This window comes from Eubacterium ventriosum, from assembly GCF_025150745.1.
GTDB classification, from domain to species: Bacteria; Bacillota; Clostridia; order Lachnospirales; family Lachnospiraceae; genus Eubacterium_G; species Eubacterium_G ventriosum.
The window spans coordinates 1,776,271-1,891,613 of the sequence record NZ_CP102282.1; the positions used below are offsets into that span (position 1 = coordinate 1,776,271).

The window sequence follows — 115,343 nt, forward strand, 5'->3', positions numbered from 1 at the left end:
TTCATTGCAATACTAATACTTGATTTCTTATATCCTAACTCGTTTGCTATATCTACTGATCTTACAACAGGAAGCTTCTGACTTAACATCAAGATTGTCTCTAAATAATTTTCTGCTGATTCGTTACTATGTGTCATATTATTACCATCCTAACTTAATTCTTTTAAATTTAAAATAATTCCAACTAAGTAACCGGAAAGAACCGGTGCTGTGAAACCTAAGGCCGTTAACATATACGTAAACCATATTATACCATTTATTATATAAATATTCAAATTAAATAAAAAATTATAAAATAACCAAAATAAAGAAAAAAGTTATTGACATAGAACAGAGGTTAGGGTATACTAACTACTGCAAGGAAAACTTCTAAATGTTAATATATAGCCAAGCAGGATAGCAAGATTTTATGGGCAAGAAAATCTTGCTATCAACTTTGCGTTTGAAAAGAAAAATGGAGGCGAATGATATGGGAACAATCATTGTACTAATAGTATTAGCAATTATAGTAGCTTTAATAATTAGAAGCATGGTTAAAGATAAAAAAGCCGGCAAGTCGCTTCAGTGCGGTGGAGATTGCAGCAAGTGTGGCGGACACTGCCATTAAGACTAAAACGGTAGTGGTAAAGGTTCCTGACATAGACTGGCAATAAACTAAATACAATAATTTAGTCAGTTGTAAAATGACATCAATGATGGTATAATAATCACAAGAATACGCATTAGGAGGTCAATATGGAATCTCAGAGAACTACTTATATTGAACATGACAATTCTGACTTAGGAGAAGTTCAGATTAGTAATGATGTACTTGCTGTTATTTCAGCGATGGCAGCAATGGAGGTTGATGGTGTTGTGGCTATGGCTGGAAACATCACAGCAGAGCTTGTTTCAAAACTTGGAATGAAGAAATTATCTAAAGGCGTTAGAGTTGACGTTGTAGATAATACAGTAATGGTAGATTTATCAATTATTCTTAGAATTAATGAGAATATAGTTACAATATCAAAGAAGGTTCAGGACAAGGTTAAAACAACAGTAGAAAACATGACAGGTATGGAAGTTGCCAATGTTAATGTGAACATTGCAAGCGTAGCAACTAACTAAACAAGTTATTTTTTAGGGTGTCTGTAACAGACACCCTTTTTGACATCATAGGAATACTAGCAATTTTAGGAGGAAATATGAACAGAGTTAAATTAAGAGAGAATACATTTAAGTTATTATATTGTAATGATTTTCACAATAGATCAGAAATGCCGAAACAGTATGATTTGTTTTGGGAGGAAACACCTGAAGTATCAGAAGAAGACAGAAAATTTATTTCTAACAGAGTTGATGCAATAGCAGAAAAGATAGACGAAATAGATGAAGCAATCAATAAGGCTGCTGTAAAGTGGACAACAGATAGAATGTCAAAAGTAGATCTTACAATATTAAGACTTGCTTATTATGAAATGAAGATTGATGAAGACATTCCTGAAAAAGTTGCTGTTGATCAAGCCATTGAACTTGCTAAGAAATATGGAACAGATGATTCACCTTCATTTGTTAACGGTGTACTTGCAAAGTTATTTTAGGAGTTAATATGGCATCCATATATACTGTAGGACAGGTAAACAATTATATAAAAAGAATGTTTAATCAGGACTTTGCCTTAAATAATATCTATATAAAAGGCGAGGTAAGTAACTGCAAATATCACACATCGGGACATATTTATTTTACGTTAAAGGATAGAACCGGAGTTATATCCGCAATTATGTTTGCAGGTAACAGGTCAGGACTTAAATTTAAGATGGAAGAAGGTCAGAAGGTTGTTGTCCTTGGCAGCGTAAGTGTTTATGAAAGAGATGGAAAGTACCAGATATATGCTAAGGAGATTATATTAGAAGGGGCAGGGTTACTTTATCAAAGATTTGAGCAATTAAAAGTTGAACTTGAAGAAATGGGACTTTTTGATCCTATGTATAAGAAACCTATTCCAAGATATGCTACAAGAATTGGAATATGTACAGCACAGACAGGTGCGGCAATACAAGATATTATTAATATAACAACCAGACGTAATCCGTATGTGCAACTTTATTTGTATCCATGCCTTGTGCAGGGGGCTGATGCAGCAAAAGACATTGTTAACGGAATAAGATGTCTTGACTCAATGAATCTTGACACCATTATTGTAGGCCGTGGTGGTGGCTCTATAGAGGATTTGTGGGCTTTTAATGAAAAGATTGTGGCAGAAGCCATTTTTAATTGCAATACCCCTATTATATCTGCAGTAGGACATGAAACAGATACAACAATAGCAGATTATGTTTCGGACAGAAGAGCACCTACTCCGTCGGCAGCGGCAGAATTGGCAGTGTTTGATTATATGGAATTTGAAAATAAGTTGCAGAATTATAGAAAGATGCTTACAACTTACGAAAAACATTTTATTGAAAAATACAAATTACTTACTAAGAATCTGGAAAATAGTATTCAGATGTATAGTCCTAAGAATATGTTACTTACAAGAAAGCAATATATATCTGACTTGCAGATGCATCTTACAGATTGTTTTCATACTATTTTGGATAGTAGAAAACATATGCTTCAGATATACGCAGTAAGACTTAACGGATTATCTCCACTTAATAAGATTTCAAAAGGCTTTGCCTATGTTGCAAATGATTCAGGAGAATCAATTAAAACAGTGGAACAACTTAAAAAAGGAGATAATATTAATCTGACAATTTCAGACGGAAAAATAAAAGCAAGTGTATTGGAAGTTCAGGGAGAAAATAATGGAGAATAATACTGAAAATAATGTTACAGGTATTATAGAAGAAAATAATACGGAAAATAATATGAATAATACAGAAAATGTCGGCATAGAAGATAATTTTGAACAGCTTGAAGATATAATTTCAAAAATGCAGTCAGACAGAATAACATTAGAACAGTCATTTGAATTATATAATAAAGGGCTTAGTTTGGTACAGGATTGTAACAACCAGATTGAAAAAATAGAAAAGCAGATTAAAATTATTGAAGAGGGAAATATAAATGAATAATTTTGATACAGAATTAAAGGAAAGAACGGCATACGTTGAAAAGATTGTATACGATTATTGTCCTAAGGAAGAAGGACTGCAGAAGATTATAATTGAAGCAATGAATTACAGTCTTAAGGCAGGTGGAAAAAGATTAAGACCAATGCTTGTTTTGGAAACATTAAGATTGTTTGGCGGAGATGAAAAAGAGGCATATCCGTTTATGGCAGCAATGGAAATGATTCATACATATTCATTAGTACATGATGATTTGCCGGCAATGGATAATGATATGTATAGAAGAGGCAAGAAGACTACACACGCCGTATATGGCGAAGATATAGGGATTCTTGCAGGGGATGGACTTCTTAATATGGCATACGAAACTATGAGTATGGCAATACTAAAGAGTAAATATCCTCAAAGAGCAGCACTTGCCATGAATATTCTTGCTTACAAGGCAGGAATCTACGGAATGATTGGCGGTCAGACTGTTGATGTAATAAACGAAAATAAAGAAAAAGACATAGATACAATTAATTTTATTCACAAGCTTAAGACAGCAGCATTAATCGAGGGGGCAATGATGGTTGGAGCCATTCTGGCAGGAGTAGATGAGCAGGCTGTTGAAACAGTGGAGGAAATAGCAACTAATGTAGGTATAGCATTCCAAATTCAGGATGATATTCTTGATGTAACAGGAACATTGGAAGAACTTGGAAAGCCGGTTCTTAGTGATGAAAAGAACAATAAGACTACATATGTTACTTTAAAAGGAATAGATGAATCAAAAAGGCTAGTTGAAGATTACTCAGAAAAGGCGGTTAATTTACTTGAAAGTCTTGGGGAAGATAGTGAATTCCTTAAAAATTTAATTATAAAATTAATTAACAGAGTGAAATAAATGAGTGAACTTTTAGAAAAAATTAATAAACCAAATGATATTAAAAATATAGATAAAAAAGATTATCCAAAACTTGCAGAAGAAATAAGAGAGTTTCTTATTGATTCAGTAAGTAAGACAGGGGGACATCTTGCTTCTAACTTAGGTACTGTTGATTTAACAATAGCTTTGCATGCAGTGCTTGATTTCCCTAAGGATAAGATTGTATGGGATGTTGGACATCAGGCATATACACATAAGATTTTAACAGGTCGTAAGGACGAGTTTGAATCTTTGCGACAGTTAAACGGATTAAGTGGTTTTCCGAAAAGACATGAAAGTCTATGTGACAGCTTTGATACAGGTCATAGTTCAACATCCATTTCTGCTGCCCTTGGTATGGCAACTGCAGCTGAACTAAATGAAACAGATGAAAAGATAGTTGCAGTAATAGGCGACGGAGCTTTAAGCGGTGGTATGGCATTAGAAGCAATTAACAATGCGGCAGATTTAAAACGAAACATGCTTATTATTATAAATGACAATAAAATGTCAATATCAAAGAATGTTGGTGGTATGTCTAATTATCTTAATAAGTTAAGAGCAAGTGAACAATACAATGACTTTAAAAGTGATGTAGAAACATCACTTAGCAGAATCCCCAAATTTGGTTCAAGCCTTGTAAAAAGTGTAAAAAGAACAAAGGACCATATTAAGAATCTGTTTATTAGTCAGGGATTGTTTGAAGATTTGGGAATAACATCTATTGGGCCTGTTGACGGCCATAATATTCCTGAAATGATAGATATTTTTAAAGAGGCATTAAAGATTAACAGACCGATTATTATTTGTGTAAGAACAAAGAAGGGCAAGGGTTATGAACCTGCAGAGAATAATCCTTCTAAGTATCACGGAGTTAATCCTTTTGACATAAGTACAGGCCTTGAAACAGTAACTAACGGAATGATGTCATATACAGATGTTTTCTCAAAAACATTGGTTAAAATGGCAAAGACAAATGACAGAATTCTTGCAATAACAGCGGCAATGCCTGATGGAACAGGATTATCAAGATTCCAGAAAGAATTCCCTGACAGATTTTTCGATGTGGGAATAGCAGAAGAACACGCAGTAACTTTTGCAGCAGGACTTGCAGTATCCGGATACAAGCCTGTGGTGTCAATATATTCATCGTTCTATCAGAGAGCATATGATCAGATTTTACACGATGTATGTATACAGAAACTTCCGGTAACATTGATTTTTGACAGGGCAGGTCTGGTTGGTAGTGACGGCGAAACCCATCAGGGCATTTTTGATATGTCATTTCTGTCAGCAATGCCTAATATGACAATAATTGCACCGTCAGGAATTAAAGAATTAAAAGAGGCAATGAAGTTTGCTGAACATTTTGACGGGCCAATAGCAATCAGATTTGCAAGAGGTGTTGCTTTTCCTGAAATTAAGGAAGACATTAATTTGCAGTATGGAAAAGGTCAGATATTAAAAGAAGGCAGTAAAGATGGCAACAATGCAGGTGGTAATGTGGCAATTATAGCTGTAGGCTCAATGGTTGAGGAAACCTATAAGGCAATAGATATGCTTGAGAAAGAGAATGTACATCCTGCATTTGTCAATCCTGTTTTTATTAAACCTATGGATACTGAACTTATTAAAAGGGTTGCTGAAAATCACAAACATATAATTGTTGTGGAAGAAGGAATTAAAAAAGGCGGTTTTGGAGAAAGCGTTGAAACTTTCATATTGGAAAGTGGAATTGATGCAGATGTTCAGGTTATGGCAATTGATGACAGGTTTGTGGAACAGGGTAACGTGGCTTTGCTTAGGGAAGAAATAGGAATAAGCTATAAAAATATATACGAAAAGGTAATGGAACTGACAAGATGAAAGAAAGATTAGATGTTTTATTAGTAAAAAGAGGTTTGGCTCCTTCAAGAGAGAAAGCCAAGGCCATAATAATGAGTGGTATAGTTTTCGTTGATAATGAACGCGAGGATAAGGCGGGAACAACTTTCGACGAAAAAGTAAATATTGAAGTTAGAGGAAAGACACTGAAATACGTTAGCCGTGGTGGCTTAAAATTAGAGAAAGCCATGGATGTTTTCGGAGTGAAGATAGAAGGAAAAACATGCATGGATGTTGGAGCTTCAACAGGTGGTTTTACTGACTGTATGTTACAGAATGGTGCGGTAAAAGTTTATTCTGTTGATGTGGGTCATGGTCAGCTTGCTTGGAAACTTGTACAGGATGACAGAGTAATCTGTATGGATAGAACTAATATTAGATATGTAACACCTGACCAAATTGATGATGTACTTGATTTTGCTTCAATTGATGTTTCATTTATATCATTAACTAAGGTTTTATTACCTGTTAAGAATCTTTTAAAAGAAAATGGTCAGATAGTATGTCTTATTAAGCCACAGTTTGAAGCAGGAAGAGAGAATGTAGGTAAAAAAGGTGTTGTAAGAGATAAGAAGGTTCACGTTCAGGTTATTGAAAAAGTAATAGAATATGCAATGTCCATAGGATTTAAGATTTTAAATCTTGACTATTCACCTGTTAAGGGACCGGAGGGCAATATTGAATATTTATTATATTTGCAGAACAATGGTGAAGAACCGGTTGTAGATGAGATATGTGTTGACCCTGTTAAAGTTGTTGAAGATTCACATGTAACACTTGATAAAAAGAAGCAGGAAAACAGTTAGATTTAGACTGGCTTAGATTAAGTTTATAATTATAATTTTTGAATATTGGAGTTTTTGGATGAAAAATTTTTGCATAATTACAAACAGCTATAAAGATGAAAAAAACAGCATTGCAAATAAAATATCAGATTATATTATAAAAAAAGGTGGCAATTGCGTGGTTTTAAATAACGTGGACACAGCTACAGGACAGTATCGGGTTATTTTAGAGGAGCAGGTTCCGGGAAATCTTGAATGTGTTATAACAATAGGTGGCGATGGGACATTACTTCATGCGGCTAAAGACTTAGAGAAACTTGATGTGATTTTTATTGGCGTAAATAAGGGAACTTTAGGTTTCCTTGCAGAAATTTCACCGGAAGAAATGGAAGGCTCAATTGACAGACTTTTAAATGACAGATTTAATGTTGAGTCAAGAATGATGTTGTGCGGTCAGGTTATAAGAAACAACGAAGTTGTGTACAAGTCTAACGTGCTTAATGATATTGTAATACATAGAGGTGGCGATATGGCTATTTCCAATTTTGATGTGTACGTTAACGGTCAACTTCTTGGAAAGTTTCAGGCAGATGGAATAATATTGTCAACACCAACAGGTTCAACTGCTTATAATCTTTCAGCAGGAGGTCCTGTGGCAAGACCTGATTCACATATGATTATTCTTACACCTATATGTCCTCATTCAATTGGAACAAGAAGTATTCTTCTGTCAAGAAATGATGAAATAGAGGTTATAATCGGACCGTCAAGAACGCCTAATGAAGAAAACAGAAAGATAGCATTTGACGGTGATGGAATATTTAACATAGTTTCAGAAGATAGAATCAGAATATATGAAGCAGTTGAAACCACAGAGATAGCTAAGCTTGACGAAGGAAGCTTTCTTCAGGTAATAAAGGATAAGCTTGGTGATTAGGAGATATGCCATGAAAACAAAAAGACAGCGAAAAATAATAGAATTAATAACCAATTATGATATTGAAACTCAGGAAGAGTTGGCAGCAAAGCTTGTTGAAAATGGTTTTAATGTAACCCAGGCCACAATATCAAGAGACATAAGAGAGCTTAATCTTACAAAAATAGCCACAAAAGGCGGTAAGCAGAAATATGCAGTACAGAGCAGTTCAGATATAGTATCAAATAGCAAGTATATGCGTGTCTTAAATGATGGAATTATAACAATGGATACGGCAGGAAATATACTTGTAGTAAAAACAGTGTCAGGAATGGCAATGGCAGTGGCTGCAGCACTTGACGCAATGCAGATTAAAGAAATTTTAGGCTGTATTGCCGGAGATGACACAATAATGTGTGTGGTAAAACATGCTGAAGAGACAGATAGGGTTAAGGAACATATAGAAAGTTTCATACGCTAAAAACGATTACACGGCTTGTTACGTGTCACAAGGTCATTTCCCCAACATTGTGCAAGCGCAGGTGGGACAAGACTTTTTGACATTATAATATAGTAAAAAAGATAATTAATACAATCACCCAGAGAAAAATTCAGTAGCAAACAATAGGCAGATTTTTGAAATTTTGCGAGTATAGTGCAAAGCGATAAAATCAACGTGTTTGCAATGAAATTTTCTCTGGGTGATTGGAAATATACAATTATCTAAAATATAGAAAGGAGGAAAACATGCTTTTAAATTTACACGTAAAGAATTTGGCTTTAATAGAAGAGGTAGATGTGGACTTTGAAAAAGGTTTAATCGTTTTAACAGGTGAAACCGGTGCAGGAAAGTCACTTATACTTGGCTCTGTAAACATTGCTTTAGGCAATAAGGCTTCTAAAGATATGATTAGAAAAGGCACAGATTATTCTTTGGTTGAATTAACTTTTTCAGTTAGCGAAAATTGCGCAAAACAATTGAAAAAATATGATATTTATATGGAAGAGGACAATATTGTTACAGTCACAAGAAAGATTTCAGAAGGAAGAAGTATTTCTAAAATAAATGGGGAAACTGTAAATATCAAAACATTAAAAAATGTAATGTCTTTATTAATTGACATACATGGTCAGCACGATCATCAGTCATTATTATATACAAAAAATCATTTAGATATTTTGGATAAATTTGCAAAGGATTCCATATTAGAATTAAAAGAACAGATTAAGGAAGAGTATAGTAAATATACAAAATTAATAAAAAAATTAGAAGAATTTAATATTGATGAAGGTCAAAAAGCAAGAGAGATTGAGTTTGCTGAATATGAAGTTAATGAAATTGAATCAGCTAATCTTAAACCGGAAGAAGATGTTCAGGTAGAAGAAGAATTTAAGAAGTTATCTAATAGCAAGGAAATAGTTTCAGCGTTGTCAGAAATTTACAACGCCTTAAGTTATGAAACAGCAGGCGGTCTTGGGGATATAATTAATAAGGCTGTAATGGATATTAATAGTATTAAGGGAATGGATGAAAAAATAAGCCAGTTCCAGACAGAACTATATGATATTGATAATCTTTGCAGAGAGCTTACGTCTCAGATTTATGATTATAACAGTGGAATGGATTTTAATCCTGAATATGTTAGGGAAGTTGAAGAAAGACTTGATGTTATTAATCATTTAAAATTAAAATATGGTAATAGTATAGAAGAGATTCTTAGATATAAAGAAGAAAAAGAAGAATATCTGGAAAAACTTAACAATATGACAGATGAAATGGAAAGCGTTAAAAATCAGATTTCAGAATTGGAAGGAACATTAAATAATCTCTGCACAAAGTTATCTGAACAAAGAAAAAAAGCTGCAAAGGAGCTGGAAGTTCTTGTAAAACAGGCTTTGGTTGATCTTAATTTTATTGCTGTTGAATTTGAAATTCAGATTACAAGAAAAGAAAGCATTGGAGAAAACGGATTTGATAATGTTGAATTTATGATTTCAACTAATCCGGGAGAATCTGTTAAACCATTGGCAAAGGTTGCATCAGGTGGTGAGTTATCAAGAATTATGCTTGCTATTAAGTCAATTCTTGCAACAGAAGACGATATTGACACATTGATTTTTGATGAAATTGATACTGGAATAAGTGGTCAGACGGCTATGAAAGTGGCAGAAAAAATGGCTAAAATCAGCAGAAATCATCAGGTTATATGTATTTCACATTTGTCACAGATTGCTGCAATGGCGGATAGTCATTATTTAATTAAAAAGACAGCAGATGAAAATTCTACAACAACATCAATTAAGAAACTTACAAGACAACAGTCAATAGAAGAACTTGTAAGAATAAATGGAGGCAGTGGAATAACAGAGGCCGGACTTATTCATGCAACTGAAATGAAAGATATGGCAGATAGAACAAAAAGTAACTTGTTTTAATTAAAGAATATTACACATATTAAGAAGGAGGACAAAAGTCTTCCTTCTATTTTTTCACAAAAATAATCGAAAGGGGTATGGAAATGAACAAACAAAAATATAGGAACTTTTTAATTACATCCATTTTGACAGCAATTGTAATAATTGTAGTATCTACAGTTATGTATGTTAAGGATAGATTGCCTAATACAATATTTATAAATACAAATACCAGTACCAAATATAATTTTTCCATGCCTGTTTCACTAAATGTTGAAAATAAAACAAGTATAAGGCTGAATGGAAAAAATACTATATACTCAGGAGAAAAAGGTGAATATAGCGGGAAATACAAAATGTTTGGCATAGTTCCAATCAAAAATACAAAAGTAAAAGTAGTAGATAAAAGAAAAGTTTACCCTGTAGGTTTGCCGGTGGGCCTGTATCTGAAAACTCAAGGAGTAATGATTATAGACGAAGGTCAGGTTATATCAAAAAATGGCGAAAAATTATGTCCTGCAAAAGGTCTTGTGAAAAAAGGGGACTATATTACGGAATTTAATGGAAAAACAGTAAGTAATAAGTCTCAATTGTCATATCTTATAAATGAAAACAAAGAAAAAATAGTAACATTAACAGTAAAAAATAATAATATTACAAAAAAGATATCTATTAAGCCTGTGTCTGATAAAAATGGAAATTATATGTTAGGAATTTGGGTTAGAGATGATTCTCAGGGAATAGGAACTGTTACATTTATAACAAAGGATAATAAATATTGTGCTTTAGGACATGGGATAAGTGATATTGATACAGGAGAATTGCTGTCCTCTAATAATGGAACAATATTTAAGGCAAATATATGGGGAATTAGAAAAGGAGAGTCTGGAAAACCAGGAGGTTTATGTGGCTCAATAGAATACAATAATAAAAACATTATTGGCGATATTACAAAAAACTGTGTATGCGGTTTGTATGGAAATATGGATAAGAAAATTATATCAGGATATAACATATCTGAAAAAGAAATAGGGCTACAATCTGAAATAAAAAAAGGTGAGGCATCTATACAGTTTATAGCAGATGGAAAAGTAAATATTTATAAAATAGAAATAGAGAATATATATGCCAATGCAAAAGAAAAGAATATGGTAATAAAAATAACAGATAAGAGACTGCTAAATAAAACAGGAGGAATTGTTCAGGGAATGAGTGGCAGTCCAATAATTCAAAATGGAAAAGTAATAGGAGCGGTAACTCATGTTATGATAAATGATCCAACAAGAGGATATGGTATATTAGCTGAAAATATGTTGAAAAGTATATAAAAATATAAATTGATTATAGCTTTGCGTTTGGCAAAGCTATTTTTTGTAATAGATGATTTTTAAATCTGAAATTACAAAAAAAGGCAGATTAATTCTGCTTTAAAAATGTAACTGGCGGAAAAATAGGAGGAAAAAGGAATAATAAAAAATCAGATAAAAATAGAATGTCCATATAAGTAAATGAATAGAATAAAAGGAACTTGTAAATAGATTATAATAGTGCCTTATAATAGTGAAAAAAGAATTCGCAAAAAAATCAAGAAATAAGTAGAAAAATGTAGTATACTAATATTTAATGTAGAGAATATGAAAAAAACTTCTATGATATTTAAGTAAGAGAAGTTACAGGAGGAATTTATGGCAAGAAGTAATGCAGATTTAGCACATGAAATAGAAGAATTAATAAAGAAATACAATAAGAAACCTGAGAAAAAGATTAAAAAAAGAGATATTATAGAACTTTTCCAGCAATGTGAAGTAATTGTTGCTGCAAAAGTTGATTACAGTGACTGTCAGATTATGGGTGAATTTATTGAAAATGCATCTCTTAAACCTGATGTTGTAAAAGATGGCAAAAGAACAAGATTAATGCCTGTTTTTACAACATTTGAACAGATACCTGTAGAATATATGGATAATTTTTCACTTATAAGAATGTCTGCTTCAGCAGCATACACTTATATGAACGATTGTGAAGAACTTAACGGATTAGTAATTAATCCTTTTACAGAGGCTAATTTGGAACTTCGCAAGAAGAGAATGACAAATCCTAATTCTGATGCAACAAGAAATTTTGGCAACACAATTCAGTCTAAAAGAGCAGAAAAACCTGTTGTAAATCAGGGAGAAGCCTTAATCATATACAATAATCAGAAGTTTGTAATAAACAAAAGTCCTTTTGTAATCGGACGTGAAAATGCGGATATTACAATACCTGAGACTTATATTTCAAAGATTCACGTAATTATTTCATATAAGGATGGTAAATACAGAATCGCAGATTACGATTCAACCAATGGAACAAAAGTTAACGGAACAAAATTAAGACCAAAAGTTTATTATGAAATCCGTGACGGATATGAAATAGAATTGTCAGAAAAAGAAAAAATGATTGTTTACATAAATTAATTTTTTGCCGACGCAAAAAGTGTTTTATCGACCTGAATTTTTGAAAAAAACAGATAAAACTATCTATTATTGTTACATAAAAAAATATATGTAAACCACATTGTCGAATAATGGTATTTTATGCGATTTCTTTAAGTTGAATAACGGGAAAATTCAAACTATAATCTTCTCTGTCAACAAAATATAACAGTACTGTTGTTGAAAGTTATATAGTTATGCAGATTAAAATAATAAAAGAAATTGACAGGAGGATAGTATGAATAAAATTAGTGTGGCAGTGGTAGATGATAATGAGAAGATAGTAGAGACTATTTGTAATGAATTAGAGAGGGACGAGGAAATTAACATAGTCGGAAAAGCAAAAAATGGCGAGGAGGCTTTTGATATAATAAAGAAAACCAATCCTGATGTTGTGGTCTTGGATTTGATAATGCCAAAGATGGACGGATTATCATTAATGAACAAGATACATAAGGACGGTTCAATTATAAAGCTTCCTTTTTTTATAATTACATCAGCAATAAGCAATGAAACAGTAATTCAGGATGCTTTCGGTTATGGGGCAGGTTATTATATGCTTAAACCTTTTGAAACAGAAATGATAGTTGAAAGGGTAAAAACAGCAAAAAGTTATAACAAACGTTTGCCTGATAACAAGAAGTTTGTTGCAGCCTACGAGGACAAGAAGAAATTTATGGACAGAAACATTGAAAGTGATGTAACAAACATAATCCACGACGTAGGTGTGCCGGCTCATATTAAAGGTTACCAGTATTTAAGAGAAGCAATTATTATGTCGGTCAATGATCCTGAAATGCTTAATTCCATTACAAAGATTTTGTATCCTACAATTGCAAAAACATTCCAGACAACATCAAGCAGGGTAGAGCGTGCAATAAGACATGCAATTGAGGTGGCATGGAACAGAGGAAAAATGGACACAATAGACGAATTGTTCGGTTATACAATAAATGCAGAGAAAGGAAAGCCTACAAATTCAGAATTTATTGCATTAATTGCAGATAAAATCAGATTAGAATACAAATGCAGATAATTAGCACTTTAATTTAAGCTGATTTTCTAGTATTATATACGTAAGAAACAAAATCCAAAAAAGAGACGACTTGGAGGAAAAATATATGAAAAAAATATTATTTGCAGCGTCAGAATGCGTACCTTTTATTAAGACAGGGGGGTTGGCAGACGTAGTTGGTTCATTGCCTAAGAGTTTTGACAAAGAAGAATATGATGTACGTGTTATTATTCCTAAATATATGTGCATTGACCAGAAATGGAAAGACCAGATGACATACATTGACCATTTTTATATGGACTTATGTTGGAGAAAACAGTATGTTGGAATTATGGAACTTGAATACGAAGGAGTAAAGATTTATTTTATTGATAATGAATATTACTTCGGCGGAGAAAAGCCATACAGTGATGCAAGATATGACTTAGAGAAGTTTGCATTCTTTTCAAGAGCAGTCCTTTCAGCTTTGCCAGTTATAGATTTCAGACCGGACGTAATACATTGCCATGACTGGCATACAGGTTTAATTCCTGTATACTTAAAAGACAGTTTCGCAAGCGGAGAGTTCTATCAGGGAATTAAGACTATAATGACTATTCACAATCTTAAATTCCAGGGAGTATGGGACATTGACACTATCAAGGATATTGCAGGATTGTCAGATTACTATTTTACATCTGATAAGCTTAAAGATTATGACAATGGTAACTACTTAAAGGGTGGTATAGTTTACGCTGATATGGTAACTACAGTTAGTGATACATACGCAGAAGAGATTAAGACACCATTCTTTGGAGAAGGATTAGACGGATTACTTAGAGCAAGATCTAATTGCCTGAGAGGTATTGTTAACGGTATTGATTACGATGAATACAATCCGGCTACAGACAAGTACATTGACAAGAATTTCTCAAAGGCTAATTTCAGAAAAGAAAAGGTTAAAAACAAAACAGCACTTCAGAAAGAATTAGGATTGGAAGTTAATCCAAAGAAGATGATGATTGGTATTGTAAGCCGACTTACAGACCAGAAGGGATTTGACCTTATCTCATGTGTAATGGATGAAATGTGTCAGGATGCAGTTCAGTTTGTTATATTAGGAACAGGTGAAGAACGTTATGAAAATATGTTCAGACACTTTGACTGGAAATATGGCAAGAGCGTATCAGCTAACATTTACTATTCAGAAGAACGTTCACACAAAGTATACGCAGCCTGTGATGCATTCTTAATGCCATCATTATTTGAACCATGTGGCTTAAGCCAGCTTATGAGTTTAAGATATGGTACATTACCTATAGTAAGAGAGACAGGTGGATTAAAGGATACAGTAGAACCATATAACGAATATGAGAACACAGGAACAGGTTTCTCATTCTGCAATTACAATGCTCACGAAATGATGGGTACAGTAAGATACGCTGAACACGTATATTATGACAAGAAACGTGATTGGAATAAGATGGTTGAAAGAGCAATGTCAGTTGACTTCTCATGGAAAACATCAGCAAAGAAATATCAGCAGTTATATGATGATTTAATTGGATAAAACTAATCAGATAATTGAATTAAAGAATAAAAAGAGTTGTTACTTAAGGTAGCAGCTCTTTTTTTGACTAACTAAAAAATCCTATTAATTAAAAATCTTTACACATATTTGAAATTGGATTGAAATAATATTTTATATTGTATTTGGTAGATAAACGTTAGGATTGAATATGGTATGGAATTTTGCTAGAATGTACAAAGATAACAAAAGATATAAAAGACACATATGAAAAATGGAGGGAGATTATGCTTGCAATAATCGAAGACATAGAGAATGAAGATAAGAAAAGTATACTTTCAGATTGGTATAAGAAGTATAACCGAATAATGAGGAAAAAAGCCTACTATATAATAGGTGATTATCACACTGCAAATGATATGGTAAATGAGGCTTTTATAAAAATAATTCAGAATTTTGAAAAAATAAATAAATTAAATTGTCACGCAAGGTCTTATTATTTCGTTATAACTATTAGAAGCGTTTGTATAGACTATTTAAGGAAGAACAAAATTAAATCAAAGTATTTAGATGAATACGTCACAGAAGAACAGGTTAGCAATACTAATATGTCAGAAAAAGGACATATTAATGAATTTGAAAAAAGTGAAATGTATATTGATTTAAGCAATGCTCTTTTGAAAATGTCAGAAAGAGACAAGGAGCTTCTAACTTATCGCTACACAATGGAAATGTCCTCAAAAGAAATTTCCAAAATAACAGGGATTAAGGAAAGCAATGTTAATTCTTATATTAGAAGAGCGAGAGAAAAACTTCTAAAAATATTTAATGGGGAGGTATAAGGCATGAAGAAAAGACAAATAAATGATGAAATGATGGATAGCGTACTTAAAACAATGTTGTCAGAGTATCAGGAAGAAGAAGGACGAAAGATATTAAAAGAGACAGAAGAATTAAACAAATCAGATGAGTATGCTCCAACAAAACAGCAAATAAAAGAATTTGAAAAAATCAGCAAAAAGCAGCTGCACAAAAAGAAAATTAAATCATTGAGCTTTAAATTAAAAGTATATAGAACAGCAACAGCTCTTGGAGTACTTTTGTTAATTTTCAACGTCTCAGTTGTATCAGTGCCGGCAATGAAAGAGAAAACCTTGGAATTTTTTATGAAAACATATAATGACCATACTGACATTGGAAAATATCCGGGAGAAAAAGTAGAAGATGTTAAAAATGTATCAGATGACAGGTTTACAATAAAGTTAAGCAAGGAATATGAAATCACATATCTGCCGAAAGGGTTTAAGATGACAAATATGAATAAGGATGAAGCAGGATGGAGTGCTGATTATTATAAAGACGCAGATATGATATCTTTCAAACAAAAATCAATTGAAGGAGGAGATATAGGAATAGATACCGAAAATACACAAAAATCATATGTAGATATTAACGGACATAAAGCGTTAGTGAATGAAAAGAAAAATGATAAAGTAATATCTATAGTGTGGAGGCAGGATGAAAGTGTTATAAGTATTATTTGCATTAACGTTAATAAAGATGAAGTTATAAAAATTGCTAATAGTGTTAAAAGTGTAGATTAAAGCATAGAAATGACTCTTCGGATAAGTTAAAAAATCCGAGGAGTTTTTTATTAAAAAAATTTTTTGAAAAAATTTAAAATAAATTGTCACTTTTTTCATTCTGGTTCGTTGTATTTAATAAGAAAGCTAAATTGGTGACGAAAACAGTGAAAATAGGAGGTGCGAAATGAAAAAGAAATTATTTACCATAATATTAGCATTTGATTTTAAATTGTACGAATAATTTTTAAAATCATGCAATAAAATTGGAAAATTATTCGTACAATTATTAAAGAATGGAGGTGCAAAAAATGAAAGGAAATATTAAAAGAATAGGATTGGTGTTACTTACTTTACTTACATTATCATTAGGTACGCTTGTAGTTAATGCAGAAACAAAAGATAGTGATTTTGTAATTGAGAATGGTGTCTTAAAGCAGTACAAAGGTAATGATGATACTGTTTACATACCGGAGGGAGTAACAAAAATTACTTCAGATGCATTTAAAAGAGAATATAGTGACTATGAAAAATGGGGTATGTACAGTGGAGATATGACTGAAAGAGATAACAGTTTTATGCTTAAAGATAAATTCTATGCAAGAAAAATAGTTCTATCATCAACTGTAAAAGAAATAGAAAGTTTTGCTATTCCTCGGAATACAGAAGAGTTGGTTTTGAACGAAGGACTGGAAATTCTTGATGATGCAGCTTTATACAATGTATCAGCCACTACATTAGAGATACCGTCTACATTAAAAAAGATAGGTAATGATGCGTTTTCACTTACTGTAAAAAAGATAACAGGAAATTGTAAAGAAGTAGAATTAGCAGACAGAGCTTTTAGTTATACAAAGAATTTGAGAGTTTTAGAACTTGCGGGAGTTAAAAATATACCAAGGGGATTATTTAGTGAATGCAGGAAAATAACAATGATGTCATTAACAGGAAACTATGCAGAAATAAAAGCAACTGACTTAAGAAAACTTAAAAATTTAAGAGCTGTAAATACATCAAAAGCAATTCAGGGAAATTTGAAAGAGTATTGTAAGAAATTAAAAAATAATAAAATAACCGTGTCATCTGAAATGAAGAAATTTGGAAAGTTTCTTATCGAAAATAAAAAACTCATTGAGTACACAGGAAATAGTGAAGTTGTTAAAATTCCAAAAGGAGTTAAAGTTATAGATGATATAGTTTTTCGTGGTGAAAATAAAATTAGAAAAATCGTAATGCCTAATACTGTAAGAACAATTGGAAAAGAAGCTTTCGATTCATGTGAAAGACTTATTGAGATTAAATTTTCTAAGAAACTTACAAAGATTGGAGACTATGCATTTAGTAATTGTACAAGGATGAAAAAGTATAATCTTCCAAAAACAGTAAAGAGTATAGGTAAATGTGCATTTAGATGGAACTACAGCTTAAAAACTGTTAATGTACCTAAAAAGGTTAAAACTATACAGTTTGCAACATTTGAAAATTGCGTAAATTTAAAGAAAGTTAATATGAAATCTGTAACTAGTATCGAAAGAAGAGCTTTTTGCGGAGATAAAAAATTGAAAAAAGTAAAGCTTAATAAAAAGGTAAAGGTCGGAAAGAAAGCTTTTCTTTTCACAAAAGTAAAGGGACAGAAAACAATTTAAAATAAAAATAGGGTATGTTTAAAAGGGCTCTTTGCCAAGAGTGGGGGTAAAAAGATTTTTAAAAATCACCTTAAATGAATCTCGAAGTTCTGTTTTTTACAATCAACCCATAAGTTAGTCCTGCAATGATATAATAGGAATGTATCCTCCTGAGATTGGAGGAAAAATGCCTGAGAAAAGAAAAAAAGGACAACACTTAACCTGGGAAAACAGACAGGAGATTCAATTAGGATTAAAAAATCATTTAAGCTTTGCAGCAATTGCCGACGTTATTGGTTGTTCACCGGACACCATATCCAAAGAAATAAGAAAGCATAGGTATTTTAAAGAGAGAACAAAAACAGCAGGAAATTACAACAGAGTAAATGACTGTAAATATAAAGACACGTGTAAAAAAAGAAACCTGTGTAACAAGAAAAAAGGATATCATTGTAGAATCCAATGTAAGAAATGCTACAAATGTATGACCCTATGTGATGCATATAAACCATATGTTTGTCCAATAGAACACAAGGCACCATATGTTTGCAATGCATGTGATAAATCTGCCACATGCAGATATGACAAATATCTGTATAATGCTAATTGTGCACATCACGAGTATCTTGAAACATTAAAAAGTTCAAGAGAAGGAATAGACATGACAAAGGCAGAACTGATAGAACTGGATGAACTAATAAGTCCGTTAATAAAAAAAGGACAGCCAATAGCACATACATATGAGAATCATAAAGAAGAAATTCCATGTAGCATGAGAACGGTATATGAATATATTGATAAATGTTATTTATCGGCAAGAAACATAGACATGCACAGAACTGTAAGATATAAGAAAAGGACAAAACATGAGGAAACACCAAAGGTCAGTCCAAGGAAGAAAATAGGTCATAGACATAATGATTTTTTGAAATATATTGAAGATCATCCAGGAATAAGAATAGTCCAGATGGACACAGTGGAAGGTATAAAAGGCGGAAAACTACTACAGACATTTCTGTGGCCGGAGAACAATCTGATGTTGGCATTTCTAATAGACAGTAAGGAAATGTCAAACACAGTAAGAGTGATTGACTACATCGAAGAAACAATAGGAATAGAAGAATTTAAGGAATTGTTTCCGGTTATTCTAACGGATAATGGTAGTGAGTTTGCAGATCCTGAAAAGTTCGAAAAAGGAATAAACGGAGAAAAAAGAACAAGATTATACTATTGTGAGGCAAGACATTCAGAACAAAAAGGTGAACTGGAAAAGAATCATGAATACATAAGATATGTATTGCCAAAGAAAACATCATTTGATGAACTTACACAGGAAAAGGTTCAGTTAATGATAAATCATATCAATAACACATCAAGACCAAAATTTAATGGTGAGACACCAATAAATAAGGCCTTGAAGTCATTTGATAAAAATGCAATGGAAAAGCTTGGGCTGGAAATCATCCTGCCGGATGAGGTCCACCTGAAGCCTGATCTATTGAAGTAAAAAACAGGCAGGAGGATACGAAAAGGATAACCGAATCCACAGGCATCCAGAAGTTACTCTTGCACCATGATTTCCGGGAGCCTGATTAGTATGCTCAAAAATCCATTGATTTAACTTAATTATAGAGTTGAGAATGAGAAAAAACAACAGTTAAATAGGAAAAAAATGGCGAAGCCAGAAGTTAGTTCTGCAAAAAGAAAACAGAAAAAGCAAACCAGAAGTTAGTTTTGCATTCAAGTATTTTTAAAAATCATGCAATAAAATTGGAAAATTATTCGTACAATTATTAAAGAATGGAGGTGCAAAAAATGAAAGGAAATATTAAAAGAATAGGATTGGTGTTGCTTACTTTACTTACATTATCATTAGGTACGCTTGTAGTTAATGCAGAAACAAAAGATAGTGATTTCGTAATTGAGAATGGTGTCTTAAAGCAGTACAAAGGTAATGATGATACTGTTTACATACCTGAAGGAGTAACAAAGATTGCTACATATGCATTTAAAAATAATGAAATTTACAATGATAAAAGTACATATGCATTTGAAGATGATAATTATATTTTGCTTACTGATAAATTTTGTGCAAGAAAGATTGTTCTATCATCAACGGTGAAGGAGTTAGAAAGTTATGCAATCCCCACAAGAACAAAGGAATTAGTTTTAAATGAAGGACTTGAGATTCTTGATGATAGTGCATTACTAGATTCATCAATCACGGTTTTAAAACTACCATCCACTTTAAAAAAGATAGGTGATGATGCGTTTTCACTTTATGTAAAAAAGATAACGGGGAATTGCAAGGAAGTAGAAGTGACAGACAAAACATTTATATCTGCTGGTGATTTGAGAGTTTTAGAACTTGCGGGAGTTAAAAATATACCAAAGGGATTATTTAGTGAATGCAGGAAAATTACAAGGATGTCATTAACAGGAAGCTATGCAGAAATAAAAACAACTGACTTAAGAAAACTTAAAAAATTAAGAGCTATAAATACATCAAAAGCAATTCAGGGGAATTTGAAAGAATATTGTAAGAACTTAAAAAATAATAAAATAACTGTGTCGTCTGAAATGAAAAAATTTGGAGATTTTTTTATTGAAAATAAAAAATTAGTTGAATATACAGGAAACAGCGAAATTGTTAAAATTCCAAATGGTGTCAAAGTCATAGGTGAAGGGGCTTTTGCAGGAGAAACAAACATTAAGAAGATTGTTATGCCTAATACTGTACGAAAAATTGAAACAGGAGCTTTTGCAGCTTGTGACATGTTGAAGAGTGTTAAGTTTTCAAAGAAGTTAATAAGTATAGGAGATGAAGCGTTTTGCTGGAATACAATGATGGAAAAATATAATCTTCCAAAATCATTAAAGAATATTGGAAAGAAAGCCTTCAGAAAAAATTATAGTTTAAAAACTGTTAATGTACCTAAAAAGGTTAAAACTATACAGTTTGCAACATTTGAAAATTGCGTAAATTTAAAGAAAGTTAATATGAAATCTGTAACTAGTATCGAAAGAAGAGCTTTTTGCGGAGATAAAAAATTGAAAAAAGTAAAGCTTAATAAAAAGGTAAAGGTCGGAAAGAAAGCTTTTCTTTTCACAAAAGTAAAGGGACAGAAAACAACTTAAAATAAAAATAGGATACGAAGGAGGTATTGCTTATGAAAAACATTTTTAAAAGTTTGTGCTTTGGATTGCTGTTAGCATTTACTGTTATTTCAGTGAATCCGGTTAAAGATGTAAATGCTGCAACAAAAACAAAGGTTACTTACAAATTAGACAAAGGTACACTTACAGTTTCAGGAAAAGGTGAAATGCCAAAGAAAATGACTTTTAAAGAAAACAAAAAAATTAAAAAGGTTGTTATAAAAAATGGCATTACATCAATTCCAAAGTATGCTTTTTCAGATTGTAAAAAATTGAAGAAAGTTGTAATTGGAAAAGACGTAAAGAAAATTGGAAAATATGCGTTTAGTCATACGAAAGTAACTAGCGTAAATATACCGAATAAAGTGAAGAAAATTGAAACGGGAACTTTTGCTTACTGTAAGAAACTTAAAAAAGTGAACATAGGAAAAAAGGTTAATGAAATAAAAGGTTTTGCATTTTGGAATTGCAATAATATCAAGAAAATAGAAATTCCAAATAGTGTTAAAGTTATTGAAAAACAGGCATTTTATAAATGCAAAAAACTTGAAAAGGTAAAACTTGGTAATAATGTTCAAACTATAGGAAATTCTGCTTTTCAAACAACAAATATTAAGAATGTTAAAATTCCAAACAGTGTAAAAGCAATGGGAGTGGCAGCATTTGATAGCGATAAAACAAAAATCAATGTGGAAATTCCGGGAAATATTACTGTAGACAAAGCACATTGGATTTCAGTTTGCAATGCAGGAAAAATAACATTTACAACAGATTTGAATATTGAATTAATTCAACATTTGGAAGCTGAAGATTTTGAAGTCTCAAAGAATGATCCGAATTACACGTCAATAGATGGAAACATTTATACAAAAGACGGTAAAACACTTGTAAGGGTAGCTACATTAAAGAAGAACGTTAGAATTGTTGACGGATGTGAAAATATTTGTACATCAGCATTTCTTTACACACCTTTAGGTTTGAATTGGGAAGCAAAGTTAAGAAAGCATATTGATAATCTTTTTATTCCAAAGACAGTTAAAAATATAGATGAAAAAAGCTATATAACATACGAAAGTGAACCTGAAAAGATTACTTCTGAAGAAAGAGCGAAAGTACAAAAAGGAGCAGTGACAATTAATAACATTCAGATTGAAAACAAAAATTTTGATGTCAATATTTTATCTAAACTATTGGATAAAGTTACATGTAACAAAGATGAAGTTTTAAAACAGCTGACAGCTAAATAATAGAATAAACTTAAAATAAAAATAGGGTATGTTTAAAAGGGCTCTTTGTCAAGAGTGGGGTAAAAAGATTTTTGACACAGTTGTGAACCATTGTTCACAACTGTGTTTTCTCTTTTAAGCGTGAATAAAACATTGACTGAAAAAGGGAAAAGCCAATCTATGTTTTAAACACACCATTACGTGCAGTAACGGAAAGTTTTATCAGTTAATATTCTGGCAAAAATTAATCCTAATGGAAGAGCCATAATAATCATAATAGCTAATGAGAACCATGAGACAGCTTCCGTAAGTGACATAATGCCAAAATTGTAAATTGCTCTGTATAAATAAAGTCCCGGAACCATAATTACAATGGAAGGAACGGTAAGGGATATTCGTGGATATCCATTATTGCTTTTTATGAAAGAAGCAAGAAGCCCGGCTGTTAGGGCACCAATAAAAGCTGCCACAGAGTAAGGCATGTGTGTAAAATCTATAAGTTCTAAACGGAGTGTGTTTGCAACTGCACCAATACAGGCGGCTGTTGTAGCCATTGGTATAGAACTGTTAAACATAATTGAGAAACCAAATACACCACAAAAACTTGTTATTATTCTTAATACTAATAGTAAAATTTTACTCATGTGTATTGTTGTGAAATCCTGTGGTTGTAGCTTTAACAGAAGTGCCATAATCCAGGCAAACATTGTTGCTACTAATATAATTATTATTGAGTATGTTAATCGTTCAAGACCTGAACGTAAATCTAGCTTAGCAAGGTCAATACCGCTTGTTATAAATGGAAAGCCGGGAATTATAAATAACATGGAGCATATATATCCGGCTTCATGTACATGGGCAATACCAAGCACAGACTCAGCAACATTAAAACAAATGGCATAAACCAAACATGCGATTGAAATCGATGCTGCTATGTTTAAAAATAATGTAAAATGATGTTTTATAAGCTTTGTACGGACAATATTTCCAACACCGGCTGCAATAAACGCAAAAAGCATTTCAATTGGCCCGCCTCCAAGAAGAAATGTAAAACCACAACAGGCAAAAGCTGCAGCAAGACCTAATTTAACAGGAGAATACAATGTATGAATTTTCTCTATTTCATCAAGTCGTTTGTGAATTTCTTCACCGGTCAAATGGGCGTCTTCCTTTGGAAAGTTGTCAACAAATTGTTCCATTCTGTAAAGCTTTGAAGTATTAACCCCTGTGTTAGCTATACTAAGAGACTGTGAAACACAGTCTTTTCCATCAAAACAGTTAAATTCAATGGACATAAGTCCAACATCAACTGTACATGTAACATGAAGTTCCTTTGAAAGTTTGTTCATTGAAGTTCTTACACGCCATGCACCTGTGCCACAGGAAAGCATAATTAAACCAACTCTGCCAATAACAGATGCTTTTTCAATCAAACCTGACTCTTTAATTAATGTATTACTGTCATCACCGGTATAATCATGCCATGGAATTTCCATATGGTTTTTTTCCATAATATCAATGTAATTATTTGTTGGCATATATAATCGCCTCTGCTTTCGCTACATGTTTTTCTAAATGTTTTAAAAAGATGGAATTTGGAAGAAATATTCCAATTTCATCATATCTTTTATTATTTTCCACAAGTGAGTCCTGACCATAAAAAACAAATGCCATAGGGAGATTCTTTTCAAGTTCAATCATTAAGTCCCAAACTGCTGAATAGGCTTCGGCTTCAGTTTTGTTAGCCGTTACAGTGTCAGGCAATTCTCTAATAATTAATATACCTGTATTTTTTTCAAGAATCTGCTGCTTCATTTCCATATTGTCTGAAGTGTATTTATGATTATAGCTATATGCTTTTGCAAGATATATTTTTTTATTGTTATTTAATTCTTTATATATTTCATGAAAATGATTGTAGTCTTTTTCGTGAACTTTTGATTTATACTTTGGAAGTAATAATCCATTATCGTCGGTCATAATTACAGGATTTTCTATTCCGTCAGCATTAAATCTATATGGAATCAGATATGAATTTCTAAGTAAATCAAATATAGTATTTTCACAAATAGCCATCAAAAAGGCTGATAAATCTCTATTGTGATAAGCATTGAATAATGCCTGTGAGAATTCTAATGGAGATAAATAGCTATTGATTTCATCATCGCAAAAAAGATAATTGCAAAATGTTTCCTGAAGTTTTTCGCATGCCCAGGAATCATCAAGAATTTTCTGAAATAACACTTCTGTTTTTTCTTCTCTTGGAAAAATTGTTCCTTCTCTCATACAACTCACACCCTTTCTTGAAAATTTCATTCGGCTAGATTATACTATGATTATAGAAATAAGTAAAAATCATAATTGATATGATAGCAATAAGAAATTAATATACCAAGGAGAATGCCATGAATGTAAATTTAGATTATTATAAAATTTTTTATTATGTTGCTAAATATGAGAATTTTACAAGAGCAGCTCAGGTATTAGGTAACAGTCAGCCTAATGTTACAAGAGCAATGAATTGTTTGGAACAACAGATTAACAGTACTTTATTTGTTAGAACGAACAGAGGTGTGCAGCTTACACAGGAAGGAAAGCGTTTATATGAACATGTGTCAATTGCTATGGCACAACTTTTAGAGGCAGAGGAAGAACTGGCTGACGATGAAGGAATTTTTCAGGGAAGTATTTCTATTGGAGCAAGCGAAACTGCCTTAAATATATTTTTATTAGATATTCTAAAATCCTTTCACAAAATGTATCCAAAAGTAAGACTAAAAATATATAACCATTCAACGCCACAGGCAATTGAGGCTGTGAAAAGTGGCAAGATAGATTTTGCAGTTGTATCAACACCTGTAAAGGTTAAGTCGCCTTTAGAAAAAACAATCTTATGTTCATTTAAGGAAATATTAATAGGAGGAACTGATTTTGAGCATATAAAAGATGACAATATTTCTTTAAAAAATCTTAAAGACTATCCATTAATTAGTTTGGGGCAGGAAACTACTACATACGATTTTTATAATAAGATATTTTTAAAATATGGTATTGAACTTAATCCTGACACTGAGGTGGCAACTACAGACCAGATTATTCCTTTGGTAAAGTCAGATTTAGGAATGGCATTTGTTCCTGAACCTATGGCAAGAGAAAGTATTGAGAAAAACGAAATTGTTGAGATTTCTTTAAAAGAAAAAATTCCTAATAGAGAAGTATGTATTGTACATGATTGCCAGCATCCACTTAATTCTGCAGCACGAAAATTAAAAAATGAAATATGTTCCTGTTAGAGTTTCTCTTCTGCAGAACCGGCTTTGTCATTGCTTGCATAGGCTCAGCCGTAGGTATGGGAATTGTTTCAGGTTGGATGGATGCAGTGTCAATTTACATCTGTCCATTGGGAGCCATGCTTGCAGCAATAATGTTTTTCTGTGCTTTTTTTATTTTATTTGCTATAATAATTACGGATATATTTAATAAAAAATATAAGAAGAAATGTTATATGACAGCAAAGGAGAATATAAATGAACATTAGATTAGCAGAAGAAAAAGATATAGATTCAGTAATTAAATTACTAACACAGGTTTTAAATATACATGCAAAAATCAGACCGGACATTTTTATTGGTGGAACAACAAAATATACAAAAGAGGAATTAATGGAAATTTTTAATGATGCTAACAGACCTGTGTATGTGGCAGTAGATGAGAATGACAGTGTTATGGGATATGCTTTTTGTATAAAGAAGAAACAGCCATTTTCAACTAATATGGTGCCGTTTGATTCTTTATTTATTGATGATTTGTGTGTGGATCAAAATATTAGAGGAAAACATGTAGGGCAGAAGATTTTTGAGCATGTTAAGGAAGAAGCAAAGAAAATGGGCTGTTATGAAGTTACACTTAACGTTTGGGAAGGCAACGATACAGCCCGCAGATTTTATGAAAAAATGGGTATGGTTCCAAAAGAAACACAGATGGAATTTATTTTAAAATAGAGAATTAATTATGATTTGAAAGTAGTGGTTCATGTAGGTTCTATTGTCTATACTAAAAATAGGGTATGTTTAAAAGGAGCAGTTCAATGTGAATCTGCTCCTTTATTAAATGTAATTAAATTTCTTTTATTCCTGTTATGTCAGGAGATATGTTCATTGAGTAGTTGGTGTGATAGATTACAAATCCGGGCATTGCACCGGCAACTTTTTTGATGTGTTTCTTTTGAATGTAATCTATTTCAACCTTGTCCTGAGCCTGTCCCTTTGAAAAATGAGCGGCAAGTCTTGCAGCTTCCTCGAAAGTTTTGTCAGGTAATTCACTATTGTTAGCTTTTACAATAACGTGTGAACCGGGGAAAGTTTTGCTATGGAACCACCAATCGTTTCCTGTGGCAACTTTAAATGTAAGTTCTTCATTTTGAATATTGTTTTTGCCAACAAATATATCAAAGCCGTCTGAGGAGACGAAGTGAAGTGGCTTACTAAGGTTCTTTTCTTTTTTGTTATTTGTTTTCTTATGTTTAATGTAGCCTGTCTGAACAAGTTCCTGCTGAATTGCCTTTAAGTCATGCTCGCTTGTTGCCATATCAATTGATACGTTGATTGTTTCAAGATAATCAATTGATGCTTTAGTTGTCTTAATAATATCAATTAATGCATCCCCTGTACGCTTTAACTTGGCATACTTGTCATAGAACTTTTTGGCATTATCTATAGGAGATAATGTTTCATCTAATGGAATTGTAATAGGCTCTCCTGTGTAGAAATTCTCGGTTTCAAATTTCTTGGTACCAGGTTCAATTGAATATCCGTAGGCAGTGAGAATTTCGCCATATACTTTGTATTTATCTTTTTTCTCAGTGTCCTTCATCTGCTTAAGCTGAATATTGTATTTCTTTCTGTCTCTTTCAAGAGCAGTGGAAACAATACGTCTTAAGTCGGAAGATTTCTGGCGCATTCTTGTGTACAGATTCTTTTTGGAATAAAAGTCTTCCAATAATAAACTAATACTTTCGTAATTAGTTACAGTGCAATCACCATATATTGAAAGTGGAACAGCACCAAAGTCTTCAGGCTTGCCATTTTTCTCATATATTAAAGGAGTGAAGTTTCCATCTTTAATTCGGTTAATTAACTGATAAAAACTCATCCAAATAAGATTCTGGTCACCGTGTGCCAAAACATTGGCGGGCATTGAAGAATCAAGTTTGTTCTCAAAGCAAAGACTTTCAGCTATGGCAGGACTAATTCCTGTATAAGATGTAAAGATTGCTTTTGAAACAGGCATAGCATTTGAAAAAACAGTTTCCATAAAAGATTCTCTTGTAGCTTCCATTGGATTGTGTTTATCCATGGTGTCCGGAATAAAATAAGGTTTACCCGGCAATACCTGTCTTACGGAACTCATTACAGAAGTAATATGTTTAATACTGTCGATTATCATATTGTTGTCGTCCGTAAAAATAATATTGCTGTGTTTACCCATCAATTCAATTATAAGATGCTTGATTTTTATGTCGCCAAGTTCATCAAGATGTTGAATTTCAAAATCAACGATTCGCTCAAGTCCAGGCTGTGTTATACTGACAATTCTTCCATTATTAATATGTTTTCTAAGTAACATACAGAAATTAGGTGCTGTCATTGGACTTGGTTTGTTATTATTTGTAAAATATATTAAAGGAAGGCTTGCGTTAGCACTAAGAAGCATTCTATACTGAGACTTGTCAGCTTTAAATGTAAGCATAAGCTCATCTGATTCTGTCTGTGCGATTTTATATATCCTTCCATCTTTTAAAGTGGTGTTGAATTCTTTAACAAGAGCAGCCACTGTAACGCCGTCAAAAGCCATAATATTTCTCCTTATTTAAAATGCTAGTTGAATTTTATTATTATTTCTTTATTAAGTCAACCTTGACGGTACGGCTTTCATGAATTATAATAAAGTGAATTATGACTAGGACTAGGTCATAAATTATTAAAGACTTTAGGTATACAGCGTTTAATGGCTTGTATTTGTCATATGTATACCAAGGCTGGGAGATGAAAATGTTAAAAAGTATGACGGGATTTGGCAGATTTGAAGTTTCTGAAGGCGACAGAAAGGTTACTGTAGAGATTAAGTCTGTTAATCACAGATATTTAGAGTTAGGCATTAAATTACCTAAGAAGCTTAATTTTCTTGAAGGTGAAATAAGAAATGAGTTAAAGAAGTATGTTGAAAGAGGAAAAGTTGACGTATTCATTACTTATGAAAATCAGGGAGAGGGCAATGAATGTGTAAGATATAATCCTACACTTGCAAGGGAATACTTTGAATGTTATGCAAGAATAAGTGAGGATCTTGGCATTGAGAATGATGTAAGAACAAGTTACATTATGAGAAGCCCTGATGTTATAACCATTGAGAATGAAGCTGATGACGAAGAGATTATTAAGTCTTTAGTTATTAAGGCTATTGACGGAGCAACAGAGAGACTTGTTGAAACAAGAATTGCTGAAGGTGAAAGACTGAAAACAGATTTAATTAAGAAATTAGACGGTATGGTTTTAAATGTTCAGTTTATTACTGAAAAGTCACCGATTATTGTTGAAGAATACAAGGAGAAAATCACAACAAGGATTCATGAATTGTTAGAAGAAACTCAGATTGATGAAGCAAGAATTGCTCAGGAAGTTACAATGTTTGCTGACAAGGTTTGTGTTGATGAAGAACTTGTAAGACTTGACAGTCATATTAAGGCTATGAAGGAAGCGTTAATTAATGGCGGAACAATCGGAAGAAGATTGGACTTTATAGCACAGGAAATGAACAGGGAAGCTAATACTACATTATCTAAAACATCTGACCAGGAGATTTCTGATAAGGCTATTGAACTTAAGACGGATATCGAGAAGGTTAGGGAACAAATTCAAAATATAGAGTAGGTCATATTATGAAAAAAGGTAAGTTATTAATTATTTCAGGTTTTTCCGGAGTTGGAAAAGGAACAGTTGTAAAATATATTCTTGATAATTATTCAGATTACAAGATTTCAATTTCAGCCACAACAAGAAGTCCTAGAGAGGGCGAGGTTGACGGCACACATTATCATTTCCTTACAACTGAAAAGTTTGAAGATATGATTAAGAATAATCAGCTTTTGGAGTATGCTAATTATGTAGGTAATTATTACGGAACTCCAAGAGATTTTGTTGAAAAGAACATAAATGAAGGTAATAACGTTATTCTTGAGATTGAAACTCAGGGTGCTCTTCAGGTTAAGAAGATGATGCCTGAGGCAGTTATGATTTTCGTTTTACCGCCTAATGCAGATACACTTAAAGAAAGACTTGTTGGAAGGCAGACAGAGACTATGGAAGTTATTAACAAGCGTTTAAGCAAGGCTGCAGAAGAAACAGGTGTTATTGATAAATATGATTATTTTGTAATAAATGATGAGATTGCAGATTGTGCAGCACGTATTAATGACATTGTAACAGACAATAATCCGGAACTTATAGGTTCTGATTGTGTTAATAAGATTAAAAATGATATTTTAAAGTTTTCGAAAGGAGAATAAATATGTTACATCCATCATATTCAGATTTAATGGCAGTAGCTAACAGTGAGGTTGAAGATGGCGAACAGCCGGTAGTACAGAGCAGATATTCTATCGTTATGGCTACATCAAAGAGAGCCAGACAGATTATTGCAGGTGATGCACCTTTAGTTGAAAAAGCAGAGGGAAAGAAGCCTTTATCAATAGCTGTAGAAGAGCTTTATAATTCTAAAATTAAGATTTTAGGAGATGATGAGGAAGAATAAGTGTCAGTAGTGACACTTTTTTTCTATAATCTTATAGAGGAGTGTGTATTTGAAGATTTTATTTGTATCTCTTGGCTGTGACAAGAACTTAGTAGATTCTGAACATATGTCAGGACTTTTGTCTAAGGCAGGCTATGAATTTACTGATGATGAGACACAGGCAGATATTATCATTATAAATAGTTGTTGTTTCATAAAGGATGCTAAGGAAGAAAGCATTGAGACTATTTTTGAAATGGCAAGATATAAAGAAGAAGGACAGTGTAAAGCTTTAGTTTTGGCAGGATGTCTTGCACAGAGATATCATGAAGAAATTAAAACAGAAATTCCGGAAGTGGATATTTGCATTGGAACAACAGCAATTGACAGCATTGTAAGTGCCCTTGATGATTATTTTAAAGAACATAAGAAGAAAGAATATTTAAAGGACGTTGATTTCCTTGCGGCCGCTAATGCACCACGTAATCTTTCAACTATGGGCAGTTATGCATATCTTAAGATTGCAGAAGGTTGCGACAAGCATTGTACTTACTGTATTATTCCAAAGGTACGTGGAAATTACAGAAGCGTAAAGATGGAATACTTGATAGATGAAGCAAAGAAACTTGCCGAGCAGGGAGTTAAGGAGCTTATTCTTGTAGCACAGGAAACTACAATGTATGGAAAAGATATTTACGGAAAGAAGTCACTTCATATTCTTTTAAAAGAATTAGCTAAGATTTCAGGTATTTACTGGATTAGAATTTTGTATTGCTATCCGGAAGAAATATATGATGAATTAATTGATGTTATAGCATCAGAAAAGAAGATTTGTAATTATCTGGATTTACCAATTCAGCATGCAAGCGATACTATCTTAAAGAAGATGGGAAGAAGAACAACAAATAAAGACTTGCGTGACATAATTGGAAAGCTTAGAAAGAGAATCCCTGATATTGTTCTTAGAACAACATTAATAACAGGATTCCCGGGTGAAACAGAAGAAGATCACCAGATTAATCTTGATTTTGTAAATGAGATGGAATTTGAACGTCTGGGAGTGTTTACTTATTCAGCAGAGGAGAATACTCCGGCAGCTAACATGCCTAATCAGATTGATGAGGAAGTAAAAGAAGACAGACGTAATGACATTATGGAATTACAGCAGGATATTGTGTTTGACAATTCAGAAAAACACATTGGAAAAACATACATAGCTATGATTGAAGGAAGAATATCCGGTGAAAATGCTTATATGGGACGTACTTATATGGATGTTCCGGGCATTGACAGTAATATTTTCATAATTACAGACGAAGAACTTATGACAGGTGATTTTGTCAAAGTTAAAGTTACAGGTATTAATGACTATGATCTTATTGGTCAGTTAGATGAATAGAATGGAGGAATTTATGAATTTACCTAACAAATTAACAATATTTAGAATTCTATGTATTCCTGTTTTTGTTGTATTAATGTTAGTTAATACTATACCTTACAACAATTATATTGCAGTTGGAGTTTTTATTATTGCAAGTTTAACAGATATGCTTGATGGAAAGATTGCAAGAAAATATAATCTTGTAACTAATTTTGGAAAGTTTATGGATCCTTTAGCAGATAAACTTTTGGTTAGTGCAGCACTTATCTGTCTTTGCGGAAGCAAGATTCCGGTATGGATTGTTATTATAATTATAAGCAGAGAGTTGTTTATAAGTGGTTTTAGAACATTAGCTGCAGATCAGGGAATTGTTCTTGCCGCAGGATGGTGGGGAAAATTTAAAACAACATTCCAGATGATAATGATTATTGTCCTAATCCTTGATATCCCTCTTAAATCATTTGATATCATTGGTTGGATTTTAATATGGATATCTCTTGCACTTACAATTATTTCTATGATTGATTATGTGGCAAAGAATATTCAGGTTTTGAAAAATTAATTCTATGAAAAATAACGGAGGAAAGTTATGTTGGCGTACAGAGATTTGACTAAAGAACAGTTAGAGGAAGAGTTATTAAAGCAGAAGGAAGCTTACAAGGAGATATGTGCAAAAAATATTAGCCTTGACATGTCCAGAGGAAAACCGGGACCTGACCAGTTAGATTTATCAATGGATATGCTTGATGTATTTAACAGCAAGTCAGAATTAAAGAGTGAAAACGGTTTTGATTGTAGAAACTATGGTGTTATGGATGGTATTCCTGAAGCAAAGAAGTTAATGGCTGATATAATGGGTACTAAGCCTGAAAACGTTATTGTTTATGGAAATGCAAGTTTAAATATTATGTATGACACAGTTTCACGTTCATACACACATGGAGTTAACGGTTCTACACCTTGGTGTAAACTTGAAAAAGTCAAATGGTTATGCCCTGTTCCGGGATATGACAGACATTTTGCTGTTACAGAGCAGTTTGGCATTGAAATGATTAATGTTCCATTGTTAGAAGATGGCCCTGACATGGATATGGTAGAAGAATTAGTAAGTAAGGATGCTGCAATAAAAGGCATTTGGTGTGTTCCAAAATATGCTAACCCTACAGGAACATCTTATTCAGATGAAGTAGTAAAGAGAATGGCTGCATTAAAGCCGGCAGCAGAAGACTTTAGAATATATTGGGATAATGCTTATGGAATTCATCATTTATACGATGACGAGGCTAATCAGGATCAGATTCTAGATATTCTTTCAGAATGTGAAAAGGCAGGAAATCCTGATATGGTTTATGAATTTGCATCAACATCTAAGGTAACATTCCCTGGTTCCGGTGTGGCTGCACTTGCAACTTCAAAGAATAATATTGAATTTATTAAGAAGCAGATGACTATTCAGACAATTGGTCATGACAAAATCAATCAGTTAAGACACGTAAGATACTTCAAAGATATTAATGGAGTTAAAAAGCATATGATGAAACATGCTGAAAAACTCAGACCTAAATTTCAGGCTGTTATTACAATGCTTGACAAGGAATTAAAAGAGGCTGACATTGCAACATGGACAAACCCTAAGGGTGGATATTTCATTTCTTTTGATGTAATGGAAGGCTGTGCTAAGAAGGTTGTTCAGATGTGTAAGGAAGCAGGAATGGTACTTACAGGAGCAGGAGCAACATATCCTTATGGAAAAGATCCTGAAGATAAAAATATTAGAATCGCTCCATCATTCCCTTCACCTGAAGAATTGGTTGAAGCTAGCAAGATTTTAATTGTTTGCACTAAGATTGCAACAATTGAAAAAATGCTTGATAAATAATGTCAAAAATATTGAACAATATAGAAAATAGGTTACATTGATTTTGTGTAACCTATTTTTTATTTCATATGTAGTAAATCTAAATGAAACTTTGTTATACTTATATGAAAGATTAACTATTATTGTAGGTCTTTTATTATTTTGAGTATTTTTTCTTTTAAAACAGTATCACATTTTTTTAGCTCTAAAATTATCTGTTGGTCAAGTGATTCGTTGTCGGAAGAATATTCTTCGCTGACAACATAGTCAAGGGTTGTGTTCATGGCTTTACATATGTAAACTAACGTGTTAAGTGATACTTTGCTATGGCAGTTTTCGATATTGCTTATATGGCTTACATTTACATCTGCGGCAGTTGCAAGATATTCCTGGGTAAGTCCCATTGAAACTCGTTTCCTTCTGATTTTGTTGCTTATAGCTTTGTAATTAATCTCTTTCATTTTCGCTACCTCATCTTTCTGTTTCATTAAATTTTATTATGAATGAAAATGTTACTTAATAAGCCGTAACTATAAAATGTTTACCCACAGGAAAAATATGGAAAAAGATTAATCAATATTTTTAAAAAATCACATTAAATCCCCAAGAATTATAAAAATGTATGATAAAAATTCAATTATTATGTTGCTTATTGAATGAACAAGTAGTAAGATGTACTTATGGTTAAAGCAATGTACGATAAATGCTAATTTACACAGAAAGTTCTATAAAAAATTTTCCGTTGGTATTGACAGGACTAAAATATTATATTAATATTATTACGAACACAAGTTCGAAAAGAGAGGAAGACGACGAGATGAATAAAGAAGATAAATTAAAAGCATTGGATGCAGCCATTGCGCAGATTGAAAGACAGCATGGTAAAGGTTCAATTATGAAGTTAGGAGATTCAGGTAAGTCTATGAATGTGGAAACTATTCCTACAGGTTCTTTAAGCTTGGATCTTGCTTTGGGTATGGGAGGAATACCTAAGGGCAGAGTAGTTGAAATCTATGGACCTGAATCAAGTGGTAAGACTACTGTAGCTCTTCATATGATTGCGGAAGTTCAGAAGAGAGGCGGAGTTGCAGGTTTTATTGATGCAGAACATGCACTTGATCCTGTATATGCTAAGGCTATAGGTGTTGATATTGATAATTTATATATTTCACAGCCTGACTATGGAGAACAGGCGCTTGAAATTACTGAAACAATGGTAAGATCAGGTGCAGTTGACATTATAGTAGTTGACTCTGTTGCAGCATTAGTTCCTAAGGCCGAAATTGACGGCGAAATGGGTGAATCTCATATGGGACAGCATGCACGTCTCATGTCACAGGCATTACGTAAATTAACAGGTATTATGAACAAGACAGGATGTACTGTAATTTTTATTAACCAGTTAAGAGAGAAGATTGGTGTAATGTTTGGTAACCCTGAAACAACTACAGGTGGTAGAGCGTTAAAATTCTACGCTTCTGTTAGAATGGATGTTAGAAGAGTTGAAACACTTAAGACAGGTGGCGAGATGGTAGGTAACCGCGCAAGAGTTAAGGTTGTTAAGAATAAGATTGCACCACCATTTAAGGAAGCTGAATTTGATATTATGTTTGGTAAGGGTATATCAAGAGAAGGAGATATTCTTGACTTGGCAGCTAACTGTGGTGTTGTTATTAAGAGTGGTTCATGGTATGCATATAATAATGAGAAGATTGGTCAGGGACGTGAGAATGCCAAGAAGTACTTTATGGAGAATCCTGCAGTAATGGAAGAAGTTGAACAGAAAGTTAGAGATTTCTATAACATTGACGGAACACAGCAGGAAGAAGCAGAACAGCCTGTAGGTGAAGAATAATATAGAATTGCAATAAGGGATTATGATTAGGGTTGTGCGGATAGAGCCTTATAAGAACAGAAACAAAGTTGTATTGGATAATGAAGAGAAGTTTCTACTGTATAAGGGTGATATTAGAAAGTTTAAATTAGAAAGTAATCAGGAAATTTCTAAAGTAACATATAATGAGATTAAACAGCTATTATATGAGCGTGGAAAAGAAAGAGCTTTATATATTCTTGATAAGACTTTCAAGACTGAAAAGCAGATTAAGGATAAACTAATTCAGGGAATGTACCCTGAGGATGTTATCAAGAGGATTCTTGAATTCCTTAAGAAGTACGACATTATTAATGACAAGAGATATGCTTCAATGTACATTGAGTATAAGGGTAAAACCAGAAGCGGAAGACAGATATCTCAGGATTTAATGATTAAGGGAATATCTAAGGATATAATTAGCGAAAGCTTTGAATCAACTGATTATTCAGATGTTGACTCTTTAAAGAAGATTATTGATAAGAGAGCTAAAAGATATAATCTGGATGACAGGAAGGATTTGCAGAAGTTGTATCAATATCTAATGGGAAAAGGCTATAAATATTCAGATATAAAGAATGAATTATCAGAGTATTTTGAACATTTGGAAAGTCAATTTGATGATGAAATTTAAGTCGTTATAGTGATTGAGTAATCTTTGACTTAAATGGTTTCAGTGAGAAGAATTATTGCTACAATATGTATTAGTTTTCTCATTATTTTACACGACATATTGTTGGAATCTATTCAAAATCTATTAGTGGTTTACTTGACATAAGTATACTAATAAAGTAAAATAGATTTGTTGTATTGTACAATGAAAACTAAATAAGGAGGTGCTCCTGTGAATACTACTACTTGGATTATTGTATTGATTGTAGTGGCTATAGTAGTTGCACTGATTTCCGCTTTTATCGCAACACAGGTTAGAAAGAATGTTGTAGAGAAGAAGATAGGTTCAGCAGAGGGGAAGGCTAGAGAGATTATTGATGAAGCAATAAAGTCAGCTGAAGCTAAGAAGAAGGAAGCTCTTTTGGAAGCTAAGGAAGAGAACCTTAAAGCAAAGAACGAACTTGATAAGGAAATCAAAGAACGAAGAGCTGAAGTACAACGATATGAAAAGAGAGTTCTCAACAAGGAAGAGGCTATTGAAAGAAAGTCAGAGTCTCTTGAAAAGAAAGAGAACAGTCTGAAGAATAAGGAAGAAAAGTTAGCCGAAGCTCAGACTAAAGTAGACGAATTAAGCGAAAAACGCGTACAGGAACTTGAAAGAATCTCTGGATTAACCTCCGAACAGGCAAAAGAATATTTGTTGAAAACTGTTGAAGAAGAAGTTAAAATTGAAACTGCAAAATTAGTGAAAGAATTAGAATCTCAAGCTAAGGAAGAAGCTGATAAGAAAGCTAAGGAGATAGTAGTAAATGCTATCCAGAAATGTGCTACTGATCATGTTTCAGAAACAACTATTTCTGTAGTTTCACTACCTAATGATGAAATGAAAGGTAGAATTATTGGTAGAGAGGGAAGAAATATTAGAACTCTTGAATCACTTACAGGTGTTGATTTGATTATCGATGATACACCGGAAGCTGTTGTTTTATCAGGATTTGATCCAATCAGAAGAGAGATTGCAAGAATTGCACTTGAAAAGCTGATTGTAGACGGACGAATCCAGCCAACAAGAATAGAAGAAATGGTAAATAAGGCTCGAAAAGAAGTAGAGACTATGATTCGTGAAGAAGGTGAAGCAGCAACATTAGAGGTAGGTGTACATGGAATACATCCTGAACTTGTAAAACTTCTTGGTAAGATGAAGTTTAGAACAAGTTATGGACAAAATGCTTTGAAACACTCAATTGAAGTTGCACATCTTTCAGGATTGTTAGCGGCTGAGATGGGATTAGATGTAAGAATTGCTAAGAGAGCAGGTTTATTACATGATATAGGTAAAGCAGTTGACCATGAAATGGAAGGCACACATATTCAGCTTGGTGTAGACTTATGTAGAAAATACAAAGAGTCAGCAGTTGTTATTAATGCTGTTGAAGCACACCATGGTGACGTTGAACCTGAAAATCTTATTGCATGTATCGTTCAGGCTGCAGATGCTATTTCTGCTGCAAGACCAGGTGCAAGAAGAGAAACACTTGAGACATACACAAATAGACTTAAACAGTTAGAAGATATTACAAATTCATTCGAGGGAGTGGACAAATCTTTTGCCATTCAGGCAGGTAGAGAGATTCGAGTTATGGTTATTCCTGAAAAGGTTACAGATGCCGATATGGTGTTAATGGCTAGAGATATTTCTAAACAGATTGAAGCTGAGTTAGAATATCCGGGACAGATTAAGGTTAACGTTGTTAGGGAATCCAGAGCAATAGATTACGCAAAATAAATCTACAAATAATAGGTGTTATATATTACTTAGTGTTATATATAACACCTTTTCTTTTTTTCTATAATGGGATATACTTTAATATATTACAGTGTCAAAAGATTTTTTGATAACTTAATCTTTATGATAAATGTGTGAAAATATGGAGGTATACAAAATGGATATGATTGGTTTTATTGGTATGGGAAATATGGGAACGGCTATGCTAAAGGGAGCAAAAAGAACATTTGATGGTTCCCAGATTATATTTCATAGAAAATCAGTGGATAAAATGAAAAAATTGGCAGAAGAAGAAAAGGTGAATTATGCCATGTCTAATTCAGAAGTGGTTGAAAAGTCAAAGTACATAATTTTGGCAATAAAGCCTCAAATGTTTGAAAAAGTTATAGATGAAATAAATGACAGTTTAGACAATGATAAAGTTATTATTTCTCTTGCACCGGGATTTACAATTACTCAGTTAAAAGAAAAATTAAAAGCCGGCAGAATTGTAAGAAGCATGCCTAATACTCCAGCTATGATTGGAGAAGGAATGACGGGAGTATGTTTTGATGAAAATGAATTTGATGAAAATGAAATAGATGTTATTAATAAGATTTTTGAGGCAACAGGAAAAGCAAAGAAGGTTGACGAAAAACTTATGAATAGTGTTGTCTGTGCTAGCGGAAGTTCACCGGCGTATGTGTTTATGTTCATTGAAGCATTGGCAGACAGTGCCGTAAAATGCGGATTGCCTAGAAAGGATGCTTATGAATTTGTTGCACAGACAGTTTTAGGTTCTGCTAAGTTGATGCTTGAAACAGGAAAGCATCCGGGAGAATTAAAGGATATGGTATGTTCACCTGGCGGAACAACTATTGCAGGAGTTGCCGAATTAGAAAAGAATGGATTTAGAAAAGCAATTTTTGAGGCAACAGATGCATGCTTTAATAAATGTAATAACATTAAATAAGCATATTAAAAAATATAGAAAGTGAGGCTAATATAAATATGAGCAATATTGGCAATTTTAAAAGAGTAGGACGTGAAGTTGTTTATAAGGGAAAGATTCTTGAGTTTTGTCAGGATGAAATCCAAACATCTAAAGGTCATCATGTAACATGGGATTTTCTTAACCACAAGGGTGCGGCAGCTATTGTGCCTGTAATGGATGATGGAAAGATTCTTATGGTTAAGCAGTGGAGAAATGTTGTGAACAGAGTTTCTCTTGAAATTCCTGCGGGAGCAAAGGACACTGTGGAAGAACCAACTCTTGAATGTGCAACAAGAGAGTTGGAAGAAGAGACTGGTTACAAACCGGGAAGAATGGAATTTCTCCACACAATAGTTCCGGCTGTTGCTTATTCAGGAGAAATAATAGATATTTATGTGGCATTTGATTTACAAAAATCGCATCAGAATTTTGACGAGGACGAAGATATTGAATTGGTTGCATACACTATTGAAGAATTAATTGAAAAAGTTATGTCAAATGAAATTCAGGATGTAAAGACAATGGCTGCTATTTTGGCATATTATTATAAATACTGTAATAAATAATAAAATAAAACATAGAATTTATAAAAAATATGTGTGACTTACATTGAATATATTTATGAAGAATTTTAAAATCTACACTTTTCTGCTTGGAATAATTGTTGGAACAATTGTTTTTAATGTAATAAGTGTAGATTTTTCTTTTGAAGATATTTATAACATAAAAATAAATAATTTTATTGGAAATTTCATATTTGTAATCTTATATTTGATAAAGTATATAATTTTCTATTCAATACTTATGATTATAAAAGATAAGAATGTAGTGGCGGCATTTCTCCTATTTGCTCAGGGGTTATATTTTTCAGGTTTAATTACAATAATAGTTTATACCCAAAATTATATTTGTATATGTGGAATAATAATTCTAATAACAAAAATAGCCATAATTTTAACACTCTTTAATGAAATGCAGCTTAGAAAAAAGGTGCTGTATGTTTTTGTTACAGTGATAATGGGAGGCTTTTTAGAAAATATTTTGATTTTTTTATTATGAAAAATAACTACATATGGTATTGAAAAAGCAAAAAATAATACATATATTGTATTACTTAAAAATAACAAGTTTTTTAAGAGAAAAATGTGTTTGATTTTCCCTTTAAAGCCTTATATAATAGGTATATCACGCTAAAAGCAGAGGATAGTGAGAAAAGATGCAGAATATAATTGAAGAATTCATTTTACAATTGCATACTAAAAAGGATACTTCAAGCAATACTGAAATTTCATACAAAAGAGATCTTACAAAATTTTTTGAATATTTAAATATTGGCAGTATAGAAGAAATTAAAAATATTACTAAGCATGATTTAGAAGGATACATAAAACATTTAAGTGACATTGGAAGAGCCACAACAACTATATCACGTAATGTCGCATCAATTAAGGCATTTTTTGCTTATTTATATGATGAAGAAATTATGAAGAGCAATCCTTCAGTGGGGTTAAAGGCGCCTAAAATTATTAAGAAGGTACCTGAAATTTTAACTGTAAGTCAGGTAGATGCATTGTTAGAACAGCCATCTAAAAATTCGCCTAAGGAATTAAGAGATAAGGCTATGTTGGAACTTTTATATGCAACAGGAATGAGAGTTACTGAATTAATAACTCTGAAAATGGATGATGTAAATCTGGCACAGGAATATGTGGTTTGCCACGATAGAAAGAAGGAGAGAATTGTTCCTTTTGGTTCGGATGCAAAGAAGGCTTTAGTAAGATATATAACAGATGGAAGAGAGTATTTGTTGGGAGATAACGAAGACAGCGTTATAATGTTCCCTAATTGTCAGGGTGGAGCAATGAGTCGCCAGGGCTTTTGGAAATTAATCAAGATGTATGGCAAAAAAGCGGGCATAGAGACAGAATTGACACCACATACATTAAGACATTCGTTTGCTTCCCATTTAGTTGAAAATGGGGCAGATTTAAAGTCTGTACAAGAAATGCTTGGACATTCTGATATATCAACAACACAGATTTATATGACATCCGGAAATAAAAGAGTGCGAGAAGTATATGCCAAGGCACATCCGAAGGCATAAGATTTACTTTAAAAGAAAAGTTAAAGTAATGTGATATGATTGAAAACAATATTGAATATTATAAGTAGTGAGAAAGGAACAGCGTAGACTGTTCCTTTTTTAGTGTGGTATGTAGATTTATATAAGTGTAATTTGATTACACATTTCACACCATCTTTAAGCTTCTTCAGCAATGATGTGTAATAATTTTTCAGTGTCATCCCATCCTAAGCATGGATCAGTAATTGATTTACCATAAATATGTTCATCAACTTTTTGGTTGCCACCTTCGATATAGCTTTCAATCATTAAGCCTTTTACAAAGCCCTTTAAGTCATTTGAATGTTTACGGTTATGCATGATTTCCTTAGCAATACGAATCTGCTCCATATATTTTTTGTTTGAATTTGAATGGTTACAGTCAATAACTAAAGCAGGATTAGCAAATCCCTTATCTTTGTACATTTCGTATAAGTTAACCATATCTTCATAATGGTAGTTAGGAATGCACTGTCCGTACTGATTAACGGCACCACGTAAAATTGCATGTGCCAAATCGTTACCTGTTGTCTGAACATCCCATCCTCTGTAAAGGAATGAATGAGATGACTGCGCTGCTTCAATAGAGTTAAGCATGATTGACAAGTCTCCGCTTGTAGGATTCTTCATGCCTACAGGAATATCCATACCGCTGGCTGTAAGTCTGTGCTGCTGATCTTCAACTGATCTTGCACCAACTGCCACATATGAAAGACAATCTGAAAAATATCTTGCATTCTCAGGATAAAGCATTTCATCTGCAAGAGGGAATCCTGTATCTTCCATAATCTTTAAGAACATCTGTCTTATAGTAATTAAACCCTGAAGTAAGTCAGGTTTCTTTTCAGGATCAGGCTGATGAAGCATACCTTTGTAACCCTTACCTGTTGTACGAGGCTTGTTAGTGTAAACACGAGGAATAATAAAAAGCTTATCTTTAACTTCTTCCTGAACTCTTGCAAGTCTTCCAACATAATCTTCAACAGCTTCCTGATTATCTGCTGAACACGGTCCGATTATTACAGCAAATTTATCACTTTCACCTGTAAAAATCTTTCTGATTTCTTCGTCATTGAGTTGTTTCTGTTTTTCAACTGCCTCTGGAACAGGGTACATAGTTTTAATTTCCAAAGGTGTGGGTAATTTTCTAAAAAATGTGCTACTCATAGTTGGTCTCCTTTTTCCCTATTAGAAATATATATTTGTTCAATAAATTTCTATAGGACAGTATAACATAAATGCCTTATTTTTCAATAAAAAGGACATAAATGCAGAAGAAAAAGGTCAGAAAATGTGGTATAAATATGATAAAACATAGTAGAAAATGAAAAAATATAGTATAATGCATTTTAACAGAAATATTTTATGGGATTATAGTTCAGCAAGATTCTATTAATCTGTAATTATACAATAATGAAAAATAAAAGTAGAAAGGGGAAGTGGTATGTTTAAAAGAGTGATTTGGATTATACTTGACAGTGTTGGCATTGGGGAATTGCCTGATGCAGATTTGTTTGGAGATGTGGGAGCGGACACATTAGGACACATTTTCGAAACAATTAAAGATTATAATCTACCTAATATGGGAAAATTAGGACTTGGAAACATTGATGGAATAGCAGAATCTATTAAGAAATCAGATGCTACAGACCATGACATAATATCCGGTTCTGCCAAGAAATTGGAGCCTGTAGGTATATATGGAAAGGCTAAGGAAGTATCTGCCGGAAAGGATACAACAGTTGGTCATTTTGAAATGACAGGCATTTGGACTAAACAGAAGTTTCCAACTTATCCTAATGGTTTTCCTAAAGAGATAATAGACAGATTTATTGAAGAGTCAGGAATACCGGGAGTGTTGTACAATGGAGTGGCTTCAGGAACAGAAGTTATAAAACAGTATGGAGTTGAACATGAAAAGACTAAGAAACCTATTGTTTATACTTCAGCGGACAGCGTATTTCAAATTGCCTGCAACGAAGATGTGTACTCACCTGAAGAATTGTACAGAATATGTATGGTTGCACGAAAGATTCTTGTTGGGAAAAATCAGGTTGCGAGAGTAATTGCAAGACCTTTTGTGGACAAAAATGGAGTTTATACAAGAACATCTAATAGAAAGGATTTTTCAGTTGAACCGGAAGATGGTAACCTTTTAGATGTTTTAAACAAGAATAATATTAATGTATGGGCTGTTGGAAAAATAAATGATATTTTCTGCGGAAAAGGAATAAATAAGGCAGTTCACATTGACGACAATATGGACGGAGTTGATAAGACTTTAATGTTTATGAATGAAATGGACAAGGGACTTATTTTTACAAATCTTGTAGAATTTGACTCTAAATGGGGCCACAGAAGAGATGTGGACGGGTACAGCAGGGGACTCGTGGATTTTGATAACCGATTACCTGAAATTATCAGTAATCTTAGAGATGACGACTTGCTTATAATAAATGCAGACCATGGATGTGATCCGACTTTTAAGGGAACAGATCACACAAGAGAATACATTCCGGTTCTTATGTATGGAAAAAAAGCAAACAGTGGAGTGAATCTTCACGTGTTGAATACTTTTGCAGACATAGGTCAGACAATTGCAGACAATTTTGGGTGCAAGATTGCTATGGGAACAAGCAGATTGGAGGAAATATGGAAAAACAATATCATATAAAACTTTCAAGTGAAGATATAGGAAAATATGTTATTTTGCCGGGAGACCCGGGAAGATGTAAAGAGATTGCTAAATATTTTGATGAACCTAAATTTGTTACATCAAATAGAGAATATACAACATATACGGGTACTATTTTAGGAGAAAAAGTTTCAGTAACATCTACAGGAATAGGAGGCCCGTCAGCAGCAATTGCAATGGAAGAATTAGTGGCCTGTGGCGCACATACTTTTGTAAGAATAGGAACTTGCGGAGGGATTAATACTAAAGTTAAGTCAGGTGATATGGTTATAGCAACAGGCGCAATAAGAATGGAGGGTACAAGTAGGGAGTATGCTCCAATAGAATATCCTGCAGTACCTGATTTTCAGGTTGCTACAGCGTTGGTCCAGGCGTGCAAAGAGTTAAATAAACCATATCATTGTGGAGTTGTTCAGTGTAAGGATTCTTTTTATGGACAGCATAATCCTAACAGAATGCCAGTTTCTTATGAACTACTTAACAAATGGGAAGCCTGGAAAAGGTTAGGTGTACTTGCAAGTGAAATGGAATCAGCAGCTTTGTTTACTGTTGCAGATTCTTTGGGGGTAAGATGTGGTTCTGTTTTCAATGTTATTTGGAATCAGGAAAGAAAAGCATTAGGGTATGAGGAACCGGACTGTCTAGATACTGACATTGCTGTCAGAGCAGCGGTTTTGGCAATAAAACTATTAATAGAGGAAAGTAAAAATGACAGATAATGAAAAAATAAGGTCTACGCTAAGTAAAAAAGTAAAAAAAACAAAAGATTCTTTTCATACAGCATATAATAAACATACAATTTATATGTATATTGTAGTTGCCTTAGTGTTAACCTTTATAGTTGAAATGATTGCAGGTATTGCAGCTTTTGATCACTCAAAGATGTATGGAGTTTATTTTCTTATAGGTTCTCCATATGTGTTCATATGTAATGCATTTATAGTTATGATGACGTTATCTTTTACACTTTTGTTGAGAAAACGTATTTTTTGGATTAGTGTAATTTCAGTAATGTGGATAATACTTGGAGTTACCAACGGTGTGCTTGTGGCAACAAGGGTAACACCACTTACTGCATCAGATTTCAGATTAATTGACAGTGCTTTTTCAATTATGGACAAGTATTTTTCTATTTGGCAGATTATTCTTGTTATAATTGGAGTAATAGCAGCTTTGGCAGTTCTTGTGTTACTGTTTTTCAGGGCACCAAAAGTAGACCATAAGATTAAGTATGGACGAAACATAGTTGCAATTGTTTTAATATGGGTTATTGGAATGGGTGCAATTAATTTGGGAATTGCTTCAGGTCTTATTAATAAGAAATTTGGAAACTTAAGAGATAGTTATTTTAAATATGGCTTTGCATACTGTTTTACTAACAGCGTTTTAAATACGGGAATACAGAAGCCTAAAAATTATTCAGCAAGCTCAATTAAAAAGATTGTTGATGAAGAAGAAAGTCAGGCAACGGAGGCAACAGAGAAGACACCTAATATTATTTTTCTTCAGTTAGAGTCATTCTTTGACCTTAATAATATGACAAATATTAAGCTTTCAGATAATCCTGTACCTAATTTCGAAAAATTATACAATGAGTGTCCAAGTGGATATTTAACTGTTCCGGTAGTTGGAGCAGGAACTGTAAATACTGAATTTGAAATAATGACAGGAATGAACCTTGACGATTTTGGCTCAGGAGAACTTCCATTTAAGACTGTTTTAACAAATCATACAAGTGAAAGCATTTGCTATAACTTAAAAGAATACGGTTACAAATGTCACGCAATTCATAATAATACAGCAACATTTTATGGAAGAAACAAGGTATTTTCTAACCTTGGTTATGATACATTTTCATCTATAGAAACTATGAATGTTACAGAATTTACTCCAACAGGATGGGCGAAAGATAAGTTCTTAAAAGATGAAATTTTGGATACACTTGATCTTACAACTGAGCAGGATTTTATTTATGCAATTTCAGTTCAGGGACATGGGTCATATAGTGTTGACGACAGCTACGAATCAAAAATCAAAGTTACAGGTTTAGATGACGAAAGCTTAACAAAGGAATATGAATATTATGCCGACCAGACCAGGGAAATGGATAAGTTTATAGGAAGTCTTGTTAAGGCTTTAAAGAAACGTAAAGAGGAAACCATACTTGTTATGTACGGAGACCATTTACCTTCTCTCGGTATAACTGCCGAAAATCTAAAGAATAAGAACGTATATCAGACTCAGTATGTTATTTGGAGTAATTTTGACAATGATTATTACAAAAACAAAAAGGTTAAGGCTTATCAGTTAGAGTCAAGAATTTTAAAGCCGCTTAAGATGACAGCCGGAGTTATTAATAACTATACACAGTTCCATAGAAAGGACAGTGATTATAAGGAGAACCTTAAAAATTTGGCATATGATATGCTTTATGGTGATAATTATGCCAGTGGCGAGGAAAATCCTTATGTTGCAACAGATTTGCAACTAGGAATACATCCGGCAAGGTTAACAAACATACAGCAGGTATATGAAGATGATGTTATAGACGGATTTTTCTATGGTGAAAATTTTAATACTTACAGTAAGGTTTACATTAACGATGAAGAAATGGAAACAGACTTTATTGATAACAATACGTTAATGGTAAGAGACTGTAACATTAAATATGGCGACAAAGTAGTTGTATGCCAGCAGGACGCAGATGGAGTAATTTTAACTCAAACAGATGAGTTTACTTATAGTGAAGATGAAATTAAACCACCTAATTATACGCCACCTGAAACAAAAAAGGCGAAAGCAACTAAAAAGTCAAAGAAATCTAAAAAGTCAAAGAAGAATAAGGAAGCAGAAACAACTTCTAAATAAAAGAATTTTAAACTTAAAAAATATGAATATATATGTTTTTTCTCCATTACAATATAATAAATGTAGTGGAGTTTTTTTGTTATGAAAAAAATGATAGCAATAGTAATGGTAATTGTAATAATATCGCAGGTTCCTGTTTTTGGCGAAGAAAGTCATGAACTTAATATTGATTCAAAATCATGCGTATTAATGGAAAGCAGTACAGGAATGGTTTTGTATGAAAACAATCAGAATGAAAAACTTAGTCCTGCAAGCATAACCAAAATAATGACTTTGGTACTTATTTTTGATGCAATACATAGTGGAAAAATAAAGCTTACGGATGTGGCAACAACAAGTGCTTATGCCAAAAGTATGGGAGGCTCTCAGGTTTTTCTGGAAGAGGGAGAAACCCAGACTGTGGAAACACTTATAAAGTGTATTATTATTGCTTCCGGAAATGATGCTTCTGTTGTAATGGCAGAAATGATTGCAGGTTCGGAAGAAGCATTTGTTAAGAAAATGAACGAAAGAGCAAAAAGTCTTGGAATGAACAACACTCATTTTATTGACTGCTGCGGGCTTACGGATTCTGATGACCATTATACAACTGCAAAGGATGTGGCTTTAATGTCCAGAGAGTTAATTGAAAAATATCCTGAAATATTTAAGTATTCGACAATATGGATGGAGTCAATAACCCATAAGACAAAGGCGGGAGAGAAAGAATTTGTACTGTCTAATACCAATAAGCTTTTAAAAACCAATCAGTATGTAAAAGGTCTTAAAACAGGAAGCACCTCAAAAGCAAAATATTGTGTGTCAACGGTGGCAGAAAAGGATGGCGTTCAGTTAATTGCCGTGGTTATGGCTGCACCTGATTATAAAATAAGATTTAAGGAATCAGAAAAACTGATTAACTACGGATTTTCCAATTGTAAGGTTTACACTGACAATGACGGATATAAAACGAAAATAAAAGTAACCAATGGAAAGAAAGACAAAGTTGACATTTCAACTAACAGGTTTTCTTACGTAGATACAAAAGGAAGGGACCTTTCAAAAGTAACAAAAAAGGTATTTGTAAATAAAAAAGTGAAGGCTCCTGTTAAGAAAAATCAAAAAGTAGGCTATATTGAATATTATTTTAATGACAAATCAATTGGAAAAAGTGACATAGTAAGTGTTACAAATGTGGAAAAAGCGGACTATTTTCATACAATAAAATCTTTTGGCTTACGATTACTACAATTACAGTATTCTTAAAAACTATTGAAAAAAACAGGTTTTTTTTGTAAAATCATAAATTGTACTAAAAGAAGAGAGAAAATTATGGAATTAGAAGTTAAGTTACAGGTTTTTGAAGGACCTTTAGATTTATTATTACATTTAATTGAAAAGAATAAAGTAGATATATATGACATTCCAATTGTTGAAATTACGGAACAGTATCTTGATTATGTAAGCAAGATGCCTAAAGATGATTTGGATTTGGCAAGTGAGTTTCTTGTAATGGCAGCAACTCTTATTGATATTAAGAGTAAGATGCTTCTTCCTAAAGAAGTTGATGAGAATGGTGAAGAGATTGATCCAAGAGCAGAACTTGTTGAAAAGCTGATTGAGTATAAGGTATACAAGTATGCGGCTGTGGAACTGCGCGACATGCAGGTTTATGCAGGAAAGTCATTATATAAAGAACCTACAATTCCTGACGAGGTGGCAAAATATGCACCTCCGGTAGATTTAGATAATCTTCTTAAGGACGTGGACCTTGAAAAATTAAATGAGATTTTTAAGATGGTGTTAAAAAGACAGATGGATAAAATTGATCCGGTTAGAAGCACCTTTGGAAAAATCGAAATGGAAGAAGTAAGTCTTCCTGAAAAAATAGATTATGTGGCAAACAAGGTTAAGAAAAAGAAGAGATGCAGTTTTAAGCAGTTGCTTGAAGAACAAAGTTCAAAGATGGAAGTTATTGTTTCATTTTTGGCGGTGCTTGAATTAATTAAAATAGGTCAGATTGAGGTTCATCAGGAAAGAACATTTGACGATATTTATATTGATTCAATAGAATAATATACTAGGCAGGTTTAATATATGGAAATAAATTACGAAGCACAGATTGAGGCCATTCTTTTTACAATGGGTGAATCTGTTGAAATTACAAAAATAGCTAAGGCTTTAGAATTAAAGCCCGGCGAAGTTAAGAAGATTGTAAAATCAATGCAGGAGAAAATGAACGACAGTTCAAGAGGAATAAAAATCATAGAATTAGACGGTGCGTACCAAATGTGTACTAAGCCTGAAATGTATGAGGCGTTAATCAGAGTTGCAAAGCAGCCTAGAAAGCAGGTTTTAACAGATGTTTTAATGGAAACTTTGTCGATTATTGCATATAAGCAGCCTATAACAAAATCTGAAATTGAAAGAATCAGAGGTGTAAAATCTGATTTTGCTGTAAATAAGCTTGTTGAATACGAATTGGTTCAGGAAGTGGGAAGAATGGATACACCGGGAAGACCCTTATTGTTCGGTACAACAGAGGAATTCTTAAGAAGATTTGGTGTTGAATCAGCCGATAGCCTTCCAATGGTTAATCCTGATGTAATCGAAGAATTTAAGCAGGAAGCTGAGGAAGAAGTAACATTAAAATCTAACGATTAAGATTAGTGTATAATTTGATTTAATAACAAAGGAGTTATTTTAAGACCAATTTGAAAGAATATGGTTTTGAGATAGCTCTTTTTTGCATATATTTTATAGATTACATAAAATGGTAATAACATAAATTGAGAATTGGAAGTAAATTAAAAAATTATTTAAAGAATAGTTCTTTAAATTATTCAGGAAAAATATTTATATGCGTTTGTTTAATAATATGCATTACAATAAATTTTTTAAAGGTCAATAGTTTTGGAAAAGATTTAGACCTTAAATCAAAATCAGCAGTTTTGATAGATGGAAATACGGGAAGAATTCTTTATGGCAAAAATGAAAATGAAAAAATGCCAATGGCAAGCACAACTAAGATTATGACTTGTATAGTGGCACTTGAAAGTGGAAAGATGAATCAGATTATTAAAGCTTCTTCTAAGGCTGTATCAATGCCAAAGGTAAAAATGTATGCAAAGAAGGGGGAACAGTACTATCTAAAGGATTTGCTATATGCAATGATGCTTGAAAGTTTTAATGATGCGGCAATGATTGTGGCAGAAGGGATTGGTGGCAGTCAGGAAGAATTTGCAAAAATGATGAATAAAAAAGCAAAAGAAATAGGGGCAAAGAATACTAATTTCGTCACTCCTAACGGACTTGACGCTGATAATCATTATTCCACGGCATATGATATGGCATTAATTGGTGCATATGCCACAAAGAATAAACAATTCAATGAAATTACTAATACTAAATCTTATTCTTTTACTGATGTTTCCGCAAAGAGAAGTATTACAGTAAATAATAAAGATATGTTTTTGGCTATGGATAATGAGGCGATAGGAATAAAAACAGGTTTTACGGGAAAGGCAGGATATTGCTTTGTTGGAGCTGTAAAAAGTAATGGCAGACATTTTGTAAGCTGTGTTCTTGCCTGTGGCTGGCCCCCTAATAAAAGCTACAAGTGGAAAGATACAACAGCATTAATGAATCATGGGAAGAGGGAATATAACGAGAAAAAAATAATAGCTTCCGGAACAAAGTTTCAAATAGAAATTCCTAATGGAACAAAAAAGAAAATCAATGTAGGTGTAAGTGAAGGTTATACGACACTTATTTCAGAAGATGACAATGTTAAATCGGAAACAAATTTTAATTATAAACTGCCAATAAAAAAAAGGGATGTTGTTGGAAATATTATAATAACCATTAATGGGAAAAAGACGAAAAAGATTATGCTGTACGCTTTTGAAAATGTGGAAAAATATGATTATAGATTTGTACTTAAAAAAATAATGAAAAAATTTTTCCTGTTTTACTTATGAATTTATATGTGGTATATTTATACCAAAAATGTATTTAGGTTTTTGAACGTAAAAAACTCAAGCAAACTTGAAATGGAGGAACTATGAAATTTACAAAGATGGAAGGCTGTGGCAATGACTATGTATATGTTAATGGCTTTGACACAAAAATAGAAGATCCAAATAAATTATCAGAAATAGTAAGTAACAGACATTTTGGAATCGGTTCAGATGGACTTATCGTTATTAATCCGTCAGATGTTGCAGATTTTAAAATGAGTATGTATAATGCAGATGGTTCAGAAGGCAAGATGTGTGGTAATGGCATACGTTGTGTTGCAAAATATGTATATGACAATAAGATGACTGACAAAACTACAATTACAGTAGAAACTTTATCAGGAATTAAAACATTAGTTTTAAATGTTGAAGATGACAAGGTTAAAACTGTTAGGGTTAATATGGGAAGTCCAATTTTGGAATCTGCTAAAGTACCTGTAGTTTCAGAAAAGGATAAGGTTATAGATGAACCTGTTATGGTCAACAATAAAGAATACAGAATCACATGCGTTTCAATGGGAAATCCTCATGCAATTACTTTTGTCGATGATATAGATTCTTTAGATATTGAACATATTGGACCAATGTTTGAAAAGAAAGAAATTTTTCCTGAGCAGGTTAATACTGAATTTATTCAGGTTGTAAGCAGAGATGTTATAAAAATGCGTGTCTGGGAAAGAGGTTCAGGAGAAACATTAGCCTGTGGTACAGGTGCATGTGCCAGCGTTGTGGCATGTGTTTTAAATGGCTTAACAGAAGACAAGGTTACTGTTAAACTTTTAGGCGGTGACTTATTTATTGAGTATAACAGGGATGAAAATACTGTTTATATGACAGGTCCTGCAAGAATAACTTTTACAGGGGAGTTTAATTACTAATTTTGGAGTTACTTTAAAATTATGATACAAAGGTTTGGTGAAAAAAATGAAATTAAAAGATTTATTAACTAAATTAGAATATAAGGTTGTTAAGGGCAGCGATACTATTGAAGTATCACATTTACAGAATGACTCAAGAAAAGTAAGTGATGGAGATGCTTTTGTTTGTATTAAAGGTGCAGGTTTTGACGGTCACGAATTTATAAGAGATGTTGTTTCTAAGGGAGCAGTAGCAGTTGTTGTTATGGAGGATGTGGAAGTTGATGAAGATGTAACAGTTGTTAAAGTAGACGATACACGATTAGCTTTGGCATGTATGTCTGCAGACTATTTTGGAAATCCTGCTGAAAAACTTATTACTGTTGGTATTACAGGAACTAAGGGAAAAACAACAACTACATATATGGTTCGTTCAGTACTTGAAAGCGTTGGCATTAAGACAGGACTTATTGGAACAATTGAAACAATAATAGGCGATGAAGTCACTCCTGCGAAGAATACAACACCTGAATCATATGTTGTTCAGGAAACTTTTGCAAAAATGGTTGAACAAGGATGCAAGTGTGTAGTTATGGAAGTTTCATCTCAGGGACTTATGCTTCACAGAGTTTCAGGCTTTACATTTGATTATGGTATTTTTACAAATATTGAGCCTGATCATATCGGACCTAACGAGCATAAAGATTTTGACGATTACCTTCATTGCAAGAGCATGCTTTTAAAGCAATGTAAACATGGGATTGTAAATATGGATGCTGATTTTATAGACAGAGTTTTGGAAGGTCATACCTGTGACATTGAAACATATGGTGTAAACGGTGATTATGATTTTAAGGCACAGGATATTAAATTATTTACAAAGCCGGGATGCTTATGCGTATCTTATGACTTAAAGGGTAAGATGGACTTTCCTGTTGAAATTCATGTTCCGGGAATGTTTAGTGTATACAATTCATTGTGTGCCATTGCTATTTGCAGTCACTTTACAGAAGATGTTGAAAAGATACAGACAGCCCTTGAAAATGTAAAAGTTAAGGGCAGAGTGGAAATCATTCCTATATCAAAGCGATTCACTCTTATGATCGACTATGCTCATAATGCAATGAGCCTTGAGAGCCTTCTTACAAGTCTTAAACAGTACAATCCAAAGAGACTTGTAACAGTCTTTGGCTGTGGTGGAAACCGCTCAAAAGAAAGAAGATTTGAAATGGGGGAAGTTTCATCAAGATTATCAGACTTTACAATAGTTACTTCTGATAATCCAAGATTTGAGGAACCTATGGATATTATTAATGATATATTAGTAGGGGTTAAAAAAGCTGACGGTGAATATGTTACTGTTCCTGACAGAAAGGATGCCATCAGATATGCAATTCTTAATGCAAAAGATGGAGACGTAATTATTCTTGCCGGAAAGGGTCATGAAGATTATCAGGAAATCAAAGGCGTAAAACATCCGATGGATGAAAGAGTTTTAATTAAAGAAATTATGGAAGAAGATCAGGTTAAGGCTATTTTATAAGCTTTAATATTTAATATAGTATATTAACTAATGAAAGAGAGAAAAGAGTTATGTGTGGAATTTGTGGATTTATAGGTGAAGTTGATGACAGCAAAAAAGTCCTAAAACAGATGATGGATAAAATTGCTCACAGAGGACCAGATGATGAAGGTATGTATGTGGACAAGCATGCTGCAATCGGACATAGAAGACTTAGTATTATTGATTTAAGTCACGGTGCCCAGCCAATGTACAATGAAACAGGAGATGTGGCAATTGTATTTAACGGTGAGATTTATAATCATTTGGAAATAAGAAAGGAACTTATAGCAAAAGGTCACAAGTTTGCCAATGATTCAGATACAGAATGTCTTATTCACGGATATGAAGAATATGGAACAGATTTGTTATCTAAGTTAAGAGGTATGTTCGCGTTTGTAATATGGGATACAAGAACTAATACAATGTTTGGTGCAAGAGACCATTTTGGAATTAAGCCTTTTTATTACTCATTATTTAATAAGACTTTAATTTTTGCATCAGAAACAAAGTCTATTTTGGAATTTCCGGGATTTAAGAAAGAATTAAATGAAGAAGCTTTAGAACAGTATTTAAGCTTCCAGTATTCAGTATTACCTGAAACATTCTTTAAGGGGATATTCAGACTTCCTGCAGGACATTATATGATTTTTAAAGACGGGAAATTAGATGTTCAGAGATATTTTGATCCAATGATGGAACCTGCTATGGATGGCGACCTTGAGAAAACAGTAAGCGAGATTGAAGAAGTTGTACATGATACAGTTGATGCTCATATGATAGCTGATGTTGAAGTTGGTTCATTGCTTTCAAGTGGTGTTGACTCAAGTTATGTTGTTTCAGAATTTCCAGGTGATAAAACATTTACAGTAGGATTCTTAGATAAACAGAGTAAATATAATGAAATCAGATATGCTGAAGGTCTTGTAAGAGAATTAGGCAAGAAGAATTATAACAAGAACATTGACAGTGAAGAATATTTTAAGTCTATTCCAACTGTTATGTATTATATGGATGAGCCATTGGCTGATCCATCATGTATTGCACTTTATTTTGTTGACAAGCTGGCAGCGGAGCAGATTAAGGTTGTTTTGTCAGGTGAAGGTGCCGATGAATTTTTCGGTGGATATAATATTTACCATGAACCTATTTCTCTTAAAGGATATCAGAAGATTCCTAAGTGTGTAAGAAAGGGACTGGCAGCAGTTGCAAAGAAGATGCCTGATATTAAGGGAAGAGATTTTATAATCAGAGGAAGCAAAACAGTAGAAGAAAGATTTATTGGAAATGCTAATATGTTCTCGGTAGAAGATAGAGAAAAGCTATTAAAAACTAAACTTACGCATAAGACACCACAGGAAATTGTGGCTGATGCTTATAAGAAAGTTTCGCATTTAAATGATATTGCAAAAATGCAGTACATCGATACTAACTTCTGGCTTCAGGGAGATATTTTGTTAAAGGCTGATAAGATGAGTATGGCTCATTGCCTTGAATCAAGAGTTCCATTCCTTGATGTTAAGGTATTTGATTACGCAAAGAAGCTTCCAATTGACTTTAGATGCAATGATGAAGCAACAAAGAGAGCTTTCCGTATTGCGGCAAAGAGACATATTCCGGAAGCTACAGCTAACAAGAAGAAACTTGGTTTCCCTGTTCCTATCCGTGTTTGGTTAAAGGAAGATGATTATTACAACAAGGTTATGGAAACGTTAACAGGAGAAGCTGCACAGAAGTTCTTTAACACAGATATTTTAGTGAAATTAATGGAAGATCACAGAGCAGGAAAGGCTGATAACAGCAGAAGAATCTGGACTGTTTATGTATTCCTTGTATGGTATAAGGTTTATTTTGAAGATGAAGACTTTAGACCAATTAATCAGGATTGGATTGATAATAGAGTTAGAACTGCATAGTAGATTCTGTGGTGGCTTGAAACAATATTACAAAGTGAAAAGTTTGTATAAAAAAACTAAAAAATTAATTTTTTTATTGCCTCGAAATATTGTTTTTCGGGGCAATATGTAAATATCAGGTAAAAAATGAAAAAATAAGTAAAAAAGTATCTTCTTTTACTTGATATTTGACAAGAAAAAGGTTAAACTTTAATAGGCAAAAAATTGGTTGTTTGCTACGCATGATTTATTTCATGTAACAATATATATAATGGAGGACTGACTTATGAGTACATCAGCTAAAGTTACAGCAAGACAGAGAATTGAAAATCTTCTTGATGATAACAGTTTTGTTGAAATCGGTGCTTATGTAAAAGCAAGAAATACTGATTTTAACATTCAGGCCAAGGATACTCCATCTGACGGCGTTATTACCGGATATGGTGTTATCAATGGTGGTTTAGTGTATGTTTACAGCCAGGATGCGTCAGTACTTGGCGGTTCTGTAGGCGAAATGCACGCTAAAAAAATTGCAAGTCTTTACGATATGGCAATGAAAACAGGTTCACCTGTTATCGGTCTTATCGACAGCACAGGACTTAGACTTCAGGAATCTGTAGACGGCTTAAATGCTTTCGGACAGATTTATATGAAGCAGTCACTTGCATCAGGAGTAATCCCAACAGTTACAGCTATTTTCGGTAATTGTGGTGGCGGATTAAGTATTGTTGCAGGACTTTCAGATTTTACTTTCATGGAAGTTGAAAATGCACAGTTATTCGTTAACTCACCTAATGCAATTACAGAAAACAGAAAAGAAATCTGTGACAATGCATCAGCTAAGTTCCAGAGTGAAGAAGCAGGAAATGTTGATTTCGTAGGAACAGAAGCTGAAGTAATCGAAGGAATCAGAAACTTAGTTTCTGTATTACCATCAAATAATGAGGATGAAGCTTCAGATTTAGAATGCTATGATGATTTAAACAGAGCAGCAGAAGGAATTGAAAACTGTGGTGAAGATACATTATTGGCATTAGAAAATATTTCTGATGACGGCTTTATTATTGAAGCAAAGAGAAACTATGCACCTGAAATGGTTACAGCTTTCATTAAGCTTAATGGAGCTACAGTAGGTGCGGTTGCAAATAGAACAAAGGTTTATGATGATGACATGAACGTTGCAGCAGAATTCGATGCTAAGCTTACAGCTAAGGGATGCAACAAAGCTGCTGAATTTGTAAATTTCTGTGATGCATTTAATATTCCTGTTCTTACACTTACAAACGTAAACGGATTTGCAGCAACAATGTGTCAGGAAAAAAATGGCGCTAAGGCTTCATCAAAACTTGTTTATGCATTTGCTAATGCAACAGTACCAAAGGTTAACTTAATCATTGGTGATGCAATCGGAAGTGCTTACGTAACAATGAACAGCAAGGCTACAGGAGCTGACATCGTTTATGCATGGCCAACAGCTAAGGTTGGTATGATGGAAGCAAAGAGCGCTGTTGAAATTATGTATGCAGACGAAATTGCTAATGGAGATGCAAATCAGGTTATTAATGAAAAGGTTGCTGAATACCAGAACTTACAGGGTAGCGTAATGGCTGCTGCTGCAAGAGGATATGTTGACAGCATTGTTGAACCGGTTGACACAAGAAAGTATTTAATCGGTGCATTTGAAATGTTATACACAAAATTTGAAGAAAGACCTGGTAAAAAACACGGAACAGTGTAAGTGAGGTGCAAATATGAAATTAACAAAAAAATTACGTTTTTTATTTAGCCTGACTGCTTTACTTGTTTGCATGTGTATGAGTACAGTGGCAGTTAATGCCGACACTTTAGGTGATTATGCCGTTGAAACAACAACATCAGCAGACTCACTTAAAACATACGCAGATGGAAAGATTTCTTTGGCAGATGCAAAGACACTTGTTCAGAACTATGTATCATTAGTTCAGCAGTTATCAACAATGACTGAAAGTGAAAGAGAATATGTTGAAGAAAACTATTCAAGCCAGCCACAGACAGTTGCAATTATTCAAGCATATAACAAAAGTGTTGATACAGAAAAATATGGAGCTTTCGTTTCATCAAAGGACGATGTAAAAGTTGTTGAAAATAAAGATGAGGACGGTACAGATGCAGTAGATGTTACAGTAACATTGGCATTTGAAAAGAAAGATTATATTTTAACATTACATGTTGATTGCTTTGATACAATTGGAGCATCAGTAAATACAGTTACAATTAAAGCTAAAGGTGAAGGCGAAGAGTCATTGGGAGAAAAGATGGCTGACGCTGCCGGAAATACTTTAATGGGTATGGGAACAGTATTCTTGGTTCTTATATTTATCTCATTACTTATTTCATGCTTTAAGTTTATTCCGCAGATTATGGATAAATTATCTAAGAAATCTTCAGTTGTAGAAAAACCTGAAGTTGTGGAAGAAATTAGTGAAACAGTTACAGCTAATGAAGAAGATGATTCAGAATTAATAGCAGTAATCGCAGCAGCCATAGCTGCAAGCGAACAGACATCAACTGATAGCTTTGTAGTAAGATCTATCAGAAGACGTTAGTACACTTATGTATATTTAGGAGGAATTAATAATGAAAAGTTATACAATTACAGTAAACGGAAATGTATATGATGTTACTGTTGAAGAAACAGGAAGCACAGCAAGCGCACCTGTAAGACCTGCTGCAAAGGCAGCTCCTGCAGCTAAGGCTGCTCCAACTCCTGCACCTGCTGCATCAGGAGCAGAAGGAAGCATTAAGGTTACAGCTCCAATGCCAGGTAAAGTTTTATCAATTAGTGCTAACCCTGGACAGGCAGTAAAGAAGGGCGAAACAATTTTAGTATTTGAAGCAATGAAAATGGAAAATTCAGTAGTTGCTCCTGAAGATGGAACAGTTGCAAGCATCGTAGTTGCAGTTGGTGATTCTTTTGAAGCAGGCGCTACATTAGCCTCATTGAACTAATCAATATTTTTATTGAACTTAGGAGGTAACTTATGAACTTTTTAGATACACTGGAAAACTTGGTTAATCAGACAGCATTTATGAGCCTTACAGTAGGCAACTATATAATGATCGTCGTTGCTTGTGTTTTCCTATATTTAGCAATAAAAAAAGGATATGAACCTTTACTTTTGGTTCCTATCGCTTTTGGTATGCTTTTGGTAAATATGTATCCTGATATTATGAAAGTACCTGCTGATGGTGAAGCAGGCGGTTTACTTCATTACTTCTATTTGTTAGATGAATGGAGTATTTTACCATCACTTATTTTCATGGGTGTAGGAGCTATGACTGACTTTGGACCGCTTATTGCAAATCCAAAGAGTTTCCTTTTAGGAGCTGCAGCACAGTTTGGCATTTACTCAGCATACTTCTTGGCTATTTTAATGGGATTCAACGGTATGGCAGCTGCATCAATTTCAATTATTGGTGGAGCCGACGGACCTACATCAATCATCCTTGCAGGTAAGCTTGGACAGACTGAGTTACTAGGACCTATTGCTGTTGCGGCATATTCATATATGTCATTGGTTCCTATTATTCAGCCACCTATTATGAAGTTGTTTACAACTGAAAAAGAAAGAAAGATTAAGATGGAACAGCTTAGACCTGTTTCACAGCTTGAAAAAATCTTATTCCCTATTATAGTTACAATCGTTGTAGTTATGATTTTACCAACAACAGCACCATTGGTTGGTATGCTTATGTTAGGTAACTTATTCAGAGAATCAGGTGTTGTAAAACAGTTACAGGAAACAGCATCAAACGCACTTATGTACATCGTAGTAATCCTGCTTGGTACAAGTGTTGGTGCAACAACTAGTGCAGAAGCATTCTTAAATGTTGATACATTGAAGATTGTAGTATTAGGTTTAGTTGCATTCGCAGTTGGTACAGCGGCAGGTGTATTATTTGGAAAACTTATGTGTGTAGTTACACACGGAAAAGTAAATCCATTAATTGGTTCAGCAGGTGTTTCTGCCGTACCAATGGCAGCCAGAGTTTCACAGAAAGTCGGAGCAGAGGCTGATCCTACAAACTTCCTTTTAATGCATGCTATGGGACCTAACGTTGCCGGAGTTATTGGTACAGCGGTAGCTGCAGGTACATTTATGGCTATATTTGGCGTTTAATATTGATAACGGAGGAAAATAAAATGGCAGAAAAAAGACCAGTAAAAATTACTGAAACAATATTACGTGATGCTCATCAGTCATTGATTGCCACAAGAATGCCTACTGAAGAAATGCTTCCAATTATCGACAAGATGGATAAAGTTGGATATCATGCAGTAGAATGCTGGGGCGGTGCAACATTTGATGCTTCACTTAGATTTTTAAAAGAAGATCCATGGGAAAGACTTAGAAAGTTAAGAGATGGATTTAAGAACACAAAATTACAGATGCTTTTCAGAGGACAGAACATTTTAGGATATAGCCACTATTCAGATGATGTTGTTGAATACTTTGTTCAGAAGTCATTAGCAAACGGAATTGATATTATCAGAATTTTCGACTGCTTAAATGATTTAAGAAACCTTGAAACAGCAGTTAAAGCAGCTAATAAAGAAGGCGGACATGCACAGATAGCTCTTTCATACACATTAGGTGATGCTTACACACTTGATTATTGGAAAGAAACAGCTAAGAGAATCGAAGATATGGGTGCTAACTCACTTTGTATCAAAGATATGGCAGGTCTTCTTACACCTTACAAGGCTACAGAATTAGTACAGGCTTTAAGAGAAGGTACAGACATTCCAATCGACCTTCATACACATTACACATCAGGTGTAGCAGCTATGACATACTTAAAGGCTGTTGAAGCAGGATGTGATATTATTGATACAGCTATTTCACCATTCTCAATGGGAACATCTCAGCCTGCAACAGAAGTTATGGTTGAAACATTTAAGGGAACACCATATGACACAGGCTTAGATCAGAAATTATTAAAGGAAATCGCTGATTACTTCAAACCATATAGAGAAGAATGCTTAGCTAACGGATTATTAAATCCAAAGGTTATGGGTGTTAATATTAATACACTTCTTTATCAGGTACCGGGTGGTATGCTTTCAAACCTTGTTTCTCAGTTAGATGAAATGGGTGCATCAGATAAGTTTGAACAGGTATTAGAAGAAGTTCCTAGAGTACGTAAAGACTTTGGTGAACCACCTCTTGTAACACCTTCAAGCCAGATTGTAGGTACACAGGCAGTTCTTAACGTAGTTATGGGCGAAAGATATAAGATGATTAACCAGCAGGCTAAGGATTTACTTGCAGGTAAATATGGTCAGACTGTTAAGCCTTTCAATCCTGAAGTACAGAAGAAGGCTATCGGTGATGCAGAACCTATTACATGCAGACCTGCAGATTTGTTAGAGCCATCACTTGAAAAATATGAAAAAGAATGTGCACAGTGGAAACAGCAGGATGAAGATGTATTATCATATGCGTTATTCCCACAGGTTGCAAAAGAATTCTTTGAATATAGAGAAGCTCAGCAGACTAAGGTTGATCAGTCTATAGCAGACAAAGAAAACGGAGCTTATCCGGTTTAATATTTAGAATAAATTTTGTAATATTGAATTAGATTATTCATTAAGAAAAGGGGCAGTTAATGCCCCTTTTACTTTAATGAAAAAGATTGTGGAGAATAATGAGTAAAGTAATAGTAATTGGTGGCGGAGCTGCAGGCATGATGGCTGCAATTGGTGCTGCCTATAATGGAAATACAGTAGAATTATTAGAAAAAAATGACAGATTAGGCAAAAAAATATTTATTACAGGAAAGGGCAGATGTAATATTACAAATGCTTCAGATATTCAGAACCATTTTGCTAACATTATGAGAAATTCTAAGTTTTTATACAGTGCATACAATAATTTTTCTTACGAAGATATTTGCAATATGATTGAAAGTGCTGGTGTAAAAACAAAAATTGAAAGAGGAAATAGAGTTTTTCCTGAAAGTGATAAGTCATCAGATGTAATTTGGGCATTAAGCAAAATGATGAAAGACGTTGGTGTAAATGTTCATTTGAATAAAAATGTAACAGATGTGTTGTCTGATGCATCAGGAGTGATAGTTAAGTGCTTTGATGGAAAAGACTTTATGGGAGACAAATGTATAATTGCCACAGGTGGTTTGTCTTATCCGTCTACAGGTTCAACCGGTGACGGTTACAAGTTTGCAAAAAATATGGGGCACACAATAGAGGAAACATATCCTTCATTAGTTCCATTTAACATAAAAGAAGAATATTGTAAAAGATTGCAGGGATTATCTCTTAAAAATGTGACTTTAACAATTAAGGATGAAAATGGAAAGGTACCTTATAGCGAAATGGGCGAAATGTTATTTACACATTTTGGCATAAGTGGTCCTTTAGTTTTATCAGCCAGTGCATATTTAAGTGATACATTAAAAAAGCATCAATATGTAGGATATATTGACTTAAAACCAGCATTGGATGAAGAAATGCTTGACAAGCGAATTTTGAAAGATTTTCAGGATGGAATTAATAAGAACTTTAATAATGCCATTGAAAAACTTTTGCCTAAGAAAATGATACCTGTAATTATAGAGCTTGCAAAAATTAATCCTTATAAGAAAGTTCACGAGATAACAAAGGAAGAACGAGAAAATCTTGTGAAAATCATCAAGAATCTTCCGGTTCACATTTCAGGAACAAGAGGATATAATGAGGCAATAATTACAAAGGGAGGAATTTCAATCAAAGAAATTAATCCTAAAACAATGGAATCAAAAATTATGCCTAATATATACTTTGTAGGCGAGGTTCTTGACCTTGATGCAATGACAGGAGGATATAATCTTCAGATTGCATGGAGTACAGGATATCTTGCAGGAAACAGTATTTATTAATTAGCAAAAAAATGGTATAGTAATAAAGTAATTGTCAGACTGCAAAAGCAGCCGGTGAAAAAGGAGTAGTTATGTATAATATAGCAATTGATGGACCTGCAGGAGCAGGAAAAAGCACAATAGCAAAAATAGTTGCAAAAGAATTAGGTTATATTTATGTTGATACAGGTGCAATGTACAGAACAATGGCACTTGCATGTTACAGAGCAGGAATTAAAGCTGACCAGAAGGAAGAAGTTATTGAAAAATGCAAGAGTGTGGATGTATCTTTAGGATATGAAAACGGCACACAGAAGGTTTATCTTAATGGAGAAGATGTAAGCATTGAAATCAGACAGGAAGTTATAGGAAATATGACTAGTGCAATAGCTGTTTATGGACCTGTAAGAGAGATTTTAGTTAAAATGCAACAGGAACTTGCAGCAAAGAATAACGTTGTAATGGATGGACGTGATATTGGAACGGCAGTACTTCCAAATGCTGATTTAAAGATATATTTAACAGCAAGTTCAAGAACAAGAGCTGAAAGAAGATATAAGGAACTTGTTGAAAAGGGACAGGAATGTAATATTGATGATATTGAAAAGGATATCATCGACAGAGATTACAGAGATATGCACAGAGAGGTTTCTCCTTTGGTACAGGCAGAAGATGCTGTTCTTGTGGAATCATCAGATATGACTATTGAACAGGTAGTTGAAGCAATTACAAAATTAGTAAAATAATTTTGTACATTCAAATGAATGTAGAGTAATGGAGAGAAATATGGAAATTACGGTGGCAAAAAGTGCCGGATTCTGCTTTGGAGTTCAAAGAGCAGTTGACAGTGTTTATAAAGAATTGGAGGAGAATTCAGGAAAAATATACACATTTGGTCCAATAATTCATAATGAACAGGTAGTTGAAGACCTTAATAAAAGAGGCATCGAAGTTATAGATACTGTGGAACAGCTTAAGAAAATTAAAGAAGGAACAGTTGTTATACGTTCCCACGGCGTTGCAAAAGAAATATATGATATTTTGGAACAACAGAAATTAAAAATGGTTGATGCAACATGTCCTTTTGTAAAGAAAATTCACAATATTGTTTTGGATGAAAGTAATAACGGCAAGACCATAATTATTATTGGAAATGACAATCATCCTGAAGTTGAAGGTATAAAAGGATGGGTAAATGGAGAAGTTATTGTTATAAATAAAGAAGAACAGATTGAAAAACTGAGTTTACCGGAACAAACTAAAGCGTGTATTGTGTCCCAGACGACATTTAACCACAATAAATTTAAATATTTAGTTGAAATTATAAGAAAAAAGGGGTATGATATTACTGTTGTAAATACGATTTGCAATGCTACACATGTAAGACAGGTTGAGGCCCAGAAAATTTCATCCAAAGTTGATGGGATGATTGTAATTGGTGGAAAGAACAGTTCCAATACTCAGAAGCTTTATGACATATGTCGAAATGAGTGTGAGAATACTTTCTATGTACAGACGGTGAAAGACTTAAATTTACATGAATTGAAATCATTGAAGTCTATAGGTATTACAGCAGGGGCATCCACCCCAAAGAATATTATTGAGGAGGTTCGTACTGAATGTCAGAAATGAGTTTTGAACAAATGCTTGATGAAACATTTAAGACTATCCATAATGGAGAAGTTCTTGAAGGAAAGGTGATTAGTGTAAGACCTGATGAGGCAGTCCTTAACATTGGTTATAAGGCTGATGGTATTCTTACTAGCAATGAATACTCTAACACACCGGTAGATCTGACAACTGTAATTTCAGTAGGCGATGAACTGACAGTTAAGGTTCTTAAAGTTAACGATGGTGAAGGACAGGTTGCATTATCATACAAGAAGCTTGCTGCAGAGAAGGCAAATAAAAGAATTGAAGAAGCTTTTGAAAATAAAGAAGTTCTCAAAGCACCAGTTGTACAGATTTTAAAAGGTGGTTTGAGTGTTGATGTTGAAGGTGGCAGAGTATTTATTCCAGCCAGCTTAGTATCAGATGCATTTGAAAGAGATTTAGATAAGTATCTTAATCAGGAAATTGAATTTGTAGTTACAGAATTTAATCCTAAGAAGAGAAGAATTATCGGTGACAGAAAGCAGTTAATCGTAGCTGAAAAAGAAGCAGCTAAGAAAGCTTTATTCGAAAAAATCGAAGTTGGTCAGACAGTAACAGGTGTTGTTAAGAGTGTAGTTGATTTTGGTGCATTTATCGATATCGGTGGTGCAGATGGTCTGTTACATATTTCAGAAATGTCATGGGGAAGAGTTGGAAATCCTAGAAAACTCTTTAAACCAGGCGATGAAGTAACAGCATTCATTAAAGAAATCAATGGCGATAAGATTGCTTTAAGTCTTAAGTTTGAAGATACAAACCCATGGGCTAATGCAAGTGAAAAATTTGCAGTTGGCGTTGTTGTAACTGGTAAAGTTGCAAGAATGACAGATTTTGGTGCTTTTGTTGAAATTGAACCAGGCGTTGATGCATTATTACATGTATCACAGATTGCAAATCATCACGTTGATAAGCCATCTGATGAATTAACAATCGGTCAGGAAATCGAAGCTAAGATTGTTGATTTTAACGAAGAAGAAAAGAAGATTAGCTTAAGCATGAAAGCTTTACTTCCGCAGGAAGATGAAACTGATGCAGAAGAAGTTGAAGAAACAACTGAGGAATAATATTATTGAGTTAGATTGACTCGTCATAATAACAAAAAGCAGGCACTTAGTTGCTTGCTTTTTGTCTTAAAAGATTATTTTGTTAATTAGGGAGTTTAAATGAGAGTTATAGCAGGCAAGGCGAGAAGATTACAACTGAAAACAATTGACGGTATGGGAACACGCCCAACAACAGACAGAATTAAGGAAACATTATTTAACATGATAAATAACGATATGCCGCAGGCAGTTTTTCTTGATTTGTTTAGTGGAAGCGGAGCCATTGGCATTGAAGCGTTAAGTCGTGGAGCTTCCAAAGCTTATTTTGTTGAGAGTAATAAGAAGGCTGTACAATGCATTAAGGATAATTTGAATTTTACAAAATTACAGGATGATGCAGTTGTTATGGCAATGCCTGTGGAAAGCGCATTGAAAGACTTAGAACATAAAGTTAAGTTTGATTTTATATTTATGGATCCACCTTATGATAAACTTTATGAAAAAGATGTATTGATTTTTCTTAGCAAATCTGATTTAATAAATAAAAGTTCAAGGATAATCGTTGAAGCATCTTTGGATACAGATTTTTCATATGCCAGTGAATTAGGATATGAAATAATAAAAGAAAAGAAATATAAGACTAACAAACATGTATTTCTTAAACTTATAGGAGAGTGATATGAGAAGAGCAATTTATCCGGGAAGTTTTGACCCGGTAACCTTTGGTCATCTTGATATTATTAGGAGAGCTTCTAAGATTGTAGATGAGCTGGTAGTTGGTGTTTTGAATAATAATTCTAAAACGCCGTTGTTTTCAGTAGAAAATCGTGTTAAAATGTTGGAGGAAGTGGTCAGGGATATCCCTAATGTGAAGGTTATGTCATTTGAGGGGCTGTTGGTTGACTTTGCTAAGAAGATTGATGCACAGATTATCGTCAGAGGTCTTAGAGCTGTAACGGATTTTGAATATGAGTTACAGATGTCTCAGACTAATTCTATATTGGATGATAATATAGATACTATATTTTTTACAACAAGTCTGGAGTATGCTTACCTTAGTTCAAGTACTGTAAGGGAGGCTGCGTTTTATGGAGCTGATATTAGCAGATTTGTTCCGGAAAGTGTTGTTAATCAGGTATATGAAAGATTAAAGGATAAAGGAGAAAAAAATGAGTAAGATTGAACAGATTATTACAGAGATAGAGGAATATATTGATAATTGTAAATTTCAGCCATTATCAACATCAAAGATTATTGTAAATAAAGATGAAATTGATGAATTGTTGGCAGAACTTAGGCTTAGAACACCGGATGAAATTAAGAAGTATCAGAAGATTATTGCTAATAAGGACGCTATCTTAAATGATGCCAAAGAACGAGCAGAAGCTATGGTTTCAGAAGCTACAGCTCATATTAATCAACTTGTAAGCGAACATGAAATTATGCAGAAAGCTTACGAAGAGGCAAACCAGATTATTGAACAGGCTCAGGCAGAAGCTCAGGGAATTTTAGATTCAGCTACAACAGAAGCTAACGATTTAAGAACAAGAGCTATGCAGTATACAGACGATATTCTTGCAAATGTTCAGAGCATTTTATCAACAGGTATGGATAGCTTTGAAAGTGCTCAGAACACAATGATGACATCACTTAACAGCTCATTAAACGTTGTTGTTGAAAGCAGAAAAGAACTTGGCGGAGCTGAGGACGAAGAATCTGTAGAAAACGGTGAAGATGACAATTTATCAGTAGATTTATTATAGCTTTAAACTATAAGAAGGCAAAAGTACCAGTGTACTTTTGCCTTCTTGTAGTTTATGGAACAATTAATAGAAATTCTATTAATTACAAGACATCCATATGAAAAATATTATATTGAAAATAAGAAAGTGCTCTATTTTTCCAAGAACATAATATCTCTTTAAAGTAGAGTTATTAAGAAAACTAAAGGATTGGAACATAATACTTAAACCACCTAATATAATGGAAGAACATGTTAAATATATTTTAAGGTACAAATTACTTTCAGTCGATATGTATAATGAAGCGGTGGTTATTTCTGTTAGTCCAACAATTATATATTTTTGCAGTACCGGTATCTTATTAATGCTAATTATAAAATTAACTAGGATGTTAAAGCAGATAATATATATGCTAAGCCTAGCAAGGGAATAAAAAGTTGCATGTATTGAATTGAAAGTAGATTCTGTGTGTACAGTGTTGTTATTATTTGTAAATTTTATAAAGCGACTATTAAATAAGCCTGTTAGTAATGGAGGCAAATAAACAAAAAGAATTATTAACCACGGTGGAATGCAGTTATTAAGGCATTTGTTTAATACATAATTTATCAGAAAAGAAATGCTTGAAATATTACAAAAGGTTATTAAAAGTTTTGCTTCTTTAAAAGAAATGTTGTTGGCAGAATACAAATCACCGATTATTTTTGCACCCATAGGATAACCACTTGTAAAACCGATTATTAAGGCAAAGGTTCCATATTCCGACAAGCTCATCAATTTGTTGAAAATGGGGTAAAATATGGCAGAAACTGTAGTACAAAGATTGTGAGCCTGCATATAGTTAGTAATAAGCATAAAAGGAAGTAGTGAAGGAATAACTGAATACAAGCATATTTTTATTCCTAAAATTACATAATTTGTAATATTGACAGAATAAATAATACAGCATGCCATGATAAAAAGACATACAAAAGAATACACATATTTTTTTGAGCGTACTGATTTAGAGAGGATTAACATTAAATTTATCACTGTTTTTTATATATAATATTATTAAAAATTTTTTTTATTACTGCTATAGGTTGAAAATAATCACAAAATACAATAAAATGTATGGGAAAGTTTAGAGGTGCACAAATGAAATTATCGTCAATATCAAGTAGCAGTAAAGGTAACTGTATTCTTGTGGAAAATAATAATTCATCAATATTAGTTGATGTGGGAATAAGCAGAAAAAAGGCAGAAGAAGGCTTGGAGTTTTTCGGGAAAAAGCCTGAAAACATAGATGGTATAGTAATTACTCATGAGCATAGTGACCATATTAAGGGACTTGGAGTTTTTCTTAGAAAATATCAAGTGCCTGTTTATGCTACTGAAGGCACCATTAACTGTATTCTTAACAATAAAACAGTTGGAAAGGTTGACAGTGATCTTTTTAATGTAATTAAGCCTGATAGAGATTTTTCCATTAAGGACATTGAATTGTTACCGTTACATATTAGCCACGATGCGGCGGATCCTGTGTGCTACAGATTTTTTGAAAAAGAAAAATCTTGTGCAGTTGTTACAGATTTAGGCGAGTACGATGACAAGCTGGTATCAAGTCTTCAAAATCTTGACGCGGCATTAATTGAGTCAAACCACGATGTTAACATGCTTCAGACAGGACCTTATCCATATAGCTTAAAACAGCGAATTTGGGGAAACAAGGGACATTTGTCCAACGAGGCTTGTGGAAGATTGTTGAACCGACTTCTAAGTGACAGATTAAAGCATATACTTTTAGGTCATTTAAGCGAAGAAAACAACTATCCTGAACTTGCCTATCAGGCAGTCAGAAATGAAATAAATTTTAGCCCTGATAAATATCAGGCAGATAATCTTGATATTAGAGTCGCAAGCAGAGTAAAACCATCCTGTCTTGTTGAATTTTAATAAAAACCAACATTCTTTGTGTAAAAAAGTCACACAGAGAAGTTTTTAAAAGGAGGACTTTATGAAGAAAACAATTATTACAGTAGTAGGCAAAGACACAGTAGGAATTATTGCAGGGGTATGTTCATATCTTGCAGAAAACAATGTAAATATCCTTGATATTTCACAGACTATTGTGCAGGAATATTTTAACATGATGATGATCGTAGATTGTAATAAGGCTTCTAAGCCGATTAATGAACTTTCAGATGACCTTGATAAATTAGGTGAGAAGATTGGTGTTAGTATTAAAATGCAACATGAAGATATTTTTAACAGCATGCACAGAATTTAATCGGAGGGCTTTATGATTAACAGATTTGAAGTAACAGAAACAAATAAGATGATTGAAAATTACAATTTAGACGTAAGAACTATTACTTTAGGTATTAGTTTGCTGGATTGTATAAGTGACGACCTTGAAACATTAAATAATAATATTTATAACAAAATCAAAAGATTGGCAAGCAATCTTGTGCAGACAGGTGAAGATATTTCAAAGGAATATGGTATTCCGATTGTAAATAAGCGTATTTCAGTAACACCTATTGCTTTGGTAGGTGGCAGTGCGTGTAAGAAACCTGAAGATTTTGTTACAATTGCAAAAACATTGGACAAAGTAGCTAAGGAAGTTGGCGTAAATTTCTTAGGCGGTTATTCAGCTCTTGTTAATAAGGGAATGACACCTGCAGAAGAAAATCTTATTCGTTCAATTCCTGAAGCATTAGCTGTAACAGAAAGAGTTTGTAGCTCAGTTAATGTTGGCTCATCAAAAACAGGAATTAACATGGACGCAGTTCGTCTAATGGGTGAAATAGTACATAAAACAGCAGAAAAAACTGCTAATCAGGATTCATTAGGCTGTGCTAAACTTGTTGTATTCTGTAACGCACCGGATGATAACCCATTTATGGCAGGTGCTTTCCATGGTGTAACAGAAGCTGATGCAATTATTAACGTAGGTGTATCAGGACCTGGCGTTGTAAGACACGCATTAAAGAAAGTAAGAGGAGAAAACTTCGAAGTTCTCTGTGACACGATTAAAAAGACCGCATTTAAGGTTACAAGAGTTGGTCAGCTTGTTGCTGAAGAAGCAAGCAGAAGATTAAATGTTCCTTTTGGTATAGTTGACTTATCATTGGCACCAACACCTGCAATTGGTGACAGCGTAGCTGATATTTTGCAGGAAATCGGTCTTGAAAGAACAGGTGCACCGGGAACAACAGCAGCACTTGCACTATTAAATGATCAGGTTAAGAAAGGTGGAGTAATGGCTTCATCATATGTTGGTGGTTTAAGTGGTGCATTTATTCCTGTAAGTGAAGATCAGGGAATGATTGATGCAGTAAAAGAAGGTGCTTTATGCATTGAAAAGTTAGAAGCAATGACTTGTGTATGTTCAGTAGGACTTGATATGATAGCAATTCCCGGGGACACAAAACCAACAACTATTGCAGGTATTATTGCTGACGAATCAGCCATTGGTATGATTAATCAGAAAACAACAGCAGTAAGAGTAATCCCTGTAATTGGAAAGGGAGTTGGAGAAATGGTAGAATTTGGTGGCTTATTAGGTTATGCACCAATTATGCCGGTTAACAATTTCTCATGTGATGCTTTTGTTAACAGAACAGGTAGAATACCTGCACCAATTCATAGTTTTAAAAATTAATATTTGTTTATATATTGTCAAAAAAGAGGATGTTTTGCAAACAATAGGCAACTTTTCAAAATTTTGTGTGTATAGTGTAAAGCGTAAAACTTACTGTTTGAGCAGTAGGCGAGTTTAAGTTTTAGCTTTACAATAGACGACGGAGCAAAATGATATACGTAGCGTGTTTGCATGCATCCTCTTTTTGACAATATTCAAATAAATGGAGACGGGAGATTTGAATTTCCAGATTTTTGGGGGAGATTAAATGACTAAGTTAGAGGACATTGATATTGCAGATTATGTACCCAGAAATTTAAGAAAAATTATTATATCTGGGTACAGGATGCAAAAAAGAATATAAAAGATAAAGTGATAGTTATTTTATTATTATTTGTCGCTGAAATTCGGTTGGCAATGTTTCACTGGTTTTGTTCATATATATCATTCTGTATAGGTTGTCGGCTTTTAAGTTTATGTCTAACATTTTTCTCTGATTGTTATCAGCCTCTTTATAAAAGGTTGCAAATTTGCTTACCAGTGGTATTTTTGTGCTTTTGCTTATTTCTGATAAGACGCCGGTGTTTTTGTTAAAGCCCAGTATCATTGCATAGTTGACATAGTTGTTGCTTATGAATTCTTTTAGGCCGTCTGTTTTTATATCAAGAATTATATGTAGTAATGCTCTTGATATAGCTGAGTATGTGTAGTTCTTTGACTGCAGCATTGGCATAAAAGTTTCTATGTCTGTAAAATTGTATTTGTTGTTTGCTATTCTGTTTGATAAGTCCTGATTTATTCCTTCTATATGGTCTAATGTATCCATTGATAAAAGTTTGCTTCCCAGAACAGTTGAAAAGTCATTATATTCTATGGTTGTGTGGTTTTTTATAATGTTTAGGCAATTATCAGGCAGAAGACCTGAAATGTTGTCTTTGTTAGCCATGGCTGTTCGTATTCCTGTTGCAGAAGCAAGTTTTGTTCTTGTATCAAGAGAATGATAGCCAGCACCAAGTCTTTTAAGAGGCACAGGATTTATTTTGGAGTTAAATCGCATAAGTGCTTTTATATATTCTATTCCAAGAATATTGTTTGGTTGATTTATAAAAGTATTAATATCTAAATTGCTATTTGAAGTAATATCGGAAGGGTATTTTGCATATTTTTTAGAATTAATATCTAGACTATAATCTAAGTTGTATTTCTTAAAGTATTCATCTAACGCCTTTGCACGGGCTTTCGGAAATGAAATGCCTGTTTTTAAATTTATGGTAAGTAAATCTTTATATTCTTTTGGCTCATTTATTAATATTTCTGCAACTGTGTTTAAAAGGTCTATTGAATCTGTTTCACAACCAAAACATAGATAATCAACACAGTTAAGAGAATCTAATAATGCAATTGAAGCTGTTGCAAATAATTCAGCAGATGCAGTGGAGTAAACGACAGGTAGTTCGATTACCAAATCAGCTCCGTTTAGCATTGCCATTTCGCATCTTGAAGTTTTATTAATAATGGCAGGCATACCGCGTTGAACATAGTTTCCACTACAGACAATAACGGCGGCATCTGCATTACATACTTCCTTAGCCTTTGATATTAAATACTTATGTCCATTATGAAATGGATTAAATTCTGCTATAATTCCAACAATTTTCATATAATTTACCTCGTAGGAATTGATTCTATCATTATTGCACTAAACTTTCAATTGATTAGGGAACAAATAGGTGTTGTTTATTGAAAAATCTTATATTATAATAGTTATGATTGGTGAATATAAGGATTTAAGGAGAATAGAAATGGGTTTTATTGAGCAACTAAAGATCAAGGCAAAATCTAACAAGAAAACTATTGTGCTTCCTGAAGGAATGGATAGACGTACATATGAGGCAGCACAACAGATTGTTGAAGAAGATTTCGCAAACATTATTATTTTGGCCAGTCCCGAAGAGGCGGAGAAATATGGGAAAGGTTATGACATAGAAAATGTAACAATCATAGATCCTAAGGATTGTGTTAAGACTAAAGAATATGCTGAAGAGTTTTATATGCTTAGAAAGGCTAAGGGAATGACAGAAACTCAGGCTTATGCAATGCTCGTAAGCGATTATATGTATTTTGCATGTATGATGGTTAGAGCGGGAGATGCAGACGGCGTTGTTTCAGGTGCCTGTCACTCATCTGCCAATACACTTAGACCATCATTGCAGATTATTAAGACTAAGCCGGGAAGCAAGCTTGTTTCGGCTTTCTTTGTAATGTGTGTACAGAACAAAGAATTAGGCGCTGATGGGGTATTTGTTATGGGAGATTGTGGACTTAACCAGAATCCTAATCCGGTGCAGTTGGCAGATATAGCTGCAAGTAGTGCAGAGTCATTTGAATATTTGGTAGGGGAGAAGGCAAGAGTAGCAATGCTTTCACATTCAACACATGGAAGTGCAGCACATCCGGATGTAGACAAGGTTGTTGAAGCAACAAAGATTGCACAGAAGGAATATCCTCAGTTTTTGATTGACGGAGAACTTCAGACTGATGCTGCAGTTGTTCCAGAGGTGGCAGCACTTAAAGCACCGGACAGCCCGGTAGCAGGAAAGGCTAATGTACTTATTTTCCCTGATTTGGATGCAGGCAATATTGGTTACAAGTTAATTCAGAGACTTGGAAATGCAGAGGCATACGGTCCACTTTGCCAGGGAATTGCAAAGCCGGTTAATGACTTATCAAGAGGATGTAGTGCAAAAGATATTGTAGGTGTTGTGGCAATAACAGCAGTTCAGGCGCAGATTAATTAAAAAACATAAAATTATTAGCAGAAATTAGGAGTTTAGAAATGGAAGTTTTAGTAATAAATTGTGGAAGTTCATCATTAAAGTTTCAGTTGATTGATTCTGACAGCGAAAAAGTACTTGCAAAAGGTATTTGCGAAAGAATCGGAATTAAAGGCAGTGTAATAACATATCAGCCAACAGGTGGTGAAAAAGAACTAAGCAACATTGATATGCCAACGCATCATGAAGCTATTGATGCAGTTATCAAAGCACTTACAAATAAAGAAACAGGTGTTATTAATGATATGAGTGAAGTTAAAGCTGTTGGACACAGAGTTGTTCATGGTGGAGAATATTTCTCAAAGGCAACTTTAGTAGATGATGATGTTATTAAGAAGATTGAAGAATGCAATTATTTGGCACCACTTCATAATCCGGCTAACATTATTGGAATTAAGGCATGCATGAAGTTAATGTCTGACACACCTAATGTAGTTGTTTTTGATACAGCTTTCCATCAGACAATGCCTGAAAGTGCTTATTTATATGCAATTCCAAGAAAGTATTATGATGAAAATAAGATTAGAAGATATGGCTTCCACGGAACTTCTCACAGTTTTGTTTCAAAGAGAGTAGCCGAGATTATGAACAAGCCATACGATGAACTAAAGACTATTGTTTGTCATTTAGGAAATGGCGCAAGTATTTGCGCAGTTGATGGTGGCAAGTCTGTAGATACAAGTATGGGACTTACTCCACTTGCAGGTGTTATTATGGGAACACGTTCAGGTGATATTGATCCAAGTATTATTGAAGTTATTGCAAAACAGGATGGTCTTAGTATTGACCAGGTTATCAATATGTTGAATAAGGAATCAGGTGTTGCAGGACTTTCAGAAGTTTCAAGTGACTTTAGAGATATAACTCAGGCAATTGAAGATGGAAATGCAAAGGCTAAGTCAGCATTTGATGCTTATATCAGACAGGTTGTAAGATTTGTTGGAGCTTACATTGCAGTTATGAACGGTGTTGATGCCATTGCTTTTACAGCAGGTGTAGGAGAAAATAACAAGTTTGTAAGAGCTGCAGTAATGGAACATTTAGGATATATGGGAGTTAAAATCAATCATGAAGCTAATGATAGCAGAGGTGAAGAGGTAATGATTTCGACAGAAGATTCTAAGGTTAAAGTATTTGTTGTTCCTACAAATGAAGAACTTGCAATAGCAAGAGAGACAGTAGAAATAGTAAATAAATAAAAAGTATTTGACAAATAAGGCACTGATATGTATAATTGTTAAGGTGTCTTTGAAAAGAGGATATTATGATAATTGATTTACATGAGCTTTTACAGGAAGATAATGGCAATAGAAGCTATCATCTACAGTTGGAAGCAGACGTGTTTGAAACATCAACAGCTTCATATAAAATTAAGGATTATGACTTGCAACTTTCTTTTCATAATGAAGGAAAGAAACATATATCCTCCAGATGTGAAGGGTTTGTTGTTTTAGAGATACCTTGCGACAGATGTTTAGAGCCGGTAGATTACAAGATTGATATTGATTATTTCAAAGACTTGGATATGAATAAAACAGCAGAAGAGAAGATTGCTGAACTGGACGAAGATTATTATTTGGAAGGTACAAGCTTCGATACTGAAGTTTTAATTCATAACGAGGTTCTGGTTAATTTACCTATGAAAGTTCTTTGCCGTGAAAACTGCAAAGGAATTTGCAATAGATGCGGCGCTAATCTCAATTTGGGATCTTGTAAGTGCGATGACGCAGAACTCGATCCGAGAATGTCGAAAATATTAGATATTTTTAATCAGTTTAAGGAGGTGTAAACCATGTCTATCTGTCCAAAGAACAAATCTTCTAAAGGAAGAAGAGATAAGAGAAGAGCTAACTGGAAGATGTCAGCTCCAAACCTTGTTAAATGTAGCAAATGTGGAGAGTTAATGATGCCACATAGAGTATGCAAGGCATGCGGTAGCTACAACAAGAAAGAAATCGTTTCAGTTGACTAATTATTAAACGAAAGATTTCGTCAATAAGGAATTAATTATAAAAATAAGACTTTGTGAATTTTCACAGAGTCTTATTTTTGTTATACACAATGATCCACATAATTCCTTTTATACTTGTATAAGAAAGGAATTATGTGGCGAATGTATAATCACTGAGAAGTAGCGGAGCAAATTCGAAGTGTTATGCATGACGAAGTCATGTGTATAACAAATAAAGTTATACACAAAACCTCAAACCTTGATTTTGCACCGTTTTTTTAGTATAGTAATTCTATATGCGAAAAAAGGAGGCATTATATGTCAAAGACAATAGTTGCATTAGATTGTATGGGCGGAGATAACGCACCTTTTGAGATTGTAAAGGGCGCTGTTGAAGCTACAAATGAAAATAAAGATATATTAGTTAAACTTGTAGGTGTTGAAGAACAGATTAAGGAAGAATTGAGCAAGTATAAGTATAACAGTGATCAGTTAGAGATTGTTAATGCTACTGAAATTATTGAAACAGGAGAACCGCCTGTTGCAGCAATAAGAGAGAAAACAGATTCTTCGCTTGTAAAGTGCTTGTATATGGTTAAGAAAGGTGAAGCTGATGGAATGGTTTCAGCAGGAAGTACAGGAGCTAACCTTGTTGGTGGTCACGTTATCATAGGAAGACTTAAGGGTGTTCAAAGACCACCTCTTGCGCCGCTTATTCCAACTAAGAATGGAGCTGCACTTTTAATTGATTGTGGAGCTAATGTGGATTCAAGACCATCACATCTTGTACAGTTTGCGAAGATTGGTGCTACTTATATGGAGAATATTGTAGGAGTAAAGAATCCAAGAGTTGGACTTGTTAATATAGGTGCGGAAGAAGAAAAAGGAAATGCTCTTACAAAAGAAGCTTATCAGTTATTAAAAGAAACAAAAGGAATTAACTTTATCGGAAATGTTGAGGCAAGAGAGATTCCTGAAGGTGCTGCAGATGTTGTAGTTTGTGACGCTTTTGTAGGTAATGTTATTCTTAAACTTTACGAAGGTGTCGGCGGAGTACTTTTATCGAAGATTAAGGGAACTATTACTAATGGTATCAAGAATAAACTTGGAGCTTTACTTATAAAGAAGGATTTAAAGAAGACTTTAAAGACTTTCCAAATAGAAGAATACGGCGGAGCACCATTACTTGGACTTAAGGGATTGCTTGTTAAGACACACGGTAATTCAAAAGCTGTAGAAATAAAAAATTCTATTTTCCAGTGTGCAACTTTTAAGAAAATGGATTTAAATAACAAAATTAAAGAAAAATTAACAATGGAGGATTAATTATGGAATTTGAAAGATTAGCAAATGCAATTGCAGAGGTTTTGGATATTGATGCATCAAAGATTACACCGGATAGCAAGTTCGTTGAAGATTTGGGAGCAGACTCCCTTGACGTACTTGAAATCGTAATGGGAATCGAGAGTGAATTTGGAATTAAGATTCCAACAGAAGCTACAGAAAATATTGTAACAGCAGGAGATGCTTTTGAAGCTATAAAGAAAGAATTATAAAGACTAAAATTATTAAAGAATATAATTTTAGAAGAGATTATGAAAGCTAAAAGCCCTATTACCGGGGCTTTTGCTCTCTTATTGGAAATTGTTTAAAATTTTCCGTAAGAGAACAAAAGCAAAAGGGCATTATTAATAAAGTTTGATTCTTTTTTTTATAAAAGAATCAAGAGAAAGGAAAAAACGTGAATACTGATTACGAGAAATTAGAGAGTAATATAGGATATTGCTTTAAAGACAAAGATTTATTAATTAATGCACTAACGCATACATCTTATGCCAACGAGCATAAGCATAAGGGAATGAAGGATAATGAAAGACTGGAATTTCTTGGAGATGCGGTGTTAGAACTTTTATCAAGTGAATATTTGTACAAGAATATGAAAGATATGCCGGAAGGAAAAATGACAAAGCTTAGAGCAAGCCTTGTTTGTGAGCCTACTTTGGCAATGGATGCAAGAGAGATTGATTTGGAAGATTTTATTTATCTTGGAAAAGGTGAAGATGAAACTGGTGGTAGAAAGAGAGATTCCATAGTTTCGGATGCTTTTGAGGCACTTATCGGAGCCATATTCCTTGATGGTGGAATAGAGGAAGCAAAATATTTTATATTAAAGTTTGCTTTAAATGACATAGAGAAGAAGAAACTGTTTTATGATAGCAAAACTGTGTTACAGGAAAGAGTTAATTCTGTAAAGAACGGAAACCTTGTTTATGAAATAATTAAGGAATGGGGACCGGATCATAATAAGACATATGAAGCTGCTGCAAAGCTTAACGGCAAGATTATCGGTAAAGGTCAGGGACATACAAAGAAAGCGGCAGAACAGCAGGCAGCATTTGATGCCTTAAAAACTTTAGATAAGAGGAATTAGAATGTATTTAAAAAATATAGAGATACACGGATTTAAATCATTTGCAAATAAAATAAACTTCCAGTTTCACAACGGAATAACGGGCATTGTAGGTCCTAACGGTTCAGGAAAAAGTAATGTTGCAGATGCTGTAAGATGGGTTTTGGGAGAGCAGAAAACTAAACAACTTCGTAGTTCAAAGATGGAAGATGTTATTTTTGCAGGAACAGAAAACAGAAAACCTATGGGATATGCGTATGTGGCAATTACTTTTGATAATGCAGACCACAAGCTTAACATTGACTATGATGAAGTTACTGTTTCAAGACGTTTATTCCGTTCGGGCGAAAGCGAATACATGATTAACGGAACTCAGGTAAGGCTTAAGGATGTAAATGAGCTTTTCTACGATACAGGTATTGGGAAGGAAGGTTATTCAATTATCGGTCAGGGACAGATTGACAGAATCCTTAGTGGCAAGCCGGAAGAGAGAAGAGAACTGTTTGACGAAGCGGCAGGAATTGTAAAATTTAAGAGACGTAAAAATGATGCCATGAAAAAGTTAGACGACCAGAATCAGAATCTGGTTCGTGTTTCAGATATTTTGGGCGAATTGGAACGTCAGGTGGTTCCACTTGAAAAACAGTGCGAAAAAGCAAAGAAATATTTAGTTCTTAAAGAGGACTTAAGAGTAAATGACGTTAATATGTTTCTTATTGAAATTAATGAAATCAGAAACAGACTTTCCCAAATAGATGAAAAAATAAAAATTGCTTCATCAGATATGGAAAGCGCTAATGCAGAATTTGAAAAAATAAAAGCTGACTACACAAAGTTGGAGCAGATAATTGAAGAAATTAATGCTTCTATTGAAAATAAAAAAGCAACATTAAATGAAACAATAATTAATGTTGAAAAATTAGAAGGTCAGATTAATGTTATTAAGGAACAGATTAATTCTGCAAAAAATAACGAATCATATATTAATCAGAGAATACAGTCAATTACAGGGGAGATAGATACTCAGAGTAAAGAGTTGGCTAAGTCTGAAGAAGAAAAAAGAGAAAATGAAAAGTCTTTAAATGAAATTGTTGTAAATCAGACTGAAATAGGTGAAGAAATGGCTTCAGTAAACGAGGAGCATGTTGAACTTGAAAAAGAAATTGAAAGAAATAAGGCTGAAATCATTGAATTACTTAATGCAAAGTCTTTGATTAAGACTAAAATCCAGAGATGTGATACTTTACTTGAACAGATTAATATTAGAAAGTCTCAGCTTAATCAGAAACTGATTGAATTTCAGAGTCAGAAAGATTCTCAGGATACTATGATTGCTGAATTGGAAGAACAGTTAAAAGGTATTGAAGAAGAAATCAAGCAGGTAACTGAACAGTTAAGCGATTACAGACAACATTTGGCAGAACTTAGAACAAAAAATTCTGAAATAACTGCTGCTTTGGCAAAAAATCAGGAAAAATATCACAAGACTAAGTCTAATCTTGAAGCTTTAAAGAACATTACTGAAAGATATGAAGGATATGGAAACAGTATTAAGAAGGTAATGGAACTTAAAGATACAAAGAAAGGTATTATCGGTGTAGTTGCTGATATTATTAAAGTAGACAAGAAGTATGAAGTTGCCATTGAAACTGCTTTAGGTGGAAATATTCAGAATATTGTAACTGATACTGAAACAACAGCTAAGGACACAATTGAATATCTTAAAAAACATAGATTTGGTCGTGCAACATTTTTGCCTTTAAGCAGTATGAGCAACAAGACGAACTTTAATGCTCCGGATGCTTTGGAAGAAAAAGGTGTAATTGGTCTTGCCAGTGATTTGGTTGATATTAAGAAAGAATACGAAGGCGTGGCAAAATATTTACTTGGAAGAGTAATGGTTGTTGACACAGTTGATAATGCCATTTCCATTGAGCGTAAATACAGATATACAGTAAGAATTGTAACACTTGAAGGCGAATACCTTAATGTTGGTGGTTCGATTTCCGGTGGTGCATTTAAGAATAACAGCAATCTTTTGGGAAGACGTAGAGAGATTGATGAACTTGAAAAGTATATTTCTAAATTAAGAGAAGAAAAGAGTGCCTTAGACAAGGAATTACTTGATAACAGAAGTAATACAAGTGCTGTTAATGAAGAAATAAACAAGATTAATGCAGGACTTCAGGAACAGCAGATTATTAAAAATACTGTTGAAATTAATTTAAAACAGGCAAAAACCCAGAAAGACAATATTATTACACAGTGTCAGGGATTTACTCTTGAAAGTAACAATATTGCTTCTGAAATTCAGGATATTAACAAAAATAATAACAAGTTAAGTGATGAACTTAGTGATACGGAGGACAGAAATTCAGAACTTGAAAAACAGGTTGTTGAAAAAACTAAAAAACTTACTGAATTAAAAGAAGTTCTTAACAGCAAAAACGGAATACTTGAAGAGGTTAACATTGAAATAGCCAACTTAAAGCAGAAACACGAATTTATTGTTGAAAGAATAAATAAGTCAACAGAAATAATTGAAAATCTTAACAGAGAACTTCAGCAGATTAAAGTTAATTCTAACGAGAATAATGAAGAAATCAGTGCACGAGTGGACGCAATTGACCGCTTTGTAAAAGAAGTTGAGAAGAGCAGACAGGACATTGAAAGATTAAACAAAGAAATCGAAGAAGAAAAAGAAAAGAAAGAAAAGCAAAGTGCTGATCATAAAGACTTCTTTGAAAAACGTGAAAATCTTTCTAAGCATATTTCTGAACTTGATAAGGAAGTTTACAGATTAAATTCACAGAAAAAAGCTTTGGAAGAAAAGGCAGAAAATAAAGAAAGCTATATGTGGAATGAATATGAAATTACGTATAGAAAAGCTTTTGAATTGAAGAGTGATGATTTTAATGATAAGTCATCCATAAGAGAAAACATAGCAAGAATACGTCGAGAAATGAAGTCTCTTGGTGATGTTAACATTAATGCCATTGAAGAATTTAAGGAGATTAATGAAAGATATCAGTTTATGAAAGGGCAGCATGATGATCTTATGGAAGCAAGAGAAAATCTTCTTAAAATAATTGATGAACTTGAAGTGGGCATGAGAAAACAGTTTAAGGAGAAATTCGAAGAAATTAAGGTTGAATTTGATACTGTATTTAAAGAACTTTTCGGAGGTGGAAAAGGTACTATTGAACTTACGGAAGCCGATGATATTCTTGATGCAGGAATTAACATTATTTCCCAGCCACCAGGAAAGAAGCTTCAGAATATGATGCAGTTATCCGGTGGAGAAAAAGCCTTGACAGCCATAAGCTTGTTATTTGCAATTCAGAACCTTAAACCGTCACCGTTCTGTCTTTTAGACGAAATTGAAGCGGCACTTGATGGTTCAAACGTTGTAAGATTTGCAGAATACCTTCATAAGCTTACTAAGAACACACAGTTCATTGTTATTACACATAGACGTGGTACTATGAATTGTGCAGACAGACTTTATGGTATAACGATGCAGGAAAAAGGTATTTCAGCATTAGTTTCAGTTGATTTATTAGAAAATAGTTTAACCAAATAATTAAGCTGAAAACAAATTATGATTTTAAATTAATTAAAAAAGGAGACATAAATGGCTAATTTTTTTAAAAAGCTTGTCAGCGGATTAACCAAGACAAGAAATAATATTGTTTCTAATTTGAACTCAATATTTAACGGCTTTTCAAGTATTGATGATGATTTTTATGAAGAACTTGAAGAGATTCTTATAATGAGTGACATAGGCGTTAATACAACAGAAGAAATTCTTGATAACTTAAAAGAACAGGTTAAAGAGAACAAGATTAAAGAGCCTATTGAATGTAAGGAATTACTTATTAAGAACATTGAAGAACAGATGGACTTAGGAGAAAATGCTTACGACTTTGAAAATGAAAAATCAGTTATTCTTATGATTGGTGTAAATGGTGTTGGAAAAACAACATCAATTGGAAAACTTGCCAGTCAGTTTAAAAATAATGGAAAGAAAGTTGTACTTGCAGCAGCAGATACGTTTAGAGCAGCAGCGACTGACCAACTTAAAGAGTGGGCTAACAGAGCGAATGTTGATATTGTAATGGGAGCGGAAGGTTCTGATCCCGGTTCAGTATTGTATGATGCCATTAGTTCTGCAAAGAATAAAAACGCTGACATATTATTATGTGACACTGCAGGAAGACTTCACAATAAGAAAAATCTTATGGAAGAATTAAAAAAGTTAGACAGAATCATTGAAAAGGAATATAATGGCTGTCGAAGAGAGAATTTTATTGTCTTAGATGCAACAACAGGTCAGAATGCATTGGCTCAGGCAAGACAGTTTAAGGAATGTACAGATATTACAGGCGTAATCCTTACAAAAATGGACGGTTCAGCCAAAGGTGGTATTGCCATAGCAATCCAGTCAGAGCTTGGAATACCTGTTAAGTATATTGGTGTAGGTGAACAGATTGATGATTTACAGAAGTTTGATTCACATCAGTTTGTTGAAGCGTTATTTGAAGAAAATGGCGAAGACATAACAAGCAACATTGAATTGGGAGAGTAGATTCAGAAATAAAAAGCAAAAGGAAGTGGCATAATGGAAGAGAAACTTACTTTAAAGAAATTTGAGGAAGCTAGTGAAATAGTAAAAAAAGTAACATTAAATACAAATCTTATTTATAGTGATTATTTTAGTGAACAGACAGGAAATCAGGTTTATATAAAGCCTGAAAATATGCAGTTTACAGGAGCATACAAAGTTCGTGGCTCATATTACAAAATAAGCACTCTTTCGGATGAAGAAAGAGAAAGAGGTCTTATTACAGCATCAGCAGGAAACCATGCTCAGGGTGTTGCATATGCAGCAAAGATTTTTGGGGTAAAGGCTACAGTAGTAATGCCTACAGTTACTCCACTTATGAAAGTTAACAGAACAAAGAGCTATGGTGCAGATGTTATTTTATATGGTGATGTTTATGATGATGCATGTAATTATGCATTAAATCTTGCACAGAAAGAAGGATATACATTTATTCATCCTTTTGATGACCTTGATGTTGCGACAGGTCAGGGAACAATTGCAATGGAAATTTTTAAGGAACTTCCAACAGTTGATTATATTCTTGTACCAATCGGAGGTGGCGGACTTGCTACAGGTGTAAGTACACTTGCAAAGATGTTAAATCCAAGAATTAAGGTAATCGGTGTTGAACCTGAAAATGCAGCCTGCATGAAAGCTTCATTAAAAGCAGGAGAAGTTATAACACTTCCAAGTGCAAATACTATTGCTGATGGTACAGCAGTTAAGACTCCGGGAACAAAGATTTTCCCATACATAAAAGAAAACATTGATGATATTATTACAATCAAGGATGAAGAACTTATTGATGCATTTCTTGATATGGTTGAAAATCATAAACTTGTGGCAGAAAACTCAGGTTTACTTACAATTGCTGCATTAAAACATTTGAAATGCACAGATAAGAAGATTGTATCAATTATCAGTGGTGGTAATATGGATATTATTACAATGTCTTCTACATTACAGCATGGACTTATCCAGAGGGGCCGTGTATTTACAGTATCTGTTTTACTTCCTGATAAGCCAGGTGAACTCGTAAAGGTCGCAAACAAGATTGCAGAGCAGCAGGGTAACGTTATAAAGCTTGAACATAACCAGTTTGTATCAGTTAACAGAAATGCTGCAGTGGAATTGAAAGTGACTTTAGAGTGTTTTGGCCACAATCACAAAGAGCAGATTCTTAAGGCTTTAAATAAAGCAGGATATAATCCAAAGGAAATTGCTCCAAGTCTTTAAAAATAAAAAAGTTGAGGGTGTCAAGAAAAAATACTTGACACTCTATTTTTTTTAGTGTATTATACCAAAGGTAAGAGAAAAGGTGTGGCTATGAAAGATATTTTTAAAAGCTCTCTTTTATATGATTTTTACGGAGAGTTATTAACAGAACATCAAAAAGAAATATATGAAGATTTTATTCTTAACGATTTAAGTCTTGGTGAGATAGCACAGGACAGAGGAATTTCCAGGCAGGGAGTTCACGATTTAGTTAAGCGTTGCGACAAGATACTTAACGGATATGAAGAGAAGCTTCACTTAGTGGAAAGATTTACTAAGACTAAGGAAGATGTTGCTGAGATATGTAAGTTAGCTGACGAACCTGATAATCAGTGCAATGTCAACAGAATTAAACAGATTGCACAGCATATTTTAGAGAATTACTAGGAGGTATGGGCTTGGCATTTGAAAGCTTATCCGATAAATTACAGAATATATTTAAGAATCTTAGAGGAAAAGGACGCTTAACAGAAGAAGATGTTAAGGCAGCACTGAAAGAAGTAAAGATTGCACTTCTTGAAGCTGATGTTAACTTTAAGGTAGTAAAGGATTTCGTTAAGAAAGTTAACGAGAGAGCCGTTGGTCAGGATGTAATGAACAGTCTTACACCGGGACAGATGGTAATTAAGATAGTTAATGAAGAGTTAACTAATCTTATGGGGTCAGAAACTACTGAATTAAAGATTTTGCCTGATAACCAGATCACTGTCATTATGATGATGGGACTTCAGGGCGCAGGTAAGACAACCACAACAGCAAAGATTGCCGGAAAGCTTAAGGCTAAGGGCAAGAGACCTCTTCTTGTGGCATGTGATGTTTACAGACCGGCGGCTATTGAACAGTTAAAGATTAACGGTGAGAAACAGCAGGTTCCTGTATTCTCAATGGGAGACAAGCAGAAACCATTAAATATCGCAAAGGCTGCAATTGAACATGCAAAAAAGAATAACAACAATGTGGTTATTTTGGATACAGCAGGTCGTTTACATGTTGATGAAGATATGATGAACGAACTTGTGGAAATCAGAGATAACATTGAACTTACACAGACAGTTTTGGTTGTAGATGCCATGACAGGTCAGGATGCAGTAAATGTTGCAAAAGAATTTAATGAAAAAATAGGAATTGATGGTATTATCGTTACTAAGTTAGATGGTGATACAAGAGGTGGGGCGGCTTTATCAATTAAGGCTATCACAGGCAAACCTATTTTATATATAGGTATGGGTGAGAAACTTTCAGATTTGGAACAGTTTCATCCAGACAGAATGGCTTCAAGAATCCTTGGTATGGGTGATGTCCTTTCACTTATTGAAAAAGCAGAACAGTCAATTGACCAGGATAAAGCTAAGGAAATGGAACAGCGTTTAAAGAAGGCTCAGTTTACGTTTGATGATTATTTGGAATATATGGGTCAGATTAAGAACATGGGTGGCTTGTCTTCATTACTTAGTATGATGCCGGGAGTTGGTGGAAAGATTAACGACGATATGTTACCTGATGAAAAACAGTTAGGTAAGATTGAGGCAATTATTTATTCAATGACTAAGGAAGAAAGAAGCAATCCTGATGTTATTAATCCTTCACGTAAGCAGAGAATTGCCAAGGGTGCAGGAGTTGACATTAGTCAGGTAAACAAGCTTGTTAAACAGTTTGAACAGGCAAGAAAGATGATGAAAAGCATGCCCGGACTTATGGGTGGCAAAGGAAAGAAAAAAAGAGGCGGATTTAAGATGCCTTTTGGATTTTAGTGGGTTCATGAAAACAATGTTTTCTTGATTATATATTTATTATTTACAATTTACGGAGGTAAGAAAAAATGGCAGTAAAGATGAGATTAAAGAGAATGGGTAAAAAGAGAAATCCTATCTACAGAATCGTTGTTGCTGATTCAAGAGCACCAAGAGATGGTAGATTTATCGAAGAAGTAGGAACATATGATCCTAACCAGGACCCAAGTATATTCGATCTTAAAGAAGAATCTGTTAAGAAGTGGTTAGCTAATGGAGCTCAGCCAACAGAGACTGTTGGAAAACTTTTGAAAATCGCTGGCATTGAAAAATAGTGTTAGGAGGGCGAATTCATGAAAGAATTGGTTGAAACAATTGCAAAAGCACTTGTTGATTCTCCTGACGAAGTTGTTGTAACAGAAAGTGAAACAGAAAGAGAAATCGTTTTACAGTTACATGTTGCCCAGGAAGATATGGGAAAAGTAATTGGAAAGCAGGGAAGAATTGCAAAAGCAATCCGTTCTGTTGTTAAGGCAGCAGCTTCAAAATGCGATAAGAAAGTAAAAGTAGAAATTCAGTAACGGATATAAATCTGTTCAGTGGCGTAAGCTATTCGAATACAAGTGCAACAAGGCTGGTTAATCCAGCCTTGTTTATTATATGGAAGGAATATTGAATGGAAGAATTGTTCAGAGTGGGGGTAATCAGCAATACTCACGGAATTAGAGGCGAGGTTAAGGTTTATCCAACAACAGATAACGTAAGACGTTTTGACGATTTAAAAGAAGTAATACTTGATACAGGAAAGGAACAACTTAACCTTCATGTGACAAGCGTAAAATATTTCAAAAACATGGTTATTTTAAAATTTAAAGAATTTGATAATATTAATGACATTATCCCGTACAAGGGAATGGATTTACTTGTTACAAGAGAGAATGCAATTCCTTTGGAAGAGGGAGAATATTACATAGCTGACATTATAGGAAGCAAAGTAATAACAGATGAGGACAAAATATTAGGAACGCTTACAGATGTTTTGCAGACAGGCGCAAATGATGTATATGTTGTAAAAACAAAAGATGGAAAAGAAGTATTATTACCATCCATTGAAGAATGTATACTTGATAGAGATATAGAAAATAAAATTGTTAAAGTACATATAATGAAAGGACTTTTGGATTAATGAATTTTCACGTACTTACACTATTTCCGAAAATGATTGAGCAGGGCATAAATACAAGTATTACAGGTCGTGCCATTGAAAAAGGACTTATAAGTTTAAATGCAATAAATATAAGAGATTATGCAGGAAACAAGCATGGTCAGGTAGATGATTATCCTTATGGTGGTGGGGCAGGCATGGTTATGCAACCGGGACCTGTTTACAGAAGTTATGAATCAGTGACTGAAAAGATTGGATACAAGCCAAGGGTTATATATCTTACACCACAAGGTAAGGTTTTTAATCAGAGTATGGCAGAAGAATTTTCCGAGGAAGAAGATTTGGTATTTCTCTGTGGACATTATGAGGGAATAGATGAGAGAGTTCTTGAAATGATAGTTACAGACAATGTTTCTATCGGTGATTATGTTTTAACAGGTGGAGAATTACCTTCAATGGTTATGATAGATGCCATATCAAGACTGGTACCTGGTGTACTTAATAATGATGTGTCAGCAGAATTTGAATCTTTTAATGATAATCTGTTGGAATATCCACAGTATACCAGACCGGCAAGTTTTATGGAAAGGGAAGTTCCGCCTATATTGTTATCAGGAAATCATCCGAAAGTTGAGGAATGGCGCAGACAGCAGTCTATCCTTAGAACTATGGAAAGACGACCTGATTTAATGAAAAAGGCAGAATTAACAAAGCAGGACATTAAATTTATAAAAAGTCTTGATAAATAATAAAAGTTATGTTACTATAACAAATGCTGTAATAAGATTGGCTTTAGAATTATGCCAATTTTTAAGAAAATAAAAGATGGTCCTCTGTTACGGAATATTGTATTAAGAACATCGGAATAAATAAGGAGGCTATTATGCAGGAATTAATTAAGGAAATTGAAGCAGCTCAGATTAAAGAAGTTACAGATTTTAACGTAGGTGATACAATTAAGGTTCACGCTAAGATTGTAGAAGGAAACCGTGAAAGAATCCAGGTTTTTGAAGGTCTTGTAATTAAGAAACAGGGTGGAAGCAACAGAGCTACTTTTACAGTAAGAAAGCAGTCAAGTGGAATCGGCGTTGAAAGAACATGGCCATTATACTCACCATCAATCGCTAACATCGAAGTTGTTAGAAGAGGTAAAGTAAGAAGAGCTAAACTTAACTACATCAGAAACAGAGTAGGTAAAGCTGCTAAGGTTAAAGAATTAGTTAAATAATACTATGCAGAAAGCATTGGTATGCTTGATGTATACCTGAGTATAAAAGAAGCGGGTTTTCACTCGCTTCTTTTTTTGAACTGATTAAAAATGGTCAGTTCTTTTTTTATGCCAGAAATGGAATACATAGCTATCTTATTAAATTAAGGTGGCTAAATTAAAAGAAAGGAGGTGAGAATAAAAAAATTATTAAAAGCACCAACACATACTATGCCAATGCAATATAATAATGGAGTTACAATGGAACTTGTTAGTTATGGAGTGATTTCACAAGCCGGATGGAAAAATTGACAAAAACCTAAAAAAATAATATAATCACGTGGACTATTTACATTTTTAAACAAAAAATCTGAAGATAGGAGATTGATAAAATGCTAAAAAATGCTATAGCATATATTTTAAGAAAAAGAAATAGAACAATTATAGTATTTATTATTTTAACAGTAGTTCTCTCTTGTTTATATTCATGTATGAATATAACAAAATCAACAAATAATTTGGAAAAAAACTTATACAAGATTTCAAATACATCATTATCAATAACTAAAAATGATGGTGATACTTTTGAAACTAATCAGTTTAAAGAATTAGATAATATAAAAGAAATACAAGAAATTATCACTAATTATGATGGACTAGCTAGAACTACAAACATCAAAGTTGTAGATGGAACTCAATTAGTAGAACGAGATGATTTATCAGATGAGTTCAAAAATATGCTTTCAGTAGAAGCTACTAATAATAGTGAAAAGAATAATTTATTCAATAGTGGTATTTTTACTATTATAAAAGGCAGACATATTAATAATAATGATAGAGGAAAAATTCTTATTCATAAGGAACTTGCTGAAAAAAATAACCTAAAACTTAATGATAAAATCAAACTTCAATTAATTGATTTTAATAATAGTGAAAAGAAATCAGAATATGAGTTTGAGATAATTGGAATCTTTTCAGGTAAAAAACAAGAAAAATATACTGGCTTATCATCAGACTTTAGTGAAAATATGGTATTTATTGATTATGAATCAAGTCAAAAAGCATTAAATAAACCTGAAAATAACAAAATTGTTAATAAACTTGCAATATTTTCAGACAGTTCAGAAAATACAAAGGTAGCATTAAATAATATTAAAAAAATTAAAATTGATTGGTCAAAATTTAATGTTTCAAGTGATAACCATGTATTTGAAGAAACACTAGAGTCTATAGATGGAATAAAACATATTATTAAGATCATGACATATTCAATTATGATAGGTGGAATAACAGTTTTGTCATTAATATTAATACTATGGTTAAGAGAAAGAATATATGAAATAGGAATATTATTATCAATTGGTATAAGTAAAATAAAAATTGTAACTCAATTTATACTTGAATTATTATTTATATCACTACCCTCTTTTGTATTTTCATTGTTTATAGGAAATGTAATATTAAATATTATAGTCGGTGGATTTATGAATTCTGATGATTCAACAATAATGGTTGATAGCTTACTTAAAAACAATAATTTAATTTCAAATCTTATATCATTTCTACAAAGTTACGGAATATTAATTGGAATTATTGTTCTATCAGTTATTATTGCAAGTTTAATGATATTAATTAAAAAACCAAAAGAAATATTGTCAAAAATAAGTTAGGAGATTAAAAATGAATATATTAGAAATAAAAAATGTAACATATAATTATTCAAATTCAAATGAGAAAGTATTATCTTCAGTAAATCAAAAATTTGAAATTGGAAAATTTTATGCAATAATTGGAAAATCAGGGGCAGGAAAGTCAACATTACTTTCTCTATTAGCAGGTTTAGATAAACCAAAAAAAGGTCAAATCTTATTTAAAGGAAATGATATAGAGAAAGATGGCTATAGTAATCATAGAAAAAATAACATATCGTTAGTTTTTCAAAACTATAATTTAATTGATTATTTAACACCAATAGAAAATGTTAGATTAGTAAATAAAAAAGCATCTGAAACAATCTTATTTGAATTAGGGCTTGATAAAAGTCAAATAAATAGAAATGTAATGAAGTTATCAGGAGGACAACAACAAAGAGTGGCGATTGCAAGAGCATTAGTTTCAGAAGCCCCAATAATTTTAGCAGATGAACCTACTGGAAATCTTGATGTTGATACTGCTGGTGAAATAATTGAAATACTTAAAAAGTTAGCCAAAGAAAGAAATAAGTGTGTAATCGTAGTAACACATAGTAAAGAAGTAGCAAATTCTGCTGACATTATTTTAGAATTAAGAGATAGAAAACTTAAGAAAATAAATAATTAGGAGGTACAATAATGATAAAAAATGCATTTGCGTATGTAACTAGAAAAAGCCTAAAATCAATAATTATATTGTTAGTTATAACAGCTATGTCAACGCTTTGTCTTATTAGTTTATCGATTAAAGATGCTACCAACAGAGCTTCAAAAGAAACTTTTGGAAATATAACAAATAGTTTCTCTATGGAAATAAACCGAAGAGTTAATTTTGGAACACCAAGAGGTGGTGGCAATATAAAAGGACAAGATATTAAAAAAATTGCTGAATCCAAGGACATTGATTCATATGTAAAAAGAATTAATAGTGTTGCCGATTTAGTAGATAATGATATAATAGAAACTCAAAAAACACTTTCAGGACAATCACCGGAAAGAGCAAAAAACTTTAAAAGAACTGTTATGTTAACGGGAGTTAATGATTCATCAAAAGAAAATAAGTTTATCTCAGGAGCTTACAAATTATCTAGTGGGGAACACTTAAATGAAAATGATAAAAACAAGATTTTAATGCATAAAGATTTAGCAGAAAAAAACAATTTAAAAATTGGAGATAAAATAAAAATAAAATCTAATTTATTTGATGCCGATAATGAAAAAGGAGCAAATGAAATAGTAGAAGTTGAAATAAAAGGCCTTTTTGATGGTCATAATGAAGGTGGCGTTACTGCAGCCCAAGAACTTTACGAAAATACTTTGATAACTGATTTAGATACGGCTGCAAAAGTATATGGAAATACAGAGGATACTGCAGTATATCAAGATGCAACATTTTTTGTAAAAGGTGATAAAAATTTAGATAAGGTTATTAAAAATATTGAAAAACTCGATATAGATTGGAAACAATATAATTTGATTAAAAGTTCAAATAATTACCCAGCACTACAACAGTCTATATCAGGTATATATAAAATAGCTGATAAATTATTTGCAGGATCATTATTATTTGCATGTGTTACAGTTTCATTACTATTATTTTTATGGATGAATGCTAGAAAAAAAGAAATTGCAATTTTACTTTCATTAGGAATTTCAAAAGCCAAAATATTCGGACAATTTGTTATTGAACTAGTATTTGTATCAATTCCGGCATTTATAGGATCATACTTTCTAGCTGTTTATACAGCAAGTATGATTGGAAATAACATATTAAGTAAAGTCACTGGTACTATAGCAAAACAAATTGCTAAACAGTCAGCATCTAGCCAACTTGGAGGTGGAGCTGAAGTAGATGGATTTAATAAAACACTAACAAGTTTAGAAATTAATATATCTCCAAAATTAATGATATATGTGGTTTTATTTATGTCAATAGCTCTTATAATTTCTTTACTAGTATCTTCGTTAAGAAATTTAAAGAAAAGTCCAAAAGAATTGTTGATTGACACAAAATAGCAATAAATATTTATAATTTATAAAAGTAAATTAGAAATGGTTTACTTTTTAAATAATTAAAATTTAATTTCTGTAAAAAGTAATAATTTTTCTACAGATTCCAGTAAATGTATGATAGAATTTAAATAATAGGAGGAAAAAGAAATGAAAAAACAAAATATTTTTATAATAGGGTTGATATTATTAGCAGTTATCTCATTTATAATATTCATACTAGTATCAGGTAGTGGTAACAAAGGTAATGGTAACAAAGGTAGTGGTAACAAAGGTAATGGTAACAAAGGTAATGTTGAGACACCAATAGACGTTAATGACATTATTAATACTATAAATAAAAATAACAAAAATGTTTTACCCGAACTTGAAACTTTGAAAGTAGATATAAAGAATATTGATGAAGTTACTAGTTATACCGGATTAAAAACAAATGATGGAATCGAATCAATTGTTGTATCAGAACCATTGATAACATCACAAGCTTATTCAGTTGCTATTGTTAAGGTTAAAGACAATGCTGATGTAGAAAAAATTAAACAAGAGATGTTAGATAATATTGATATGAGACGTTGGATTTGTGTTTCTGCAGAACAATTATATATCACAAATAGTGGTAATGTAATATTTTCTGTAATGGCTGATAAAGATATTGCTAAAGCAGTATATAATGATTTTAAGAAATATGTAAATAATAATATTGGAAAAGAATTAGAAAAATCAAATGACGAAGAAAAATAATGAAGAACCTTTTAAGGTGCCTTTTTAAAGGAGGATAAGATGTTATTTAATAGTATTAGTTTTTTATATTATTTTTTACCAGTATTAATAATTATATATTTTATAACACCTAAAAAATATAAAAATATTATTTTATTAATTGCATCTTTATTATTTTATCTTTACGGAGAACCTAAATATGTTTTTTTAATGATTGCAGAAATTATTATTGCTTATATAGGTGCTATTTTAATTGATAAATATAAAAATCAAAGTAAAAATATATTAATAACAACTTTAACTATACATATATTTTTATTAATAATATTTAAATATACTGATTTTATTATACAATCAATTAATGATATATCTAATGCTAATATTAAATTATTAAATATTGCATTACCAATAGGAATATCATTTTATACATTTCAAATTATAAGTTATCTTATTGATGTATATAATGGTAAAGTTAAAGTTCAAAAAAACATTATAAATTTAGCAACTTATGTGTCTTTATTTCCACAGTTAATCGCAGGACCTATTGTTAGATATCAGACAGTAGAAAAAGAATTGGATGATAGAGTACATAGTTTTAAAAATTTTGCATATGGTATTAGAAGATTTTCTATTGGACTTGCTAAAAAAGTATTAATAGCTAATGCTTTGGGAGAACTTTGCACTAAAGCTTTTGCTCTAAATGAAACAACCGTAATATTTTATTGGATATTTGGTATAAGTTATATGCTACAGTTGTATTTTGATTTTTCAGCTTATAGTGATATGGCTATTGGTCTTGGAAGAATATTTGGATTTAATTTCCCTGAAAACTTTAATTACCCATATATATCAAAAAGTATAACTGAGTTTTGGAGAAGATGGCACATCTCTCTTAGTACATGGTTCAAAGATTATGTTTATATTCCACTTGGAGGCAATAGAGATGGTAAATATAAACAAATAAGAAATATTTTAATAGTATGGTTATTAACCGGAATATGGCATGGTGCTAATTGGACTTTTTTAATATGGGGATTATTGTTTGGAATTCTTCTTATAATAGAAAAAATATTTCTTAATAAATTTATGGAAAAATTACCTTCTTTTATAAGAAGAATATATGTATTATTTATTGTTATGATACTATTTGTTATATTTAATTCTGACAATATGTCAGTGGCTTTGATTAATATTAAAGGGTTATTTGGCATGAATGGAGAAGTTTTTATTAATGATTATACACTTCATTATTTAAAGAGTTATTTACCAATATTAATTATTGCTTTATTTGGGGCTACTCCTTTTATTAAAACATTAATAGTTAAATTAAGAAAAAATAAATATCTAAATAACATAATTAATATTTTAGAACCAATTTTAATAGTTATAATATTATTTGTTGTTACTTCTTATCTGATAGACAATTCATATAATCCATTTTTATATTTTAGATTTTAAGGAGGTTATATATGAACGATAAAATTAAAGATATAGTTGTAACTTTAGTATTTCTTTTTATTATAATTTCATTATTTTTGATTAATGTTATAAAAAAAGATACTGATATTTCTATAGCAGAGAGAAGAGAACTTGCTGCCATGCCAGAATTAACTACTAAAAGCTTGTTTGATGGTACATATTTTAAGAAATTTGATTCCTATGTTACGGATCAATTTATCAAAAGAGATACTTTTAGAAAAATTAAAATAGATATGGAATTATCTACTAAAGGTGAATATAACAATTTATATATGTATGATGATTATATTGTTGAAGAAATATTTCCTTTAAATACTAATTCTATTAATAATTTAACAAATAAGATTAATTATATAAAAAATACATATTTGAATAATAATAGGAATATATATTATACTATTATTCCTGATAAAAATTACTTTGTTAATAAAGGTAATTTAAAACTTGATTATAATAAATTACAAGATATGATGAAAAATAATTTAACAAATCTTAATTATATAAATATATTTGATAAATTAACACTCAATAATTATTATAAGACTGACACCCATTGGAAACAAGAAGATTTATTTAATGTCGCAAACACTATTGCTAATCAAATGAATTTTGAGATAACTGATAATAATGTTGAAAATACAGTTACAACTTTTAAGGGTAGTTATGCTGGTAGACTATCAGTAACTAAAGATATTGATACTATAAAAACTATATCTAATCCATCTATTGATAATAGTAGTGTGTATAATTATGAAACTAAAAAATATACAAAAATATATGATTATGATAAACTAAAATCATTAGATAAATATGATATATATTTATCAGGAGCATCTTCTATTATAGATATTGTTAATCCTACTTCAAATAGTAATAAAGAATTAATTGTTTTTCGTGATTCTTATGGCAGTAGTTTAGTTCCTCTATTAATAGATGGTTATAGGAAGATTACTGTTATTGATATTAGATATGTTTCTTCAAGGATTCTGAATAATTATATAAAATTTGATAATCAAGATGTTATTTTTATGTATAGTATATTAACTATAAATAATAGTTTTTCTATGAGATAAGGAATCTGTTAATTAGATTCCTTTTTTCTCTTGTTAACTAATAAATAAACAATCTATAACTCTTTTTTATAAATTTTTCCGAAAACGGAAATTTTGACTGAATTAAATTAAAAGTTCCTGTTTTAAAAGAAAATGCAATTTCATAAGAAAGTTCCCGCAAATACATTTATCAATACTTGTTTAGATGTATATGAATCTAATGACTTTAGTGGTCTATTTAAAAGTGTTTGATTAACATTTTTTAAATTTTGTTTTTTATAAGTCTCTATTGTTTAACTTTAGGAAAAAAATAATCTTAATTGTTATAGCAAAAAAAAGTTTTTTATTATTGCAGTACTTATATCAAAACCAAGCAATGTAATAAACATTATATACAAGAAAAAGAATTGGCAGAAAGGTATCTGAAAAAACAAAATGATGTGGTATAATATAGAGGAAAAACGCTTGATTTTATTAAAAAAAATTTAGTGTGAAAGGAGTAGATTTATATGAACAATTTAGAAAACCAAGGGGGGGTTAATAAAAGTGTTATCAACTGGTATCCTGGTCATATGACGAAAGCTGTTCGTCAGATGAAAGAAGATATAAAATTAATAGATTTGGTAATAGAATTACTTGATGCAAGAATACCTTTAAGCAGTAGAAATCCCGATATAGATGATTTGGGAAAAAATAAGGCAAGACTTGTTCTTTTGAATAAATCGGATTTGGCTGATGAAACAGACAACAATAAGTGGATTCAGTATTTTAAAGATAAAGGAATTATTGCTTTAAAGATTAATTCAAAAAATAAACAGGGAATTAAAGAAATTAATAATGCAGTTCAGATTGCCTGCAAGGAAAAAATCGAAAGAGACAAAAAAAGAGGTATCATTAACCGCCCTGTAAGAGCAATGGTAGTTGGAATCCCTAATGTTGGTAAATCCACATTTATTAATGCTTACGCAGGACGTGCTGCTGCAAAGACAGGAAACAAGCCGGGAGTTACAAAAGGAAAGCAGTGGATTAAATTAAATAAAAATTTGGAATTACTGGATACACCGGGAATCCTTTGGCCTAAGTTTGATAATCAGACAATTGGAATGCATTTGGCTTTTATAGGTTCAATTAATGACAACATTTTGGACGTTACGGAATTGGCATATCAGCTTGTAAAATTACTTGCAACAACATATCCTAAGGTAGTAGTTGAACGTTACAAAATCGAAGGACATGAAGATCCGTTACAGGTTATGTATCAGGTAGCTGAGGTAAGAGGTTGTAAGCTTAAAGGCAATCAGCCTGACCTTGAAAAAACAAGCAAAATAATAATGGATGATTTCCGAGCAGGAAAACTTGGAAGAATCACATTGGACAAGCTATAAAATACAAAGTCTGATAATTAAATGATTATTATATAAAGATGACATTATTGTTTAATTCAGATAGATAATTTTGATTTAAATCGAAAGCGAAAATTAAAATGGAAAGTATAAACAACATAAAAGACATATTCAATAATACACCTGAGAACAAACTGCAGATGTTTATTGAACAATACAAAGATGATAGCCATCAGGGAGTTGCAAATCTTGTGAAAAGAGCTGCAAAAAAGATTGATGATTATAATAAAGAAATTGAAAGAACATATAAATTAAGCGAATTTGAAAGAAAATACTCAGATTACGAATTTATATGTGGAATAGACGAAGTAGGCCGTGGACCATTGGCAGGACCTGTTGTCGCAGGGGCTGTAATATTACCAAAAAATTGTGACATATTATACATTAATGACTCAAAGAAGCTTTCAGCCAAGAAAAGAGAAGAGTTATATGAAGTGATAATGGAGAAAGCAGTCTGCGCAAAAACAGCAGTTGTAAGTCCTAAAGTAATAGACGAAATAAACATACTTCAGGCAACTTATGAAGCAATGCGTCAGGCAATATCAATGTTAGAGCCACAGCCAACATTGCTTCTAAATGATGCAGTAAACATCCCCGGAGTACCAATGAAACAGGTATCCATAATAAAAGGCGATGCAAAAAGTATCTCAATAGGTGCAGCAAGCATCATTGCGAAAGTAACAAGAGATGCAATGATGGTGGAATACGACAAAATATATCCTGAATATGATTTTGCATCAAACAAAGGATATGGTTCAGCTAAACATATAGAAGCTTTGAAGAAATACGGACCATGTCCAATTCATAGAAAATCGTTTATTCATAACTTTATTTAGTTGTGTATCGGTTGGTTCCTTGTGAGCAGTTATATAATCCTCGAAAGCACGCTCCCGCTGCCTTCAGCTCGTAGCGGTACTAAGAAGCTATGGCAGCTTCGCTCCCCTACCTTCTAAGGACCGACGGCTTCAGAGCACTTTCTTAGGATGATATAACTGCTCACAAGGATAAGCGACAGGGGAAAAAAGATTATGAATGACTGACAATGAATTGGCGGTGGAATTTTTTAGAAAAATTAAGATTTGATTATGAGGGGGAGCTTTTGAACAAAAGAGGAAGAGGAAGTTTTTATGAAGATGTTTGTGTTGAATATCTTATTAAAAACGGATTTGATATTTTACATAGGAATTATAGATGTAAGTTAGGTGAGATTGATATTATAGCTAAGAAGGATGACATTATCCGTTTTATTGAGGTTAAGTTTAGAGGCAGTGACAGTTATGGCTCTGCTTTGGAGGCTGTTGATTTTAGAAAACAGCGCAGGATTATGAGAGCAGCATCATGGTTTTTGAATGAGTATGGATTAAATGATGTTCAGTGCAGTTTTGATGTGATGACTGTTGAAAATAATGAGGCAAGGTATTATTTTAATTGTTATGGAGGAATATAATGGAATATATTCAGTTAAATAAGGAAAGTGGAAGTACCACAAGGATTAATTTTAATAATGGTGTTCCGTATATTAGTTATAGAATTTTAGATGATATTCCATGGCTTAAGAATGCTGTTTCTACCAGATTAGGTGGTGTTAGCAAGGATTACCTTGCCAGTATGAATTTGGGCTTTAACCGAGGGGATTTAGATGAAAATGTCATTAGAAACCATGAAATTTTTGCTAATGCCATTGGTGTCAATCCTAAGAATATTGTTACAGGCAATCAGACTCACACAACTAATGTTAAGGTTGTTACTAAAGACGATTGTGGAAAGGGCATATATAGAGATAGAAATTATACGGATATAGATGGTCTTATTACTAATGAAAAAGGTATTGTCCTTGCAACTTATTATGCAGATTGTGTGCCTCTTCTTATTGTGGATACTAAGAATAAAGCCATTGGGCTTTCTCATTCCGGTTGGCGTGGAACTGTTGGAAAGATTGGAAAAGTTACAATAGAGAAGATGGGAGAACTTTACGGTACAAAACCGGAAGATATCGTGGCATGTATTGGCCCGTCAATTTGTCAGAAATGTTATGAAATAAGTGAAGAAGTTGCAGTTCAGTTTAAGGAAGCATTCCCTGATAATATTAAGGAGATTCTTATTGATAAAGGCAATGGAAAATATCAGCTTGATTTGTGGGAATGCAATAGAATTAATTTTAAAGAAGCAGGTGTTTTACCTGAAAATATAAAGGTGACAGATATATGTACCTGTCATAACACAGATGTGTTGTTTTCACATAGAGGACATAACGGTAAGCGTGGAAACTTAGGTGCATTTTTATCAATTGTATAAATGGGACAATAAAGTTAAAGATATTTGGAAGATGTTTACAAATATGTACTAATATTGTAAAATCTAGTGATAAAGGAGAAAAATATGAGTAAACCAATAGTAGCAATAGTAGGTAGACCAAATGTTGGAAAATCTACTTTATTTAATGCTTTAGCAGGAAAAAAGATTTCCATAGTAAAAGATACTCCGGGTGTTACAAGAGATAGAATACACGCGGATATTGACTGGCTTGACCATAAATTTACAATGATTGACACAGGTGGCATTGAGCCGGACAGTAATGATATTATTCTCTCACAGATGAGAGAACAGGCGCAGATTGCCATTGACACAGCAGATGTTATTATTTTTATGACAGATGTTAAGCAGGGACTTGTAGATTCAGATGCAAAAGTTGCAGATATGTTAAGACGAAGCCATAAGCCTGTTATTCTTGTAGTAAACAAGGTAGACAATTTTAACAAAATGATGGCAGATGTGTATGAGTTCTATAATTTGGGAATAGGTGATCCTGTTCCTATTTCAGCGTCACAGCGTAGTGGTCTTGGTGATATGCTCGATAAGGTTGTAAGTTATTTTGCTGACTTAAATTTAGAGCAAGAAGAAGATGACAGACCAAGAATAGCAATCGTAGGAAAACCTAACGTAGGTAAGTCTTCCATTATCAATAAGATTACAGGAGAAAGCCGTGTTATTGTTTCAAATATTGCAGGAACAACAAGAGATGCCATCGATACTGACGTCAAATGGAACGGCAAGGATTATGTATTTATTGATACAGCCGGACTTAGAAGAAAGTCTAAGGTTAAGGAAGAGATAGAAAAATACAGTATTATCAGAACGGTAACTGCAGTTGAAAGAGCAGATGTTGTTATTATTGTAATAGATGCTGTTGAAGGCGTTACAGAGCAGGATGCCAAGATTGCAGGAATTGCTCACGAAAATGGCAAGGGTATAATTATTGCAGTAAATAAGTGGGATGCAATTGAGAAAAATGATAAGACAGTCTATGAATACACTAATAAGGTTAGAGATATTTTATCATTTATGCCATATGCAGAGATTATGTTTATTTCTGCCAAGACAGGTCAGAGATTGCCTAAACTTTTTGATATGATTGATTTTGTAATTGCTAATCATGCAATGAGAATTGAAACAGGTGTTGTTAACGAAATTATGGCGGAAGCTGTTGCATTACAGCAACCACCTTCAGATAAGGGGAAGAGACTTAAACTTTATTATATTACACAGGTTTCTGTTAAACCGCCTACATTTGTTATTTTTGTAAATGATAAGCAGTTAATGCATTTTTCATATACAAGATACATTGAAAACAAAATAAGAGAAGCTTTCGGATTTAAAGGAACACCTCTCAGATTTATTATACGTGAAAGAAAGGAAGACAAGTAATGATCTGGCAAAAGATAGTATGTGTTTTAATCGGATATGTTTTTGGACTGTTTCAAACAGGGTTTATTATAGGAAAGATGAAACACATTGACATAAGAGATTATGGAAGTGGAAATTCAGGAACAACTAATGCAATGCGTACATTAGGAAAGAAAGATGGATTTATAACATTTTTTGGTGATGCACTAAAGGCTGTTTTTGCCATGATGCTTACATATTTTCTGTTTAGAAATGGTGTATGTAAGGACCATATGTTTATAATAGCTTTATATACGGGAATTGGTGCAATCCTTGGACATAATTTTCCTTTTTATATGAACTTTAAAGGTGGAAAGGGTATTGCAGCATCAGCAGGATTAATTTTTGCACTTGCATTTTTTGACTGGAAGTTTTTAGCATTAGGTTTTTGTACATTTTTTATAGCATTAATAATTACAAAATATGTTTCTTTTAGTTCATTGTGCCTTATGACAGGTTTTTTTATTGAATTTATTGTTTGGGGGCAGCTTGGTATGGTGCATAACCTTGAAAGCCAGGATAAAGTGGAAGCATATATTCTTGTTGGATTTTTGACAGCATTGTCATATATCAGACATAAAGAAAACATAAAGAGACTGATTAACGGAACGGAAAGAAAAATCGGTCAAAAGAAGGAGGCGTAATATGTCTAAAGTAACTGTTTTAGGTGGTGGCGGTTGGGCCATTGCCTTGGCGAAGGTATTAAATGAAAATGGTCACAATGTAACATTATGGTCTGCACTTGAAAGGGAAGTTGAAGCTCTTACAAAAGAAAGAGAAAATAAGGTTGGACTTCCGGGAGTTAAAATTCCTGAGGAAATCAAGATTACGAATGATATTAAAGAAGCTGTAAAGGATTCAAAAATGATAGTTATGGCAGTTGCATCATCTTTTGTAAGAAGTACTTCAGAACTTCTTAAAGATATTGTTCCAGACGGTCAGATTATTGTTGACGTGGCAAAGGGAATTGAAGATGGAACATTCTATACAATGACAGAAGTTATTGAAGATGTAATTCCTACAGTTAATGCTGTAGTTTTATCTGGTCCAAGTCATGCGGAAGAAGTAGGTTTACAGGTTCCTACAGCAGTTGTTGTTGGAGCTAAGACATTTGAAACAGCAAGCTTTGTTCAGAGACTTTTCTCAAATGATTATTTTAGAGCATATACAAGTCCTGACAGAAAGAGCATTGAACTTGGTGGCTCTTTAAAGAATGTTATTGCCCTTGCAGCAGGTATTGCTGACGGTTTAGGATATGGCGATAATACTGAGGCTGCTCTTATGACAAGAGGTATTAAGGAAATAACACAGCTTGGTGTAGCCATGGGTGGTCATTCAAGAACGTTCCATGGTCTTTCTGGAATCGGTGATCTTATTGTTACATGCGGAAGTAAACATTCACGTAACAGAAGAGCAGGTATTCTCATTGGAAAAGGCTATACTTTAGATGAAGCGGTTAAGGAAGTTAATATGGTTGTTGAAGGTGCAGTTTCAGCCAAGGCAGCTCTTGAACTTGCACACAAATATAACGTGGATATGCCTTTGGTAGAAAGTGTTAATCAGGTATTATTTGAAAACAAGCCTGCAAAGGAAGCTATGAGAGATATTATGAAGAGAGATTTAACACATGAATTTCCTGATTTGGTTTGGGAGTAGGATATGAATGATTTAAATGCAAAAAAAGAAGAACTTGTAAAACAGTTTGAAGGTTTGGATTCCACTTTTTCTGAAATAAAAATGCTTATGACTTATTACGAGTGTGCCATTTTGGAAGTAAAAACCAAACTTGATGTTTTAAATAAAGAATTTCAGGCTAACGAGCTTAGAAATCCAATAGAAACAATAAAAACACGTATAAAGTCTCCTGCAAGCATAATGGAGAAATTAGAAAGAAAAGGTTTTGAACTTTCTGTTCAGTCAATAAAGGATAATCTTGATGATGTGGCAGGAATAAGAGTTATCTGTTCTTTTGTAGATGATATATACAAGGTTGCAGATATGCTGACTAATCAGGATGATATTAAGATTTTATCTAAAAAGGATTATATTAGAAATCCAAAGAAGAATGGATATAGAAGTCTTCACCTTGTTGTTGAAATACCTATTTTTCTTTCAAATGAGAAGAAACCAATGCGTGTGGAAGTTCAGATTAGAACAATTGCAATGGACTTTTGGGCAAGTCTTGAGCATGAAATACATTATAAAAAGTTTTCAAATTCAAATGTGGAAGCCGTAAAACAGCTTACGGAATGTGCAGATGTAATTTATGAAACAGATATGAAGATGTTAAAGATTAGAAAAAATCTTTTAGATGAAGAGGATTAGAAAATAAGGAGTTTATTAATGTCAGCCAAGAGAGTTCTTTCACAAAAACATAAAGGCAAAAAAGGATTGGCAGCCTTTTTATTCAGTCGTTTCTTTTTATTCGGCTTAATGGTTGTCCTTCAGGTACTAATGTTTGTATTTTTTGCCTATAATGCGTCTGTAGAAAAAAATCTTAATTATGTAATAATGGTATTACAGTTTGTACTTATTATTTACATTGCAAACGATAAATCGGATCCTACAATGAAACTGGTTTGGATAATGTTTATTATGTTTGTACCGGCTATTGGCTGTATGATGTATCTTTATTTTATGCTTCAACCGGGTTCTCTTATGCTAAAAAAGAGACTTGAACATATTAATCTTAATTCAGGTAAATACTTAGATCCTGACCAGAACATATATAATGAATTACAAATACTGGATAAGCAGGTTTCATCTCTTACAAAATATGTATATGAAAAAACAGGTTGCCCGGTGTACAAAAATACGGATGTTACATATTTAGAAAGTGGAGAGAAAAAATACGGAATCCTTCTTGATGAATTAAAGAAAGCAAAGAATTTTATTTTTCTTGAATACTTTATAATAGAGCAGGGAGAAGTATGGGACTCTGTTCTTGAAGTATTATGTGAAAAGATAAGAGAGGGTGTTGAAGTAAGGGTAATGTATGACGGACTATGTTCCTTGTCTAAACTACCAATAGGATATTTTAAAAAGTTAAGGGAATTAGGTATTAAGTCTAAACCATTTGCGCCTGCAAGACCCTTTTTTACAACACAGCAGAATAACAGAGATCATAGAAAGATTTTGGTTATTGACGGTAAAGTTGCTTTTACAGGTGGAATAAATCTGGCTGATGAGTATATGAACATTGTGGAAAGATTCGGTTACTGGAAAGATACAGGTGTAATGCTTAAGGGAGATGCAGTAAGAAGCTTCACACTTTTGTTCTTACAGATGTGGAATGTTACCGAAAAGAATATTGAAGGTTATAGCAGATATTTAAATATTGCCATACCTACACCTGAAACGTCAGATGGTTATGTAATGGGCTATGGAGATGATCCGTATGGCAAAGAGCGTGTTGGCGAGTCTGTATACTTACATATGATTAATACGGCTACTAAATATCTTCATATAGTATCGCCATATCTGGTTATAGATAATGTTATGATGTCATCATTAAAGTTTGCGGCTAAGCGTGGCGTTGATGTAAAAATTATTATGCCGGGGATCCCCGACAAGGAATATGCTTATTGTCTTGCAAGAACATATTATGCAGAGCTTATAGAGGCAGGAGTTGAAATTTATGAATTTACTCCGGGATTTACTCATGCAAAGATGTTTATTAGTGATGATGAAAAGGCAACAGTAGGAACAATAAATCTAGACTATAGAAGTTTGTTTCTTCATTTTGAGGATGGTTGCTTTATTTACAAAAATAAGGTTATAAATCGAATAGAGGAAGACTATCAGAAGATGCTTAGTGCATCAAAGAGAGTCTCTCTTATGGATTGTAGGAACAGACCTACATATTACAAAATATGTGGAATGCTTTTAAGACTTTTGGCACCGTTAATGTAGGTAATCAAACTTTTAATGTTTAGAAATTTTAATCAATATAAGAAAAACAAAGACAAATATATGGTTTTAGTTAAAAATAAAACTGGTATATTTGTCTTTTTTTCGCATATATATTAATAGTCACATGGGAATAATAAAATATGGGGGTAGGCTATGGACTTTAACGTATACAAAGATATTGAAAAGAGAACTAACGGTGAGATTTACATAGGTGTTGTAGGCCCTGTAAGAACAGGAAAATCTACTTTTATTAAGAATTTTATGGATATTGCAGTTGTGCCTAATATAAAAGATGAGAATGAAGTGAGAAGAACCATGGATGAACTTCCACAATCTTCAGCAGGAAAAACAATTATGACTACTGAGCCTAAATTTATACCTAACAAGGCAGTTAATATTAAATTAGGTGAAAAGGCTGACCTGAAAGTAAGATTAATTGACTGTGTAGGCTTTATGGTTGAGGGCGCAACAGGTCATATGGAAGAGGATAAAGAGAGAATGGTAAAAACCCCTTGGTTTGATTATGATATTCCTTTCTCAAAAGCGGCGGAAATTGGTACTGAAAAAGTAATTTCCGAACATTCAACAATAGGAATTGTTATAACTTCTGATGGTAGTTTTACGGATTTAGATGTGGAAGAATATAACAAGGCACTTGATAAAACAGTAAATGAGCTAAAAAACATAAATAAGCCTTTTATAATTTTGGTAAATTCAATTAATCCTGATTCAATGGAATGCAAAATGCTTCGTGACCAAATAGCAGAAAAATATAATGTGTCAACATTATCTATTAACTGTCTGCGTTTAACGGAGAAAGATGTAACAGATATTTTAGAAAATATTTTGTTTGAATTTCCAATAAGTGAAATAATATTTAATGTGCCTAAATGGTTGGAAATAATAGGCACAGAGCACAAATTAATGAAGTATATTATTGAATATTCCCAGAGAATATTAGAATCTTTCATAAAAATAAAAGATATAAAAACATTAAACTTAAACCCTGACAAAGAATATGTAAAAAGCGTTCAAATGACAGCCATAGAATTGTCAACAGGCAGACTTATATTAAATTATGACATTGATGAAAGTTATTATTATGAAACTTTATCTGAAATGGCAGGCACAAAAATCGAAAATCAGCTTCAATTGATTAAAATGGTAAAAGAATTATCAATGGAGAAAAACACATATATAAAAGTTAATGAGGCAATTAACAAGGTAAAAACCACCGGTTACGGAATAGTAATACCTGATAAGGAAGACATTGTTTTGGAAAATCCTGAGCTGATTAAAAGTGGAAATAAGTTTGGAGTGAAAATTAAGGCAACTGCACCGTCAATTCATTTTGTTAAGGCTAACATTCTTACAGAAATTTCGCCAATAATAGGAAGCGAGGAACAGGCAAGAGATTTAATAGGATTTATTAATGAAAAAGAACAGGACTCTAATGTTTGGGAAACTAATATTTTCGGAAAAACCATTGGGGAAATCGTTGATGAGGGAATAATTAATAAAATAAATAATCTGACTGCCGAAACACAGTCAAGAATGCAGGGAACCATTGAAAAAATCACAAATGACCAAAGCAGAGGTGTAATATGCATCGTTTTATAAAAAACGTTACATTATCTTAGAACATTACATTTATATTTATGCCTTTAATATGGGGCTATAGCCTTGAAAAATAAAAATTACTATGCTAAAATATTTTATTGAGTTTTATTGAAGGAGATATGTTATGAATACTTACGAAGAATTAAAAGCTCGAGGTCTTATAGCCCAGGTTACTGACGAAGAGCGAATTAGTGATTTAATTAATAAAGGAGAAGCAGTATTTTATATTGGGTTCGACCCAACAGCGGATAGTCTTCATGTAGGTCATTTTATGGCGTTATGTTTAATGAAGAGACTTCAGATGGCAGGTAATAAGCCGATTGCCTTAATTGGTGGAGGAACAGCTATGATTGGTGATCCATCAGGTAAGACAGACATGAGAAAGATGATGACTAAGGAAACAATTAACCACAACGTTGAATGTTTCAAGAAGCAGATGAGTAAGTTTATTGATTTCTCAGACGGAAAGGCATTACTTGTAAACAATGCTGACTGGCTTTTAGATTTAAACTATATAGATGTTTTAAGAGAGGTAGGTCCTCATTTTAGTGTTAACAGAATGCTTACGGCAGAATGTTACAAACAGAGAATGGAAAGAGGCTTAAGCTTCCTTGAATTTAATTATATGATTATGCAGAGTTATGACTTCTACAGATTATATAAAGATTACGGATGTAATTTACAGTTTGGTGGTGATGACCAGTGGAGTAACATGCTTGGCGGTACAGAACTTATCAGACGTAAGCTTGGCGAAGATGCTTCAGCTATGACTATTACTTTACTTCTTAACTCAGAAGGCAAGAAGATGGGTAAAACAGTTAGTGGTGCTGTTTGGCTTGATGCTGAAAAGACATCACCATTTGAATTTTACCAGTACTGGAGAAATGTTGATGATGCAGATGTTGTTAAGTGCTTAAAGATGCTTACATTCCTTCCTTTAGAAGAAATCGAGAAGATGGAACAGTGGCAGGGAAGTGAACTTAATAAGGCTAAGGAAATTCTTGCTTATGAACATACTAAACTTGTTCATGGTGAAGAAGAAGCTGAAAAAGCACAGATTGCATCAAGAAACCTTTTTGCAGGAGGTGGAGTTACAGGCGACATTCCTACAACAACATATGCTAAGGCAGATTTAGATGAAGGAAAAGATATCTTGACACTTTTAGTTGATACAAAACTTGCAGCTTCAAGAGGCGAGGCAAGACGTCTTGTTCAGCAGGGTGGTGTTTCTGTTAATGGTGAAAAGGTTGCAGCAATTGATAAAACATTCACAACTGCAGAATTTAACGAAGAAGCAGCATTACTTATCAAAAAAGGTAAAAAATCATACCATCAGATTAAAGCTGACTAAGTTTAATATTGGTTAGATGTATAAATTGGAGGACAAAATGAAACAATACGGATTAAATGAATTAAGAAAAATGTTCTTAGATTTCTTTGAATCAAAGGGACATCTTGTGATGAAGAGTTTTTCTTTAGTTCCACATAATGATAACAGTTTATTACTCATAAACGCAGGTATGGCTCCTTTAAAACCATACTTTACAGGACAGGAAATACCACCAAGAACAAGAGTGGCAACATGTCAGAAGTGCATTAGAACAGGTGATATCGAAAATATCGGAAAAACTGCAAGACACGGTACATTTTTTGAAATGCTTGGTAACTTCTCTTTTGGTGATTATTTTAAAAGAGAAGCAATTCATTGGTCATGGGAGTTTTTGACAGAAGTTGTAGGACTTGAAGCTGACAGATTATATCCATCAGTTTACTTAGAAGATGATGAAGCTTTTGATATTTGGAATAAGGAAATGGGAATCCCTGCTGAAAGAATTTTTAAGTTCGGTAAGGAAGATAATTTCTGGGAGCATGGTGCAGGACCTTGTGGTCCTTGTTCTGAAATTTACTATGACCGTGGTGCAAAATATGGTTGTGGTAAGCCGGGTTGTACTGTAGGATGCGAATGTGACAGATATATTGAAATCTGGAATAACGTATTTACACAGTTTGAAAATGACGGAAACGGCAATTATACAACATTAAAACAGAAGAACATTGATACAGGTATGGGACTTGAAAGACTTGCAACTGTAGTTCAGGATGTGGATTCTATTTTTGATGTTGACACAATTAAAGCTTTAAGAGATAAAGTTTGTGAACTTGCAAACAAGGAATATAAGAAAGAATATAAATGGGATGTTTCAATCAGAATTGTAACAGACCATATCAGATCAGCTACATTTATGATTTCTGACGGTATTATGCCATCAAATGAAGGCAGAGGATATGTATTAAGAAGATTAATCAGACGTGCTGCAAGACATGGCAAACTGCTTGGAATCGATGGAAGGTTCCTTTCAACACTTTCAGAAACAGTTATTGAAAGTTCAAAGGACGGATATCCTGAATTAGAAGAAAAGAAAAGCATGATTTTCAAGGTATTATCTGAAGAAGAAAATAAGTTTAACAAGACTATTGATACAGGTCTTAACATTCTTGCAGATATGGAAGAAGAAATGAAGAAAAATAACCAGACTCAGTTGTCAGGCGAAAATGCATTTAAGCTTTATGACACATATGGTTTCCCTCTTGATTTAACAGAAGAAATTCTTGAAGAAAAAGGATTTGGTGTAGATGAAGACGGTTTTAAGGAAGCTATGGAAGTTCAGAGAAAAAAAGCAAGAAGTGCACGTAAGAAGACTAACTATATGGGTGCAGATGCTACTGTATATGAACAGCTGGACAAAGCTCTTACAACTAAGTTTGTAGGTTATGATAAATTAATTTCAGATACCGTTGTAACAGCGCTTACAACAGAAAAAGAAGTTGTACAGGCTTTAGTTGATGGTGACAAGGGAACAATTGTTACTGAAGAAACACCATTCTACGGCACAATGGGTGGCCAGGTAGGCGATAAAGGTATCATTGTAACAAACGGTGGAGAATTTAAGGTAGAAGAAACAATTCATCTTTTAGGTGGAAAGATTGGACATGTTGGTACAGTTGTAAAGGGTATGATTCAGGTAGGCGACAAGGCTACTATGAAGGTTGACTCAGCATTTCGTGCTGATACATCAAAGAATCATAGCGCAACTCATCTTTTACAGAAAGCATTAAAGACTGTTCTTGGTGAACATGTTGAACAGGCAGGTTCATATGTAGATGCTGACAGATTAAGATTTGACTTTACTCACTTCCAGGCAATGACTAAGGAAGAAATCGAAAAAGTTGAAAATCTTGTTAATGAACAGATTGCTACAGGATTAGATGTTATAACTAAGGAAATGTCTTTGGATGAAGCAAAGGAAACAGGAGCGATGGCTTTATTTGGTGAAAAGTATGGCGAAAAGGTTAGAGTTGTTTCAATGGGAGATTATTCGATTGAACTTTGTGGTGGTACTCACGTATCTAACACAAATGTTATTTCATCATTTAAGATTATTTCAGAATCAGGTGTTGCTGCAGGAGTAAGAAGAATTGAAGCTTTAACTTCTACAGGACTTATGAAACACTATAAAGAATCTGAAAATGTTTTAAATCAGGCTGCAAAACTTGCAAAATCTGAACCTGTTGCTTTAGTTGAAAAGATTCAGGCTCTTTATGATGAAATTAAAGAATTATCTAAAGAAAATGAAAAATTAAAAGCTAAATTGGCAAATGAAGCTGTTGGTGACGTACTTAGTCAGGTAGTTGAAGTTAAGGGAGTTAAGTTACTTGCTACTCATGTTGAAGGAGTTGGAATGAACGAACTTAGAAACCTTGGTGACCAGCTTAAGGAAAAAATGGGCGGAGGCGTTGTTGTTATTGTTTCTACACAGGATGGCAAGGCTAATGTCATTGTTATGGCTGATGAAGATGCTATTAGCAAAGGTGCTCACGCAGGAAATATGATTAAGGAAATTGCTAAGCTTGTTGGCGGTGGCGGCGGTGGCCGTCCAAATATGGCTCAGGCAGGTGGAAAGAATCCTGCAGGAGCAAAGGATGCAGTAGAGGCTGCTAAAACTATTCTTGAAGGTCAGCTTAAATAATAACTGATAATCAGGAGGTTAATAATAAATCGTGAAAAACACGAAAAAGTATCTTAAAACATATTGACGATATAGAAAAATATGTTATAATATTTTAAGTGTTTTAACACAAATACCTACAGTTTTAGGAATCCATAACTGGAGGGAGGTCAGGAAAATGTCAAGCGTTATCGTAAAAGAAAACGAATCAATCGACAGTGCTTTACGTAGATTCAAGAGAAATTGCGCAAAGGCTGGTATCCAGCAGGAAATTCGTAAGAGAGAACACTACGAAAAGCCAAGCGTTAAGCGTAAGAAGAAATCAGAAGCTGCAAGAAAGCGCAAATATAATTAATTTTAATTTTTTAAAATAAAAGTTCGGAACGTAAGTTCCGGACTTTTGTTTTTTTGAAAAGATATATTCTTAAAGTTCTATTCATAAAACATAAAAATATACTATAAAAGCATAAAGAATTTTATAGAGGATTTTTATGTTTAATGTAGACAATGATTTGGATATGCCAAGAGATGTTATTCATGGAGAATGCCTGTGTCAGATAATCGGCAGAAACGAGATTGTAATTGAGAATTATAAATGTATTAAGAGCATTACGGACACCGATATAGAAATTGTATGTAAAAAATATAAAATAATCATTAATGGAACAGGTTTAAACATAAAATATTATAACAATCAATCAATGGCCATAGGTGGATATATTTGTGAAATTTCATTTTTACAGAATTAAAATTAATAGTAAACATATATATAGATTGCTTAACTGCTGCAGAAATAATGAAATAAGAGATGTTGAACTAGACAAAGACTATGCCGGTTTTTCAATAAATTATAATCAATATAGTGATCTTGAAAAAATATTAAAAGAAAATAATATTGAAATAGTAAACAGGCAGGAATTGGGTATATATACAAAGATTACAAACTTACAATTTATAAAAAGTGTTATATATATTTTTGCAATTTTTATTTTATTATTAATTGCAAATTCAGCTTTTATTTGGAAAATAACTATAAAAGGAAACTATTCCTATACAGCTGAACAAATGATTGATTATGTCCATAAAAAAGGCGTTAAAGAGGGGGCTCTAAAAGAAAGCATTGATACGGAAAGCTTGGAAAAATCCATACGAAAGAATTTTGGTGACATAAGCTGGGTATGCGTTGAGGTAAAAGGCACAAATCTGATTATACATATAAAAGAAAATTACATTACGGAAATAAGTGTAAAGGAAGATAAACCATACGACCTGGTGGCAGAATGTGACTGCACAATTGTTTCAGCACTTGTAAGAAGAGGCAAGCTTAACGTCAATCCTAAAGAAAAGGTTAAAAAAGGTCAGGTTTTAATTACCGGTGTTGTGGATGTTACAGATGAATCGGGGCAGTTGCTTTTTAATGAATATTGCAATGCGGACGGAGAAATAATAGGCCAAATAAAAGAAAAATACGAAGAAAAGTTAAACATAAAATATCAGGATAAAAAAACGGAAAAAAGTACTAAAATTATAGTTCCGTCTTTTTTGGAATATAAATGGATTAAAAACAAGGGGAAGAATAGGGAATTAACCTGTGAAGAAACAAAAATGAAATTCTTCGGTGACTATTATTTGCCAATATCAATGCAGAAATACACCATAAAAAAATACAAAATAACAGAGAAAAATTATTCCAAAGAACAGGCAGAAAAAATACTAAATAATAAATTTAATAATAAAATGTTTGTTATGGAACAAAAAGGCTACAAAATAATACAAAAAAATGTTAAAATGAAAAAGACTATGGACTCCTATGCATTATGTGGAAAAATAACATATAACAAACCCATAGGTAAAGTTTCATACATTGACGTAAAAAAAATAGAGGAGGAAACAGTCAGTATAAATGAGCGTAATTGAGAATATTATGAATATACCTGCTGAACATGAAAAAAACGTATTTGGCAGTTTTGATGGAAATATTAAAAAAATAGAGAGGACACTTCATGTAACAGTTATTGCAAGAGATTCTCAGGTAAAGATTATAGGTAGTGATGTTGCAGCAAAAAGAGCCAGAAGTGTTTTTGAGCAGTTGATTGAATTGTCTAAAAGAGGAAATACAATAACAGAGCAGAATGTAGATTATGCACTTTCTCTCTCTTATGATAATAAAGAATCAGCCATTGTGGACTTAGATGATAATATTATATGTCGCACAGTTATGGGAAAACCTGTTAAGCCTAAAACATTGGGTCAGAAGAAATATGTTGACCAAATAAGGGAAAGAATGATTGTTTTTGGTATAGGTCCTGCAGGAACAGGTAAAACATATCTTGCAATGGCAATGGCAATTACAGCACTTAAAAATAACGAAGTAAACAAGATTATTCTTACAAGACCTGCAATTGAGGCGGGAGAGAATCTTGGCTTTTTGCCGGGAGATTTGCAGAGCAAGGTAGATCCTTACTTAAGACCTCTTTATGATGCTTTATATCAGATTATGGGAGCTGAAAGCTTTATATCAAACAGCGAAAAGGGAATTATAGAAGTTGCACCTTTAGCTTACATGCGAGGCAGAACTTTAGATAATGCTTTTATTATTCTTGATGAGGCACAGAACACAACACCTGCACAGATGAAAATGTTCCTTACAAGAATAGGTTTTGGCTCGAAAGTAATTGTAACAGGTGACAGAACTCAGAAAGACCTTCCAAGAGATCAGGTATCAGGCTTGGATGTTGCAATGAAAGTCTTAAAAGATGTTGAAGACATAAGTTTTGTATTCTTAGATAATAACGATGTAGTAAGACATCCTCTTGTACAGAAGATTGTAAAAGCTTATGAAGAATATGACAAGAAAATGAGCAACAGAAATTCTAATAGAAACAAGTCAAGGGAAAAATAAAAGAGTAATTATATTGACGAAACCCATTAAGAAAATATATTGCAAAGGAATAGAAAATGAATATATACATAGAAAATGAATATGACAGGGAAATAGATGTTGATTATACAGATATAATTAATAAAGTAGTTTGCCAGGCAGTTGATTTTATAAAGTGTCCTTATGAATGTGAGGTTAATGTTACAATTGTTGACAATAATACTATTCACGAAATAAACAGGGAACAAAGAAAAATTGACAGACCTACAGATGTTTTGTCATTCCCAATGTTAGATTATGAAGTTGCCGGAGATTTCTCTATGGCAGAGGATGACATAAGTAACTTTAATCCTGATTCGGGAGAACTTATTTTAGGAGATATTGTGATTTCCTATGACAAAGTTATTGAACAGGCAGCTGAATATAATCATTCAAGAAAGAGAGAATTAGCTTTTCTTGTGGCACATAGTATGTTACATTTATTTGGATTTGATCATATGGTTGATGATGAAAGAATCGAAATGGAAGAAAAGCAGAACATTATTTTAAATAATCTGGGGATTACAAGAGAAAACTAGCATGGAAACTTACAAGAAAAAATGCAAAAGAAAGAAAAAAAGGGAGATTAGAAAATGGAAAAAAACAAGAAAATCATTGCCGGCATTGCAGGTGCAGTAGCTCTTATCGCTATTGTAGCAGTATGTATTTTTGCTTTTGGCAGTGGTAAAGAGAAAAAGATAACAGAAAACAAAGAAACAACAACAGTTGCTGAAACAACTACAGTACCTGAAACTACAGCACAGCCTAAAGGTATCAGTATGCTTACAGGAGAGCATATAAGTGAAAAGCTTGCTGAAAAAAGACCTGTTGCAGTTATGTACAATAATATTATTAATGCCATTCCACATTCAGGTATTGATAATGCAGGGATTGTATATGAAGCACCTGTTGAGGGAAGCATAACAAGACTTATGGCTCTTTTTGAGAATTATGGTAAGCTTAAAAAGATTGGCTCAGTTAGAAGCTGCAGACTTTATTATTGCTATTTCGCTTTGGAATGGGATGCAATTTATTGCCATTTCGGACAGTCAAAATATGCTTTAGATTTCTTGAAAAGTGACGCAATTGACAACGTAGGCTCATTTAATGCTGAAAGCGGTTATTACAGAACATCGGACAGAGTTGCTCCACATAACTGTTTTACCAGTGCGAAGGGAATTGACAGTTCAATTAAGAAACTTGGTTACAGAAGAAAATATAAGAATGGATACAAATCACACTTTAGTTTTGCTACTGACAATGAAAAGATTTCTCTTCAGTCAACAAAGCAGGCAAACAAAGTTAAACTTGGATATCCTGTAAATAAACCTTGGTTTGAGTATAATCAGAAAGACGGACAGTATTACAGATTCCAGTATGGAAAAAAACATATTGATGACCAGAACAATAAACAGCTTCACTGCTCAAACATTATAATTCAGTTTGTTAATGCTACTTTATATCCTGATGGAAAAAGCCTTAATATGACTTTAACAGGAAGTGGAAACGGCTGGTTTATTACAAATGGAAAAGCTGAAAAAATCACTTGGAAGAAAGACCAGAAAAAGGGCAGAACAACATACTTAGATAAGTCAGGTAAGGAAATAGTTTTAAATCAGGGAAAAACATGGATTTGTATGGTTCAGAATGAATATTCAAATGATGTAAAAATTTCTAAATAATTATTTGAGTTGTTATCAAAAGGCTATCCGGATTGTTATTTCCAAAGTTATTATGTTAAATACAAATTGGATCTTGAAAAATATTTAGAGGTATGTTAAATGGATAACAGAAAATTGATTGATAAGGCCTTAGAGGCAATGAATTACGCATATGCTCCATATAGTAAATTTAAAGTTGGAGCGGCACTTATTACAGATGGAGTTGTTTATACCGGTTGCAATATTGAAAATAGTTCTTTTGGAGCTACAATTTGTGCAGAAAGATGTGCAATTTCAAAAGCTGTAAGTGAAGGCCATAAAAATATTCAAAAAATAGCCATTGTAAGTTCATCAGGAGATTTCACTCCACCTTGTGGTATTTGCCGTCAGGTTATGGAAGAATTTATGGCTGATGGAACAGTTGTCCTTAGTAATGGCAAAGAAATTAAAGAATATACAGTAAGAGAGCTTCTTCCGGCGGGATTTTCTGCGGAGGATATGAAAGGGTAATAAAATGGGACGAAAATCAAAAAACAGTTTTGTAATTCAGGGAAGTATACTGGCTTTTGCAGGAATATTAGTAAGAATTATAGGCTTAATTTATAGAATACCGTTAACAAGAATTTTAGGAGATGAAGGTAACGGATATTATTCTACAGCATATGACATTTACAATGTTTTAATTTTGCTGTCATCTCAGAGTATGCCTTTGGCAGTATCAAAAATAGTATCAGAAAAGTTAGAGCGAAGACAGTATAAGAACGCTTATAAAATTTTTAAGGGGGCATTGTTTTACGGTGCAGTTTTAGGTGTTTCATTTGGTCTGTTTGCTTTCCTTGGAGCCGACTGGCTTGCAACTTCAGTTTATAAGAGCCAGCCTGCAGCAGTTGCACTTAAAGTTTTGGCACCTACACTTACTGTTGCCTGCATTCTTGGTGTAATGCGTGGATATTTCCAGGGAATGGGAAATATGATTCCAACAGCAATATCACAGGTTTTTGAGCAGATTGTCAATGCGGTTGTCAGCGTAATTGCAGCATATGAACTTACGGTTTACGGTATATCAATTAGCAAAATGTCAAAACTTGGTGAGTCGGCAGGTCCTGCATATGGAGCAGCAGGTGGTACATTAGGTACTTTAACAGGTGCCATTGCGGCATTAATAGTTGTAGTTATTGTATTTTGGAACTCATATGGAAATATAAAGAAACCTGTAAGAAAAGACAAAACAAAGGTAGAGGACAGTTACGCAACAATAACAAAAGTTATTATATTTACAATTACACCTGTATTAATAAGCAGTACAATTTATAACATCAGCAATCTTCTTGACAATCCTATATACGGAAATATTGTCACGGGAATTTTTGATGTTTCATCAAAAACAAGAGCTGAATTATGGGGTGTATACAGTGCTAAATATAGGGTGCTTACAACAATGCCTATAGCAATTGCTTCATCATTATCTACAGCAATTGTTCCTGCAATGGTAAGATCCTATATAGCAAAAGACAAACAGGGAATGGAGAACAAAGTTTCACTGGCATTAAAGTTTTCAATGCTTATAGCTTTCCCTTGTGGTATGGGATTATCAGTTTTAGGTGGACCGATTAACCAGTTATTATTTGGAGATGGAAGCAAGAGAACGGCAACAATTATGATTTTTAGTTTACTTACAGTAGTTGTTTTCTCACTTTCAACTATAAGTAATGCTATTTTACAGGGAATAGACAAGCTTAACATACCAATTAAAAATTCAGCAATATCACTTGTGCTTCATTTGATAATATTGCCTGTTTTATTAATTGTGTTTAGATTGGATATTTACGCAGTTGTTATTGGGGATATTACTTTTGGTCTTACAGTTTCAATATTAAATGCTTTTTCAATTAAGAAACATATGGGTTACAGCCATGATTTAAGGGAAACATTCCTGAGACCTTTTATTTGTTCAGCAGCAATGGGGATTATGTGTTATCTTGCATATTGGTTAACTTCAAAAATTATACCAATTAATGCATTATGTACATTATTTGCCATTATGGTAGCTGTTATTGTGTATGCTGTTGTTCTTATTATTTCGGGAACAGTTACAGAAAATGAACTTATGAGTGTTCCAAAGGGAACAATGTTAATCAGACTTTTGAAAAAAGTTCGTTTATTATAGTATAAAATTACAGAATATGTAAAA

The 115,343-nt window shown here is 33.1% G+C and carries 113 protein-coding genes (1 of these 113 running past the window's edge); 105 read left to right on the plus strand and 8 right to left on the minus strand.

Translation table 11 applies throughout. The features are described 5' to 3' along the window. Nucleotides 1–137, minus strand: the start of a protein-coding gene (locus NQ558_RS07945) for a metal-dependent transcriptional regulator (RefSeq protein ID WP_005362899.1). The gene continues 229 nt to the left of window position 1, outside the view; the window shows 137 of its 366 coding nt (coding positions 1–137); it begins with the start codon at nt 135–137; its stop codon lies off the left edge, out of view. 332 nt (nt 138–469) lie between these two features. Here NQ558_RS07945 and NQ558_RS07950 point away from each other — a divergent pair, with 332 nt between their 5' ends. The 21 genes from NQ558_RS07950 (at nt 470) to NQ558_RS08050 (ending at nt 22,570) form a co-directional block, all read left to right on the plus strand. After that, nucleotides 470–607: a FeoB-associated Cys-rich membrane protein gene (locus NQ558_RS07950; protein WP_040447079.1), complete on the plus strand. Its 138-nt coding sequence runs from the start codon at nt 470–472 to the stop codon at nt 605–607. A gap of 128 nt (nt 608–735) precedes the next feature. After that, on the plus strand, nt 736–1,107 hold the full coding sequence (locus tag NQ558_RS07955) for an Asp23/Gls24 family envelope stress response protein (protein WP_005362893.1): 372 nt from the start codon (nt 736–738) through the stop codon (nt 1,105–1,107). A 77-nt stretch (nt 1,108–1,184) separates the two neighbouring features. Further along, nucleotides 1,185–1,580 carry a transcription antitermination factor NusB gene (gene nusB, locus NQ558_RS07960; protein WP_005362891.1) on the plus strand — a complete coding sequence of 132 codons (396 nt, stop codon included), beginning with the start codon at nt 1,185–1,187 and terminating at the stop codon, nt 1,578–1,580. Between the two features lie 8 nt (nt 1,581–1,588). After that, entirely contained in the window at nt 1,589–2,800 is a 1,212-nt protein-coding gene (xseA, locus tag NQ558_RS07965; protein ID WP_005362890.1) for an exodeoxyribonuclease VII large subunit, read from the plus strand. Further along, on the plus strand, nt 2,790–3,059 hold the full coding sequence (xseB, locus tag NQ558_RS07970; protein ID WP_005362889.1) for an exodeoxyribonuclease VII small subunit: 270 nt from the start codon (nt 2,790–2,792) through the stop codon (nt 3,057–3,059). Before xseA ends, xseB begins: the two co-directional genes overlap by 11 nt. After that, the gene (locus tag NQ558_RS07975) at nt 3,052–3,942 is read left to right on the plus strand and encodes a polyprenyl synthetase family protein (RefSeq protein ID WP_005362888.1); all 891 of its coding nucleotides are present in this window, start codon (nt 3,052–3,054) and stop codon (nt 3,940–3,942) included. The genes xseB and NQ558_RS07975 overlap by 8 nt, the downstream gene beginning before the upstream one ends. Then, a complete protein-coding gene (gene dxs / locus NQ558_RS07980) occupies nt 3,943–5,829 on the plus strand; it encodes a 1-deoxy-D-xylulose-5-phosphate synthase (RefSeq protein ID WP_005362887.1) in 1,887 nt (628 codons plus the stop codon). Then, the gene (locus tag NQ558_RS07985) at nt 5,826–6,653 is read left to right on the plus strand and encodes a TlyA family RNA methyltransferase (protein WP_005362886.1); all 828 of its coding nucleotides are present in this window, start codon (nt 5,826–5,828) and stop codon (nt 6,651–6,653) included. Before dxs ends, NQ558_RS07985 begins: the two co-directional genes overlap by 4 nt. 58 nt (nt 6,654–6,711) lie before the next feature. Beyond that, complete coding sequence (locus NQ558_RS07990; protein ID WP_005362884.1) at nt 6,712–7,569, plus strand: NAD(+)/NADH kinase; 858 nt, start codon at nt 6,712–6,714, stop codon at nt 7,567–7,569. Nucleotides 7,570–7,579: 10 nt separating this feature from the next. After that, nucleotides 7,580–8,029, plus strand: coding sequence for an arginine repressor (gene argR / locus NQ558_RS07995; RefSeq protein WP_005362882.1), 450 nt, complete (start codon nt 7,580–7,582; stop codon nt 8,027–8,029). Between the two features lie 266 nt (nt 8,030–8,295). Beyond that, complete coding sequence (recN, locus tag NQ558_RS08000; protein WP_005362880.1) at nt 8,296–9,984, plus strand: DNA repair protein RecN; 1,689 nt, start codon at nt 8,296–8,298, stop codon at nt 9,982–9,984. 83 nt (nt 9,985–10,067) lie between these two features. Then, nucleotides 10,068–11,291: a SpoIVB peptidase gene (gene spoIVB, locus NQ558_RS08005; RefSeq protein WP_040447077.1), complete on the plus strand. Its 1,224-nt coding sequence runs from the start codon at nt 10,068–10,070 to the stop codon at nt 11,289–11,291. Between the two features lie 357 nt (nt 11,292–11,648). After that, a complete protein-coding gene (locus NQ558_RS08010; protein ID WP_005362876.1) occupies nt 11,649–12,419 on the plus strand; it encodes an FHA domain-containing protein in 771 nt (256 codons plus the stop codon). Nucleotides 12,420–12,675: 256 nt separating this feature from the next. Then, on the plus strand, nt 12,676–13,473 hold the full coding sequence (gene spo0A / locus NQ558_RS08015; RefSeq protein ID WP_005362874.1) for a sporulation transcription factor Spo0A: 798 nt from the start codon (nt 12,676–12,678) through the stop codon (nt 13,471–13,473). Nucleotides 13,474–13,558: 85 nt separating this feature from the next. Beyond that, nucleotides 13,559–15,001, plus strand: a complete 1,443-nt coding sequence (gene glgA / locus NQ558_RS08020; RefSeq protein ID WP_005362872.1) for a glycogen synthase GlgA — start codon at nt 13,559–13,561, stop codon at nt 14,999–15,001. 245 nt (nt 15,002–15,246) lie between these two features. Continuing rightward, a complete protein-coding gene (locus NQ558_RS08025; RefSeq protein ID WP_005362870.1) occupies nt 15,247–15,801 on the plus strand; it encodes an RNA polymerase sigma factor in 555 nt (184 codons plus the stop codon). A gap of 3 nt (nt 15,802–15,804) precedes the next feature. Then, on the plus strand, nt 15,805–16,563 hold the full coding sequence (locus NQ558_RS08030; protein WP_005362868.1) for a DUF4367 domain-containing protein: 759 nt from the start codon (nt 15,805–15,807) through the stop codon (nt 16,561–16,563). Nucleotides 16,564–16,853: 290 nt separating this feature from the next. After that, the gene (locus NQ558_RS08035; RefSeq protein WP_040447074.1) at nt 16,854–18,188 is read left to right on the plus strand and encodes a leucine-rich repeat domain-containing protein; all 1,335 of its coding nucleotides are present in this window, start codon (nt 16,854–16,856) and stop codon (nt 18,186–18,188) included. Nucleotides 18,189–18,354: 166 nt separating this feature from the next. After that, nucleotides 18,355–19,674, plus strand: a complete 1,320-nt coding sequence (locus tag NQ558_RS08040; RefSeq protein WP_040447072.1) for an IS30 family transposase — start codon at nt 18,355–18,357, stop codon at nt 19,672–19,674. A gap of 308 nt (nt 19,675–19,982) precedes the next feature. Next, nucleotides 19,983–21,305 (plus strand): leucine-rich repeat domain-containing protein, encoded by a 1,323-nt coding sequence (locus tag NQ558_RS08045; protein ID WP_040447070.1) that lies wholly within the window; start codon nt 19,983–19,985, stop codon nt 21,303–21,305. Nucleotides 21,306–21,337: 32 nt separating this feature from the next. Further along, nucleotides 21,338–22,570, plus strand: coding sequence for a leucine-rich repeat domain-containing protein (locus NQ558_RS08050; protein WP_005362859.1), 1,233 nt, complete (start codon nt 21,338–21,340; stop codon nt 22,568–22,570). Between the two features lie 176 nt (nt 22,571–22,746). Here NQ558_RS08050 and NQ558_RS08055 read toward each other — a convergent pair whose 3' ends face one another. Further along, nucleotides 22,747–24,087, minus strand: a complete 1,341-nt coding sequence (locus NQ558_RS08055; protein WP_259907381.1) for a threonine/serine exporter family protein — start codon at nt 24,085–24,087, stop codon at nt 22,747–22,749. Beyond that, a complete protein-coding gene (locus NQ558_RS08060; protein WP_040447068.1) occupies nt 24,074–24,835 on the minus strand; it encodes a DUF4866 domain-containing protein in 762 nt (253 codons plus the stop codon). Before NQ558_RS08060 ends, NQ558_RS08055 begins: the two co-directional genes overlap by 14 nt. A gap of 119 nt (nt 24,836–24,954) precedes the next feature. Between NQ558_RS08060 and NQ558_RS08065 the strand changes: the two genes are divergently transcribed. Genes NQ558_RS08065 through NQ558_RS08075 form a run of 3 tightly spaced genes read left to right on the plus strand, consistent with a single transcriptional unit; the run spans nt 24,955 to nt 26,550 of the window. Next, nucleotides 24,955–25,842 (plus strand): LysR family transcriptional regulator, encoded by an 888-nt coding sequence (locus NQ558_RS08065; protein ID WP_005362854.1) that lies wholly within the window; start codon nt 24,955–24,957, stop codon nt 25,840–25,842. A 56-nt stretch (nt 25,843–25,898) separates the two neighbouring features. Next, the gene (locus NQ558_RS08070) at nt 25,899–26,087 is read left to right on the plus strand and encodes a hypothetical protein (RefSeq protein ID WP_040447066.1); all 189 of its coding nucleotides are present in this window, start codon (nt 25,899–25,901) and stop codon (nt 26,085–26,087) included. Beyond that, nucleotides 26,077–26,550 (plus strand): GNAT family N-acetyltransferase, encoded by a 474-nt coding sequence (locus NQ558_RS08075; RefSeq protein WP_005362851.1) that lies wholly within the window; start codon nt 26,077–26,079, stop codon nt 26,548–26,550. The genes NQ558_RS08070 and NQ558_RS08075 overlap by 11 nt, the downstream gene beginning before the upstream one ends. A 115-nt stretch (nt 26,551–26,665) precedes the next feature. Here NQ558_RS08075 and NQ558_RS08080 read toward each other — a convergent pair whose 3' ends face one another. Then, nucleotides 26,666–28,402: an Rqc2 family fibronectin-binding protein gene (locus tag NQ558_RS08080; protein WP_005362849.1), complete on the minus strand. Its 1,737-nt coding sequence runs from the start codon at nt 28,400–28,402 to the stop codon at nt 26,666–26,668. A 197-nt stretch (nt 28,403–28,599) separates the two neighbouring features. Between NQ558_RS08080 and NQ558_RS08085 the strand changes: the two genes are divergently transcribed. From NQ558_RS08085 to NQ558_RS08110, 6 genes are read left to right on the plus strand one after another with little or no spacing between them, the layout of a single operon-like run. Next, on the plus strand, nt 28,600–29,478 hold the full coding sequence (locus tag NQ558_RS08085) for a YicC/YloC family endoribonuclease (RefSeq protein WP_040447064.1): 879 nt from the start codon (nt 28,600–28,602) through the stop codon (nt 29,476–29,478). Nucleotides 29,479–29,486: 8 nt separating this feature from the next. Further along, nucleotides 29,487–30,113 carry a guanylate kinase gene (gene gmk, locus NQ558_RS08090; protein WP_005362846.1) on the plus strand — a complete coding sequence of 209 codons (627 nt, stop codon included), beginning with the start codon at nt 29,487–29,489 and terminating at the stop codon, nt 30,111–30,113. 2 nt (nt 30,114–30,115) lie between these two features. After that, a complete protein-coding gene (gene rpoZ, locus NQ558_RS08095; protein WP_040447059.1) occupies nt 30,116–30,358 on the plus strand; it encodes a DNA-directed RNA polymerase subunit omega in 243 nt (80 codons plus the stop codon). Nucleotides 30,359–30,407: 49 nt separating this feature from the next. Next, nucleotides 30,408–31,736 (plus strand): 30S ribosomal protein S12 methylthiotransferase RimO, encoded by a 1,329-nt coding sequence (gene rimO / locus NQ558_RS08100; RefSeq protein WP_040447058.1) that lies wholly within the window; start codon nt 30,408–30,410, stop codon nt 31,734–31,736. A 13-nt stretch (nt 31,737–31,749) separates the two neighbouring features. Next, nucleotides 31,750–32,280 carry a CDP-diacylglycerol--glycerol-3-phosphate 3-phosphatidyltransferase gene (pgsA, locus tag NQ558_RS08105; protein ID WP_040447056.1) on the plus strand — a complete coding sequence of 177 codons (531 nt, stop codon included), beginning with the start codon at nt 31,750–31,752 and terminating at the stop codon, nt 32,278–32,280. A 27-nt stretch (nt 32,281–32,307) separates the two neighbouring features. Further along, complete coding sequence (locus NQ558_RS08110; RefSeq protein ID WP_005362839.1) at nt 32,308–33,597, plus strand: aspartate aminotransferase type Ic; 1,290 nt, start codon at nt 32,308–32,310, stop codon at nt 33,595–33,597. A gap of 119 nt (nt 33,598–33,716) precedes the next feature. On the opposite strand, the gene NQ558_RS08115 is transcribed toward NQ558_RS08110, so the two are convergent. Beyond that, nucleotides 33,717–34,064 carry a helix-turn-helix domain-containing protein gene (locus tag NQ558_RS08115; RefSeq protein ID WP_005362836.1) on the minus strand — a complete coding sequence of 116 codons (348 nt, stop codon included), beginning with the start codon at nt 34,062–34,064 and terminating at the stop codon, nt 33,717–33,719. A gap of 329 nt (nt 34,065–34,393) precedes the next feature. On the opposite strand from NQ558_RS08115, the gene recA reads away from it, so the two are divergent. The 7 genes from recA (at nt 34,394) to xerD (ending at nt 40,924) form a co-directional block, all read left to right on the plus strand. After that, nucleotides 34,394–35,431 (plus strand): recombinase RecA, encoded by a 1,038-nt coding sequence (gene recA / locus NQ558_RS08120; RefSeq protein WP_040447052.1) that lies wholly within the window; start codon nt 34,394–34,396, stop codon nt 35,429–35,431. Between the two features lie 22 nt (nt 35,432–35,453). After that, nucleotides 35,454–36,083 carry a regulatory protein RecX gene (locus NQ558_RS08125; protein WP_005362833.1) on the plus strand — a complete coding sequence of 210 codons (630 nt, stop codon included), beginning with the start codon at nt 35,454–35,456 and terminating at the stop codon, nt 36,081–36,083. Nucleotides 36,084–36,293: 210 nt separating this feature from the next. After that, nucleotides 36,294–37,847 (plus strand): ribonuclease Y, encoded by a 1,554-nt coding sequence (gene rny, locus NQ558_RS08130; RefSeq protein ID WP_242652143.1) that lies wholly within the window; start codon nt 36,294–36,296, stop codon nt 37,845–37,847. 157 nt (nt 37,848–38,004) lie between these two features. Beyond that, on the plus strand, nt 38,005–38,799 hold the full coding sequence (proC, locus tag NQ558_RS08135) for a pyrroline-5-carboxylate reductase (protein WP_040447050.1): 795 nt from the start codon (nt 38,005–38,007) through the stop codon (nt 38,797–38,799). A 38-nt stretch (nt 38,800–38,837) separates the two neighbouring features. Continuing rightward, nucleotides 38,838–39,386, plus strand: a complete 549-nt coding sequence (locus NQ558_RS08140) for an NUDIX domain-containing protein (RefSeq protein ID WP_005362827.1) — start codon at nt 38,838–38,840, stop codon at nt 39,384–39,386. Between the two features lie 55 nt (nt 39,387–39,441). Then, a complete protein-coding gene (locus NQ558_RS08145) occupies nt 39,442–39,879 on the plus strand; it encodes a hypothetical protein (RefSeq protein ID WP_005362825.1) in 438 nt (145 codons plus the stop codon). A gap of 157 nt (nt 39,880–40,036) precedes the next feature. Further along, nucleotides 40,037–40,924, plus strand: a complete 888-nt coding sequence (xerD, locus tag NQ558_RS08150) for a site-specific tyrosine recombinase XerD (protein WP_005362824.1) — start codon at nt 40,037–40,039, stop codon at nt 40,922–40,924. 156 nt (nt 40,925–41,080) lie between these two features. On the opposite strand, the gene NQ558_RS08155 is transcribed toward xerD, so the two are convergent. Then, nucleotides 41,081–42,109, minus strand: a complete 1,029-nt coding sequence (locus NQ558_RS08155) for a 3-deoxy-7-phosphoheptulonate synthase (RefSeq protein ID WP_005362822.1) — start codon at nt 42,107–42,109, stop codon at nt 41,081–41,083. Nucleotides 42,110–42,386: 277 nt separating this feature from the next. Here NQ558_RS08155 and NQ558_RS08160 point away from each other — a divergent pair, with 277 nt between their 5' ends. The 22 genes from NQ558_RS08160 (at nt 42,387) to NQ558_RS08265 (ending at nt 66,172) form a co-directional block, all read left to right on the plus strand. Further along, the gene (locus tag NQ558_RS08160) at nt 42,387–43,616 is read left to right on the plus strand and encodes a phosphopentomutase (protein ID WP_005362820.1); all 1,230 of its coding nucleotides are present in this window, start codon (nt 42,387–42,389) and stop codon (nt 43,614–43,616) included. After that, entirely contained in the window at nt 43,595–44,356 is a 762-nt protein-coding gene (gene udp, locus NQ558_RS08165) for a uridine phosphorylase (RefSeq protein WP_005362818.1), read from the plus strand. Before NQ558_RS08160 ends, udp begins: the two co-directional genes overlap by 22 nt. Further along, nucleotides 44,346–46,505: an LTA synthase family protein gene (locus NQ558_RS08170; RefSeq protein ID WP_005362817.1), complete on the plus strand. Its 2,160-nt coding sequence runs from the start codon at nt 44,346–44,348 to the stop codon at nt 46,503–46,505. The genes udp and NQ558_RS08170 overlap by 11 nt, the downstream gene beginning before the upstream one ends. An 81-nt stretch (nt 46,506–46,586) precedes the next feature. Beyond that, on the plus strand, nt 46,587–47,750 hold the full coding sequence (locus NQ558_RS08175; protein ID WP_005362815.1) for a D-alanyl-D-alanine carboxypeptidase family protein: 1,164 nt from the start codon (nt 46,587–46,589) through the stop codon (nt 47,748–47,750). 66 nt (nt 47,751–47,816) lie between these two features. Next, complete coding sequence (locus NQ558_RS08180; RefSeq protein WP_005362814.1) at nt 47,817–48,560, plus strand: segregation and condensation protein A; 744 nt, start codon at nt 47,817–47,819, stop codon at nt 48,558–48,560. A gap of 21 nt (nt 48,561–48,581) precedes the next feature. Beyond that, entirely contained in the window at nt 48,582–49,148 is a 567-nt protein-coding gene (gene scpB / locus NQ558_RS08185) for an SMC-Scp complex subunit ScpB (protein ID WP_005362811.1), read from the plus strand. A gap of 125 nt (nt 49,149–49,273) precedes the next feature. Further along, nucleotides 49,274–50,464 carry a D-alanyl-D-alanine carboxypeptidase family protein gene (locus tag NQ558_RS08190; protein WP_050750980.1) on the plus strand — a complete coding sequence of 397 codons (1,191 nt, stop codon included), beginning with the start codon at nt 49,274–49,276 and terminating at the stop codon, nt 50,462–50,464. 83 nt (nt 50,465–50,547) lie between these two features. After that, nucleotides 50,548–51,381, plus strand: a complete 834-nt coding sequence (gene dapF / locus NQ558_RS08195) for a diaminopimelate epimerase (RefSeq protein WP_005362800.1) — start codon at nt 50,548–50,550, stop codon at nt 51,379–51,381. Nucleotides 51,382–51,427: 46 nt separating this feature from the next. Continuing rightward, on the plus strand, nt 51,428–52,903 hold the full coding sequence (locus NQ558_RS08200; protein ID WP_005362796.1) for a UDP-N-acetylmuramoyl-L-alanyl-D-glutamate--2,6-diaminopimelate ligase: 1,476 nt from the start codon (nt 51,428–51,430) through the stop codon (nt 52,901–52,903). Nucleotides 52,904–52,953: 50 nt separating this feature from the next. After that, the gene (gene asnB, locus NQ558_RS08205) at nt 52,954–54,837 is read left to right on the plus strand and encodes an asparagine synthase (glutamine-hydrolyzing) (protein WP_005362794.1); all 1,884 of its coding nucleotides are present in this window, start codon (nt 52,954–52,956) and stop codon (nt 54,835–54,837) included. A gap of 265 nt (nt 54,838–55,102) precedes the next feature. Then, a complete protein-coding gene (locus NQ558_RS08210; protein ID WP_005362792.1) occupies nt 55,103–56,554 on the plus strand; it encodes an acyl-CoA carboxylase subunit beta in 1,452 nt (483 codons plus the stop codon). A gap of 76 nt (nt 56,555–56,630) precedes the next feature. Continuing rightward, a complete protein-coding gene (locus NQ558_RS08215; RefSeq protein ID WP_259907382.1) occupies nt 56,631–57,401 on the plus strand; it encodes an OadG family protein in 771 nt (256 codons plus the stop codon). Nucleotides 57,402–57,432: 31 nt separating this feature from the next. Beyond that, a complete protein-coding gene (locus tag NQ558_RS08220; RefSeq protein ID WP_005362784.1) occupies nt 57,433–57,804 on the plus strand; it encodes a biotin/lipoyl-containing protein in 372 nt (123 codons plus the stop codon). Between the two features lie 32 nt (nt 57,805–57,836). Continuing rightward, entirely contained in the window at nt 57,837–58,976 is a 1,140-nt protein-coding gene (locus NQ558_RS08225; protein ID WP_259907383.1) for a sodium ion-translocating decarboxylase subunit beta, read from the plus strand. Between the two features lie 23 nt (nt 58,977–58,999). Then, nucleotides 59,000–60,406 (plus strand): oxaloacetate decarboxylase subunit alpha, encoded by a 1,407-nt coding sequence (locus NQ558_RS08230; RefSeq protein ID WP_005362780.1) that lies wholly within the window; start codon nt 59,000–59,002, stop codon nt 60,404–60,406. A 98-nt stretch (nt 60,407–60,504) separates the two neighbouring features. Continuing rightward, nucleotides 60,505–61,734 (plus strand): BaiN/RdsA family NAD(P)/FAD-dependent oxidoreductase, encoded by a 1,230-nt coding sequence (locus tag NQ558_RS08235; protein WP_005362778.1) that lies wholly within the window; start codon nt 60,505–60,507, stop codon nt 61,732–61,734. 71 nt (nt 61,735–61,805) lie between these two features. After that, nucleotides 61,806–62,459, plus strand: a complete 654-nt coding sequence (gene cmk, locus NQ558_RS08240) for a (d)CMP kinase (RefSeq protein ID WP_005362776.1) — start codon at nt 61,806–61,808, stop codon at nt 62,457–62,459. A gap of 28 nt (nt 62,460–62,487) precedes the next feature. Next, nucleotides 62,488–63,345: a 4-hydroxy-3-methylbut-2-enyl diphosphate reductase gene (gene ispH, locus NQ558_RS08245; RefSeq protein ID WP_005362775.1), complete on the plus strand. Its 858-nt coding sequence runs from the start codon at nt 62,488–62,490 to the stop codon at nt 63,343–63,345. Next, nucleotides 63,333–64,430, plus strand: coding sequence for a 30S ribosomal protein S1 (rpsA, locus tag NQ558_RS08250; RefSeq protein ID WP_005362772.1), 1,098 nt, complete (start codon nt 63,333–63,335; stop codon nt 64,428–64,430). Before ispH ends, rpsA begins: the two co-directional genes overlap by 13 nt. Nucleotides 64,431–64,529: 99 nt before the next feature. Beyond that, nucleotides 64,530–65,087 carry a 16S rRNA (guanine(966)-N(2))-methyltransferase RsmD gene (gene rsmD, locus NQ558_RS08255; protein ID WP_005362770.1) on the plus strand — a complete coding sequence of 186 codons (558 nt, stop codon included), beginning with the start codon at nt 64,530–64,532 and terminating at the stop codon, nt 65,085–65,087. Between the two features lies 1 nt (nt 65,088). Continuing rightward, on the plus strand, nt 65,089–65,586 hold the full coding sequence (gene coaD, locus NQ558_RS08260) for a pantetheine-phosphate adenylyltransferase (protein WP_005362768.1): 498 nt from the start codon (nt 65,089–65,091) through the stop codon (nt 65,584–65,586). Then, nucleotides 65,579–66,172 (plus strand): hypothetical protein, encoded by a 594-nt coding sequence (locus NQ558_RS08265; protein WP_005362766.1) that lies wholly within the window; start codon nt 65,579–65,581, stop codon nt 66,170–66,172. Before coaD ends, NQ558_RS08265 begins: the two co-directional genes overlap by 8 nt. Before the next feature lie 78 nt (nt 66,173–66,250). On the opposite strand, the gene NQ558_RS13215 is transcribed toward NQ558_RS08265, so the two are convergent. Then, nucleotides 66,251–67,171, minus strand: coding sequence for a nucleoside recognition domain-containing protein (locus NQ558_RS13215; RefSeq protein WP_412098418.1), 921 nt, complete (start codon nt 67,169–67,171; stop codon nt 66,251–66,253). Nucleotides 67,172–67,264: 93 nt separating this feature from the next. Between NQ558_RS13215 and NQ558_RS08270 the strand changes: the two genes are divergently transcribed. The 3 genes from NQ558_RS08270 to NQ558_RS08280 all read left to right on the plus strand — a co-directional run bounded on the left by NQ558_RS08270 (nt 67,265) and on the right by NQ558_RS08280 (nt 69,797). Next, nucleotides 67,265–68,086 carry an MBL fold metallo-hydrolase gene (locus NQ558_RS08270; protein WP_005362763.1) on the plus strand — a complete coding sequence of 274 codons (822 nt, stop codon included), beginning with the start codon at nt 67,265–67,267 and terminating at the stop codon, nt 68,084–68,086. Between the two features lie 61 nt (nt 68,087–68,147). Beyond that, nucleotides 68,148–68,420, plus strand: a complete 273-nt coding sequence (locus NQ558_RS08275) for an ACT domain-containing protein (RefSeq protein ID WP_005362761.1) — start codon at nt 68,148–68,150, stop codon at nt 68,418–68,420. A gap of 12 nt (nt 68,421–68,432) precedes the next feature. Beyond that, complete coding sequence (locus NQ558_RS08280; protein WP_005362759.1) at nt 68,433–69,797, plus strand: PFL family protein; 1,365 nt, start codon at nt 68,433–68,435, stop codon at nt 69,795–69,797. Between the two features lie 358 nt (nt 69,798–70,155). Here NQ558_RS08280 and NQ558_RS08285 read toward each other — a convergent pair whose 3' ends face one another. Beyond that, nucleotides 70,156–71,436 carry a nucleotidyltransferase gene (locus NQ558_RS08285; protein WP_005362757.1) on the minus strand — a complete coding sequence of 427 codons (1,281 nt, stop codon included), beginning with the start codon at nt 71,434–71,436 and terminating at the stop codon, nt 70,156–70,158. Nucleotides 71,437–71,578: 142 nt separating this feature from the next. Here NQ558_RS08285 and pta point away from each other — a divergent pair, with 142 nt between their 5' ends. From pta to NQ558_RS08500, 43 genes are all read left to right on the plus strand, one after another. After that, on the plus strand, nt 71,579–72,574 hold the full coding sequence (gene pta, locus NQ558_RS08290) for a phosphate acetyltransferase (protein WP_040447044.1): 996 nt from the start codon (nt 71,579–71,581) through the stop codon (nt 72,572–72,574). 38 nt (nt 72,575–72,612) lie between these two features. Then, the gene (locus NQ558_RS08295) at nt 72,613–73,809 is read left to right on the plus strand and encodes an acetate kinase (RefSeq protein ID WP_005362748.1); all 1,197 of its coding nucleotides are present in this window, start codon (nt 72,613–72,615) and stop codon (nt 73,807–73,809) included. A 65-nt stretch (nt 73,810–73,874) separates the two neighbouring features. Next, nucleotides 73,875–74,399, plus strand: a complete 525-nt coding sequence (locus NQ558_RS08300; protein WP_005362746.1) for a YceD family protein — start codon at nt 73,875–73,877, stop codon at nt 74,397–74,399. A 3-nt stretch (nt 74,400–74,402) separates the two neighbouring features. Continuing rightward, a complete protein-coding gene (gene rpmF, locus NQ558_RS08305; protein ID WP_040447042.1) occupies nt 74,403–74,582 on the plus strand; it encodes a 50S ribosomal protein L32 in 180 nt (59 codons plus the stop codon). A gap of 297 nt (nt 74,583–74,879) precedes the next feature. After that, a complete protein-coding gene (gene plsX, locus NQ558_RS08310) occupies nt 74,880–75,887 on the plus strand; it encodes a phosphate acyltransferase PlsX (RefSeq protein WP_005362744.1) in 1,008 nt (335 codons plus the stop codon). 2 nt (nt 75,888–75,889) lie between these two features. Continuing rightward, nucleotides 75,890–76,117 carry an acyl carrier protein gene (gene acpP / locus NQ558_RS08315; RefSeq protein WP_005362742.1) on the plus strand — a complete coding sequence of 76 codons (228 nt, stop codon included), beginning with the start codon at nt 75,890–75,892 and terminating at the stop codon, nt 76,115–76,117. Between the two features lie 185 nt (nt 76,118–76,302). Next, nucleotides 76,303–76,992 carry a ribonuclease III gene (rnc, locus tag NQ558_RS08320; protein WP_040447040.1) on the plus strand — a complete coding sequence of 230 codons (690 nt, stop codon included), beginning with the start codon at nt 76,303–76,305 and terminating at the stop codon, nt 76,990–76,992. A gap of 1 nt (nt 76,993) precedes the next feature. Beyond that, the gene (gene smc / locus NQ558_RS08325) at nt 76,994–80,554 is read left to right on the plus strand and encodes a chromosome segregation protein SMC (protein ID WP_005362738.1); all 3,561 of its coding nucleotides are present in this window, start codon (nt 76,994–76,996) and stop codon (nt 80,552–80,554) included. Between the two features lie 51 nt (nt 80,555–80,605). Further along, complete coding sequence (ftsY, locus tag NQ558_RS08330) at nt 80,606–81,559, plus strand: signal recognition particle-docking protein FtsY (protein ID WP_005362736.1); 954 nt, start codon at nt 80,606–80,608, stop codon at nt 81,557–81,559. A 33-nt stretch (nt 81,560–81,592) separates the two neighbouring features. After that, entirely contained in the window at nt 81,593–82,813 is a 1,221-nt protein-coding gene (gene ilvA, locus NQ558_RS08335) for a threonine ammonia-lyase (RefSeq protein WP_005362734.1), read from the plus strand. Nucleotides 82,814–82,903: 90 nt separating this feature from the next. After that, nucleotides 82,904–83,239: a YlxM family DNA-binding protein gene (gene ylxM, locus NQ558_RS08340; RefSeq protein ID WP_005362732.1), complete on the plus strand. Its 336-nt coding sequence runs from the start codon at nt 82,904–82,906 to the stop codon at nt 83,237–83,239. An 11-nt stretch (nt 83,240–83,250) separates the two neighbouring features. Next, nucleotides 83,251–84,603, plus strand: a complete 1,353-nt coding sequence (gene ffh, locus NQ558_RS08345) for a signal recognition particle protein (RefSeq protein ID WP_040447108.1) — start codon at nt 83,251–83,253, stop codon at nt 84,601–84,603. Between the two features lie 68 nt (nt 84,604–84,671). Beyond that, entirely contained in the window at nt 84,672–84,917 is a 246-nt protein-coding gene (gene rpsP / locus NQ558_RS08350) for a 30S ribosomal protein S16 (protein WP_005362727.1), read from the plus strand. Between the two features lie 18 nt (nt 84,918–84,935). Then, nucleotides 84,936–85,163: a KH domain-containing protein gene (locus NQ558_RS08355; protein WP_005362725.1), complete on the plus strand. Its 228-nt coding sequence runs from the start codon at nt 84,936–84,938 to the stop codon at nt 85,161–85,163. 95 nt (nt 85,164–85,258) lie between these two features. Beyond that, nucleotides 85,259–85,768: a ribosome maturation factor RimM gene (rimM, locus tag NQ558_RS08360; RefSeq protein WP_005362724.1), complete on the plus strand. Its 510-nt coding sequence runs from the start codon at nt 85,259–85,261 to the stop codon at nt 85,766–85,768. Then, nucleotides 85,768–86,496, plus strand: a complete 729-nt coding sequence (gene trmD / locus NQ558_RS08365; protein WP_005362722.1) for a tRNA (guanosine(37)-N1)-methyltransferase TrmD — start codon at nt 85,768–85,770, stop codon at nt 86,494–86,496. The genes rimM and trmD overlap by 1 nt, the downstream gene beginning before the upstream one ends. Nucleotides 86,497–86,630: 134 nt before the next feature. Next, nucleotides 86,631–86,975: a 50S ribosomal protein L19 gene (rplS, locus tag NQ558_RS08370; protein ID WP_005362719.1), complete on the plus strand. Its 345-nt coding sequence runs from the start codon at nt 86,631–86,633 to the stop codon at nt 86,973–86,975. A 371-nt stretch (nt 86,976–87,346) separates the two neighbouring features. Beyond that, nucleotides 87,347–88,624 (plus strand): ABC transporter permease, encoded by a 1,278-nt coding sequence (locus NQ558_RS08375; protein ID WP_040447038.1) that lies wholly within the window; start codon nt 87,347–87,349, stop codon nt 88,622–88,624. Nucleotides 88,625–88,634: 10 nt separating this feature from the next. Continuing rightward, on the plus strand, nt 88,635–89,273 hold the full coding sequence (locus NQ558_RS08380; RefSeq protein WP_005362713.1) for an ABC transporter ATP-binding protein: 639 nt from the start codon (nt 88,635–88,637) through the stop codon (nt 89,271–89,273). 11 nt (nt 89,274–89,284) lie between these two features. Continuing rightward, complete coding sequence (locus NQ558_RS08385; protein ID WP_005362707.1) at nt 89,285–90,661, plus strand: ABC transporter permease; 1,377 nt, start codon at nt 89,285–89,287, stop codon at nt 90,659–90,661. Nucleotides 90,662–90,805: 144 nt separating this feature from the next. After that, on the plus strand, nt 90,806–91,396 hold the full coding sequence (locus NQ558_RS08390) for a hypothetical protein (protein ID WP_005362702.1): 591 nt from the start codon (nt 90,806–90,808) through the stop codon (nt 91,394–91,396). Nucleotides 91,397–91,435: 39 nt separating this feature from the next. After that, nucleotides 91,436–92,833: an MBOAT family O-acyltransferase gene (locus NQ558_RS08395; RefSeq protein WP_005362700.1), complete on the plus strand. Its 1,398-nt coding sequence runs from the start codon at nt 91,436–91,438 to the stop codon at nt 92,831–92,833. An 11-nt stretch (nt 92,834–92,844) separates the two neighbouring features. Beyond that, complete coding sequence (locus NQ558_RS08400; protein WP_005362698.1) at nt 92,845–93,927, plus strand: DHHW family protein; 1,083 nt, start codon at nt 92,845–92,847, stop codon at nt 93,925–93,927. A 488-nt stretch (nt 93,928–94,415) separates the two neighbouring features. Next, nucleotides 94,416–95,291 carry a ribosome biogenesis GTPase YlqF gene (ylqF, locus tag NQ558_RS08405; RefSeq protein WP_005362697.1) on the plus strand — a complete coding sequence of 292 codons (876 nt, stop codon included), beginning with the start codon at nt 94,416–94,418 and terminating at the stop codon, nt 95,289–95,291. 98 nt (nt 95,292–95,389) lie between these two features. Continuing rightward, entirely contained in the window at nt 95,390–96,145 is a 756-nt protein-coding gene (locus tag NQ558_RS08410; protein WP_005362695.1) for a ribonuclease HII, read from the plus strand. A 263-nt stretch (nt 96,146–96,408) separates the two neighbouring features. After that, nucleotides 96,409–96,756 carry a YraN family protein gene (locus tag NQ558_RS08415; protein WP_040447104.1) on the plus strand — a complete coding sequence of 116 codons (348 nt, stop codon included), beginning with the start codon at nt 96,409–96,411 and terminating at the stop codon, nt 96,754–96,756. Beyond that, nucleotides 96,756–97,604 carry a peptidoglycan editing factor PgeF gene (gene pgeF, locus NQ558_RS08420; RefSeq protein WP_005362690.1) on the plus strand — a complete coding sequence of 283 codons (849 nt, stop codon included), beginning with the start codon at nt 96,756–96,758 and terminating at the stop codon, nt 97,602–97,604. Before NQ558_RS08415 ends, pgeF begins: the two co-directional genes overlap by 1 nt. An 84-nt stretch (nt 97,605–97,688) precedes the next feature. Next, nucleotides 97,689–99,014 (plus strand): ribosome biogenesis GTPase Der, encoded by a 1,326-nt coding sequence (gene der / locus NQ558_RS08425; RefSeq protein WP_005362688.1) that lies wholly within the window; start codon nt 97,689–97,691, stop codon nt 99,012–99,014. Continuing rightward, on the plus strand, nt 99,014–99,676 hold the full coding sequence (gene plsY, locus NQ558_RS08430) for a glycerol-3-phosphate 1-O-acyltransferase PlsY (protein ID WP_005362687.1): 663 nt from the start codon (nt 99,014–99,016) through the stop codon (nt 99,674–99,676). The genes der and plsY overlap by 1 nt, the downstream gene beginning before the upstream one ends. Before the next feature lies 1 nt (nt 99,677). Beyond that, nucleotides 99,678–100,688 (plus strand): NAD(P)H-dependent glycerol-3-phosphate dehydrogenase, encoded by a 1,011-nt coding sequence (locus tag NQ558_RS08435; protein ID WP_005362685.1) that lies wholly within the window; start codon nt 99,678–99,680, stop codon nt 100,686–100,688. A 3-nt stretch (nt 100,689–100,691) separates the two neighbouring features. Next, nucleotides 100,692–101,357, plus strand: coding sequence for a GTP pyrophosphokinase (locus NQ558_RS08440; protein ID WP_005362683.1), 666 nt, complete (start codon nt 100,692–100,694; stop codon nt 101,355–101,357). An 18-nt stretch (nt 101,358–101,375) separates the two neighbouring features. Then, nucleotides 101,376–102,944: a cardiolipin synthase gene (cls, locus tag NQ558_RS08445; protein WP_005362682.1), complete on the plus strand. Its 1,569-nt coding sequence runs from the start codon at nt 101,376–101,378 to the stop codon at nt 102,942–102,944. A gap of 153 nt (nt 102,945–103,097) precedes the next feature. Next, nucleotides 103,098–104,564 (plus strand): stage IV sporulation protein A, encoded by a 1,467-nt coding sequence (gene spoIVA / locus NQ558_RS08450; RefSeq protein ID WP_005362680.1) that lies wholly within the window; start codon nt 103,098–103,100, stop codon nt 104,562–104,564. Nucleotides 104,565–104,688: 124 nt separating this feature from the next. Beyond that, entirely contained in the window at nt 104,689–105,915 is a 1,227-nt protein-coding gene (gene tyrS / locus NQ558_RS08455; RefSeq protein ID WP_005362678.1) for a tyrosine--tRNA ligase, read from the plus strand. A gap of 37 nt (nt 105,916–105,952) precedes the next feature. After that, on the plus strand, nt 105,953–108,592 hold the full coding sequence (gene alaS, locus NQ558_RS08460) for an alanine--tRNA ligase (protein ID WP_040447035.1): 2,640 nt from the start codon (nt 105,953–105,955) through the stop codon (nt 108,590–108,592). A gap of 157 nt (nt 108,593–108,749) precedes the next feature. After that, nucleotides 108,750–108,926 carry a 30S ribosomal protein S21 gene (gene rpsU / locus NQ558_RS08465; RefSeq protein WP_005362674.1) on the plus strand — a complete coding sequence of 59 codons (177 nt, stop codon included), beginning with the start codon at nt 108,750–108,752 and terminating at the stop codon, nt 108,924–108,926. Nucleotides 108,927–109,062: 136 nt separating this feature from the next. Then, the gene (locus tag NQ558_RS08470) at nt 109,063–109,320 is read left to right on the plus strand and encodes a YabP/YqfC family sporulation protein (RefSeq protein ID WP_005362673.1); all 258 of its coding nucleotides are present in this window, start codon (nt 109,063–109,065) and stop codon (nt 109,318–109,320) included. Further along, a complete protein-coding gene (locus tag NQ558_RS08475) occupies nt 109,295–110,488 on the plus strand; it encodes a sporulation protein YqfD (RefSeq protein WP_040447033.1) in 1,194 nt (397 codons plus the stop codon). The genes NQ558_RS08470 and NQ558_RS08475 overlap by 26 nt, the downstream gene beginning before the upstream one ends. Then, complete coding sequence (locus NQ558_RS08480) at nt 110,475–111,473, plus strand: PhoH family protein (RefSeq protein WP_005362669.1); 999 nt, start codon at nt 110,475–110,477, stop codon at nt 111,471–111,473. The genes NQ558_RS08475 and NQ558_RS08480 overlap by 14 nt, the downstream gene beginning before the upstream one ends. A gap of 56 nt (nt 111,474–111,529) precedes the next feature. Next, the gene (ybeY, locus tag NQ558_RS08485; RefSeq protein WP_005362667.1) at nt 111,530–112,030 is read left to right on the plus strand and encodes an rRNA maturation RNase YbeY; all 501 of its coding nucleotides are present in this window, start codon (nt 111,530–111,532) and stop codon (nt 112,028–112,030) included. Nucleotides 112,031–112,084: 54 nt separating this feature from the next. Then, nucleotides 112,085–113,173 (plus strand): DUF3048 domain-containing protein, encoded by a 1,089-nt coding sequence (locus NQ558_RS08490; RefSeq protein WP_005362665.1) that lies wholly within the window; start codon nt 112,085–112,087, stop codon nt 113,171–113,173. Between the two features lie 99 nt (nt 113,174–113,272). Next, a complete protein-coding gene (locus NQ558_RS08495) occupies nt 113,273–113,662 on the plus strand; it encodes a cytidine deaminase (protein WP_005362663.1) in 390 nt (129 codons plus the stop codon). A 4-nt stretch (nt 113,663–113,666) separates the two neighbouring features. After that, the gene (locus NQ558_RS08500; protein WP_005362661.1) at nt 113,667–115,319 is read left to right on the plus strand and encodes a putative polysaccharide biosynthesis protein; all 1,653 of its coding nucleotides are present in this window, start codon (nt 113,667–113,669) and stop codon (nt 115,317–115,319) included. Nucleotides 115,320–115,343 lie beyond the last annotated feature (24 nt).

Bases quoted from the DNA above. Each gene is read 5' to 3' on its own strand.
- rpsU (WP_005362674.1), top strand. From the start codon at position 108,750: ATGTCAAGCGTTATCGTAAAAGAAAACGAATCAATCGACAGTGCTTTA.
- NQ558_RS08110 (WP_005362839.1), top strand. From the start codon at position 32,308: ATGTTGGCGTACAGAGATTTGACTAAAGAACAGTTAGAGGAAGAGTTA.
- rpsP (WP_005362727.1), top strand. From the start codon at position 84,672: ATGGCAGTAAAGATGAGATTAAAGAGAATGGGTAAAAAGAGAAATCCT.
- NQ558_RS08280 (WP_005362759.1), top strand. From the start codon at position 68,433: ATGATTAACAGATTTGAAGTAACAGAAACAAATAAGATGATTGAAAAT.
- NQ558_RS08265 (WP_005362766.1), top strand. From the start codon at position 65,579: ATGAGTAAGATTGAACAGATTATTACAGAGATAGAGGAATATATTGAT.
- acpP (WP_005362742.1), top strand. From the start codon at position 75,890: ATGGAATTTGAAAGATTAGCAAATGCAATTGCAGAGGTTTTGGATATT.
- NQ558_RS08495 (WP_005362663.1), top strand. From the start codon at position 113,273: ATGGATAACAGAAAATTGATTGATAAGGCCTTAGAGGCAATGAATTAC.
- NQ558_RS07950 (WP_040447079.1), top strand. From the start codon at position 470: ATGGGAACAATCATTGTACTAATAGTATTAGCAATTATAGTAGCTTTA.
- spoIVB (WP_040447077.1), top strand. From the start codon at position 10,068: ATGAACAAACAAAAATATAGGAACTTTTTAATTACATCCATTTTGACA.
- NQ558_RS08030 (WP_005362868.1), top strand. From the start codon at position 15,805: ATGAAGAAAAGACAAATAAATGATGAAATGATGGATAGCGTACTTAAA.
- NQ558_RS08070 (WP_040447066.1), top strand. From the start codon at position 25,899: ATGGGAATTGTTTCAGGTTGGATGGATGCAGTGTCAATTTACATCTGT.
- NQ558_RS08040 (WP_040447072.1), top strand. From the start codon at position 18,355: ATGCCTGAGAAAAGAAAAAAAGGACAACACTTAACCTGGGAAAACAGA.
- NQ558_RS08180 (WP_005362814.1), top strand. From the start codon at position 47,817: ATGGAATTAGAAGTTAAGTTACAGGTTTTTGAAGGACCTTTAGATTTA.
- spo0A (WP_005362874.1), top strand. From the start codon at position 12,676: ATGAATAAAATTAGTGTGGCAGTGGTAGATGATAATGAGAAGATAGTA.
- NQ558_RS08160 (WP_005362820.1), top strand. From the start codon at position 42,387: ATGTTTAAAAGAGTGATTTGGATTATACTTGACAGTGTTGGCATTGGG.
- nusB (WP_005362891.1), top strand. From the start codon at position 1,185: ATGAACAGAGTTAAATTAAGAGAGAATACATTTAAGTTATTATATTGT.
- NQ558_RS08175 (WP_005362815.1), top strand. From the start codon at position 46,587: ATGAAAAAAATGATAGCAATAGTAATGGTAATTGTAATAATATCGCAG.
- scpB (WP_005362811.1), top strand. From the start codon at position 48,582: ATGGAAATAAATTACGAAGCACAGATTGAGGCCATTCTTTTTACAATG.
- recN (WP_005362880.1), top strand. From the start codon at position 8,296: ATGCTTTTAAATTTACACGTAAAGAATTTGGCTTTAATAGAAGAGGTA.
- pgsA (WP_040447056.1), top strand. From the start codon at position 31,750: ATGAATTTACCTAACAAATTAACAATATTTAGAATTCTATGTATTCCT.
- NQ558_RS08440 (WP_005362683.1), top strand. From the start codon at position 100,692: ATGAATGATTTAAATGCAAAAAAAGAAGAACTTGTAAAACAGTTTGAA.
- NQ558_RS08410 (WP_005362695.1), top strand. From the start codon at position 95,390: ATGGAAAGTATAAACAACATAAAAGACATATTCAATAATACACCTGAG.
- rsmD (WP_005362770.1), top strand. From the start codon at position 64,530: ATGAGAGTTATAGCAGGCAAGGCGAGAAGATTACAACTGAAAACAATT.
- NQ558_RS08200 (WP_005362796.1), top strand. From the start codon at position 51,428: ATGAAATTAAAAGATTTATTAACTAAATTAGAATATAAGGTTGTTAAG.
- xseA (WP_005362890.1), top strand. From the start codon at position 1,589: ATGGCATCCATATATACTGTAGGACAGGTAAACAATTATATAAAAAGA.
- NQ558_RS08285 (WP_005362757.1), bottom strand. From the start codon at position 71,436: ATGAAAATTGTTGGAATTATAGCAGAATTTAATCCATTTCATAATGGA.
- dxs (WP_005362887.1), top strand. From the start codon at position 3,943: ATGAGTGAACTTTTAGAAAAAATTAATAAACCAAATGATATTAAAAAT.
- rimM (WP_005362724.1), top strand. From the start codon at position 85,259: ATGGAAGAATTGTTCAGAGTGGGGGTAATCAGCAATACTCACGGAATT.
- NQ558_RS08355 (WP_005362725.1), top strand. From the start codon at position 84,936: ATGAAAGAATTGGTTGAAACAATTGCAAAAGCACTTGTTGATTCTCCT.
- NQ558_RS08295 (WP_005362748.1), top strand. From the start codon at position 72,613: ATGGAAGTTTTAGTAATAAATTGTGGAAGTTCATCATTAAAGTTTCAG.
- NQ558_RS08025 (WP_005362870.1), top strand. From the start codon at position 15,247: ATGCTTGCAATAATCGAAGACATAGAGAATGAAGATAAGAAAAGTATA.
- NQ558_RS08085 (WP_040447064.1), top strand. From the start codon at position 28,600: ATGTTAAAAAGTATGACGGGATTTGGCAGATTTGAAGTTTCTGAAGGC.
- NQ558_RS08400 (WP_005362698.1), top strand. From the start codon at position 92,845: ATGAACGATAAAATTAAAGATATAGTTGTAACTTTAGTATTTCTTTTT.
- NQ558_RS08140 (WP_005362827.1), top strand. From the start codon at position 38,838: ATGAGCAATATTGGCAATTTTAAAAGAGTAGGACGTGAAGTTGTTTAT.
- ilvA (WP_005362734.1), top strand. From the start codon at position 81,593: ATGGAAGAGAAACTTACTTTAAAGAAATTTGAGGAAGCTAGTGAAATA.
- NQ558_RS07985 (WP_005362886.1), top strand. From the start codon at position 5,826: ATGAAAGAAAGATTAGATGTTTTATTAGTAAAAAGAGGTTTGGCTCCT.
- cls (WP_005362682.1), top strand. From the start codon at position 101,376: ATGTCAGCCAAGAGAGTTCTTTCACAAAAACATAAAGGCAAAAAAGGA.
- NQ558_RS08115 (WP_005362836.1), bottom strand. From the start codon at position 34,064: ATGAAACAGAAAGATGAGGTAGCGAAAATGAAAGAGATTAATTACAAA.
- plsX (WP_005362744.1), top strand. From the start codon at position 74,880: ATGTCAAAGACAATAGTTGCATTAGATTGTATGGGCGGAGATAACGCA.
- cmk (WP_005362776.1), top strand. From the start codon at position 61,806: ATGTATAATATAGCAATTGATGGACCTGCAGGAGCAGGAAAAAGCACA.
- alaS (WP_040447035.1), top strand. From the start codon at position 105,953: ATGAAACAATACGGATTAAATGAATTAAGAAAAATGTTCTTAGATTTC.
- NQ558_RS08225 (WP_259907383.1), top strand. From the start codon at position 57,837: ATGAACTTTTTAGATACACTGGAAAACTTGGTTAATCAGACAGCATTT.
- argR (WP_005362882.1), top strand. From the start codon at position 7,580: ATGAAAACAAAAAGACAGCGAAAAATAATAGAATTAATAACCAATTAT.
- recA (WP_040447052.1), top strand. From the start codon at position 34,394: ATGAATAAAGAAGATAAATTAAAAGCATTGGATGCAGCCATTGCGCAG.
- NQ558_RS08500 (WP_005362661.1), top strand. From the start codon at position 113,667: ATGGGACGAAAATCAAAAAACAGTTTTGTAATTCAGGGAAGTATACTG.
- coaD (WP_005362768.1), top strand. From the start codon at position 65,089: ATGAGAAGAGCAATTTATCCGGGAAGTTTTGACCCGGTAACCTTTGGT.
- NQ558_RS08210 (WP_005362792.1), top strand. From the start codon at position 55,103: ATGAGTACATCAGCTAAAGTTACAGCAAGACAGAGAATTGAAAATCTT.
- NQ558_RS08050 (WP_005362859.1), top strand. From the start codon at position 21,338: ATGAAAAACATTTTTAAAAGTTTGTGCTTTGGATTGCTGTTAGCATTT.
- NQ558_RS08375 (WP_040447038.1), top strand. From the start codon at position 87,347: ATGCTAAAAAATGCTATAGCATATATTTTAAGAAAAAGAAATAGAACA.
- udp (WP_005362818.1), top strand. From the start codon at position 43,595: ATGGAAAAACAATATCATATAAAACTTTCAAGTGAAGATATAGGAAAA.
- gmk (WP_005362846.1), top strand. From the start codon at position 29,487: ATGAAAAAAGGTAAGTTATTAATTATTTCAGGTTTTTCCGGAGTTGGA.
- NQ558_RS08470 (WP_005362673.1), top strand. From the start codon at position 109,063: ATGTTTAATGTAGACAATGATTTGGATATGCCAAGAGATGTTATTCAT.
- xerD (WP_005362824.1), top strand. From the start codon at position 40,037: ATGCAGAATATAATTGAAGAATTCATTTTACAATTGCATACTAAAAAG.
- NQ558_RS08045 (WP_040447070.1), top strand. From the start codon at position 19,983: ATGAAAGGAAATATTAAAAGAATAGGATTGGTGTTGCTTACTTTACTT.
- ispH (WP_005362775.1), top strand. From the start codon at position 62,488: ATGGAGAGAAATATGGAAATTACGGTGGCAAAAAGTGCCGGATTCTGC.
- trmD (WP_005362722.1), top strand. From the start codon at position 85,768: ATGAATTTTCACGTACTTACACTATTTCCGAAAATGATTGAGCAGGGC.
- rpmF (WP_040447042.1), top strand. From the start codon at position 74,403: ATGTCTATCTGTCCAAAGAACAAATCTTCTAAAGGAAGAAGAGATAAG.
- NQ558_RS08270 (WP_005362763.1), top strand. From the start codon at position 67,265: ATGGGAAAGTTTAGAGGTGCACAAATGAAATTATCGTCAATATCAAGT.
- glgA (WP_005362872.1), top strand. From the start codon at position 13,559: ATGAAAAAAATATTATTTGCAGCGTCAGAATGCGTACCTTTTATTAAG.
- ybeY (WP_005362667.1), top strand. From the start codon at position 111,530: ATGAATATATACATAGAAAATGAATATGACAGGGAAATAGATGTTGAT.
- spoIVA (WP_005362680.1), top strand. From the start codon at position 103,098: ATGGACTTTAACGTATACAAAGATATTGAAAAGAGAACTAACGGTGAG.
- NQ558_RS08065 (WP_005362854.1), top strand. From the start codon at position 24,955: ATGAATGTAAATTTAGATTATTATAAAATTTTTTATTATGTTGCTAAA.
- NQ558_RS08490 (WP_005362665.1), top strand. From the start codon at position 112,085: ATGGAAAAAAACAAGAAAATCATTGCCGGCATTGCAGGTGCAGTAGCT.
- NQ558_RS08035 (WP_040447074.1), top strand. From the start codon at position 16,854: ATGAAAGGAAATATTAAAAGAATAGGATTGGTGTTACTTACTTTACTT.
- NQ558_RS07955 (WP_005362893.1), top strand. From the start codon at position 736: ATGGAATCTCAGAGAACTACTTATATTGAACATGACAATTCTGACTTA.
- NQ558_RS08155 (WP_005362822.1), bottom strand. From the start codon at position 42,109: ATGAGTAGCACATTTTTTAGAAAATTACCCACACCTTTGGAAATTAAA.
- NQ558_RS08230 (WP_005362780.1), top strand. From the start codon at position 59,000: ATGGCAGAAAAAAGACCAGTAAAAATTACTGAAACAATATTACGTGAT.
- NQ558_RS08055 (WP_259907381.1), bottom strand. From the start codon at position 24,087: ATGCCAACAAATAATTACATTGATATTATGGAAAAAAACCATATGGAA.
- dapF (WP_005362800.1), top strand. From the start codon at position 50,548: ATGAAATTTACAAAGATGGAAGGCTGTGGCAATGACTATGTATATGTT.
- asnB (WP_005362794.1), top strand. From the start codon at position 52,954: ATGTGTGGAATTTGTGGATTTATAGGTGAAGTTGATGACAGCAAAAAA.
- NQ558_RS08010 (WP_005362876.1), top strand. From the start codon at position 11,649: ATGGCAAGAAGTAATGCAGATTTAGCACATGAAATAGAAGAATTAATA.
- NQ558_RS08220 (WP_005362784.1), top strand. From the start codon at position 57,433: ATGAAAAGTTATACAATTACAGTAAACGGAAATGTATATGATGTTACT.
- smc (WP_005362738.1), top strand. From the start codon at position 76,994: ATGTATTTAAAAAATATAGAGATACACGGATTTAAATCATTTGCAAAT.
- NQ558_RS08390 (WP_005362702.1), top strand. From the start codon at position 90,806: ATGAAAAAACAAAATATTTTTATAATAGGGTTGATATTATTAGCAGTT.
- NQ558_RS08480 (WP_005362669.1), top strand. From the start codon at position 110,475: ATGAGCGTAATTGAGAATATTATGAATATACCTGCTGAACATGAAAAA.
- xseB (WP_005362889.1), top strand. From the start codon at position 2,790: ATGGAGAATAATACTGAAAATAATGTTACAGGTATTATAGAAGAAAAT.
- NQ558_RS07990 (WP_005362884.1), top strand. From the start codon at position 6,712: ATGAAAAATTTTTGCATAATTACAAACAGCTATAAAGATGAAAAAAAC.
- NQ558_RS08300 (WP_005362746.1), top strand. From the start codon at position 73,875: ATGATAATTGATTTACATGAGCTTTTACAGGAAGATAATGGCAATAGA.
- NQ558_RS08145 (WP_005362825.1), top strand. From the start codon at position 39,442: ATGAAGAATTTTAAAATCTACACTTTTCTGCTTGGAATAATTGTTGGA.
- NQ558_RS08080 (WP_005362849.1), bottom strand. From the start codon at position 28,402: ATGGCTTTTGACGGCGTTACAGTGGCTGCTCTTGTTAAAGAATTCAAC.
- ftsY (WP_005362736.1), top strand. From the start codon at position 80,606: ATGGCTAATTTTTTTAAAAAGCTTGTCAGCGGATTAACCAAGACAAGA.
- rplS (WP_005362719.1), top strand. From the start codon at position 86,631: ATGCAGGAATTAATTAAGGAAATTGAAGCAGCTCAGATTAAAGAAGTT.
- NQ558_RS08215 (WP_259907382.1), top strand. From the start codon at position 56,631: ATGAGTACAGTGGCAGTTAATGCCGACACTTTAGGTGATTATGCCGTT.
- NQ558_RS13215 (WP_412098418.1), bottom strand. From the start codon at position 67,171: ATGTTAATCCTCTCTAAATCAGTACGCTCAAAAAAATATGTGTATTCT.
- NQ558_RS08275 (WP_005362761.1), top strand. From the start codon at position 68,148: ATGAAGAAAACAATTATTACAGTAGTAGGCAAAGACACAGTAGGAATT.
- NQ558_RS08235 (WP_005362778.1), top strand. From the start codon at position 60,505: ATGAGTAAAGTAATAGTAATTGGTGGCGGAGCTGCAGGCATGATGGCT.
- NQ558_RS08435 (WP_005362685.1), top strand. From the start codon at position 99,678: ATGTCTAAAGTAACTGTTTTAGGTGGTGGCGGTTGGGCCATTGCCTTG.
- pta (WP_040447044.1), top strand. From the start codon at position 71,579: ATGGGTTTTATTGAGCAACTAAAGATCAAGGCAAAATCTAACAAGAAA.
- rpsA (WP_005362772.1), top strand. From the start codon at position 63,333: ATGTCAGAAATGAGTTTTGAACAAATGCTTGATGAAACATTTAAGACT.
- der (WP_005362688.1), top strand. From the start codon at position 97,689: ATGAGTAAACCAATAGTAGCAATAGTAGGTAGACCAAATGTTGGAAAA.
- rpoZ (WP_040447059.1), top strand. From the start codon at position 30,116: ATGTTACATCCATCATATTCAGATTTAATGGCAGTAGCTAACAGTGAG.
- ylxM (WP_005362732.1), top strand. From the start codon at position 82,904: ATGAAAGATATTTTTAAAAGCTCTCTTTTATATGATTTTTACGGAGAG.
- NQ558_RS07975 (WP_005362888.1), top strand. From the start codon at position 3,052: ATGAATAATTTTGATACAGAATTAAAGGAAAGAACGGCATACGTTGAA.
- NQ558_RS08075 (WP_005362851.1), top strand. From the start codon at position 26,077: ATGAACATTAGATTAGCAGAAGAAAAAGATATAGATTCAGTAATTAAA.
- NQ558_RS08385 (WP_005362707.1), top strand. From the start codon at position 89,285: ATGATAAAAAATGCATTTGCGTATGTAACTAGAAAAAGCCTAAAATCA.
- proC (WP_040447050.1), top strand. From the start codon at position 38,005: ATGGATATGATTGGTTTTATTGGTATGGGAAATATGGGAACGGCTATG.
- NQ558_RS08380 (WP_005362713.1), top strand. From the start codon at position 88,635: ATGAATATATTAGAAATAAAAAATGTAACATATAATTATTCAAATTCA.
- NQ558_RS08395 (WP_005362700.1), top strand. From the start codon at position 91,436: ATGTTATTTAATAGTATTAGTTTTTTATATTATTTTTTACCAGTATTA.
- pgeF (WP_005362690.1), top strand. From the start codon at position 96,756: ATGGAATATATTCAGTTAAATAAGGAAAGTGGAAGTACCACAAGGATT.
- NQ558_RS08170 (WP_005362817.1), top strand. From the start codon at position 44,346: ATGACAGATAATGAAAAAATAAGGTCTACGCTAAGTAAAAAAGTAAAA.
- NQ558_RS08125 (WP_005362833.1), top strand. From the start codon at position 35,454: ATGATTAGGGTTGTGCGGATAGAGCCTTATAAGAACAGAAACAAAGTT.
- ylqF (WP_005362697.1), top strand. From the start codon at position 94,416: ATGAACAATTTAGAAAACCAAGGGGGGGTTAATAAAAGTGTTATCAAC.
- NQ558_RS08060 (WP_040447068.1), bottom strand. From the start codon at position 24,835: ATGAGAGAAGGAACAATTTTTCCAAGAGAAGAAAAAACAGAAGTGTTA.
- plsY (WP_005362687.1), top strand. From the start codon at position 99,014: ATGATCTGGCAAAAGATAGTATGTGTTTTAATCGGATATGTTTTTGGA.
- tyrS (WP_005362678.1), top strand. From the start codon at position 104,689: ATGAATACTTACGAAGAATTAAAAGCTCGAGGTCTTATAGCCCAGGTT.